This is a genomic window from Oceanobacillus senegalensis (genome assembly GCF_900176885.1).
Classification (GTDB): Bacteria; Bacillota; Bacilli; order Bacillales; family Amphibacillaceae; genus Oceanobacillus; species Oceanobacillus senegalensis.
Map to the genome: position 1 here is coordinate 1,979,845 of NZ_LT839648.1, position 115,343 is coordinate 2,095,187.

A 115,343-nucleotide genomic window follows, 5' to 3' on the forward strand; every position below is an offset into this window, starting at 1 on the left:
CCGAGCCTAACCAAGCTGCAAGTGCAAAAATTAAATAAATAGCTTGTGTCGCCTGTGCACCCTGTAACAATATTTGTAATCCCATACCAAGCCCCAGGGCAGGAATCACTAATAAGAATGTTCGAAAAATCCGTTCAATTCCTTTGAAAGGAGGAAGTGGCCAAATACGTGAAAAGAAGACCCCTAACACTACACCAATACCTGTTACAACAAAAAGTTGGAAAAGAACGATGGGAGTAGGAAATGGCCAGCCCAAACTATAATGACCGAGGAGATAGAACATTTCTAAAAAAAGTGTTATTCCAACCACTTTTTGAAACGTTTTGATTTTTAACCATGGATGTGCAACGAAAAATAACATCATACTAATCCCTAAAGTAATAGTCCAAAACATTGATCAGCCTCCTCCCTGCCAAAGCTTTTAACTCTTAATCTTTCAACCTAATACAATTCTTCTTTACTTGCTGCAATCTCATTTTCTTCATCCATTTCAGGTGCTCGCACTTCTACTATTAATTGCTGAATCTCTTTTGGTGGTGCTTCTGTATTACGAGAAACAATAAAACTTACAATAAAATTCAGTAACATTCCTATTACCCCAACTCCTTGAGCATTTATCCCAAAGAAACTTGGCATAATTGCACTATCTGTTCCAAAAATGGTTTCAGACAAAATAAGTCCAATCATGACCAGTGTAAATGTTAAGCCTGTTAGAATCCCGGCAATAGCACCCTCTTTATTCATTCGTTTATCAAATATCCCCATCAATATGACCGGAAATAGACTTGCTGCACCTAATCCAAATGCTAAAGCAACTACTTCTCCAGCAAACCCTGGTGGTTTAATACCAACATATGCGGCAATCAACAAAGCAATGAGTAAAGTAATTCGACCTACACGTAACCGTTGTTTTTCAGTGGCCTGTTTATTAAAAATCCTATAGTAAATGTCGTGTGATACCGCACTAGTCATGGTAATTAATAAACCAGAAGCGGTTGAAAGTGCTGCAGCCAATCCGCCGGTCGCTACTAAAGCTATAATAAACGGTGCTAAGTTAGCTACTTCAGGTGTCGATAGAACGATAATATCCCCATCAATAACGACTTCATTATCCGGCCCTTCGGTAAAATTAACGATACCATCTCCATTTAGATCGTTAAATTCCAATAAACCAGTAGTTTCCCATTTATTTACCCACCCTATTTCCGTCACTTCTTCAAGAGGTTCATTAGCAATCGTGCTTATTAAATTATATTTTGCAAAAGCTCCAACTGCTGGTGCAGTTAAATAAAGTAAAGCGATAAATACAATAGCCCAAACGGCTGACCATCTAGCTGAACGCACACTTTTAACCGTATAAAAGCGTACAATAACATGAGGAAGCCCAGCTGTACCAGCCATTAATGCTAAAGTGATCATAAATACATTTAACATAGACAAATCAGTAAACGGTGCCATATATTCTGTCATGCCAAGATCCACTTGAACCTGCCCAAGACGTTCTACAATATCACTCCCAGTTAGTCCCAATTGGGGAATTGGGTTCCCAGTTAACTGCATGGAAATAGCTCCTGCAGGAATCAAAAAGGCAATAATAATAACGAAATATTGAATGGCCTGTGTCCATGTTACCCCTTTCATTCCACCAAGCAGGGCAAAGAAACCAACAATCGCCATTCCAATTAATACTCCGACAACAATATCAACCTGTAAGTATCGGCTAAAGACGATTCCTACGCCACGCATTTGTCCGGAGATGTATGTTAACGATATAAATATGGTAGCAATCGCCGCAACAGCACGTGCACTACTAGAATAAAAACGATCCCCTATAAAATCAGGTACGGTAAATTTTCCAAACTTTCTTAAGTATGGTGCTAATAAAAGAGCCAATAAGACATAACCACCGGTCCACCCCATTAAATAAATGGTTCCATCATACCCTAGAAAAGCTACAAGACCGGCCATAGAAATAAAGGATGCAGCAGACATCCAATCAGCAGCTATAGCTGCACCATTAGCAACAGTTGGTACATTTTGTCCAGCTACATAAAAGCTAGATGTATCACGTACCCTTGACCACCAACCAATCCCTGTGTATATAGCAAATGTTATAATAACCATGATAATCGTAATAGCTTCTACACTCATCCTATATCCCTCCCTTTAATGTATGATCTATTTATCGTCCTTCATTTTTACTTTCTTTTTGTATTCTCTATCTAATTTATCCATTTGCACGGCATAAATTAAAATTAACAATATAAATACTAGAATAGCGCCTTGTTGGGCAATCCAGAATGATAAGGATAAACCAAAAAATGGTACCCTATTTAATGGTTCCGCAAATAAGATCCCTCCACCAAATCCAACTACCGCCCAGACAACGAGTAAACTGCTTATTAACGTTACATTTTTCTTCCAATAACGGCTTTGTTGTTCATTCAGTGTCTTGTTTTTCCCTCTTTTATCCAATTTTCCCCCTCCTCTAGAACACTGTTGTATGCACTACTTCCAGATCAAATCAATCCTTAATTACTCTTAAGACCACCTCCGTAGAAAACGTTTACATCCTATCCATTAAAAAATACTGAATATAACTCCAAGCAATATTCAGTATATAATCCCTAAGTATTAATCATTATGAATCAATCATGAAATGTAGATAACCTTGCTTTACTTGTAGATTTTGTTGCACCAATGGCAATGCTAATCCACTCCTTGTATAACCTCAAATAATCCCTTTGCAGCTGTACGGCTTACAGGAACCTTTGATTTTAAACGATCATTTATTATCAAATTATAAGCACCATTAAACCAAGGGGTTATCATTTCAATAGCATCTAAATTTACTAAATAACTGCGATGTGAGCGATAAAAAGGAAATCCAATGAGCTTATCCTCTAATTCCTTCAAGCTCATCTTTGTTTCTATTATCCTATTATCTAATGCATGTATACGAAGGGTCCGTCCTTCTCTTACTGCATAGCCAATTTGCTCTGGTTTAATGATGATTATTTTTTCTTCCTCTGTCACTACTAGCTTATCTATTTTAGGCATATTCGATTCCTTTGAAAGAACAACCTCTCTTATACGGTTCATAGCCATTTGAAATCTTGTCTTATCAAAAGGCTTCAAAAGGTAATCCGTAGCATGTAATTCGAAGGCTTTTACACCATAGTTATCATAAGCTGTTGTGAAAACAATAACTGGCTTTCTATTACTTTTTTTACTATGAAGAGTTTCCGCTACTTCTATCCCCGTTAATCCTGGCATATGAATATCAAGAAAAATGACATCAGGATGATACTTTTCATATAGAATCAATAATTGTTCACCATTTTCAGCACTAGGCAATAATGAAACATCTTTTTCCTGTTGTAACAAAAATTCTAGTTCCTCACGAGCTAGACGTTCATCTTCGGCTATCATCACATTTAGTTTCAATTTCTCTTTCCCTCCTTCTCCTTTTCACAGTAGTAATTACGATTCTATGTTTTTTTCTTCTATTATTTTATGATTTAAAGGTAACCAAAATGAAACAACGCTACCCTCCTCCACATTTTTGAATTTCAAGTTACTGCTAGAACCTAACAAACCTATTAAGCGTTGATTAATATTATATAAAGCTGTACCATTTCCCTTTTGGAGTTGTAGTGGTGCTTTTCCAAGCATGGTCATAATATTCGGAGGAAATCCTACCCCATTATCGCGAACCTGAAAATAAACACCATCACCTTTTCTTATTATGCTTACGTGTATATGTCCTTTCTTATTTATATTCTTTAGTCCATGTTGAACACTATTCTCTACTAAAGGTTGGAGTGTGGCCGGAGGTATTAAGGTAGTATCTATTCCATCTGCAATATGAAAATCTACTTTAATCTGATCGGGAAATCTCGCCCGTACAATTTCTAGATAAGCATACAAATGATCTAACTCATTTCTTAAAGATACTAAGGATTCACTGGCTATTTTTAAATTGGCACGCATATACTGACTAAGTTGCACTAATATAAACCTTGCCTGTTCAGGATTAACCCGTAGTAAAGAATGAATCAGATTAAACGTATTAAAGAGAAAATGAGGATTAATTTGAGCTTGAAGATTCCGCATTTCTGCTTCTTTTAGTAACTCTTTCATACGCACAGCTTCAAAACCACTAATTTGGTTGGAAATCAACGTACCCAACCCTTTTGCTAAAGTAGTTTCCACTGTCCTAATCTGCTGTGAATGACGAAAATATAAATTTATTAAACCGATAACTTCTCCAGATTGATATATAGGTATCATAATAGCGGTTTGCAATGGGCAATTTTTATAGCCACATCGAATATCTGTTTTATCGTAAGCAACCTGAATACTCCCTACCTCAATTGCCTTTTTAGATAGTTTCATCCTGTATGGCTCTCCAATATGATGATGGTCATCACCAAGCCCAACATGTGCTAAAACATGTTTACTATCCGTAATTGCAATTGCTGCTACATCCAATTCCTTGTATAGTAATTCAGCCATTTGTTTAGCATTCTGTGAGAATGAATGATCCCTTAGTAGTGGTAAAGCCTTCTCTGCAATAGATAAAGCACGGTTCGTTTCTATAGCTGCTTCTCTTTCTGTTTCATTAAGAGCTGCACGAATCATCGTAGTAAATATAGCTAAAGCAACTGAATTTGTAATGACCATGGGGATTCCAACCACATTTACTAGCTCCACCCCCATTAAGTGATTTGGTAGAAAGATTAATAGTAGCCCCATATGTAGTACAGGTGGAAAGATGCCAATAAATAGTGCTTTATTCGGGGCTATTACTCGATCTTCTGAGAAAAATTGACCAGTTTTACCTGTTATAACACCAGATAAAGGATTAATTAAACTATTTGCTAACCATCCCCCACCTCCAATTAAGACAATATAGGTACCAGATACCAATCCAGCACCTAACCCAACAAGGGGTCCTCCTAACAAACCAGCAATCATCACTACTACTAAACTAAAACCAATCAATACTTCATCCGATTCCACCCCCATCACCCAGACTTGCATAATTAATTCTTCCCCATGCATAACAACACCCGCATGAGTTCCTAAAATCCCCATTAACCCAAAAACCAAAGCATGATAAACGATTGTTTCCTTATTTATATCCCTGTCAAGTAACGACCGAAAACCGGGTATGCGGGTTAACATAAATACAAGGATTAACAACAAACCTATTCGCTGAAATAAAACAATAGTCAATTCAATCATCTTGCGGATCACCCCAAATTTTAAAGATGAATCCTTACAATATAATCCTCATTCTTTTTACTCTGCTTCATTCTGCTGAGCAATGATCCAATAATCGCACTTATAAAGGTACATGGAATCGTTACTATCCCAGGATTATATAAAGGGAAAATATGAAAGCCTTCAGGTCCTATAGTAACCAATAGGAAGGAACCAAAAAACCCAGTGAATAATCCAAAATATGCACCCATATGAGTAAAACGCTTCCAATAAAATGTAAGGAAAAGTAAAGGAAAAATAGTGGATGATGCAACGGAAAATGTGAGAGATACTAGAAAAGCGACATTTATATCTTCCATTCCAAGAGAAAGAGCAATCGATAAAAATCCCATGACGACTGCTGTTATACGAGCAATACGTAGTTGCTCTTTCTCACTCGATTTCTTATTCTTTAAAATATGAAAGTATATATCATGGGCGAAAAGGCTAGTAGTAGTAAAAACAAGGCCTGTTACAACAGCAATAATCGTTGCAAAAGCCACAGCCATGACAAAAGCTACAAGGAAATCACCACCTAATACATCCGCTAAAAGCAAGGCAGCTAAATTTCCAGTCTCGTCCATTACCATCAGTTTATCCCAACCAACAAGTGTGATTGTACCTAACCCTAAAACGAGGGTAATTATATAAAAAAAACCAATAATCCACGTTGCAGACAATACAGAAGTTCTTACCTCCACAGCATTTTTGACGGTTAAAAAACGGATTAGGATATGAGGAAGACCAGACGTACCAAGAATTAATGATAATAAAAGAGAAAGTCTTTCAATCGGATGCTGAAATAAATTACCCGCATAAAAAAACTGTTCACCACGTTCACTTTCTTTTATAACTTGGCCAATTAAATTTGAAAAATCCCAATTTAACCTAGATAGAAGAATAAACACTAGCAATAGACTACCAGCCATTAATAATACTGTTTTAATAATTTGCACCCATGACGTTGCAACCATTCCACCAAAAACAACATAAATAGTCATCAATATACCAATAATCCAGACAGATGCGGCATAATCAACATCTAATAATAATCGAATTAAAAGACCTGATGCGACTAATTGTGGAATCATATATAGTACAGAGATAATGATTCCGCTCATAGCGACAGCAAATCGTATCTTTTTCCCCGGAAAACGTGCAGCGATAACATCTCCCAATGAATAGATACTAAGCTTCTGAACTGGCTCTGCTATAAGAAGGAGTAGAATAACATAGGAAACGAGAAAACCCGTTGCATATAAAAACCCGTCATATCCATAAAAGGCTACTAATCCAGTGATGCCTAGAAAGGATGCCGCACTTATATAATCCCCTGCAATTGCTAGTCCATTTTGATAGCCAGTTAAACTTCCTGCAGCTACATAAAACTGATGTGTCGTTTTACTACGTTCTGCCGCCCAATGAGTAATGGTTAATGTACCGATAACGATAGCTAAGAAGAAAATAAAGTAAGTTAGATTCATCATATTACCTCGAACCTTTTCCTTTATTGATAATCTCATTTTTTTGATATTCATATACTTTAGCACGTTTTGAATACCACCAACCTACAAGCCACGTACCAATAAACAAGGAAAAAACATATAACCACGATAATAAAAGTAAATATTCCCCTAGAAAGTCTGGAAATTTGATAAAGAACAATGGAGCAAACAAATAATAAAAAATAAACAAAAACGATGTATAGAAATTTAATCGTATCCTTCTTCTGATTAGTTGCCGAAGTTCTTCATTATTATATAATTTTGATGGATCCATCATCCGCCCTTCACCCTCTTATATTTAAATAATTAGCTAGTGTGCATTTGTATGATAATTACTTTTTGTCAACCGTATTTATGTTATTTTTTATAAATTTCCCACAAAGCAAAATGGCACCACCTATTTTATTTAAAAAGGAATAGGACTAAGTAAAATTTTATACAATGATTATTGGCGTTAACTCCTATAATAATCTATGATTATAGTAAAATTATTATTTTCCATTGTATAGATACAGTGAATCTTCAATCAGAGAGAGGATTTCCTCTATAGCCCCACTGATTGTTAGATGATGAATCAGGAGTTTACTGGCTATTTGCCCCATTTCTATTTATCGAAATATCTTGAATTCTTGAAGTGAGGGTTTAACAGCCATTTCATCACGTGATAAAAAGAAAGGTGGCGTTTTTTTGAAAGAGAATTTTAAAATACTTGTTATGGGTGGAGACAATCGTTACGTCGAAGTTATTAAAAAGTTAGCTAGCAGTAATATAAGCGTATTTTTAACAGGATTTAACCAACTTTCATTTGAAGATTCCCATGTTAATCATTGTGAAATTGAAGAAATTGATTTTAGTAAAATGGATGCTATTTTATTACCGGTTGCCGGTACAGATTTAGAAGGCAACATAGAAGCCGTATATACGGATAAAACGGTCAAACTTTCTGAAGAAATGCTTAAAAAAACACCTCAACATTGTGTTATTTATACTGGCATAGCCAATGACTACTTACAGAATATAGCCAATACTACAAATCGTAAATTAGTACGTTTATTTACCCGAGATGATATTGCTATATATAATTCTATTCCAACATCTGAAGCAACATTACAACTAGCCATTGAGGAAACCGATGTAACCATACACGGTTCTAACGTTATCATTTTAGGGTTTGGAAGGGTTGGACTAACGATTGCGCGAAACTTTGCTTCGCTTGGGGCAAATGTTACAGTTTCTGCAAGAAAGCCTGAACATTTTGCACGTATTAGTGAAATGGGGTTAAAATCCATTCCAACTGACAATCTAAATAAGATTATCTCTCAAATGGATATCTGCATAAATACGATTCCATATCAAATAATAGACTCAGAGGTAATTGATAAAATGAAATCATCTTCCCTGATTATTGACCTTGCTTCCAAACCAGGCGGTACCGATTTTGAATATGCTAGTCAACAGGGTATAAAAGCAATACATGCACTTGGTTTACCAGGAAAAACTGCACCTAAAACTGCTGGGGAAATTATCGGTACGGTTCTATTAGAGATATTAGAAAATAACGAATAAGGCAATGTAAAAGGAGTAACGCTCTATGATCGCTGGAGCGCTACTCTTCTTTTTTCGTATCCAGTTTTAGTTTTAAGCGATTGGAAATAAAAGTGTAATTCTGTTTATAGTAGGTAACAATGATAAAAGATATCAAAAGAAAATCCGTAAAACCTAAATCAATAAAAATGGAGGTCATCATAATGAAAAAAAATATCATATTTGTATTAGCTTCTATCACGGTTCTACTGATTAATACTGCATGTACTGCAGGCGAAGAACAGGAAGATGAATTCCAAGAATCGGCTGAAACAGAAGCTAATGTGATATTTACCGATGAATTCATCATGTTTTCTTCTGAGGGTCAATTTGATAAAGCAATAGAATACCTTGATGAATCTTTGAGAGAAGAATTACCTCCTTCTGAACTCGAAGAGATATGGAATTCGATGGAGCAAGAATATGGATCCTTTGTAGGGAAAGAATTGGATTCATATGAGCAGAAAGCTAATGAGGATACTATTTTAATGAATGGTGAATTCGAAAATGGAAACGTTACGTTTGAATTCACCATTAATCAAAACGAGAAAATTACCGGTTTTACATACAATTAATTTTCACAAATAGAGGGATGCATTTTAGCACCCTCTTTTATTAGTGAGAGCAACAAAATCAACTATAATTTACTGTCTATTCAGAAACTATTTCCAATAAACTTTTCTTCCTGTTATAATTGTTAAAAAAATACGCTCCATTCTTTCCTAATCACCATAGTCTTAACAATAATTTTTGAAAGCAAAGGGCTGAAAGGAAAAAATAATGATACTTTTATTTTTACTTATTTTCTCACTTTGTTTCACATTTTTATGGATAAACTGGATATTTGGAAATAATAAGAAGAGCATCACGGTAGAATTAAACAAACATTATGTTGATACAGAAGAATATATAAAAGCAGTTCAAATTAAATTGGAAAACCAAGGTAGAAATGTTCAGTACAGGGGAAATCGTACATTTAGTATTGATGGAAAAGACTACATGTTACACGAATTACATATACCGAGTGGAATTATTCCTATACAGTACACTATTTTAAAAAGAATTACCAACTAGCCAAGACTTGAAGCAATATATATTTAAAATCTATCAGAAACATAATATTTTTCTCATATGACACGGTATGAATTTCATACCGTGTCTATCTGTATTTGAAACCTATTTACCCCAGCTATTATTAATATTTTACTATACTCCCCTTAATCCATCTCCATATTACCTGCTATTTTTTTACCTTATCTAATATCTAAAAAACCAAATGAAATATAAATGACGGCGATTCAAGATAGTACAAAAAAAATACAAACCTTATTGAACTTTTTGTGAAGAATTTCTCAAGGCATTGTCTTTTAATAAATAGGATAATAGTATAAACAGAGCAGGCTTTACAAGCATTTCATAAACAATTCAATAAATAAAACAACTCAAGAAAGGGGTAACCACATGAAATTTAAATGGCTTTTATTAACACTGTTTTTCACTATATCCACAGTGTTAATAGGATGCGAACCATTACTAGTTTTAGATCCAAAAGGACCTCAAGCCGAAACAACAGCAAATGTTATTTGGATATCCATCATTACGATGGCAGTTATTGTAATTGTTGTTTTTGTCCTATTAGTAATTATGTTAATTAAATATCGCGCTTCAAAGCAAAGTGAGGATTATGAACCACCACATATAGAAGGTAATCCAATTGTGGAGGGAATAATTGTCGGTATTCCAGTTCTAATCATCATTTTCCTTTCTATTGTATCTGTTAAATCCGTATATGAAGTAGAATCGGTACCTGATGGATATGAGGATCAAGAGCCATTAGTCATTTACGCTTCATCTTCCAACTGGAAATGGCATTTTAGTTACCCAGAACAAGATATTGAAACAGTAAACTATGTGTTCATTCCAACAAACCGTTCCATCGAATTTAGACTTTACTCTTTCGGTCCGATTACAAGTTTTTGGATACCACAGTTAGCAGGGCAAAAATATGCTATGGCTGATATGGTGACGAAGATTCATCTTGCCGCAGAAGCAGAAGGTGAATATTTAGGCCGTAACGCAAACTTCAGTGGAGAAGGTTTTGCTGAAAACACTTTTAATGTAACGGCATTATCACAAGACGAGTTTAATAAATGGGTTGATGAAATCCACAGTACAGCCGATGAATTAACAGAAAACAAGTTTAATAAACTACTAGAGCCTGGACATCTTGGACAATTAACTTATACTGGAACACATTTAGATTTCTCACCAGCGCCCGAAGGGGAACACGCTGGACATAATCATGGAGATGAAAATAAATCTGATTCTGAGGCACATTCAAATAACGATTCATCAGAACATGCTAACCATGAACAACATAAATAATTTTCGGGTTTGATACCAACTAGAACGAACAAATTATAAGATTCTCGAAAGGAGTCTCAAACATGGAGTTTTTTGAAAGATTCGCCGTCCCTCATCCAAGTCCATTGATTTATGCATCAATGGTTGCGATTGGCTTAACACTTATCGCGATTATTGTAGGTATAACGTATTTCAAAAAATGGGGATACTTATGGCGTGAATGGTTAACCACTGTTGACCATAAACGTATTGGAATTATGTATATTATTTCAGCTATATTAATGCTTTTCCGTGGTGGTGCGGATGCTGTTATGATGCGCTTACAAACCGCGGTACCGGAAAATACATTCCTAGATGCCCAACACTATAATGAAGTATTTACAACACATGGGGTTGTCATGATTATCTTTATGGCAATGGCATTTATTATTGGAATGATGAACTTTGTAGTACCACTTCAAATTGGTGCACGTGACGTAGCGTTCCCACGATTAAATGCAATAAGTTTCTGGTTGTACTTTGCGGGAGCAATGCTGTTTAACGTTTCATTTGTTATCGGTGGTTCACCTGATGCAGGATGGACCAACTATTACCCGCTAGCGAGTACCGACTTTAGCACTTCTGTTGGAGTTAACTACTATAATTGGGCCTTACAGATTTCTGGTCTTGGTACATTGATGACCGGTATTAACTTTATTGTAACTATATTTAAGATGCGAGCACCTGGCATGAAGTTAATGAAAATGCCAATGTTTACTTGGTCCGCCTTAATAACGAATGCAATTATCGTTTTTGCCTTTCCTGTTCTAACCATTGCATTATTAATGGGGACATTCGACCGCCAGTTTGGTACTAATTTCTTTACATCCGTTAACGGTGGTATGGACATGATGTGGGCCAACCTATTTTGGGTTTGGGGACACCCAGAAGTGTATATATTAATATTACCGGCTTTCGGTATTTATAGTGAGATTTTTGCCACTTTCTCACGACGTAATTTATATGGGTATAAATCTATGGTGGGATCAATGGTTATTATATCCCTACTATCATTTACAGTATGGTTGCACCATTTCTTTACAATGGGGCAAAATGCTTTTACAAACAGTGTTTTCTCTGTTACAACTATGGCGATTGCCATTCCAACAGGGATTAAAATTTTTAACTGGCTATTAACCATGTGGAAAGGGAAAATTGTGTTTACCGTACCAATGCTTTACTCCATTGCCTTTATACCACTCTTTACAATAGGTGGAGTAACTGGGGTTATGCTTGGAATGGCAAGTGCGGACTACCAATATCATAATACAATGTTCCTTGTTGCACACTTCCATAATGTTATTATTCCTGGTGTTGTATTTGCAATGTTGGCAGGGCTCACATATTGGTGGCCGAAAATGTTCGGATTTATGTTAAATGAAAGAATAGGAAAATGGGCATTCTGGAATCTTGTTATAGGTTTCTGCTTGGCATTCTTACCTATGTATATTACTGGTTTAGACGGACAAGCACGCCGAATGTACACATACTCTGAAGCAACAGGATTTGGTCCATTAAACATGGTATCATTTATTGGTGCTGGTCTGATGGCAATCAGCTTTGTCCTAATTGTCTATAACGTATACTATAGTTTCCGATATGCTCCAAGAAATGTAGGAGATGATCCTTGGAATGCACGTTCTTTAGAATGGGCAACACATAACCCAGTTCCCGAATATAATTATGCGATTACACCGCAAGTTGATTCATTTCAAGCTTTCTGGGATTACAAAAAGAACGGTCATCAGCTGTTTAGTAATGAGTTAAAAGAAATTCACATGCCTAATAATAGTGGTATGCCAATAATTATGGCTGGTTTCTTCTTCCTATTTGGATTTTCATTTGTATTCTTTATCTGGCCTGGTGTAATCCTCTCTGCAATAGGTATCTTTGGTTGTATGATTTACCGTACTTTTGAGAAGGATGACGGACATCACATACCAGTCAAGGAAATAAAAGAGACAGAAGAGAAATTTGGAGGTGCTAAACAATGAAGATAGATCACTCGTTACCTCTAGAATATAGCACTGAACAAAACCGTATGAATATCCTTGGTTTTTGGATATTCTTAGGTGCCGAAATTATGCTTTTCGCAACGTTATTTACCACTTACTTCGTTTATGAAAATCGTGTGGGTAATGGACCATCTGGGGGCGAAATTTTTGAAATAACTCCTGTTTTATTTGAGACCATTATCCTTTTAACAAGTAGTTTTACCATCGGTCTTGCCGTTCATGCCATGCGAATTAATCGTACAAAAGCTATGCTTGCCTTTTTAGGTATAACGCTTCTATTGGGTTTAGGATTCCTTGGTATTGAAATATACGAGTTTGTTCATTATTACCATGTTGGAGCGACCCTACAGACTAGTGCGTTTACAGCTATACTACTTACTACTTTAGGAACACATGGTGCTCACGTAACATTCGGTTTGTTCTGGGGTATATTCATCATCATGCAAATTAAAAAGCGTGGATTAACTCCAGAAACAGCTAATAAATCCTTTATTTTCTCATTATATTGGCACTTTCTAGATGTTATTTGGATTTTCATCTTTAGCTTCATCTATTTGAAAGGACTGATGTAAAATGAAAGAATTATTTCCGATGAAACAGGTAAATGGATTTATCTTCTCACTACTACTTACTGTCATTGCATTGAGTGTTTATTTCATGGATATGTCCTATCAAGTAGGGATGACCATTCTGCTTGTAACAGCCTTTATACAAGCAACTGTACAATTCGTCTTATTCATGCATGCTGGTGAAACGAAAGATAAAGGTTCTATTTATCTAAGTACAATTTATGGAGTGCTCATTGCTTTATTTACCGTCTTTGGATCATTATTAGCAATGGTTTGGGGATATATGTTTTAATCAAAAGCGTAAGCGACTGTATGATAACGTATGATTGGAATATTTCCAAGTCATTAAAACTTTCTTACCCCTATCACAATAAAACTGACCATCCGTCGATGAATACCGATGATGGTCAGTTTTTATTAATTTCAGCTAATACCATCACATTATCCATCTTTCCTTCGTTTTAGCACTTCTTCTGTTGCCACTAAAAATAGCCCCATAATGAATATGAATACACCGCCCATAATGGTCCCATAACCAATTCCAAGCACATTATAGAAACCGTTTACAAAACCGTACAAGAATAAGAATGTTCCTAACGCAAGTAATGGTACACAAACAAACTTTGTTACATTTAAAATTTGTGGATTAGTAAACATTTCCATCAATCCCCCTTTTCTTATATTATTCCTTTTGTTCACACTTTTGTCAAATAAATTTAAACATTTTACAAAAAATGTTAATTATCCATTGACAAATATCTCTCTTTATTTTATGACGTTCATTTATGATTAGTACCGTCAATTTTTTATTTCAAAGCACGGATTTGCGATATTGTTATTTTCATTTTGCTCTCCAGTTTACAAGACAACGTACCACCTCGAAATTAAACCATCTCCCTCCCTTAAAACTAGATTATTAATCTAATATAGTAGCCTTTTTTTCTATTTTCTATACGAGTGACACATTCGTTTTTAATATTCTTTCGTAGCTTAAAAGAAAGAATATTAGAAAGGAATGTTTTCAAATGCTAAGTTTTTCTATGATTCAATTGGTCAGAAAAAACGGACATAAGCTTGATAAAGAGCTTCGTCATCAGTTTGTACAATTTTACCGACCTTTTAAAACCATTCCTTGTTTTCTTCACAGTCCTCTTGAACGTATTCGGAAAAAGACGAAAAAACTACCAGTCTTAATTGAATTTGAAGATGGTTGCTATGATATGGGACTAAATGATGTAAAACGTACAAGATGTAAGGAGCTTCATGAGTTCTCAAGTTTATCTAGTTGTTCCGCTAAAATGTCGGTAGAGAGTATTGAGCAGCTATTAAATAATCATAATACAATTAAGAAAATATATTATGATCGAAATGTAACCGCATTGCTGGATGTTGCTTCTCCAGCCATACGAGCAGATCAACTTAAACAGACAGGTTTAACAGGAAAAGATGTTAATATTGCAATTATTGACACAGGTATTCACCCTCACGAAGATATACAGGGCAGAATTGTTGCCTTTCAAGACTTTATCAATAATCGCTCTGCACCATACGATGACAATGGACACGGTACACACTGTGCTGGGGATGCAGCTGGTAACGGCGCAATGTCTGGTGGTGAGTATCAAGGACCAGCACCGGAAGCAAATTTAATTGGTGTCAAAGTTTTAGATAAAATGGGTTCAGGCTCTTTATCCACTGTTATAGCAGGAATTAATTGGTGTATAGAAAATAAATCCCTACTTGATATTGATATCCTTTCCCTTTCGCTAGGTTCAGATGCTGTCGAATCTGCTGCTGATGATCCCGTTGTAGCAGCTGTTGAAACTGCCTGGGATATGGGGATTACCGTTGTCGTGGCAGCAGGTAACTCCGGTCCTACAGAAGGTACCATAGCTAGTCCCGGAATTAGCCAAAAGGTCATAACTGTTGGTGCTGCAAATGATAATGATTCAATTGACCGTTCAGATGATAGTGTAGCTAACTTTTCAAGTCGTGGTCCAACTATAGATGGTCTTATAAAACCTGACTTAATCACTCCCGGAGTAAATATTACTTCATTAAGATCCCCTAACTCCTTTATAGACAAAACCAATAAAGGGGCACGAGTTGATACAAACTATATCTCTTTATCCGGTACCTCTATGGCAACTCCGATTTGTGCTGGTGTAGTAGCACAGCTACTTCAGCAAAATCCAAATCTTTCTCCAGATGATGTAAAAACAAAGCTTATAGAAGCTAGTATCCATATGGGACAACCACCTACTTCCCAAGGAAATGGTTATCTAGATGCTAGTCTTCTCATTTCGGATTAAATACTAACGCTGAACCGCCCTATAAAGTACTAATAAAAGTAACACTGAAGATTTTGTATTTCTATAATTTTAAAATGCTCAGATACTGTTCTGAGCATTTTTCTACTTTGCCGTCCTATTATTATTCTTTGATTTTCCTTCTGGGATGACACGATCAATATCTAAATATGGCTTTCCTCTTAGGATATCACTTGAAAATGCCTTCATCGACTGTTCCTTTTGATCTTTTCCCATTTCAAAACCTCCAGATATTAGAGTTCCCTTTCATCAATAGTATTACCAACCTTCCCCTGTTCATTCCCACTTAAAGTGAACCTTCAATCAGTGGGGTTTTCTTTCATCTCCCACTGATTGAACCATTACTTGTTTCTGCGTCTTTTTCCACATCCACATCCTGCTTTTTTCACTCTTCTTCTACTAGGACGCTTCACCTTTGTATATCTTTTTTGTTCGTTCATAGTAATACAATTCCTCCTCTTCTTATGCTCCATTCATTAACCTGCCAACTAAAGTCTCAATAATTCCGGCAGCGCCAGCTATGGCAAGAATAGAAATAAGTACCTCCGTACCTTCTGGCCATATATAATACAAACCAATGAGTAACCCTGAACACCAAATCCCTGAACACCAATAACAGCTCAGTAGTTCCCCTATCCAATACCTTAAACCAGTCCCTTTGATCTGGATATATGTTACTACACTTCCATCAGGTTCTGATTCTTCCATTTCCTCGTGGAATGGCGCTCTAATAAATGCTGTTATTTTATCAAACACAAAGAGTCTTGTAAGTCGAAATGCAGCTAAAACAAATAATAAAAAACCCAATCCTGTTGTGAACATATTTGCATCTCCTACTTGAAAATCAATATGATAAAGAATACCTACCCTATTCTATGGCATTAGTATAAATTCGTTTATGATAAATGCCCATAAAAATAAGAAATCCGTGATGGAGATGGGATTGCTCTCCAACCCTGGACTTCTTACTGAAAATGGACCGATTTAATATGGTGTAAATTGATTAATACCGGGTCCTCCCTTGCTGTAGCTAACTCTAAATAGTTATCAGAAATCCTTTTTAATTGTCCTATTTTATCTGTAGCTAACCCTAGATCTAAAACAATAATTTGACCTTTCAATTTTTCTAATTGTATCGCCAAAGTTCTTGCTAGTGTAATATTAGATGGCTTTACTGGAAACTTTTCTCTTTCTAATGCATATGGAGTCTGGTGTCTATGGTATGGAATGAGCCATTTAAGATGTTTGAAGGGAATAAACATTGTTTTGTATACAGGAGAATAAAAAACGAAGTAATCATTTAAGATGCTGGTAACATAACCATGAATTGTTTCCGTATCAGTTACGGAAATTTCAGCGAAAATTCCTTTGGATGTGGTTAGAACTTTACGAATGGAGAGATGATCCGTAATTTGAATCTCATCTTCTTTATTCATTCTAATGTCTTCACCATCGGCATTTTTTATTTTTTGGATATGCATATATGGTATATAAACATAATCTTCACCATTATAAATCACAATGACATCTGAACCCTGTTCAAGCAAAAGTCCAAAATGACGTTTTTTTCCTGAAAGCTTTACTTCTATTTGCTTTTGGATATAACTATTGAGCAGATTCATTAGTATAATCCCTCCTTAAACAGTAATCCGCACCAGAATTACCGTTTCGTTTCATAGTGAATCCCTGCTAAAATAATTAGTACTAAACCTGAAGAAGTTAAACGGGGGCATATTATATCCCCCCTTTTCTTCAATTTTGAAAAAACGGTGAATGTCTATCTGTATCGATGTTTTCTTCTTGCTGCTGAACTTCTGTAAACTACTTTTTTCTTCGAAGTTGAATGGTTACCATCGTGTTTATTTTCATATTTATTTATCATCTTGAAAGAACTTAAACAATGGTCTGCTTTCTTTTGTTCTTCTTTGTGTTTATCACTATGCTTTTTATCTATCTTTCCATTATCAGAATGAGTGTGTTTCTCTTCCTTTTTACCGAACTTAGTGGTGTCTTTTCTTACCTTGTTAGTATCGCAATGTTTTTCTTCTCTACCACTCTTACCTTTTTTACCTTCCATTACTTTATTACTAGATAAATAGGAAATTTGGGATAACGGAATAAGTGAAATTTCATCCTTCATAATAAATAAAATACTTGAGGAATTAACTTTACTAATAAATCCTTGAATCGTTTTAACTCCTTCTCTTGTTATCTTTACCCAGTTGTTTTCGTATGCTTCCAATAAACTTATAAAATCATAACGATCTGTATATGCAATATCAGAAACATCTTCCGCTGCAATGTCTTTGGTACTTCTCGTTAATCCCCTAATTTTATCATGTTTAATATAGTGAATGAATTCATCTTCATCTTTTAATACAATATGATCATGGTTATTTTCTAAAAATAACCCCTTTATTTTATCCATATTGACATCGGGATAAGTGACTTTCACTTCAAATCCCTTGAAGTGATTCATCTCTTTGTAGTACTCTTTCAAAACTTTTACCCCCTCTATTAATCAGTAAAGGACTTGATTAATCCTTTGTACTCATCTCACCAATAGAAACATTTTTGATATGCTTAATGAAAATTCGAACAACTTCCTTGTTATCTACAATAGTTAATATCCCGTCATCTACTTCATTTACAATCCCGTCTACTTTCTCATTACCACCACGATTAATTTGAATCCAATCATACTTGCACGTCTCTAACAATTTCATAAAATTTTCAGGAAGGTACTCGGCTGAATCCAATACTTTTACATCTAAGTTATAATTGTGCTTTACGTTTTCTGTAATACTTTTAATATGCTTTGTTTGATAATAAACTACCCCATCATCCTTTGTTAACAGGGCAATATAGTCATCTTTTACAGCAACCAATTTTCCAACCTTAGATTCGGAACCGCCACGATTGACTTGGACAACTTTATCTCTTAAAGCCTTAAATATCATCGTTTTTTCCATCGCTCATTCGTCTCCTTTTCTAAAAAAATTTCTATGCGTTTTCCCTGTATGTATATGCATCCTATAAGGACGTCGCACTATGCAAATGCCCGATTTCCCTATAATGATTAGAAGGCCTATCACTAGAAACCTCCACCATTTTAAGGACTTTCTTATTGATTAGCCTTCTTAAACTATTAAAATAATTAACCCGACACCTTTCATAGGCAAAGACATAAATATGAATAGGAAGAAACAATAAAAAACACAGGTGTTAATAAACTACAAGGGGGATGAATTTGAGTATCATTCAAACAGATAAGTGGATAGCTGATTTTTATGATGATCCAAAGGCTTTATGTAAGAAATTGCATGGTTATTTTAATGGCATATCTCCCGAAGAAATTTTCCACCATCTAATCCAGCATGGTATGTACAGATACCCATTAAAAAATGATGAGAATTTTATAGACTATCTACAAAATATGAAAATCTATCAAAATATTAAAAAGGAACATTTGTACCTTATGGATAAGTGGAATGGACCAGATATCCCGATTTTCATACTCCCATCAGATAGAACGAGCCGGAGACTGAAAAACGAATATAATGGAAAATCAGGACTCGCCTTTAAAGATAAGTTATTTCTTTTTCTTTCAGAAGAAAATACAATGAGCGAGCTAAGAGCATTATTTACACATGAATACAATCATGTTTGTAGACTATTACATTCTCCTGTAAAAGAAGAGAATTTTACCTTGTTGGATACAATTATTTTAGAGGGGTTAGCAGAAAATGCTGTTCAACAATCATTTAATAAAACATATCTTGCACCCTGGACCACATATTATTCTGAGCAGCAATTACGAACGTTTTGGAGAAAGTATATTCTTCCCCATAAGGAACTAGCTATTCACACAAGAAAGCATCATGAACTTTTATATGGCCTTAACTTTTATCCTCGTATGCTAGGATATTCTGTTGGTTATTATCTTGTAAATATATATTTAGAAGAGAGCAATGATTCCATAAAAAATCTACTATCCATTGACTCCAAAACAATTGCTAAAACATTGGAGATTAAAGATGAAGATAGGAATTATTAGCCCAAATCACAGGAATTTGGGGAAATGCCCATGTCAAGCAAACACCTATAACATATAGTAATTGTGTAAATCACTTGGAGGTGATGTTTGAATGGGTGAAAAATTTAATGAAGGATATGGTAGCGGGTTTGCTTTAATCGTTGTGCTATTTATCCTTTTAATCATTGTAGGTTCGGCATACGTTGGTTACTAAATAATAAATTTAAAAGAATCATTAAAGTTTGTTAAAGGAGGAATAAATATTATGAGTTGTGGATGCGGATATGGACACGGTGGATTCAATCATGGTTATGGTTACGGTGGAGGATACGGAGCTGGAAACGGTTTTGCGTTAATCGTTGTACTATTTATCCTACTAATTATTGTAGGAGCAGCTTGGCTGTAAAATAATCTAACTAAACATCTCTTACACTAAATATAAAGACACTATCATTAACTTACACTCTACTAGTAAAATCCTACAAAGCGAGGACTCCCTTTCCTTATATAGACCGCTGGTAATTAAGCCAGCGGTATTTTGTTTGTTTCCGCTCTCCAGGAAAAAACAACGTACTATTTTCCACAATGACATAATCTTAAAAAGAAATTTTATTCATCATACTAAAATTGAAATTTATCAACATTTTCGTTACACTTATTCCGAAAGAATGTAAACTAATATAAAGATAGGTGACAGATTTGACTGATTTTACACATTTTAATGAGCATGGCCGAGCAAAAATGGTTGATATTACGAATAAGAAAGAATCATCTAGAAAAGCAATTGCAAGGTCCAGTATTCAACTGAATCAGGATGTATATGAAAATATCACTCTACAAAAAAATAAAAAAGGTGATGTTTTATCCGTCGCTCAGGTTGCAGGAATCATGGCAGCAAAACAAACATCTACACTGATTCCGATGTGTCACCCCATCCCCATCAGCGGAGTAGATCTAACATTTAACTGGCAATCAAAAGAAAACCATATGTATGAACTCATTATAGTGTCAGAAGTGAAGACTAAAGGTAGTACCGGTGTAGAAATGGAAGCCTTAACGGCGGCATCAGTAGCTGCATTAACCGTTTATGATATGTGCAAAGCTGTTGACAAAGGGATGGTCATTGGAGAGACCTACCTCCTAGAAAAAAGTGGTGGTAAAAGCGGTGATTTTAAAAGAGAATAGTTCAAGGCTGGGACATAACCAAAGTATCTTACTCAAGTGACGAACAATGAATTGCATAACGAAATACACGTAGAAAATGCACTCGCTTTTTCTCACGTAGATGCTTCTGTGTCGAAGCATTCTTAGCCCTACATGGATGAGAAATCTAGGTAAGTCACACTAAGGTACGCAAAAGTATATTTCCGGGACGGCTTTTAGCACCAATCATGTTCTGGTTCTGCGTTGAAAAAATAATTTTGTCCCAGCTCATTTTTCTCTTATGCAATCCCGTAAAACATATCAGGTGTCCCCACGAATACGATTGATAATGAATAACAATAGAAAAGAGAAGCTGATGCTAATCCATACATAATACCATGCAATATTGGTTGCTCCTGTTTCAATAGCGAGATATATTGCTGTTGGAATGGTTTGCGTTTTCCCTGGAATATTCCCTGCAAACATTAGTGTTGCACCAAATTCTCCAAATCCACGTGTAAATCCAAGTACAACACCTGTTAAGATAGAACGGAAGGATAAGGGAATTACTATCTTCCACAAAATGACCCATTCTGTTGCTCCATCTACCTGAGCAGCACCAATAATATTAGAATCAACAGATAAAAAACCTGTCTTAATTGACTGATACATAAGCGGAAATGCAACTACCGCAGCTGCGATAACTGCAGCGGTTGTCGTAAATAAAAGACTATTTCCTGTTATGCTTTCAATAGCTTGTCCAACCCAACTATTTCTCCCAAAAATAATAATTAATAAAAATCCAATGACCGTTGGTGGTAGAACAAGAGGAAGAAAAAATATGGTTTCAATAATAGCTTTACCCTTCCTATGCTTCTTTGTCATCCAAAATGCTGCAAGAATGGCGAGAATAAACGTCCATATCGTAGCCACAGTGGCAACATAAAAGGATAATTGGACGGGATACCAGGACCATTGCATATTCAAATTCACCTACTTCATCGCTTGGAACCCATTGCGTTCAAAAACTTCTCCGGCTGTATCGCTTAATATAAATTGGTAAAATTTCTTCATTGCTGCCAATTTATCTTTTTGATTTTCATTCTTTATCACCGCAACATAATATTCAATAGGAGAATGCAAGTCTGACGGATATGTTTCTAATACCGAAATCTCGTTTTCTCCCAAGACATCGCTTGCATAAACAATGCCAATATCAGCTGCGGATTGATTAACTAAAGTTAACACTTGACTTACATCCTTCGTAAAAACAATTCGGTCTTCTAGAAAATTCCATACTTCTAAACTTTTTAATAATTCCTTTGAGTATGTTCCAGCAGGTACTGCATCCACTGTTCCCATTGCTAACGTTCCTGATGTATTTCCCAAAAACTCATCCAATGATTTCACGTTGTTCTCTTTAGAGGTTATGAGTACAAGACTATTTTCCAGAATTGCAGTGCCCTTTCGAACATGACCCTGTTGTTCTAATTTATCGTAATCTATCTTGGAAGCTGAAAAAAACATATCTATTGGAGCACCTTGCTCAATTTGCCTTCTCAATGAACCAGAACCACCAAAATTAAAAGTAATATGTATGGAAGGATTTTCTATCTCGAAAATATCTTTTAATTCTAATAGACTTTCTGTCATGCTAGACGCTGCAGAAATCCTTAGCTCCATTTTTTCATCCGTTGCTTTGGTAGACGTGCACCCTACTAAAAGAACAAGTATGCTACAAATAAAAATAAAGAAAAATTTTTTCATGATTATTCATCCTGACTATTGCTGTACATCCTTATGAATTTCTTTTACCATATGTCCAATTTCAGGTAGGATTAGTTTCTCCATCGCTAACGTTACTGCACCCGTGGATCCTGGAATAGAAAATATCAGGCAATTATTTGCTACACCACATGTTGCACGTGATAGGATGCTTGCTGTCCCAATATCATATTGAAAACTAAGAAACCGGAATAATTCCCCAAAGCCCGGAAGATGCTTATCAAATAAAGGCTCAACTGACTCTATCGTTACATCACGATAAGCAATGCCCGTCCCACCATTAATAATGACCGCTTCTAGTTTATCACTATACATTGCCTTTTCCACAATCATGCGTATTTGTTCCTTGTCATCTGGTACAATTCGATAAAGAGGTACCTGGTGGTCATTTTCTATTAATAAGTCCATTATTCTTTTTCCACTTTTATCTGTTTCTTTCATTCTTGTATCACTAACAGTTAATACCGCACATCTTACATTTGCCTTAGCTTCTTTACGGTGCTTTGATAGCATGTCAAACACTCCTTTCTTATTTTTAGCTGTTGTATTTCCATAGCGATAAGACCCCATAACACAAGCTACTACACATTTTCTTTCACATGCATAATAGCTCCTTTGTTTTTATTACGTGATTAACTAAGACCCTTAACGAGAAGAATTCAAGATACCTCAAGAATTATAAATGATGGTCGGCTCCTATAAACTCCTGGTTCGTTCATCTAACAATCAATGGGAATGAGTGAAGTTTCACTTTATTCCGATGATATCCATTTAGCATAGTCTTCTTGGCGATTTATATTATAAAAAGGATATTCTTCCTCTATGGATATATACTTCACACGACATTCATTTAAAATTCCAGAAACAGCCCTATTACCTTGTTTTAATTGTTTCTGAATAACATCCTTTACTGTGTGGCGATAAATCCCAATAAGTGGCTGAACCTTACCTCCGGATTCCGGAATGACAGCATCGAAATTTTCGTCCACATGGCCCTTAATAATTGCGATAATTCTAGATTCCATAAATGGTACATCTGTTGGGATAACAATATACCATTCACTTTTTAAAGTCTGCATTGCTGTATATATACCTGCAAGTGGCCCTTGACCCCTAAACTCCTTTATATCATTTATTATAGCAAAATTACGATGTTCATGAAAAAATCTTCTCGAAATCTGCGGATTAGTTACGACGAGAAGGGATTCTACTTCTGGACATAACGCATCGATTGAATATTCATAAAAAGCCTTTCCATTTCTTATAGCAAAAGATTTGGGTGAACCAAATCTTCTCGACTTGCCACCTGCAAGAACGACACCTACAAATTCATCTTTCATAACATCACACTCATTCATATATAGTTTGAACAAAATTCACAAATTCGTAACTAGCTAGTCACCGAATCCATTCCATCCAATGTTAAAATATAATTATAGCAAAATGTTTTGCAATCATAGAGGAGGGTTATTGATATGCAAACAAGTTTATTATTAAAAACGCGCACACAGGATAAAATTATCTCCTCAGAACTTAGAGCATTAATGGACTCAATAGGTACCGTTAAAACAATGGATAAGGATTCTTATTTGTTTCACGAAGGAACAGATGCCCATGAAATATATATAATTAAGTCAGGATTAGTACAGGTCTCCAAATTAACGACAGACGGTAAGGAAATGATCCTTAGGATTTGTAAAGATAAAGATATAATTGGTGAATTAACCCTATTTAGTAATAATCCAAAATATTTACTAAGCTCTAAAGTTCTAGAGTCTGGAGAAGTATTGGTTATTGAAAAAGATTTATTAGAAAAAACATTAATAACGAATAATTTTCTTACATTTGAATTTATGAAATGGACCAGTAATCATATGCGTAAATTCCAAACGAAGATTAGAGATTTAATGCTGAATGGAAAAAAAGGTGCTCTATATTCCACGCTTATCCGCTTATCAAACAGCTATGGTATTAAACAGAATGATGGAATACTAATAGACCTCGTTTTAACGAATCAAGAACTAGCCAAATTCTTTGCAGCTTCAAGGGAAAGCGTTAATCGAATGCTGGTTGAACTTAGAAGATTAGGTGTTATAAAAATGGATAAGTCCGGAAGAATTAAAATCCTGAACATGGACTATTTACGTCAAGAAATCGGATGTGAAAACTGCCCTATTGAAGTATGTAATATAAATTAGAACTATCTTATCTGAAAGCATGAGACTGGGACAAAAGTATTTTCTCTAGGCAAAAGCCGAACGCGATTGGTGGATAAAAACTGCTCCGAAAAATAGTGCGTTGTTCGTCTTTTGTGTTAAATACTTTAGCTATGTCCCAGCCTCTTTTTAGATGTGAAATCCCAGTTCTAAATGGTCCATTAACCATGCACAAAAAACGTTATATTCCGAATGACAAAAAGTAGGATAAGGTAAATGTAAATCTCTCCATTCAAACGGAAGGATAACAGCCTGAATATTTTCAACTTCTTTCAATAGGTTCAATTCTTCTTTTCTATTAATCAATACAACCTTTGGAAAAGGCTCATTTTTAAAACCTTCCATTACTATAGTTTCTATATTCATCCACTTATAACATGCTATCATTTCTTTTATAGTCCATGTTTGCTTAACTAGCTGTAGTACTCCATCACCTTCTACTCCAGCTACTACAGCTCCTGATTGTTTGTGTTTCATGCTATCCGTGTTTTCTAATCCGGTTGGTACACCACCATGACCATGATGTTTTAATGAAGCTACATTCTTCCCTTGTTTGGATAAAGTCTCTATTACTTTCGTTGCAAGGGTTGTTTTCCCGCTATTCTTATACCCAACAATTTGGATAATTTGCATTCCTCTTAACCACCACTTACAGGTGGAATAAACGCAACCGTATCACCAGCACGAACGATATCTGTGTCGATTGCATATTCCTCATTTATTGCTACCATCACTTGATCTATCTCTGTTAAAGGATAACGTTCTTTTAACGAATTTTTTAAGTCTGTCACAGATATCTGGTCCAATTCAATATCAACCCGATCCTTGCCAACCTTTTCTTGCAAAGAGGCAAAAAGTAATATATGAATCATATTTTCACATCCTTTTTATCTGGTTTTCCATCTGGGTAGGAAACATTTTCTAATTGATCCCCAATCCATGTTTCACCATCTTCCCAATGTTCCTTTTTCCAAATTGGTACCATCTGCTTGATTCGTTCAATGGCATATTCATTTGCTTCATAGGCTGCCTTACGATGTGGAGATGAAACAGCTATAACAACAGCAATATCAGAGATGTCTAATCGACCGACTCGATGGGTAATGGCAACTTTTGTATTCGGCCATTTTATTTCAACTTCTTCTCCAATTTTTGCTAACATTTTTACTGCCATTGGTATATATGCTTGATATTCTAAATAAATGGTTCGCTTCCCTTTTGTCCATTCTCGAACAGTGCCGATAAAGGTTGTAATTGCACCTGCTTCTCTTCGTTCAACTTTTTTCACTAATGCTTCAACTTGGATAGGTTTATTTGTAATTTCAAACAGGGAGTCATTCTTCATTACGATTTCTCCTTCTTACATTATCTGTCAACATGAAAGCTTCTAGGTTTGTCCCTTCCTGATCTTCCAACAGCATAACTTCAACCTCCATCCCCTTTTCATAGCCTCTTGTACCACCAGGTAAAATAATCAAGACATTGGCATCTGCTAAAGAGGATACAACATTCGATTTATCAAGCCCTACTGGGGTAGCCATTAGTGTTCCTTTGTCATAGGATAACTTTCCACGAACAAAGCGATCAAAAGGATTTGCCTTTTTAAAATCCGCACCAAGCAATGCTACTTCCTTCTTAGAAAAAGCATTTTCTGAATGTAAGAAGGTTCGAATAATAGGTCTTGTATACAGTTCAAATCCTACGTAGCAGGCAGAAGGATTCCCTGAAAGACCAAATAGTAATTTTCCGTCCATTTCTGCAACTGTCGTTACACTACCAGGCCTCATCATAATCTTATTAAATAAAACATTTGCACCTAGTTTCTCATAAATAGCAGGAAGATAATCATAATCCCCTACGGAAACACCACCAGTTGTAATAAGGATGTCCACCTCTTCTAGTGCGTCATTTACCTGTTTAAAGCAAGTATCAAACTCATCACTAAATTGACCATAGTAGATCGGCTCTCCGCCTGCTCGAATGACTTGCGAAAAAACCATGTAAGCATTACTATTTCTTATTTTTCCCGGCACCATTGGTTCATCTAAATCTAATAACTCACTTCCCGTTGCAATGATTCCTATTTTCGGCTTTTTGCTGACAGGTACCTTTTTATAACCAAATGTTGCTAATAATGCAACCACGCCTGGGTTAACAAAAGTACCTTTTGAAACAAGTGTTGTTCCTTTTTTGGTATCCTCACCGGTAAAAGAAATATTATCTCCCACCTGTAATGGACGCCTAATTTGAATCATTGGATGATCATTATTAACAAATTCCTTTACAACTTCAAACATAACAACAGCGTCACAACCATCAGGTATTTGAGCACCTGTCATAATCCGTACAGCCTGCATGGGGCCAACTTCTCCTTCAAATACACTTCCTGCCCCAATTTCACCGATAACCTCTAATTCAATTGGATTTCTAGTTGAAGCTTCTTTCGTATCTTGTGCTCGTAAAGCGAATCCATCATATGGGGATCGATCAAATGGTGGCACATGATGGTCAGCTAATAAATCCTCACCAAGAAAACGTCCATAGCTTTGCTCAATTGGTGTGTATTCCTTGCTTCCTTCATGTTGGTATATCATAATCCGTTTAATAGCTTCGTTTACTTTTATAGGTTTTCGTCTTTCTACCACACTTTTTCACCCTCATCCTGCTAATTGGTTATAAATAGATTTTGCTTTCTCTATTGAATCTGTCCCATGAACCAATGTTCTTCCATCCTGAAAAAATACAAGACGATATGATTTATACTCTATCGATAATAAAAACTCATTATATTTAATAGGAGCAATATTCCTTAGTCGATTTGCTAATTCATCTAAATTTGGTTTTTGCGGTTTTCTAATTTGAACGGTATTTCTTCCACATAAAATGTCGGTTTTCGTACTTGATTCATATTGCAGATTCGGATAACTTGGATTTTTTCCACAAGTTGGACATTCTTGTTTTTTTGCTCGTGCTACATTCATCATATGATAATGATTATTCCATAAATCAAAAGTTACTAATTTACTACGTAATGCTTTTTTATCCCCTACAAGTAACTTTATGACCTCTGTTGTTTGATGGGCTACTACCATTTGAACGGCTGGGGAGATAATTCCAACAGAGTCACATGTAGCTCCAGATACAGGAATAGAATTTAATAAACATTGAAGACAGGGTGTTTCATTCGGTAAAATCGTAAAACTCATACCTGTACTTCCAACACAAGATCCGAAAACCCATGGTAGTTCCTCCCTCTGTAACAGATCATTCAGGATAAAACGAGTTTCAAAATTATCCGTCGAATCGATTACCATATCTATTCCTTTAAGTAAGGGTAGTAAGGAATCCGGAGTAACATCTAAAACATGTGCATGTATCATAACTTCTGAATTGATTTCTAACAATCTTTTTTTAGCTGCTACAGCTTTAGGAAGCTGATGGCGAACATCCTCCTCTGTATACAATTGTTGGCGCTGTAAATTGCTAAGTTCGACATAATCACGATCAACAATCGTTAGTTCACCTACACCAGAGCGGACTAAATTTTCAGCGTTAGCAGATCCTAATGCACCACAACCAATAATCAAAACATGTTTATTTAATAGTTTCTTTTGACCGTTCTCTCCAATAGGTTTGAATAACGCTTGACGCGAATACCTTTCACTCATTTTCCTTCTCCTTATCCACCTATATAAGACATTTCAATCTTTTTCTTCGTTCTTGCAGACTCTTCTGTTCGTTCATCTGAATACCGGTCCGTTCGATTATTCCATATTTTAATAATTTCATTCCTAACTTCCACATCACTTTTATCGGAACGCAATAAAGCTTTAAAATCGAACCCATTTTCAGCAAATAAGCATGTATACATTTTTCCATCTGCCGCAATTCTTGCCCTCGTGCATGTAGAGCAAAAGGATTCAGATACAGATGTAATAAAACCAACCTCCGTTCTGCTTCCAACATATTGATAACGTTTCGCAACTTCTCCAATATAGTCAGGGTCGACAGGTACCATGTCAAAATGCTGGGATAACTGCTCAAAAATTTCCTTTTTCGTAACGACACTACTGAAATCCCATCCATTTGACTGACCTACATCCATAAATTCGATATAACGTAAGGTGATTCCTTGTTCCTTGAAGTATTTTGCCATCGGAACGACTTCTTTATCATTCATTCCTTTTTTGACAACCATATTTACTTTTACTTCAAGCCCAACTTCTTTTGCTTTTTGGATTCCTTTAAGAACACGATCCGGACCAACTCCACTATCATTTATAGATTTAAAAAGGTTTTCATCTAGTGCATCTAAACTTACATTTACTCGTTTTAATCCTGCTTTCTTTAGCTTCTCAGCCATATGTCCTAATAGCGAACCATTTGTAGTTAAACCAATATCCTCTAGGCCTTCAATGGACATAAGCTTTTCTATTAATACTGGTAAATCCCTTCTTAAAAGTGGCTCTCCTCCTGTCAATCTTATCTTTTTCACACCTAAATCTATAAAAATAGCAGCTAGCCGCTCGATTTCCTCAAAACTCAAAAGCTGCTCCCTTGGCATAAAAACAAAATCTCTGCCAAAGATTTCTTTTGGCATACAATAGGTACATCGAAAATTACAACGATCTATAACTGAGATACGAAGATCCTGTAGGGGTCGACCTAGTTTATCTGTGATTACTGTCACTCGGATCATCTCTCCTTTTAGAGGTTGTTCAAAAGGTCTGATAAAATGTCACATTCCATTTTTATCCCCTTTTTGAACCCATACTTTTTAAATTAACCATTCTCATTTCTAATTATATCTACTATTATAAGTGATGTCTGTTACAAATATCACTATTTTTCAAAAAAACTAATGTTCTCCTTCGTTTGGTTTTGTTCGTAGCTTCACAAATTTATCTTCATACATTCTTCTTTTTCTTTGGTTGAGGTTTCTAGTATAAAATTCTATGATACCAGCTAAAGCCTCTTCTATTAACTCTTTATTACGAGCCCTTTCTATTAAATAGAAACCTTTTTCAATATAATACTCTGCCCTTTGTATATCTTTTTCTTCCATATTTTCATAACAATAGGCTAAGCGTATAGATGTAAGACCTTTTTCTTCCTTACAGTTCGGTAAATTTTCATAGATTTCTAATGCTTTCTTATAGTAGGAGAATGCTTCTTCATACTTTTCTTGCTGTACGTAGTTAAAGGCTATGGCCTGTAGTGTGTTCCCACATGCAAGTGATTTTTTCTTTCCACCCTTTTCTAATTGCTCTAGGAATTCTTGAAAAACGGCAAATGCCTTTTCAAAATCTTTTTCATCAGAATAAATTTTTCCTAAAGCATAAAGGAATTGGCTCCTTACTTTCGGGAATGGAGTAGACAAGACTAATCCCTTTTCCAGATATTCCCTTGCATTTTTCCATTTAAACGTCTTGATGGACAATGTTCCGATTTTAGAATAGATAAAAACAATCATAAAGTGATTCTCATCATAAAAGGACGTTAGTTGTTGAAGTGCTTGTTTATAGTAATTAATGGCTCTCGGAAAGTTCCCTAAATTCTCATCAATTTCAGCAAGCATTAAAATCGCTTTTGAAATTTCTAAATGATTCCCTTTATAGATTTCGTCCATCAATTTAATAGCATCTGTTATGGTTTTTCTGGCTTTTCTTAAATCGACCCGAAAATTCACTTCGCCAATCTTTAAAAGAATTCGTGCTTCAGACTCTTTATCACCTTGTTCACGATAGGCTTTCCTTAATTCCTCATATAGTTCTATAGCCTTCGGATAGTTCTCTATCTGAATATAGGCACCAGACAGAATATCGACTGTTTTAGAAATGATAGGATGTGTGGTAGGAACAGCTTTATGGTAATAAACTAATGCCTTTTCAAGTTGAGCTAAGCCACTTTCCATATTTTCTTCTTCCATGGAGATCCTAGCCAAACTACTAAAAATATGTCCTTTTGACAGTGAGTCTTTATAATCATTCGCATCTAAAAAGGCTAACAGTTTTGCTAACTCTATCCTCGCGGTAGATTGTTGACCATATTCCCTTTCTAAAGCAGCATAATCCAAATACGTATCAATAATTACTTCTATATACTCTTTTGAGACATCCTTTGTCATCCGAATAGCTTGCCTGCTGTAATTTCCAGCTTTGTCGTACTGTTTTATTTTTCTGTAATATTTAGCAAGGGTACTTAATATAAGAAATCTATCATCTGATACTAACTCCGGTTTGCTTTCTAATTTATTTTCTAATTCCATTATTTTCACTTTTGCTTTTTGAGGTGTATCATGCAGAATGAAGTCCTTAACATTAGCACATAAGGTAAGAATAGTTGGGGATTGTTGGTTTTCTACAGTAGTATTTATCATGAAATTCACAACCTTATCTTAAATAATAAAAACTTTAATGTTTCATATACGTTCAAAAAGAAAATGAACGGACTTTTTGAACATTGTTACAGGATCAAGTGTAAGCTAATTAGGAAGAACAAACTTAACCCTAAACCTAAGTGTATTTTTCGCAATTTGCCAGTAGGTTTGAATAATCTTAACCATCCTGTTCCAACTAATAAAAATAAATTTAAACATGCTATGAGACCAACTACCATTTTAGTAATGGAATAAGAGAAACCATACCATTTAATAATAAAGACGGCATGGAGTATTATAAAAATTAATGCAGAAGTTCCAGTCCAGCGGTGAAATGGCAAAACCTTTTTTGAAATATTAGCTAATTTAATTTTCCTTTTACGATCCGGAGTTGTCCGTATCGAGGAAAACATAGCATTTCTCGTCCAATTAAATAAGTAAAATAGAAATCCTATTAAGCCAAATAAAACGGGCAGGCTTAATGTCGAAAAAGTATAATGTGTCATCACTTGATATAATACTAATAATAATAGAAAGATATTAGCATAAAACCACTTGCTCATATAGCCTCTCCTTTAATACCTTAAAAAGATCCTCATGAAGAGAGCATGTATTAAATGCTGCTCTCTTCAGATACTTTCTTCGTTTGAGGAATTCTTTTTTTATATATAACATAGCTTCTCCTCAAATATTTAACTGGAAAACTGAATGCATGTACCAATCTTGTAAATGGCCAAACTACATATAAAGCAAAAGTAGCATAAATATGAATTTTAAACCAAATTGGAATGGTTGCCATAAGCTCTGGCTGAACATTAAATATGAATAATCCCCTTAGCCATGGTGCAATCGTTGTTCGATAATCGAACCCATTAGAATCAACATTTAATGAAGTAGCTATAAGTCCAGTTACAATGGCCAGAATAAGGAAAATTAATGTAACCCAATCACTCGTGGATGTTGTTGCTTTAATTCGTTTTATACTTATTCTTCTATATGTTAAAAGGATTATTCCTATTAATGCAGCGATACCTACTGGAACACCAAAGGTAATCGCAATAACATGGTACATATGCTCTGTAATACCTAGTGCATTATAAAAACTCACCGGAATAATTAAACCTAAAACATGTCCTCCAAATACAAATATAATGCCCCAATGGAATAAGAGAGAGCCAATTCGAAGACGTTTTTTTTCAAGAAATTCACTTGATTTCGTCGTCCATCCAAATTGATCTTTCTGATATCGATAAACATGACCACCAATAAAAATCGTCAGTACAATATAAGGGAAAACCCCCCATAATAATAAATCCGTTAAGTCCATTTAAACACCCTCCTCTTAAGACGAATAAAACAAGAAAATCAATGTATTTCCTTTGATACTAGAGTTGTTGATAACCCATTATTTGCCATTTGCAGCATAAGGGCATCAAATAATAAATGATAGTAACTTCCTGTTTCTGTTACTTTTTTGCGAATTTCCTCTATGGCTTTGATATGCATCATTAATAATTCATTGCTTGTTTCAATAGGTGTATTGGCACAAAACTCTAACATAAGTGGTAAATAATCAGGTAATTCTTTCTCTGTTACTTCAAAGCCATGCGCTTCATAGAATTTCTTTAACTTTAATAGTTCCAATCCACGCTCTCGCTGTTCTCCTAACTTCAAATACGTAACATAAAGATTCGTTATTCGTCCAAAATCAAAATGTTCAATATAGTGACTTATCCATTCTTCTAATGAGATTTTCTTGGAATACTTCACAAATTGCTGAAGACAGTCTCTAATTAAAATGTCCTCTGTTTTTTCTATTTCTCTATCAAGTTCAGGTAAAATTTCAACCATTTCCTCGTTAGGATAATGTAGCAAAAATGATATCAATTGATAAATTTGCTGATTCATAGTCAACCACCTTCATTGGAATTAGGCAGCTGAACAGAAGATGTTCAAACTGCCAATCATTAATTAAGAAAGTACTCCACAGCTTCCTGGGCCACCAGCAAAGTCTAAACCACATGCTCCTTGTTCATCATATAAATCAGCCACTTCCTCTTTATGGCTGTGTGGAATGACAAAGCGATCTTCATATTTTGCAATAGCTAATAAACGATACATTTCTTTTATTGCTTTTTCAGTTAAACCTAGTTCTGCAATGATTTCCTGATCAAACTCTTTTCCAGTTTGTTCAGCCCGCATAAAGCTACGCATTACCGCCATTTTTTTCAATACAGTACGAATATGACCCGTATCTCCAGCTGTTAAGAGATTTGCTAGATATTCAATAGGAATACGCATATTATCAATCGCAGGGAAAATATCCTCTGTATCCGCTTGACTTCCTTTTCCTTCAATCATGTTCATAATTGGGCTTAGTGGCGGAATATACCAAACCATTGGCATTGTTCTGTATTCAGGATGAAGTGGTAAAGCAATTTTCCAATCAATAATCATTTTATAAAGTGGTGATGCCTGAGCCGCTTCAATCCAGTCCATTGGAATACCGTCTTTTTTCGCTTGTTTAATAACTTCTGGATCGTTTGGATCTAGGAAAATACCTAGTTGTGCATGATAAAGGTCTTTTTCATCCTCAACAGAAGCTGCTTCTAGTACCCGATCTGCATCATATAGCATGATACCGATGTAGCGAATACGTCCCACACATGTTTCCGCACAAATGGTTGGTTGACCATTTTCAATTCTTGGGAAACACATTGTACATTTTTCTGCTTTATTTGTTTGCCAGTTAAAGTAAACTTTTTTATATGGGCAGGAAGTTGTACAATGCCTCCATGCACGACATGCATTTTGATCGACAAGAACAATTCCATCCTCATCTCGTTTATACATAGCACCAGATGGGCAAGAAGATACACATGGAGCATTAATACAGTGTTCACAAATTCTTGGAAGGTACATCATAAACACATCTTCAAATTCTGTTTTGATTGATTCTTCCATCTGCACAACGTTTGGGTCACGAAGACCTGTAATATGTCCACCAGCTAAATCATCTTCCCAGTTTGGTCCCCACTCTAGGTCCATGAATTGCCCAGTAACCGCTGATTTTGCTCTAGCAACTGGCTGGTGATTTCTCTCAGGACTATTTGTTAATGTTTCATAGTCGTAGTTCCACGGTTCAAAATAATCATCCATTTCTGGTTGGTTTGGATTATGGAATAGGTTTAATAGTCGGTTTGTCTTAGAACCTGACTTCAATCGAAGTTCTCCCTTATGAAGTTCCCAACCACCTTTATATTTTTCCTGGTCTTCCCATTGTTTTGGATAACCGATACCAGGCTTTGTTTCTACATTGTTAAAGTACATATATTCTGCTCCTGGGCGATTTGTCCAGGTGTTTTTACATGTCACACTACACGTATGACAACCAATACACTTATCAAGGTTCATAACCATTCCAACTTGTGCTTTAATCTTCAAACCAATCTACCTCCTTCATTTTTCGAATAACTACATTTAAATCCCGTTGGTTACCAGTTGGACCATAATAGTTAAACCCATAACTTAATTGCGCATATCCACCAATCATATGGGTGGGTTTTACATGGATCTTGGTAGGACTATTATGTGTACCTCCACGATTCTTCGTTAGCTTCGTTCCTGGTGTATGAATATGACGATCCTGGGCGTGGTGCATAAATGCCATTGTTCTCGGTATACGGTGAGAAACAACCGCCCTCGCTACTACAACCCCATTTCGGTTAAAGCATTCTATCCAATCATTATCTTCTACATCAATATCAGCTGCATCTTCTTTATTCAGCCACACGGTTGGACCACCACGGAATAGATTTAACATTGGCTGTGAATCGAAATACATACTATGGACGGACCATTTATTATGAGGTGTCAGATAATTTAATGTTATTTCTTTTCCTTCTTTATCCGGACGATTGGAACGAAATGGTTTATCATTCAAGATTGGTTTAAATATAGCAAATGATTCACCAAATTCCTTCATCATCTCGTGATCAAGAAAGTATGATTGTCTACCTGTAATCGTCCTAAATGGAATCATTCTTTCAATATTGGTTGTAAATGGAGAATACCTTCTTCCACCTTTTTCCGAACCACTAAATGCTGGTGACGTGATGACAGTTTTTGGTTGGGCAGTGATATTATCAAATGTAAATAACTCTTCTTCCCTTTCCGTAGCCAAATCTTTTAACTCAAGATTTGTCTGTTTCTCTAGTGCCTCCCATGCTCTTACAGCAACTTTTCCATTTGTTGTGGAAGAAAGCATTAATACTGCATCACAAGCATCTCTTGCACTCGAAATATCTGGACAACCATCTGTAATCGTTCCATTTTGTACGGTACCAAATGTACGTTTGGCCTGTTCATATTCTTTTTCCATATTCCAGTTAATCCCTTTTGTTCCATAAGGCCCCTTCGCAATGTTTGGTCCGAGTGCTGTCATTTTATTGTAAATTTGCTTAAAATCACGCTCTACAACATGGATTTGTGGCATAGTTTTCCCTGGAATAGGTTCACATTCCCCTTTTGACCAGTCTCTTATCTCACCAAAGGCCTGAGACATTTCTGCTGTTGTATCATGATTTAATGGGGTTGCAACAATTTCTTTAATTGTATCCATATCAAGTTCTTCTGCTAAATCGGATACGCCCTTTGCAACAGCTTTAAAAATATCCCAATCTGATTTAGCTTCCCAGGGTGACGTGATTGCTGGATTAAATGGATGTACAAATGGATGCATATCCGTACTTGATAAATCATACTTTTCATACCATGTTGATGCAGGCAAAATTACATCAGAGTATAGTGCTGTACCCGCCATCCTAAAATCAAGATTGATAAGGAGATCGACTTTTCCTTCCGGTGCTTCTTCTCGCCACTCTATTTCTTTTGGACGAATACTGTCTTCATCCGAATTAAGGAGTCCATGTGATGCACCTAATAAATGTTTAAGGAAATACTCGTGTCCTTTTCCAGAACTGGAAATTAAGTTTGCTCTCCAAACAAATAAATTTCTAGGGAAGTTAACTGGATTGTCAGGATCTTCAATAGCAAATTGTAGTTTCTTCTCTTTTAGTTGTTTTGCAACATAATTTCCAATTTCTTCTGTTGTTTCATTGCCTGCTTCAATAGCCTCGTTATATAAATCAATTCCATTTTTAGTAAACGTTGGGTAAGATGGTAGCCATCCTAATCGTGCTGCTAATACGTTATAATCACCTGGATGATCATATCTTGCTTTTTCTACTGTAGCACTGGCAAGTTCCGATAATGGAGTTTCTTCATAACGCCACTGGTCTGTTGCAAAATAGAAAAAGGAAGTACCGTTTTGGAATTTCGCAGGACCTCCCCAGTCCTTAGCTGATTGAATCGTAGCCCAACCTTCTGCAGGTCGAAGTTTTTCTTGTCCTACATAGTGGGCCCAGCCACCACCATTAACACCTTGTGCACCAACCATAAGGATTAGATTTACAACTGCACGATAAATGGTGTCTGAGTTATACCAATGGTTAATTCCAGCTCCCATAATAATCATGGAGCGCCCCTTCGTATCGATAGCATTTTGAGCAAATTCACGGGCAATTTTAATAACTAAATGACGATCCACCCCAGTTATTTCCTCTTGCCATGCTGGGGAAAATGGTGCGATTTCATCATAGGAACTTGCAGCCTCACCGCCTAGTCCACGATCAATGCCATAGTTAGCAAGCATTAAATCATAGACTGTTGCAACATATTCGGTTTTGCCGTCTACCTCAACCTTTTTAACCGGAACGGCACGTTTTAATACTTTTTTCTCCCTAGCATCGAAGTATGGCATATCGACATGTACTACTTCATCTTCCATACCTAGAAAACTTAATATTGGCTCAATGTTTTCATTGGTATTTTCATCAATCAGTTTTAGATTCCATTTTCCTTTTTTGTCCCAGCGTGAACCCATGGTACCTTGTGGAATAGAAAATCCCTCCGTACGTTTGTTATACATAGCTGGTTTCCATTCATTATTATCTATATCCATACCTAAGTCCTTCGCATGGAAGAATCGATCTGCTATAAACTTGCCATTCTCTTTTTTCAAAAGAACGGAGAATGGGAAATCCGTATATTGTTTTGCATAGTCCTCAAAATAAGGTGTGTTGTTTTTATCGTAAAATTCATTTAATATAACATGGCCCATTGCCATTGCTAAAGCACCATCTGTCCCTTGTCTAACAGATAACCAGTCATCAGCAAATTTTGTTGATTCTGCATAATCCGGGCTCACAGAAACTACTTTGGTCCCTTTGTACCTTGCCTCAACTAGAAAGTGAGCATCAGGTGTGCGTGTCATTGGTACATTGGAACCCCAGGTCATGATATAGCCGGAGTTAAACCAGTCAGAGCTTTCTGGTACATCTGTTTGATCCCCCCAAATTTGTGGAGAAGCTGGTGGTAAGTCAGCATACCAATCGTAAAAACTGAGCAATTGTCCACCCATTAAATGTAAAAAGCGACTACCAGCTGCGTAACTAATCATCGACATTGCTGGAATTGGAGAAAATCCAACATTACGATCCGGTCCATATTTCAAAGTAGTGTATAGTGTGGATGCTGCCACAAGCTTAGTCACTTCTTCCCAATCAGCTCGAACCAGCCCGCCTTTACCTCTTGCTTGTTTATAAAAAGCTGCTTTTTCCTTATCCTCTACAATACTTTTCCATGCCTCTAATGGATTATCATAGACTTCAAGCGCTTCTTTCCACATATTCAGTAACCTTTTACGAACGTATGGATATTTCACACGTAAAGGACTGTATATATACCAAGAGAAACTTGCACCCCTTGGACATCCACGTGGTTCAAACTCCGGCATATCAGGTCCAGTAGTAGGATAATCTAATGCTTGCCCTTCCCATGTGACAATTCCATCTTTTACGTATATATTCCAGCTGCATGAACCCGTACAGTTTACACCATGTGTAGATCGGATTACCTTGTCATGCTGCCATCTTCTTCGATATACATTCTCCCAATCACGATTACCCTCTTGTAATTGGCTATGATTATTTGAATATGTTTCTTTCGGCTTCAAGTAATTCATTCGTTGCCATAGTGGAGATGATTTCTTTTTCATCGTTGTCCCTCCAATTAAATTGCTTTGTTTACTCTATATTTACATTTAACCATGCCATTTTTTTACTTGATGTGAAAAATGTCACATTGGAGATAACTGTCATTAATTGGTCACAAAAATACATATTCTTTCTGCTTTTATAGAAAATTACTATTGAGATCTTTTTTAAGGCTTCTTGTGAATTTTATAGTTTCTTTCTTCTTATTTGAAAGAAGATGCGCAATAACTCTAAAAATCAAGATAGTATAATAATACCGATACGTAAATACATCGACGTGCTATTCACAGGACAAGGAAGGCTTCGTGAGCATGACATCTTCGTTAGAAAATCGGATAGTATTTTCAAGGAGGCAACTGCACTCCATTCCAATTCACTATTCAATATGTGAATAAATTTTTGACATAAATAGAAGGTGTGTGATGTTTAGCACCAACCAGCGAAGGAATACACGAAGACTCAAGTGGGATGAAAAGCCTAGGTGAGACTACGGAGCATTAGCTCGGAGGAGGCTCAGCAGCTCCCACGGAAAGCGTAGTGTATTTCCGCAGCGGTATTTAAGCTCCAGATTTCAGGTGAAGTTACTGCGCATTCTATATATTTTGTGAAAAAAAAATTAAAAATAAAAAAGTCCTTCATCTAAAATGAAGGACAAAAATTATATCTGTATTTTTCCATAAAATGTGCATTAAACCAAATTCCTTTTTTGTACTAATTCTTCTGTTATCAATCGAGATCTTATATATACCACTATCTGGCCAAGTAACGCAAGTAGGACGATCCATGCCCAGAATGGCATAAAAACATGCTGAAAATTATCTAACCATGTAGGCATCGGATAGTATGGGTTAACCTGCATCACAGAAGTAAATGCATAAAACATACCAAATGTAAAGTTTCGTGACCATTGCGTGACATTGTATTTAAATACCCCTTCTTTCCATCCATATACTTTAATACGTTTAATGGCCCGGATAATCTCAAGTACTTCAACGATAACAATTAAAATGAAAATAATAATCCAAAGTATGATTGCGAATAAAGTAGTAAACGTATTGGAAGAAACAATAGCTAAACCAGTAATGGACAATGCTCCGTGAATAATACAATTTGTATTTGTCCAATCATCAACAAGAGTCCAGCCATTTTGTCTTATATAACGATTTATTATTAAGACCATCCCTAGTATATAGAAGAATACACCTAACATAATTATAGAGCTTGAAATGATTTTAGGTAATTCAAAAAAGACATTATTTAATAACACAATAATGGACTGGGTTCCAACTGCTGACAATAAAACGACTCCATGCGCTGGAAAATTCTGATGGTCGAAAAATAGTTGTTTAAAGTTGTAAAAACAATTGACTAAGAAAAATAAAAACAAAAACGTATTTAAAATGCCCATGGCCTGAGTAACAGGTAAAATTTCAGGAAAATACTTAAGAAATACATTACATAATACTGACACACCAGCTATCCAAGTCCCTATTGCAAATGAATTAACCGGGTGTTTTAAAAATGGAATAAGAAAATCACGGTGTACAAATTGAATAGATAATCGAGAATAAATGAAAATCCAAGCTAAAAGTAAAAGAAATGCTAAATAAACGCCTACATCCTTATCTAAAAAAGGAAATGCCTGTACAGCACCAATTAGGAAAATCCCGTTTGCCATTATAATGGCACCTGAGGCTGGCGCTATTTTCTTATACTTACCTTTTAATAACATATTTTCACTTCCTATCAAGTAACTTTTCTACCTACTCATAAGTTAACACATTTTTATTGTCTAGCATGTGAAAAATGTCACTTGTTATTTTATCTTATTCTTAGTTAACGAATCAAGACAATGTTTAAGGTTATACTATCCATTTCTACCATGCAATATTTAATATACAAAAAGAATCAGAAGCATGTAATTTGCTTCTGATTCAATATATAATGCGGTACTAAGATTCTTGTCTTTGATATTCATCCCTTGCCCTGTATTGTTGAGGCGCTCTTGATGGATACCGGATTGGGAAGCTAAAGATATGAACCAATCTCGTAAACGGAATCGTCGCAAAGAACGCAAATGCGGAGGCAACATGCAACTTGAATATAAATGGTACCCCGCTCATTAATTCGAATTTGGGCATGAGTACAAAAAGACTGCGAAACCATGGACCAATGGTTTCACGGTATTCATACTCAATCACGGTGGTATTAAAAATGACAGTCATATATGTTCCTGTACCAGCAACAAATAATAAGGCTAATACGGAAAAGAAATCAGCAAATCCAGCTTTTATCCGAACTGGGTCAATGGTTATTTTTCTAATTAGAAGAATAACTAGTCCAGCAACAACCATTAATCCTGCTAATCCACCACCCCATATCGCTCCGAAATGGTATAGGTGATCGGAAATACCTATGCTTTGATAAAATTCCATCGGAATAACCATCCCCATCACATGTCCAATAAATGCGAAGACAATTCCATAGTGAAAAAGTGGTGAGCCTATTCGTAGCCATTTTTTTTCAAAAAAATTCGTTGATGGAGCAGCCCATGTTAGCTGTCTAAATGTATGTCGGTAAAGGAGACCAACAATCATAATAGTTCCGGTAATATACGGGAATATGACCCACCAAAAAATATCGGCCATCATAACCCTCCTTTTAGAAAGTAATTGGATGCCTTAACCTATCATTGATACATGATAGGATAAGGCAGTTCTTCTAAGTCTGCTTTTTCTCTTCCTGCTTCCAATTGCTTCATTTCTTCTTTTGTAGGAGTAGGAAATACATGCTTTACTAACATTTCTAGTATTTTCGCGTATGGGTTTTCCTTGTTTATGTTTTCAAGCATGTACGTAATTGCTACAGCTACACGCTTGGTCAAACGTTCTGTGTCGGGTTTATTAGGTGCAACAGCTAGAAATTCAAGTAACATAGGAATATAATCTACCAACTCTTCTCCGACACGTTCAAATCCAGATTGATTGATTACTTTCTGCAATTTAATTAATGCAGCTCCTCTTTTATTACTATCGCCAAGTTCATGTGCTGTTAAATAAAGACCAAGCCTGGATTTTAAATCAAAGGTCTCCACATATAATTCCTGTATTTCTGTTGAACCTAATCGAGTTAGAGGTGTATAGGCGTGCAGTAATTCCTCTCTAAGTAAAGTTTCCTCAATCGTTTCTTCTATTAATTTTTTTATATCATTCTTTACCTTATCGAAATCCTCAGATGGATACCCGAGTAATCTTGAAGCCATCACAAGTACAACCCGTTGCTCCTGTTTCATAGTTTGTCTCTCACTTTCATCATTCCGAATGTTGGGTTCATCCCTTCCGGTGGTGCTAAATCCTCAAGACTACATGAACCTTGTTTATAATGTAAATCATCATCCATTTCCCTGCGTCCAGTTGGAATCACATACCGTTCATCATATTTTGCAATTCCTAATAATCTTGCCATTTCTTCAATTTCCTCGGGACTCGTATTTGCCTGTTTGACTAATTCACTTTGTTTAAATTCATCAATACCACCAACTGTTTTTCCACGCATATATACTCTCATTGCCGATAATTTTAACAGTACCTTGCGAATCACCTCTGTATCATCTGCAGATAAAATGGAAGCCAGGTATTCCATAGGGATACGCATTTGATCAACAGCTGGAATGTATCCATCTGTATTTAATTCATCCTCATTTGTAATGTGATTCATGATTGGGCTAAGTGGCGGTACATACCAAACCATAGGCATGGTCCGATACTCAGGATGTAACGGTAATGCAATTTTCCATTTCATTGCCATTTTATAAACTGGGGACTCCTTCGCCGCTTCTAACCAAGCATCCGTAATCCCAGCTTCTCTTGCTTTTTCTTGGACAACTTCATCAAATGGATCAAGAAAACAATCAAGTTGTGCCTCGTATAAATCCTGTGGATCTTCAACAGATGCAGCTGCCTTAACTTTATCCGCATCATATAATACAACACCGATATAACGTATTCGTCCAACACAAGTTTCCGAGCAAATTGTTGGAAGTCCAGCTTCTGTCCTTGGATAGCAGAAGTTACACTTTTCCGCCTTATGGGTATTCCAGTTATAGTATACCTTATGATAAGGGCAACCATTCTGGCAAAATCTCCACCCACGACATGCATCATGGTCAACTAGGACAATTCCATCCTCATCACGCTTATATAATGCACCTGTAGGACAAGAAGCTACACAAGATGGATTTAGGCAATGTTCACAAATACGTGGCAAATACATCATAAATGTTTTTTCATATTCTGTTTTTATATGATCTTGCATTTTTTCCACGTTAGGATCACGCGCAACATTTTCACTACCGCCTGCTAAATCATCATCCCAATTTGACCCCCATTCCGGTTTATCCATATACTTCCCAGTTATTTGGGATACTGGTCTTGCAACAGGGAGGTTATCACTTTTCGGACTGTGAATTAAATGATCATAATCATGGGTCCATGGCTCATAAAAGTCTTCCATCTCAGCCATGTTCGGATTATAGAAAATATTAGCAAGCTTTGATATAGGGCCTCCAGCACGTAGCTTTAATTTTCCATTTCTTAATTCCCAACCTCCCTTATAACGCTCTGTATCCTCCCATCGTTTTGGATATCCTACACCTGGACGAGTTTCTACATTATTAAACCACATGTATTCCGTGCCAGGGCGATTAGTCCACGTGTTTTTACACGTAACCGAACATGTATGACAACCAATACATTTATCTAAGTGCATGACCATTGCTACCTGTGCTTTAATCCTCAAGCCAATCTACCTCCTCAAGTCGTCTTACAACAGCCATTGTGTCGCGTTGATGTCCAGTTGGACCGTAATAGTTAAATCCATAACTTAATTGCGAATACCCGCCAATCATATGGGTTGGTTTTAAGGTTATTCTTGTCACACTATTATGTGTACCACCACGTTTTTTCGTAACAGTAGTTCCAGGTACACCCATCGTACGATCTTGGGCGTGATACATATAAACCATACCCCTAGGGATTCGATAAGTAATTACAGCCCTTGCAGCAATCGCTCCATTACGGTTATACACTTCAATAAAGTCATTATCTTTTATCCCAATAGAAGCTGCATCTTCTTCATTCATCCAAACAACCTGCCATCCTCTAAACAGAGTGGTCATTTGATTGGTTTCCGTAAACATCGTATGAATGCCCCATTTTTGATGTGGGGTTAAATACCTTACAGTAAGTGATTCTCCATTATCTTTTACACCCTTCTCATTCTTCATGAAAGGACCTTTTTGAAGCGGTGGCAAGTACAATGGTAATCCTTCACCAAAATCTAGCATCATTTCGTGATCGAGATAAAAACTCTGTCTCCCCGTCAGTGTATGCCATGGAAGTTTATATTCCTTATTAACTGTAAATGGAGAATATCTTCTTCCACCCTTTTCCATTCCGCTCCACATTGGGGTCGAAATAGATGTACGCGGTTGAACCGTTATGGATTGTAATGTATGATCCTCTTCTTCTCTTTCCTTGGCAATGTCCGTTAGCTTCTGACCAGTTTTCTTCTCAAGGGACTTCCACCCTTCTACGGCACGTTTTCCATTTGTGGCACCGGAAGATAATAGAATGGCATTAATAGCTTTCTTATCTGTTAAAAGATCAGGATTACCTTTACCAATTCCTTCCCTTTTCGACACACCAAGTCGATCTTTTAACTCTTCATAAACTTTTTCACCTGGAATTCTTACCCCTTTACCACCATAGCCATTCTTTAATTCTGGTCCAATTGTGGTCATTTTTTGATACGTGTTTGGAAAGTCTCTTGTCACAACATTCAAGTTAGGCATCGTTTTACCTGGGATAGGTTCAACTTCTCCATTCCGCCAATCCTTAATCTTTCCATAAGCTTGAGCTATTTCACCTGGAGAATCATGACCTAGTGGACGCATAAGCAATTCTTCTTGCGCAGGTAAATGCTCTCTAGCTAGTTCCGAAAACACTTCAGCGATTTCACGAAATGAATCCCAATCACTTTTTGCCTGCCATGGTGGTGAAATAGCTGCATTAAACGGGTGAATAAATGGATGCATATCCGTACTGCTAATATCAAATTTCTCATACCAAGTAGCAGCAGGAAGAACAATGTCTGAGAATAATCCAGAACTAGTCATCCGGAAATCAATGCTGATAAATAGATCGGTTTTCCCTTCTGGAGCCACCTTAGAAACATTAACTGCCTCTGGTTGCCAAGAACTATCAGTATCTGTTAGAACAGCATGATCTCCACCAATTAAATGCTTCGCAAAGTATTCATGTCCTTTCCCACTATCCCCTAACAAATTGGATCTCCAGTTGAAGAAAACTCGTGGGAAATTTCTAGGATCATCAGGATTTTCAATGGCCCAATCAATATCTCCAGACTTGATTTGCTTCACTACATGGTCAATTATTTCCTTTTCATCTTTTGCACCTTGTTCTTTTGCTTCTTTTACTATATCAATCGAATTCTGGGTGAACTGTGGAAAAGATGGAAGCCACCCTAGCCTAGCTGAAAGGGCATTCACATCTGCTGGATGCATGTTATTGTACTTACTACTCCATGTGGTATTTTCTTTATTATTCTCTGTTTCATATCGGAACTGTTCTGTTGCAAAATAGAAAAAAGATGTACCATTCTGTAGTCTTGGTGCATTTCCCCAGTCACCAGCGAAAGCAACCATATTCCAACCTTCTACAGGTCGTACTTTTTCCTGCCCAACATAGTGAGCCCAGCCACCTCCATTTACACCTTGGGAACCTGTTAACATGATTAGATTTAAAATAGATCGATAAATTTGATCACTATGGTACCAATGGTTTGTTCCACCACCCATAGCAATCATGGATTTTCCTTCTGTCCGTTCCGCATTGTCAGCGAATTCCTTCGCTATTTGAATAACATGGTTCTTATTTACACCAGTAATACTTTCTTGCCATGCTGGTGTATAAGGTTTTTCATCATGATAGTCTTTGGGATAATCACCTGGCAGATTTCGATCAACCCCAACATGGGCCATCATTAAATCATAAATGGTCGTTACCTTGAGCTTGTTCCCTTTTGTGTCTTGAACATTTTTGACTGGTACACCTCGCGTAACCGTACCACCTTCTGCTTCCGCAAAATACGGGAACGTAACTTGGGTCACTTCATCCGTATCTTTAATAAAACTTAATTTTGGATCAATCTCAGAACCATCTGCCCTTTTCAAATCAAGATTCCATTTATTGTCATCATCCCAGCGGAATCCCTGACTACCATTAGGGATTTCCATTTGATTTGTCTGTTCATCCCAAACAACAGTTTTCCATTCACCGAGCTTTTGTGAATCATTAATATCGGCAGATCTGAGGAATCGGTCGGTGCGATATTCTTCCCCATGTTCACGTAAAATGACAAGGAAAGGTAAATCAGTAAAACGTTTAACATAATCAATAAAATAGGGGGTTTGCTTTTTAACATAGAATTCCTTCAATATGACATGTGTCATCGCCATTGCAAGAGCTCCATCTGTCCCTGCCCTTGCTGGAAGCCAAACATCAGCAAATTTCTCATATTCGGCATAGTCAGGACTTACACCGACAACTTTTGTGCCATTGTAGCGTGCTTCTACCATAAAATGTGCATCTGGTGTACGAGTCTGAGGTAAATTGGTTCCCCAAATAATGAAGTACTTTGTGTTGTACCAATCTGCACTTTCGGGTACATCCGTTTGATCTCCCCATACTTGTGGTGAAGCCGGTGGAAGATCTGCATACCAATCATAAAAGCTTAGAAGTGTTCCTCCTATTAAAGATAGAAAGCGACCACCAGCAGCATAGCTTACCATAGACATTGCTGGAATCGGACTAAATCCGACGACACGATCCGGACCATATTTTTTAATGGTGTAAATAATGGAGCTTGCAATAATTTCACAAACTTCTTTCCAATCCGTCCGTACAAAACCACCTTTACCTCGTGATTTTACAATTTTATTTCGTTTTCCATGGTCACTTTGAATGTTTTCCCAAGCTTTAACAGGGTCATGCCCCTGTTCTTTTTCTTTCTTCCAAAGCTCATATAAATTACTACGAATATATGGATATTTCACTCTTGCAGGACTGTATGTATACCAAGAAAAACTCGCACCTCTTGGACAACCACGAGGTTCGTATTCTGGAAAATCATCCCCTGTTGAAGGGTAATCCGTTTGCTGGGTTTCAGATGTAATAATCCCATCCTTCACATAAATCTTCCAGCTACATGAACCAGTACAGTTAACACCATGTGTGGAACGAACAATCTTATCATGTGCCCATCTACGTCGATAAAGTTCTTCAGAATCTCTAGGACGTGGACTCTCTTCTGTCCATCCTTCATTAATTGTCTTCCCGCGTCTTAGGTACTTAAATGAGTCAAGCAATTTATTACTTTTCTTCGCCACCTGTTGATCCCCCTTCTACCATAGAATCAATTGGATTAAATCGTTCTCCAACTAATTTAAAGCTGCCATCACCCGCTTCTAGTTCCTCAATGAAAATGCTCAATGAAGGTGCATTTGCAGCTGCTAAAATTAATCGCTCTATCGTATCCAATTCGTTCATTTCATACACCTTTTCTATGATACCGGGAGCTACATCACCAAAACGCATACGTAGTACTTGGATTAAATCTTCACGGTCTTGAGCTAAATCAGCTTCATTATCAAATAAAAACAACTTTTCTCCTCCTTCTCAAATTGAATTTTGGACCTATTTCGGTGCCATTCTCTTAAAATAATCATCAATTAAAACCTGTTTACAAAATTCTCCAGCTTCAATGATGAATGCTTCTAATTCTTTTTTATCTTCCAACTTGTTATTGGAGAAAAATTGTTCTTTTTTTTGATCAAAATAATCACCGAACCGTAATATAATGTAGATTCCATTTTCTTTTTTTATTGCATCTGCCTGAAAATCGTATGAGTGAATATGGTACCGATTTTCCAGCTCTGTGGTAAAATATCTATATAACTTAGGTGAAACCGATATAAGAGACTTAACTTGTGCTTGTTTTGTCTTTCCGCTCATAAACTATCACCTCACAATCAATAATGGGGTAAAATTCTCTCCTCCTCTATATTATGAAATTCATCAACATGAACGAGGGCTTGAAGTTTTTCCAATACCTCTTTGCTGAAACCTTCTTTTTCTAACAATTGTTTAATCTCTTTTACTAAAAAACGTAAAATATTATGGTCTCTTGTTAATGCAATCACATCATCTTTTAATTTTGGGGATTTCTTGACTAATTCCTTATATAAACCATTTTCTTCTGCATCCGCATGTCTTAATGTCCGTGTTTCCCAATGTTCCACAGCAATATAAGCGATTTCCAGTGCCTTATCCATCTGATTATCTTCGGTTAACTTCGCAAGGATATCATTAATTTCCCTTGCTTCATTCAATGCAGCTTCATGGATTGCAGAATGACTATCTACATACTTTAAACCTGGCCCCGATGCACCTTGATTTGGCATAAAATTTTCCCTCCTTTTCATAGGTAGTCCGTTACCTAGAAAAACTTACATTCTTATATATATGTATTATTTAAACAAATTGGTAAGTTTTTCTATTACGTGGTACTTCGAAATTTTTATCATATCAATACATTCTTGCCAAAATTTAATGTTTTAACGTGTAAGAAAATACCCATAAACCATTATAGGATTCTAATGCTACTTTTATACCAAAATACGATAATAGTTAAAACCAATTACTAGATAGTATTTGGCACCCACCATTAAGGGATTCATCAAATTTCCGCGTTTTTTGACTAACTTTCACTAAGTAACTTCCACCTTTTGACAAATTCCTCCCTTACGTAACACTGTAACCTGTACTTTGATTTTTAAAACAAAAATGCCAAGCAAGATTTTGCTTGGCTTCAGATTATCAAACAGTTGACTTTTTCTTTCTTTTTTCCCTCATTGCTCTAGGAATATACACACAGTATGGTTCACTTTCCATGTAATCCCCTGTTACATTATATGCCCTAGATCTTGATCCACCACAAACATGACGAAATTCACAAATACCACATTTTCCTTTATATTTATCTGGATTTCTAAGGTTTTTAAATACCTCTGATTCACGGTATATTTCAGGTAATGGCGTTACTCGGACATTTCCCGCTTTTATTGGTAACAAACCACTTGGATAAACATCACCAGTATGTGAGATGAACACAAAACCATTACCATCGTTTACACCCTTTGGCGCTCGACCTAATCCATCAATTTTCCCAGTTTTCCCTTGATTTATAGCATCCTCATAAAATATATTTTCCTTATCACGATCCTTCTGTACCACGGAAATGGTCATAAATTTCCTTGCAATGTCCGTCAATACTAAAGGCCCATCTGGAAAGACCAACATCTTTAGCCTTTTTCATTGCTTCTTTTGTCACATTTGGGGTTACCTGATGGTGTCATAGAAACTCGCACACCTTTTTTTACAGCATATTCCGCTATATCAAATACATCAGGTCGTTCTAAAGGATCTCCTCCTGTAAAGACTAGCATCGGATTATCCATTTCATAGATATCATCTATTAATTTCTTTCCTTCTTCAAACGTTAATTCTAATGGGTGTCTATGATATTGCGCCTCGGCACGACAATGTAAACAGTGTAATTGACAAGCACGTGTTAATTCCCAAATTACTATAAATGGGTTTTCATTATAATCTCGATTAAACATTATGATCCCACCCTTCATATATATATTTAAATTGTAATCCAATTCGAATTTCCATTACGTAACTTTTATCACTATTTACATCCTGTACTGAGATTTACGCCCCTTAATCCGCGTTAAATTTCATAAATTATTTTTTCTCAATGGCTACTCTCCAAAGATTAGGACCTTCTTCTAAATACTCCCATTCAAATTTTCCTTCTCTCTCAATCATAAATTGATACCGCAGTGGTTTTGGATCATGGTCATTAGAAAGATGCATTACTTCTCCACTATTCATCCCATCAAAAGCCTCAAAAATACGTGGATGACGAATCCTCGGTTCAATGTCTGGTGCGTGCAACTTTACAGCATATTGTTTTTCACTCATAATAATATTCCCCCCATTTAATTAAGTTAGATTATTGAACCATTAAAGTAGCTATCATTTCTTCATGACCTTCGCCACAGAATATATTGCAATATATTTCATATTCACCTGGGTCCTCCGGCACAATTACTGCTTCTCCATCACTTTCTATGATAACTCCAAGTTCATCAATAGAAATTCCATGATTTCCCTCTTCATTAGTAAGAGTAATAGTAACCTCTTCCCCAGATTGAACTACATACGCTTCTTGATTAAAATCAAAATTTGTAGCAACTATATTTACTTCATTACTGACTGCTGTTGATTCTTCTGATGAATTAACTTCCTTCGTTTGCTCGGAATTATTTTCTTTATTATTATCCCGTGTTTCTGTAGTAGTATTATCATTACCACCACAAGCAGCTAAAGCTAATAAAAGACTAAATAAAATAATTTTTTTCATGATGTATCCCCCCCTCGATTTATTAATTTCTACATGTATAGCATAATCGTTGAACGATTAAAAAACAGTGAGATACCGCACTTTACCACTGTGATTTTACTCACTTTACAAAAAAGTTTAGACAAATAAACCTCAAATTGATTGATCACATAATAGATAAAATGTGCAGTCATTCAACTTAATAGTGGCGTATGTTGATTTCCGCAACGGACAATCGCGGACCTTAGGGCATACTTTCAGCCGTCCTCCTGGGAAGCCTATTATTCTATTAATTAATATACAATCAAGTTGTAAGCTACAACAGCTGCACAGGAAATACACGAAGAGGGGGCTAGAGCAGCCGCCTGGGGAAAGCTAGAATTTTCGCATTAATACGCATTCTCTTTCGATATAGAAGATAATAAGCAACAAAAAAGACAAAAAAGAACGATAATAAACGCCAATTTGTGATTTAAGTCACTACAAATCTAATTGATAATTATTATCATAAAGGTATTAAATATATCTGGAGGGATTAGATGAATAAAAAAGAAATAGTCGAACTGGATGTGCGTGAAGATCTTAAATTAAAGCGTGAGCCCTTTGACAAAATCATGGGTACTGTTAAGAGCTTAAAGGAAGGCCAAGCATTTGTATTACATGCTCCGTTTAACCCTGTTCCATTACACAAAGTATTAGGTAGAAAAGGATTCGAACATGAAGCCGAAAAAGTAGAAAAGAAACATTGGAAAGTTACGTATACAAAGACAGGGAGGATAAAAGATGAAAATTATTGATAACCGTGGGTTACAGCCACCTCAACCAATGATGAGAACATTAAAAACCCTTGAAAAAATGAAACCAGGGGAAACCCTGGCCATCATTAATGATCGTCGACCGATGTTTTTATATGAAGAACTAAATGAACTTGGTTATCAACATGAAACGGAGCCACAGGAAGATGGTAGCTTTAAGATAACGATTACAAAGTCTGGTGAGTAACATGATTCAAACTGACATAAAAAACGATACATCCATTAAACTTCCATTAGCATTTATTTTATTTGCACTTTTCGCCTTTGTGATAGCTCAAGGGATTCTTTTATTTAATAGTACCCAGTTATTAACAGGGCAATTTCGAATTCCAGAAATATGGATGAGTGCCCATTTTCTACTACTAGGTTTTGCCGTTATGGTTGCAATGGGGGCCATGTATCAACTAGTTCCCGTTACTTTTTTAACTCCAATATGGAACCCATTTTTTGGGATTATTCAATTTATCGTTACATCTGTAGGAATAAGCTCATTATCTATTCTTCTAGGTATAAAACCAAACTACGCTATTTATGGAGGCGTGCTTGCGGTTCTTGGTATCATCATGTTTGTCATACAAATGATAATGACATTACGAAGCCAAAAGGAAAAAAGCATATTATCTAAGTTTATTGGTACAGCAATAATCTGCTTCTTTCTTACCATTGTTGCTGGACTTTTATTAGCTGGAAATATAGCGTTTGGCGGAGTCAACTATTATTATACAATTCTTAAATCGCATATTGTTCTCGGTATTGGCGGATGGTTCACCTTATTAATCTTTGGATTTTCTTATAAACTCATCCCCATGTTTAGCCTTTCCCATGGTTTTTCAATGAAATGGGCAAAGTCTTCCTTTGTAACTTATATAGGTGGAATCATCATTGTTTTATTCTCTTTTTGGACAAATACTCTTTTACTGGGTATGACTGGATGGTTGTTTTTATTTATTGGGTTTACCCTTTTCATTCTTGATATAAAAGAAATACTAAGGAAACGAATAAAGAAAAAACTTGACAAGTCCTTTAGCTTCTCTCTTTTTGCTATATTAATTGGGTGGATCACCCATATTCTTGCCATTCCACTAAGTTTATTTCAACTGTCTAATCTATGGGGATGGCTAATCTACCTGTATATAATGGGATGGATTATATTCAGTATTTTAGGGTACCTTTATAAAATTGTTCCATTCCTATGGTGGACACATAAATACTCAGAAAGAATAGGTAAAGAAAAAGTTCCAACCATGAAGGATATGATGAGCGAGAAACTTGGAAGTATATTATTTTGCTTATTTACTATTGGTGTGATTGGAAGCATTTTTAGTGCTTTATTTCATTTTAACCATGGTTTTGTTATTACCCAAGGTGTATTAACTGCAACTTCAATAGGTTATTGTTTTTCGATTATTCGAGTATTATATCATTAATAGGAGGTTACTACGAAATGTCTATGAAATTAATGGTGCAAGAGGCCTTGCATGAAGTAATTGATCCTGAATTAGGCGTTAACATTGTCGATTTAGGGCTTGTATATAAAATTGAAGTGGATAACAATAATAACATTACCATAACGATGACTTTAACCACTCCAGGTTGTCCAATGCATGATAGTATAGCAAATGGGGTAAAGCATCGACTAGGATTAATTGATAAAATTGGAAATATCCAAGTAGATATCGTATGGGAGCCGGCATGGAGCCCGGACAAAATGAGTAATCGTGCAAAGGAAATGTTATGGAGCTAAACAATAATCATTCCCTCGATGAAGGTTCTTAATTTGGATAACATTACGATAAAGCTTTTACGAAACATCCTTCATAAAGGGAATTTACTTTTTTCAATAAGAAACAATCCTTCCACTATATTCCACTTATGATATGATTTTTATCAAATCCCTAGTCCGGTATTCATGATAACATGTATAATGGACTAAATACGGTGTGGAAAGGATGACACTTATGTATCCGGAATCGGTTAAGAAATTATTGCAACGTTTTCCTTTGTTTAAAAGTTTAACAGACTTTGAAATAGATCCAATTGTTAGCCTAGCTAAAAATCGAACCTATCGTCAAGGAACACATATTTTTATGCAAGGCGATCCTTTGACAAATGTTTATTTTATTCATTCTGGTAAGGTGAAAATTTACAGAACTGACTTTCAAGGGAAAGAGCAAATTATTAATGTGCTAAATAATGGAGAAATGTTTCCCCATCAAGGATTTTTCCGCAATGATGACTACCCAGCACATGCACAGGTTCTTGAAGATGCCGTATTAATATATATACCTATCCATTTGTTTGAGGACTTCCTAATCAATAATCCGGAAGTAAGTATTAAAATTTTCCGTGTTTTAGGAGATAAAATTGTTGACTTACAAAATCGATTAGAGGAAAAAATTCTACGTAATACGTATGAGCAAATTATATTACTTTTAATCCGCTTGAGTAAAAAACATGGAAATATAGATGCTAATGAAAAAATTACGTTAACAACGCATTTTACAAACAGAGAATTGGCAAATATGATTGGCTCCAGTCGAGAGACCATTAGTAGAACGTTAACTCGGTTAAAGAAAAAGGAATTGGTTATGACAGGTCGTGATGGTAATATGATACTTGATACCAAAGGATTAAAGGAAGAATTGTTTTAAATGGATCGTAACGTAAGTGAAGAAGAATGATAATAGAGGAGAATGTTCCTATTTTGGAGCATCCTCTTTTTATTTTGTATATTACTTACTAATGAATATAATCATCTTTATTATCAATATATAATGAACCATCCTTTTGAACTTCTGCATAGAAAACCTCAGAAAGATTATGAATACCTTGTTGTTCTAACTGCTTATCCAACCATTGTTGATCAAGGTTTATTTTAGAAAGATTCTTCCTTAGAACTTTGCCATCTGAAATAACTTGTATCGTATTAGAATAAATATTAGATGCCGAATTCATATTCATATCTTCTCTTGTTATCGGCTTCTTTTCATGTTTTAAGTTGACAGAAAGATTGCCGTTTGTTTCAAAAATAGCAAAATCTACATCCGATACAGAAAACACCTGATTTTTACGTAATAACGAAATAAGAGAATCTACATCTAGTCGTGCCTTACGTAAGGCGTTTTCCATGATTTTGCCATCCTTCACAACAATGATTGGCTGTCCGGTCGTAACTTTTCGTGCAACCTTCGACTTAATATCTATGATACCTAAAATGACGGTAATAGCACCCCATCCTACTAATGCTAAAACTCCATTAAGAATACTTAAATTTTGACTTGTTACGAATGACCCCGATATGGAACCAATGGCAATAGCGGAAACAAAATTAAAAAATGTCATCTGACTAATTTCTTTCCTACCCATGATTCTTGCCATTAAAAACAATACGAAAAATGAAATGAAAACCCTTAGTAATAATTCCATTACACTCATATGTCAAGCCTCTTCCTTTTTCTTTATAGTGTTCGTGAACGAATAAAATTTATACTTAAATCAAAAAAGGGATATCCCTTAAAGGAAATCCCTAACAAAGTTTACTCCATTTCATAGTCCTCGGGGTGGATAAAAAGACTTTGAATGAAATAAATCATGATACATAAACCTGTTAATAAAAAGGTCCATCCTAAAGCTTTCTGCTCAGTAACTAGATAATTATTACAGAGCTGGACTGGGGATGCAATATATAACCAGCCTAACACAATGGATAATAGGCTTAAAATGACAAACACTGTATTTTTTCCAAATTTCGTTAATTTCCCCCAACTATCGCGTAAAGGAATACCTGCCAAAAATGGTAAACTAATAAACTTAAAAAGCTCAACGGCCGGAATGGTTAAAGCTTCATCCATCGTACGTGGAATCATCCAATAAATAACAATAATCATAAATAGCATAATTCCTGGTAATCCGTTTTGATTCCAATTCACAAAAAATCCGGGGAATTTTTGCTTGAGGTATGGCGTAAAGAGCATACCAGCTATAACTAATAAAGGCATCTGCATATGCATATGAACAACCATGATGGATTCTGACATCGTAACAACTGGTGGGAGCATCATAAATAAATATAGTACAAATCCATATTTAGCTTGTTTCATTATATGTCACCAGCCTTTGAGTCGAGAATAGAAATAACTCGATTTGCAGCTTGATCAATTTCCTGATAATCCATTACATCTACTAATACTCCTTCTGGATTTACTAAATAAAAAGCAGAATTATGGGTGAAATTTCCATTATTATCTGGAATAACGATTACACCAAATTCATCCAATAACTGGTCCAACTCTTTTTGGTCTGGAATTCTAGCCATTCGCCATGTCTCCCCATCCGCATTAAAATAATATCGATATTTTTCTAATGTCGCTGGGTCATCGTTTTCTGGATCAAAGCTAATACTTAAGAAAATAATGTCCTCCCCAATATACTCTTTGGGAACCTGATTATATACTTGTGCAAGATTCATCTCTAATTCCGGACAAACGTCGGTACATGCTGTATAAATAAAGGTTAACATAACGTATTTTCCCTCAAATTCTGAAAAAGGGTAAACCCGTTCCTTACTATCCTCTAATGTAACTTCCGGAAATGTTGGTGATTCTTCCATAAGCTTCATTGTTCTCGCTGTTTCTGCCGTAAAGGCCCGAAATCCATCTGTACCAATAAAGAATAGCACTATGCCAAACGTGATAACAATGATTAATGATACTGTATTTTTATTCCTGATCATACAATCACGTCCTACAATCTTTTTTATTTTAAAATCAAAGAGATAGCCAAGCAGACTATCCCTATTTGATTTTAATAATTTTATTTTATTTTACTTGCTAAACTGTTTCTTGCTTTCGCTTTTATACCTACCATGTTCTAAATGGTGGTGATCCTGGGACATTGATTATTTCTGTTAGTGGTACGACATAGCCCATTGCTACTGTTAGCAGTAATAGAACGATAATAAGTCCCCATCTTTCTGTCCATTTAGGTGTAGGTTGTGCATTTAATTCAGGTGCTGCAATTGGAAATTCTGTATGTCCTCTCGGTGCTAGGAACATGAGATAGAATACGATATATACCATGAGTAACACACCGATAATTAAGAATGTTCCTCCGATTGCTAAGAAAATTAATAATGGATCCCAGCTTAATGCTGTTGCACTATCACCATAAGTTGTAAAAGATGTTCTTCTTGGTGAACCTAGAAGTCCCACAAAATGCATTGAGCCAGACATAAATATCATACCAATCGTCCAGAAAGCAGTTTGTACTAGACCAATTTTATTGATTTGTGGGGTAAATTGACGTTTTGACAAATGAGGGATTAACCAGTAAGCAATCCCAAAGAATGTTAATGCTACTGTAACTCCAAGCGTTAGGTGGAAGTGTCCAACAATCCACAGTGAATTATGAACCACTTGGTTTAATTGGTTATTTGTCTGTGCAATTCCACCTGCCCCAGCAGGGATGAATGCTACCATGGCAATGAATGGTGCTAGGAAACGAACATCTCCCCATGGTAATTTCTTAAACCAACCTAATAATCCTTTTCCACCTTTTCTTCTGCCCGCACGTTCAAATACTGCAAACATGGCAAATGCAGTCATCATAGATGGGAAACCAATAGCTAGACTCATGAACACATGGATGTATTTCCAACCTTCTGTTATACCTGGGTCAATGATTTGGTGGTGGAATCCACCAGGAATATTTAGAATAACTAGTAGGATGACAACCAATCGTGTTAATGCATCACTAAATAATTTTCCGCCGATAATTTTTGGTACAGCAACGTACCATGCAGAAATGGCAGTTAAATACCAAATATTTACGAGTGTATGACCGAAACTCCAGAATAACGTACGACTTAACATTACATTTATAGTTTCTGTCCATCCAAAAGCCCAAGGAATTAACATTAATACCTCAACCGTTACCCCAATACTTCCAAATACCAGCATTACGAATACTCCGGTCGCAAAGAAAGCTAACAACGGTATATGCTGACCTTTATGATTTTTTCTCCAGTTAGCAACATTGATAAACGCTCCGAATGCTGCAATCCAAATTCCAACTACTAAAAATACCAAACCAATATAGAACCACGGTGATGCTTGCATTGGTGGGTAGAATGTATACATAACTGAAGCATTACCTAAGATAACCTGAGTAGCTACAAAGACTACACCAACAACCATGGAGAAGAATGCTATCCAACCCATCTTTCTTACCTTAGGAAGAAGTCCACCTAATGTATGAGAAAGTGAAGCATAGAAATATCCAACAGTAAATGTTGTCGTAAATACTAAAACTAGTAAAATACCATGTGTTGTCAGTGTTTGATAGTAATCAAACCATGATGGTAATTCCATCAGCCCTGCACGATTTAAACCTTGAAATAGTCCTAAAAATCCGCCAATTAATAATGCTATAAATGAAACCGTAAAATAGGTTAATGATAATCGTGCATCCTGAGGGTTTACACCTAACGCTTTTTCAACCTTATCATTAAATGGTATTTTCTCAGCTAAATCCATTTAATTTCCCTCCTTTATTTCACAGTAATGGTGGTAGCCATCACTTGGTGCCCTGCACCACAGTATTCATTACAGATAACTAAATATTCTCCAGGCTCATCAAATGTCTGTGAAATTCGTTGTACATGTCCTGGTGTTACCATTGCATTTATGTTTGTACCAGGAACTTGAAAACCATGGACGACATCTTTAGAAGTCATCGTAAAATGAACCTCAGATCCTACAGGTATTTCAATTTCATTTGGAGTAAAACTAAAGGCTTGAAGTGTCATAACGACCTCATATTCATTTTCTCCTACTTCAAAAACTCCTGGATTATCAAACGGTGCAGTTTCATCTACTTTCTGTGGGTCAATTGTTTCCATTCCACTTGGCGGTGCCATCCCGTGAGCAAATGCTTGATAACCAGTAACAGCCATGGATAATACAATGATGGCAACACCAAAAATTAACCAAATCTCTTCGGCACGATGCATTTTCATAATAAAACCCTCCTTAAATTCTAATCATATAAAGTACAAGAAGTAACAAAATACAAGCGACAATCGTTCCTCCAACAAAAACGACAGAAGAAAATAATGCTCCCTTTAGAGAATGTTCTTCCTCATTGACATTTTTTTCTGAGATAATGCCTTTATTTGATTCCATTCCTAACCCTCCCTTGTATCTTTCATACTTTTATTTTAGTGGATATAAAAATAAATTAAGTGAACCAAATCACACCGGGAATGTGATTTTTAGCACATATTAGTATTTTCTTGACAACTTTTTGAACAACTCAAAAATGGAAGATGTCCTTACAAGTTATGAATGCGACATCCTATCACAATACCTGTACTAGCCGTCGTGGACATGGCCGTTCTTACTTACGTGTAAAATAACACTAAAAGTCTATAATTCCTTACATGTACCAAAAAAGAAACATAAAAAAAACAAGACTCCTTAATTGGAATCTTGTCTTCTGACTATTATTAACTTCTATGCCCAGCCAAAATTTGCTCTATTTTTTTCTTTATTTTCTTACTGTAATCTACATTAATCTTCCATACCCTTTCATCTAATGATATTTCGCTAAAATAATCGTCCTTTAATTCTACATCAAACTCATTGGCAATTAATTTCTTCAACAACTCTTTATTAATCATTTCAACTAATGGGAATGCATATACTTTTAATTTTTCTTTGAATGTATTTAATGTACGTTGTTCTTCATGGGCTATTGGGTGCACCCCTGTAAAATTAACAGAGATTATTTTCTTTTGTTTCACTTCAACGATAATATAGACCCAATCTTCGTGTGTTTTTAATGGTAAATCAATTATATCCGCTTCTATATATTCCATTTATAACACCCCCAACATGATAAAAGGCCCTAAATAAAAATACTCTTAACTATTTTCTATACATACACACTATCATAAAATTACGTATAATGTGAAACGTCAGATAATAAAAACCTAAAAAAATGGCATACATTCACTGTATACCAATTGTTTATCAATATGTTCTATTAAACATCACGATCAATAAAACATGCTAGTACCTGTGCTTCTTCATCATTCACTGGAACAAATAAATGGGGTTTAGCACCTTCAAAATAAGCACTGTCTCCTTTTTCCATGTAATAATTTTCACCGTCGTATAATAAATAGATAGAGCCTTCTAAAATATAAATAAACTCATCATGTGAATGTGTATATGTTTCCGTACGCTTGTTCATATTCTTTGGAGTAACATGAACAACGGTGGGCTCTATTCCACTGAATTGGGACCGATTTGCAAGGAGCTCATAGGAATATCCCATATGTTCATCCCCAACCTTTGATCGGCGACTTGACCTTTTTTGTAAAACTAAATGATCATCAATTTTATCATCAAGTAACCATGACAATGAAACTTGTAAAGCATCACTTATTTTTGAAAGTGTTGCAACAGCAGATGCTGTTTGTCCGTTCTCGATTTTAGATAGCATGCTTTTAGAAATCCCACACTCATCTGCTACTTGCTGTTGTGTCCTTTTTTGCCTCAAACGAACACCTTTAATTTTTTCTCCAATTTTCTCTAGATCTATTATCATTCATTCCCTTCTGCAAACATTACTTTATTCAGATGATTTAATCATAGAATAGTACATCATTTATAGTCAAGAAAGGCTATACATTAATAAAGAGGATTCTTATATATTAGAACAAGAACCCTCACTGGCTTAAAACGTACGATCCTTGGACTACGATTGCTCCCCCCACCCAATACCATTTTTCTATGCCGCCTGTACTACAGCTTTAGCGCGCTGTGGGCATGAAGGTTCCTGCTTAAACTTATTCTTTCGTACCTATTACAAAAGAAAAATACCAGAGAAGATCTCCCGTATTCCATATAAGATATTATTGACCGCTTACCAATAGGGATTTGCTCGGTAAAGCCTTTCCTAATTTATTCTGAATAAATAGCGAGGCTTCTTGTATTTTTTTCTCATCAATTCCCGTTTTTATTCCTAATCCATGCAAAAGGTACAAAACATCATTCGTTGCAACATTTCCTGCAGCTCCAGGAGCATATGGGCAACCGCCTAGTCCGCCAATTGAGCTATCAAACCTAGTTATTCCATACTGCATAGACGAATGGATATTAGCTATTGCCATTCCTCTTGTATCATGGAAATGCATGATTAACTTTTCAGGTGTATAGTATTCTAAAAGTTCAGATATCAACTCCTCAACTTGTAAGGGAACTGCTGTGCCAATCGTATCCCCAAGAGATAAATCATCTACACCTAAATCTAATAATTGATCACAAATTGGGATAACCGTTCCGGGCAGAATTCTACCTTCATATGGACAATCAAACACCGTTGAAACATATCCTGTTACATGTTTTCCCTCTTTTTTTGCATCCTGAATCACCTGTTTGAGTATAGGATACGTATCACCTATCGATTTATTAATATTTTTACGATTATGTGTTTCACTTGCTGACATAAATACGGAAATGCCATCGACTCCTGCTTCAAGTGCAAATTCTAGACCGCGTTGATTAGGTACAAGAGCAGAATAAGTAACATGAGGATTTCGTTTAATTAGTTTTCCAACTTCACGAGCATCAGAAAGCGCAGGTATCAATTTCGGATTAACAAAAGAAGAAAACTCAATCTCTCGTATACCAGTATTAGATAACAAATTAATCCAAGCAATTTTGGATTCGGTAGGAACCCATGTCTTTTCATTTTGTAATCCATCACGAGGTCCGACTTCCTTTATTCGAACAGTGTACGGTAACTTTTTCAAAATCAAACCCTCCTATCGTAGATTTAAATTTATATTAAGTTGTCTGGAGATTGACAGAGATTTAAGTCTTATATTTTATGTGAAATGAAATGGTAATGTGTTTATTCATCAGATCGATAAAATGAATCTTCAATCAGTGGGGGTATTACTGCCCCTTAGCCTGCGATAAAAGGTAAATAAAATAGACCTAATACAGCTTATTCATCCTAGTTTCCTATTATTCAACATTGTTGAATATAGTATATAATAAATATTTTGACATTGTCAATTTCAGCTATACGTAAAAAAGCTTGGGGGTAAGCACATCCCCAAGCTTTTTCACATTCTTGATATCGTTTAAACAAACATCACTATATGTACAAGGTTATACACATAAACTTATATTGTTGAATAATATGCGTCATTACATACTTTCTTCAATAACTTTCTCTTTGATGTCCGCGGTATCCCATCCTTTACAAACATTTACCCATTTTTTAGCTGATGCATATGTAGCTAATTCTTCATTGGTTAATTCAATTGCACTATTCGTACTACCGCATGCAGGAAAAACGGTATCAAATCTTTTCAGTGATACATCCAAAAATACATCCAAATTATTTCTCAAGCCAAATGGACACACACCACCAATGGCATGCCCGGTTTGTTCTAATACCTGCTCAGGTGACAGCATCCGAGCCTTAAAATCAAATGTTTGACGGAATTTCTTATTATCAATTTTAGCATCTCCGGCAGTAACTACTAAGATAGCCTGGTCTTCTTTTCCTCTAAAGGATAATGTTTTTGCAATACGAGCAGGTATGACTCCTATCGTTTCAGCTGCTTCTTGTACCGTTGCACTAGATGTATCAAACTCCTTTACATCCCGCTCTCTACTCCATTTCTTAAAATGTTCTCTAACAGTTTCAAGTGACATTCTAAAAAAACATCCTTCCTTCATTTATTATTAGAATAGTAACACACTTTAATAGAGGAAAGCGATAAAAGTAGATTTTTTAGCTAACTACTAATTTATTTAGAATGTAAAGTCCATTGAATTTAGAAAACTTTTTTGGTAATATGAAGTTTACTTTCATAGATGACTTATCAAATCGATACAATAGGGGTTCAATGAATATAAGTATTCAATCAGAGTAGAGATAATTGATGAAAAGGTTAATTGCAAAAGCATATTAAGTGTTTATCTTATTGCTGGCTAGGATGTAACCTGAAAAAGGGGCATCCTGCCATTCTCGTCATTTAATAAGTTTGGGGATTTATTAATCGAAACGGAGGATAACAATATTGTATACTGAAATCAATGATGGGTTATTTTCTATCATTGTTTTTTTTTGTTAAAAGTCTATTACTAATTATTCCTTTTATACGATTTCGAAACTCCCCATTCATTTCCACCCATCACCTAGTGACTATATTTAACAGATACTGACTAAGGAGAGATTCGCATGAGAAAAATCTATGCAAATGGACACTTTCATACATTTGACCGGATTCAACCAATTGTACAAGCGGTAGTTGTAGATAATGGGCGATTTATCGACATTGGAACTACTAAAGATATGTTATTACACTGGAAAAACTCAAAAACAAAAGTCATTGATCTACAGGGTAAAACCGTTACTCCTGGATTAATAGACAGTCACCTTCATCTATCCTTAGTTGCGGAAAATTTTATTAATCTAGACCTAACCGGCATTACATCCAAAACAGAAATGCTTGAAAGAATTCACGAAAAAACAAAACAATTACAGCCTGGACAATGGCTATTAGGTAGCGGTTGGGATGAAAACCTATTTATAGATGGCAATATCCCGACTATTTCCGAATTAGATCATGTTGCACCTGGAAACCCACTGTTTTTACAGCGGATTTGTCAGCATGCGGCAGTAGCGAATACAAAAGCTTTCGTAGTGAGTAATTATCATCCAAACATGACAATTCCTGAGGGTGGAACGATTGTACTTGATAAACAAACCAGACAACCAACAGGTCTCATTTTGGAATCTGCTAGAGACCTTATTTCCCAAAACATCCCAAGAGTGACATTTCCAGTTTTAAAAGATGCTATGAGGAAAGCAATTCAGTTTGCAATTGAAAAAGGACTTACAAGTATACATACAAATGATTCCTTATATTTAGGTGGTTTGGATCAAACTTATCGTGTCTACGATGAACTGTTAAATCAAGAAGATCTTGGCCTGCGATCCAACCTTTTAATTAATTATGATTTTCTAAATGATCTACGTGATGCCGGTATGTATACAGGATTTGGAAATAACACTTTACAAATCGGGGCTGTTAAACTATTTGCTGATGGTGCTTTTGGTAGGAGAACGGCACATCTTTCTGAACCCTATAGTGATGACCCAAGAAACTTTGGAGATATCATGTTAGATTCTTCTACATTATATGAAATTGTAGAACGTGCTAGAACTTTAAACATGCCTGTTGCTGTTCATACCATCGGTGATAAGGCATTAGAAAATGTGTTAGATGTATTAGATCAATTTCCTACGGTACCATTTAGGGACAGACTAATTCATGTTCAAGTCTTGCGTAAAGATTTACTAGAACGATTGGCCAAACCTAGCAGAATTGCTGATATTCAGCCACGTTTCGTAGCTAGTGATTTCCCATGGGTTATGGAACGTTTAGGAAAAGAACGAATGAAGCTTTCTTATGCATGGAAATCATTACAGAATGAAGGTGTCATATGCGCAGGAGGTTCAGATGCTCCAGTTGAACCAGTCAATCCATTGCTCGGAATTCATGCAGCTGTTACAAGAAAAACCCCTGGCCAAACCCATAATGGATATAACCAAACTGAAAAGCTATCAATGAAAGAAGCATTCCAATTATTTACAGAATTAGGTGCTTATCCCACCAATGAGGAACATATAAAAGGAACCATTTCTCGTGGAAAATTAGCAGATATGACAGTTTATTCTAAGAACCCTTTTCAAATGGAAAATCCTGATGAATTATTAGAAACAAGTATAGATATGACCATAATCGGTGGTGAAATAAAATACGAGTGCTAATCTACCAATAAACTTTAAATAAGGATTCTATTTGTATAGCTTTATGATGCCTTTTAATATGGTGTACATTAACTTAATCAAATAATTAGATCATTAATACCGCACAGTGGGTGGCCCATCAGCCACCCTAAGATGCGTGAAGTATATTTCCGGAGTACATTTTCGCAACAATCATGTTCGGGTTTTGTGTGAAAAAATATTTTTATTCCAGCCTTTATTTGTTTAGCTCCCCACTCCATTCCTCCTATATAATTCTTCTTACCTAAGTATTCCTACCCTATTTTCTTTATACTATTCTAACTATTAATTAATAATAGTTTAATAGAACTTTAGTAGAATTCAAGATGGAAGGGTAACAAAGATTGGGAGGAATTATAAATGTTGAAGAAGATCGGAAAAAAATTAATACCATTTGCACTGATATCTACTCTAGCTTTTGGAATATTTGCTAATGGCACATCTGTTGTTGATGCAAAAATAAGCCCAAATCAAGGAAAAGTCAAAAATGTCATTTTTTTGATTGGAGATGGTATGGGACCAACTTATAGCACAGCATACCGTGCATTTATGGATGATAAAACGACACCATATATGGAAAAAACAGCATTTGATAACTATTTGGTAGGAATGCAACAAACATATCCATGGGATGAAGATGAGAGCATTACTGACTCAGCCGCTGCCGCAACATCTATGGCTGCTGGAATCAAAACATATAATAATGCGATTGCTGTAGATGTTAATAAAAATGAGGTTGAAACGGTCTTAGAAATGGCGAAAAAAGATGGGAAAGCAACTGGCCTCGTTGCTACCTCACAGGTAAATCATGCTACTCCAGCATCCTTTGGAGCACATGATGAATCCCGTCACAATTATAATGATATTGCAGATGATTATATTGATGAGAAGATTAATGGAGAACCTAAGATCGATGTGATTCTTGGTGGTGGTACATCCTATTTTGATCGTGCAGACCGTGATCTTACAGAGGAATTCCAAGAAGAAGGTTTTAGCTATGTAACAACAACAGAAGAGCTTAAGAAAGATGACAATGAACAAGTACTTGGCTTGTTTGCACCTGTAGGTCTTGATAAGGCTATTGATCGTACCGAAGAACAACCTTCATTAGCTGAAATGACTGATTCAGCATTAGACCGTCTAAGTGAGGATAAGGACGGATTTTTCTTAATGGTTGAAGGAAGTCAAATTGACTGGGCGGGTCATGATAACGATATTGTCGGTGCAATGAGTGAGATGAAAGATTTCGAAGAGGCATTTGAAGAAGCAATTGAATTTGCAAAAGAAGATGGTCAAACACTTGTTATAACAACGGCAGACCACTCTACTGGAGGATTTGCTATGGGGATTGGCGGTGTTTACAAATGGGATCCAGCTCCATTAAAAGCTGCTAAACGTACACCAGATTTCATGGCTTCCCAAATTGCAAATGGTGCTGATATTGAAGATGTTTTAGAACAATATATTGATTTGGACTTAACTACAGAAGAAATTCAATCCGTTAAAGATGCTGCAGAATCAAAAGACGTAACGGAAATTGACAATGCGATAGAACGTATTTTTGACCTTCGTTCTGGTACGGGATGGACTACTGGCGGACATGACGGCGTAGACGTAAACGTTTATGCTTACGGTCCACAAGCTGATAAATTTATCGGTTTACATGATAATCATGAAGTCGGTCAAATGGTAATGGACGTATTAAAAAACAAAAGGAATTAACGAATGGATCCCGTTGCATTTCTAGCAACGGGTTTTCATCTCTTACTTCTTTAGAGGAGGTACATAAATGAAATATACGATAATTTCTATCATACTTATTACAATTCTTATGGGGTGTTCAAACGACACGGAACCGTCAACTTCTACAAAATCTGAAGAAAAAAGCGATTCTAGTGTGATTCATGCGGAACAAAGTGATGAAAACTATGTTAATAATCCTCAGGCCCCTGACACTCGTTCTTTAGATGAAATTGGTCAAGTATATAATGATGAAGATGGTACGGTAGTTTTAAAGTCTATTACGGACTACCATAAGTCACATAAGATTGGGCCTGTCAAACTTACCATTAGTAATATCAAAGTAATGAATTATGAGCCAGCAATGCATTTGATTGATTATTTCCATGGTTTTACCAATAACGAAATGAAATTTAACTATGTAAAATTTCATATTACGATGGAAAACACTTCTGATAGGCCTATTCATTTTGCTCCAGTTTCTATACTTGAAACAAATACAGGGGAAATGAAAGGTTTTGAAGACGACTTCTATCTCCAAAACTTAAATGGGGTAATGGAACCAAAAGGACAAAAATCAGGGGAGCTTGCCTTTATATTAGATGGAACTCCCCCAGAAAATTTATCTAAAATAACATTAACAACGAGTGATGTTTTTAATGAAAATAATGAATCGATTCAAAAAGGAAAACAAATAGAAATTAAGTTTTAAAAAATACGATAGAATCTGAGTCTGTTTGTACTACAAACTAGACTCTTTTTTTAAAAGCTGCTTTCTAAACAACAGTTGCTTTATGCATAAAGTGAATCTTCAAATCAGGGGTGGTCTTTCATCCCCCACCTAAAAGGATTCGGTTTTTCCTTAATTCGATGTGAGGATATAACTGCCCCTTCACCTATGATAAAATAGATATAATGTTTATTAACTTATCATTTAAATGCGTAGAGCTTCGGTTAGAGCCTTATTTAATATTTTCAACTGCTTGTTGTACTGTAGCAAATGAACTAATTTCAGACCCATCTATACCACTTCTTATAATGGTTTGAACCATATCAGGACGCATTCCTGTCAAGATAAGATGAATCCCCATCAGTTCAAAAGTATGTTGCAATTGACATAGAAAATCAGTTGTTTGTATGCTATTCATCAATGCACCCGATAAATCAAGAATGACATAACTTACATGCATGTCCACAATCTTTGGTACTACATTTTCTCTTATATTTTCAAAATGTTTTTCCTCAAAGGAACCTATTAGAGGGAGAATAACAATTTCATCTTTGATTGGAACGATTGGTGCTGATAGTTTTAACAGTTGCTGTTCTGTTTCTGTTTTACATTTATCAGACATTCGTTTAAAAGAAAGCATTGTCTCATTCATACTAATATCCAACATATGATTAATACGTTTCAAGATATCGGCATTCTCCTTCACAGTTAAATCATGCTCTATACTTATTCGCGTTATAATATCGTTAAATACATCCCTTGTCGGAGAATATCGGAGAATAATATCTGTAATATCACCACCAGATGATACTTGCATTTCCGAGTTCTTGTAACTCCATTCCATAAGAACATCTGGGATTTTATCAAGTTTTATTTCAATAAGTGCTTCCCCTAAAAATTGGAACAACTCGGTATACATATGTATTGCTTGTTCTTTTTCCCAGTTGGGTATATCTAAATCCATTCTTTGGAGAACAGATTCAACAACTTCTATCGCTAATGGTTCGGCATTTTGATAAAAGTATTTTTCAACTAGCTTTGATGAACTCACTCCTACCCCACTCCTTTAAGATCCTACTAACGTAAACCCTTGTATTGGTATATTTTATTTCATATTGTTGAATTGAAGAAGCTATATTTTATTATAATAAAATATAGCTAATTTTTCGCTTAAAATCACTTATACCAAAAATAGATAAAGTGCGAGGTTACAGTATGAAAGAAATCATTATAACGAAGCTAATGGAAATAGAGAATAAACACCAAATAAAGATTCTATTTGCTTGTGAGGCGGGAAGTAGATCTTATGGTCTCGCTTCAGAGAAAAGTGATTATGATGTACGCTTTATTTACATTCATCCAACTACCTACTACCTCAGTATTGATCCGATTGGAATTGGAAAAAAGAAAGATGTGAAAAAGGTACCATTTAACAATGCTTTAGATATGTATGGCTGGGATCTGACCAAAGCACTAAAGCTATTTCGCAAATCAAATCCAAGCTTACTTGAATGGTTACATACAGATATAGTATACTACCAAGCTTTCTCTACAATTGAAAAAATAAAGGAAATGGAGAAAGCATATTTTTCAGAAAAGTCTTGTATACACCACTATATCAATATGTCTAAAAATAACTTTCGACGATGCAGTGAAGAAACAGTAAATATCAAGCTTTATTTAAATGTTTTGCGTCCTTTATTACTGGCCACTTGGATAAAAGAGTATAAGGAATTTCCACCATTAAAATTTAGCTATTTAGTAGACAAGCTTGTTCCCGAGGGAAAAATTAAACGAATTGTTAATCATTTAATAAAAATAAAATTAGGGAATAATCTGGAGTTAAACCCATTAGACCTACAAAATTTACATATATACATACAAGTGGAACTAAAAAGACTTGATAATTATGCAAAATCCTTAACTGATAAAAACCAATCAATCACCACTCCATTAGATTTCCTTTTCCAACAAACATTAAAAGAAGTGTGGTCTTGATTGTTTTCAGTTTTGTAACAATTGTCATATTCAATGATTATTCTCCCAACTTTACCAAAAATTGGAGGTTTTTTCCCATTGGATAAAAATACCAGACAATCGATAAGGTTAGAGTAGTTATAAGGTGTCATCGATTATATCCATATTGGGAAATTTTGGGCCATGCTAAATTCTATTACATCTAGTAATCTTTTATGTAAACTGCTTCGGGGAGGAAAATACATGAAAAAGATTACTAAGCTATTATTAATAACAGCTATGTCAGTAAGTATCTTTACTATTCCAATACATGCAGACGCAACATCATACACTGTTCAAAAGGGAGATACATTTTGGAAAATAGCTCAAAAATATGGTACTACTCTAACAAACTTACAAATTGCTAATAAGCGCTCAGGGAATACCCTATATATAGGAGAAACGATTAACATTCCAGATTTCATTTCCTTTGAAGACAAAGAATTAATGGCAAAGCTCGTACATGCAGAAGCAAAAGGGGAACCATATGCCGGAAAAGTAGCCGTTGCTACCGTAGTTTTAAATCGAGTTGACCATCAAGAATTCCCTAACACTGTACGTGGTGTCATTTATGAAAAAGCTGGTGGACATTTTGCTTTTACACCTGTTCAAAATGGGGAAATCAACAATGGATACACTTCAGAGGATATGCGTGCAGTAAATGAAGCCATCGCTTATAGGGGCCAAGGAAATGGTTCTATCTATTTTTATAATCCACAAACAGCCAAAAGTGACTGGATTCGATCTCGTGAAGTAACTGTTACTATCGGAAATCATCGGTTTGCAAGATAATAGAAGGAGGATGTCCTAACTTTTTGGGCATCCTTTTTTTAACTTTTAAAGCAACATTTTAATCACCTATAGATAAGTTTAATATCAGCTACTATGACCAAAAGGGAACTTTATAGTCAATTGTCGAAACATGAAGCGATATAAATCTTATGTCGAATCACGCGAGTATTAACATCTTATTGTTCTTTATAACGAACATCTTATAGTACTTCTCGAATTCTGTCGAAAAAATAAAATTCCCCGCCCAACGTTCGACTCAAGCGAGGATTTTGTCGAATTACATTTCCCCTATTTGCATAATAGTAGTTTTCGGAAAGTAAAATTCAACTATTTCTTCATAGGATTTTCCTTTTTCCCCCATTACATATGCTCCCCACTGACTCATTCCAACACCATGTCCAAATCCCTTCCCTTTCATTGTATAAACTTCGCCATCCTTCTCTAAAGAGTCAATGAGATAGCTTTTAAACACCGTTCCACCTATCATAGGTCGAATCCGATTTAGTTTCACATTATTTAGACTAACTTCCTGATACCAGACCGTACCATCAAATAATCTCCACAAAAATGTTATAGAAATGGATCCTTTTACACTACGATCGGATGGAAGTTGTTGATTGGACAATTCGAATGTAGGTATGGATAGGATTTTAATGTCACCTGGATATCCTCTGTTATTTAACCAGTTTTTGATCGTTTCTGTTATTTCTTTATCCTTTTCTTCGACTTCATTCCACCAGTTGGGGCTATCCCATTCTATATCCTCTAATGAGATTTGAGTTTCATTTAATGTAAATTCCCAGGGGTGTGTAGGATCATAAGGGTCTTTTTTTATTGGGAAGAATGGCATGGCTTTTCCTCCCCAAACATGGGAATTATTTTCTGTTTTCCCTCCATTACTTGCAGAATAAAAGGCATTAATAAGCCTATTATTATAAGTAATAACCTCACCCTTTGTTTCATTTACAGCTTTTGTTGTTTTGGGATCCCATGCAAATCCGCCATATACCTGATAACGAATCGTATCATCAATTTCCTCTCCCACGTGCGATGCAGCATATGTCCTTGCTGCTAATGCTTGTGCTTTTAATGTATGAAGACTCCATTCGGAAAAGACTTCAAAAGGGACAACCCCTTTTAAATAATCCTCTAAAGGTAACTGATTCACAGGGCGGATATGTTGTCCATTTTCTAACCTTAGCTCCATTGCTCCCAAATAAGGTTTATCATTAATATGAATCACATGTTGATTATCATAGTTATTTGGAATGAGTACGAGTGAATCATTTATTTCGTATGTTTTTTTATTTCCTTTTAAAAACAGAGAACCGTTTTTAACTGTCAGTTTGTACTCGACCCCCTCCCTTAATTGTACAGTTGGATCAAGCGAGAAATAATCACCTTCCATTTTAATAGTTAACTTAGAAGTGTCTCCAATATGATTCACTAAGCGTACACGCATCATTTCCTCTGCTTCTGTCACGTTTGGAATTAAAAATGTAGTAATCAATAGTAGAAATGAAATTATGTATTTCATTTTCCCTACCAATTGTCTGTCCACATTCCCAAAATTATTACAACCCATTCCAAGTCTCCTCCTCCATTTTTATGTATAGTTTTCATTAGGTTCATAAATTTATTCCGATTATTTCAGTTGTATCACAGAAATTTTATAACTAAGAATTTTTCCATTACCCTTACTCCCATAAAAAAGCAGAACCCAATTTAATGAGTTCTGCTTTTAAAAGGTTGTTTTCTTTTAGATTGTTGTTTCAATTACGTTATATATAGAATGCGCAGTAACTTCACCCAAAATCTGGAGCTTAAATACCGCTGCGGAAATACACTGCACTTTCCGTAGCGCAAATCAACACGCGGAGAAATTAAATGGGCATAACCCTTGTAAAAAGACAACAAAGTGTACGAATAGAGGCATTTTTAAAATATTATTTCAAAACAAATTTTGTCTTACTGAATCCTTCTTTCGTTTTTTCAACTTCTAAAATGGCCGGAAACATATTTTTCAAATCTTCAACATGGGATATAACACCAATCATACGTCCAGATTGTTGAATTTCAATTAAAGTATCAATCGATTTGTTTAACGCCTCTTCATCCAATGAGCCAAATCCTTCATCAATAAACATCGTATCTATCGAAATATTACCTTGGAAGCTTTGAATGACATCTGACATTCCTAGTGCCAAACACAAGGAAGCATTAAACTTCTCTCCCCCTGACAATGTTTTTACATCACGGGTTTGACCGGTATAGGTATCATACACATCCAGTCCTAAACCACTTTGACGTCCATGGGATTCTTGACGGTCACTTCGTATTAAATAGAACTGTCCATTTGATAAGCGTTTTAATCGATGGTTTGCAGCATCAATAATTCTTTCCAAGTATTCAATTTGTAGATATCTCTCAAATGAAATCCGTTTGTCATTTTGACCTCTAATTACATCGTGTAAATCAGAAATGATACTTCGTTGTTTATCCAACTTATCCACTTTTTCTTCCACTTCTTTAAGTGTCGTAATCATTCTTGTTGCTTCTTGATAGTACTCTTTTGATGCATTTAACTGATGTAAAGCAGACTCATACTCTTGTTTTAATTGTTCGAGTTTAACTTCAAATTGCGTTAAATCCGATCTTTCTTTTTCTTGTAATTCAGCATGTAATTCTCGTACCTGTTGCTTCACAGTAAAAAGACTTTCCCTGAATTTTTGGACAGCCTCTTTTAACTTTTCACGTTTTGCTGAATCCATTTTCGCTTGGGCATACATTTCCTCTGAAGTAAATTCAGCCTTACTAAGTTGTTCCCGAAAGGCTTTCTCTGCTTTTTCCTTACGTTCCATTGTTTCCTCTAGCTGCTGTTTAGAGTGAGCTACGTTTGCTTTCGCCTTCGTATCATTTTCCTTTACTATTTCATAATGTTTTTTAGCGGTTTCCCAGGATTCTTCTAGCTTCACTTGATATTTAGCGGTTTCTTGTATCGCTTTTTTCAATACAGATAATTCCCTAACGGATTCAGGTATACTGTTTATTCTCTCATCATAACGTACTTTTGTGGTTTCATACACCGTTTTACATTCTTGAAAAACTTTATCTCGTTTTTCTTTTTGCATTTCCATTTGTTTTAATTTCTTAAGTTCTTCATCATGATTAAGGCGCAAAACTCGTAATTCTTCTGCCTGTTTTGTTAGTTGCTCAACTTCTGCTTTTAACTGTTTCCCTTCCCTAACAACTTGTTCATACGCTTCGATTGCAGATTCTTCTTGGATGGAATACTCGGAAAGCTCTTTTGCTTTTTCATCTTTCTGTGTGACTTTTGTTTCTAATAAAGCTTCCGCCTTCCGATAGAAATCTTGCTTTTCATCCATTTTCGTTTTTAAATTATCCAATTCTTCTTTTAATACCAATGAATCATTATTAGTTGCCTTCTTAGGATGATCCAAACTACCGCAGACTGGACATGCTTCCCCCTCATGTAAATGAGAAGCCAATAAACTTGCTTGATTATTTACCCATAAGGATTCCGCCTCATAATATTTCTTTTTTTGCTGTTGAAATTCATTCTGTTTTTCCTGTACATCTTTTTTCAACTCGTCAATTTCATTCGTTAACTTTTTATAAGCTAGTAAAACTTTAGCTTTTTCCTTTACCTCTGTATACTGTTGCTGCTTTATCGTTATTTGACTAGTCGCTTCATCCAATTCCTTTATGTGCTTAACCATTGTTTCACTTTTTTCATTTTTAGTCTGTATATCTGCTTTCGCCTTTTCAAGTTCTGAGTAAGCCTGTTTTGCTTCAGTTTTATGATTGAAAACTTGTCGTTTAAGCTTATCCAAGTCTTCAACCATTGGTAAATACTCATTTAAACGATCTAATCTTTTAGCAACCTTTTCTCTTTCTTCTTTCTTCCCTTCTTCTTCCTTATACGCTTTCTCGGCAATTTGCAGCTGTTGACTTACTTCTTTATGATAGTTCTCTGCCTCAGCTAATGCTTCAGCTTTATCTTTCTCTGCTTTTCTCCATTCACTCACTTGCTTATCATAGACTTCAATATTGCTCGCTCGTTCTGCATCTGCCAATTGTTTTTCCTTCATTTCAACAGCTGGCATTTTCTCTTCTAATTCTAATAATCTTTCTTTCTTCAGATCCAACTGTAAAAAACGATCATTTATGGCTTTTGCTTGGTAATATTGGTTTTGCTGCTTATCGTGTTCCTTATAAGCAACCTTATATTTCTGCTGATCGATTTCTATCTGTTTTTGGTAAAAACGCTCTTCCTGCTCTAATCCGGTGATGACCTGATTCACATTATAATAATCCTCTGAAAGAATCTGAAATAGTTTAGATTCCTCCCGTTCTGGTAGAGACACTGTTATATTTTGAATATGATGGTCTCTTAATCTTTTGACTTGTTCAAAATCCTGTCCTACCTGTTGCTTCTTTTGTTTTAGCCGTTCACCAATTTGTTTGTATGACTCTGTTTTGAAAATTCGACGTAAGATTTCTTCTTTATTTTCCGTTTCTGATGTTAAAAGCTTACGAAATTCCCCCTGTGGTAACATCACAATTTGTTTAAATTGATCCTTCGTTAATCCAATAATTTCTTCAACCTTTTTATCAATCTCTGAAACAATTTGTCGATCCACACACGGTATTTCCCTGCCATCTACCTTTTCATAGAATTCATACTTTTCCCCTGTTTTTGTCTTATTACCTTTTTTTACATGTCCCAATTGACGTAAAATGCGATAGACCCTGCCATGGATAGCAAATTCTAGTTCAACAGATGTATGTGTACTATCCTCCGCAAAATCACTTCGCAGCATCGTATGATTTTCACGGTCTGACCCACTTGCACTTCCATATAACGCAAAGCAAATCCCATCAAAAATTGTTGTTTTCCCTGCACCAGTATTACCCGAAATAACAAATAGATGATTTTGTTCAAGATTTGAAAAATCAATGGTTTCGGTATATTTATACGGACCGAACGCAGTCATTGTTAACTTCAGTGGTTTCAATACACCATTCCCCCTTCCATTTTACTAATTTCGAACAACCTCTCTTTTCTCTGATGTTTCATTGTCCTCCTGTAATATTTCATTTAATGCTTCTTTGAACAGATTCTCCGTATCTTCATTTGGCTCATTTCCCTTTACTTCCTTATAAAAGGCTTTGAAAAGTTCAAAATCACTCAATTTGCTTCGATTTTCTTTTTGCGCTTCATTCTCATGAAGGAATGTTCGATTCACATTTTTTCGCTCTACATGCATGGCATTAGGATAAACTGAACGAACCTTTTCCATAGGAGATAACACCGGTGTTTCATCAAGTAACTTAACAAAAACATAATCTTCATTAACAGGATGCCTGAGTAAACCTTCCATTGTGGCCTCCACCGTACGAATATCACGTCTTGGGGCAAAAAGACGTTTTTCAATTGAAACATTTCCAAGAGCATCCATTTCAACAACATGAAATCCCTTTTGATGACGTTCTTCTGAAATAGAATATTTTAATATAGAACCGGAATAGCGGATTGTTTCATTTTGAACAAAATGGGCCTGATGTAAGTGACCAAGTGCGGTGTAATGAAAGGCGTTAAAATGTTGGGCATTCACATATTCTGCTCCGCCAATAGATAGTGGTCTTTCCGATTCACTTGTATTTTCTTCCTTTTCACCGAATGGAGTAACAAAAGCATGTCCGATATAAACGTGGCGACTATTTGGATCCATATTACGCTTTATTCGCTCCAGAATCTTTTCTTGAGCATCGTCATGGCTACGTATCTCATCATCTTCCAAAACGGTTCGTACAACACTAGGATCACAGTATGGAACAAGGTGAAAATGAACCTCCCCATGTTCATCAGGTAAGACGACAGGTTTTAATTCCTTCGTAAAATTACCAATAATATGGAAGCCTTTTTCCCTCATAATTTTACTTCCAAAATTTAATCGACTAGGACTATCATGATTACCAGCTACTGCTAAGACAGGAGTATGTAACTTTAACACGATTGTCTCTAACACTTCATCTAGCAGATGGACAGCCTCTGTTGGCGGTACCGCTCGGTCATAAAGATCCCCTGCAATAATCACAGCATCTGGTTTCTCTTCTTCTATGGCTTGAATAAATTGATCAAGAACATATCGCTGGTCTTCTGTCATATAGACACCCTGAACTAATTTTCCTAAATGCCAATCGGCCGTATGAAAAAACTTCATAAACCAAACTCCTTTCTCTTCATTTTATAACGTTGAGTCAAATCTAGTTGTCTATAAGAGGGGTTTTTATCCCTAATTGATTGTTAGATACGTGAGGTATTTCTGGCTACCCCCATTTATATTCTTGAAAAATATTAAACTCTTCTCTCTCAGAGACTTACAGCTAGTAAATCACGTGTTAAAGTGAATCATTAATCCGTGGAGGTCTCTTTCATCCACCATCTACAACGATTCGCTTTTTCTTCTTTATTGATTTAGGGGGATTACTGCCCCTTAACCTGCGATAAAACTACAAAATCTACGTCATTCTATTATACCATATCTAACAACATCATTTAGTGTCTAATTTGATACGTATGGTTTTCACCAATCCATGTAATTTGTTGATTTTAGCGGATGTGTTGGGGTTTAGTAGCTCTTCCTGTTAAAATATAGATAGAGAGTTTCTAAATACATGGAGTGAGAATGATAATGATGCAAAAACTTCAATTTGAATCGAAATGGGATAAAACAATAGCTGATAAGGACCGTGAAAATATAAAACAGATATTTAATCAAATTAAGTTAGAAGAGAAGCCGAACATTCAATTTACCCTACTTAAAGAAGCTATTAACCATAGAGGAGATTTACTAGTAACTGTATTAATGCATAATATCAGTAATAACGATTTTCCTATCCACCAAAAGGAAATCTATTACGTAATAGATGATGAAATACTAGCCAAACAAACTTTTGATTTTCCACATCTTATTGTAGAAAAACACACTAGTATGCCATGGACTTTTATTTTTTCAAATCATTCTGTAGCCTCTACTACAAAAAAAACAACTGGTACAATAATACTAAAAAATCAATAAATCGTTTTCTTCACTGTGTAACAGGATAAAATGGATATTACTCTACATAGTTGAATAAAATACTTACAATAACTTTATATAAACGAAACAAATATGAAAGACAATAAGTATCTTTCTTATAGTACATTGAATATATATCAGAACTACGGAATGGGGAGGATTTTGAATGAAACAAGAATCTGAATACCATACAAAAAATCAAACAGACGAACGTCAAGCTGAAGAACATAGGTTCAAACGCGTAATAGAAATTATTGATAAAAGATTACAGGCATTACATACAAGATCATCTGGTTTAAAAGAAAATATTATTGACCTCCGTAAAAATTTCTGGGACGATGTTACGGTAAATTTAGATGAACCAGATGATGTAAATGAAACCCAAGCAAGCCTGAAGCAACAATCAGAATTTCTTCAAGAGCGTGAACGTTCTCATGGGAAAATGGATAAAGAGCGAAAGATTCTGGAACGTCTTAGAAACTCCCCTTATTTTGGGCGAATTGATTTTAGGGAAAACCTAAATGACCAAGATGAAAAAATCTATATAGGAATTGCCTCACTTATGGATGAAAAGGAAGAGGATTTCCTTGTTTATGATTGGCGTGCACCAATCTCAAGCATGTATTATGACTATCCTCCAGGACCTGCTAAATACGATACAACAGAAGAAACTATTACTGGAGAAATCACCTTAAAAAGACAATATATTATTAGACAAAGTCAGTTTAAAGGTATGTTTGATACTGGCTTAACCATCGGGGATGGGCTCTTACAAAGGGCTCTCGGTAATAATGCAAGTACAACCATGAAAAGTATTGTTGCAACCATTCAAAAGGAACAAAATAAAATCATTCGAAACGAGCATAGCAATTTGTTAATTGTTCAAGGTGTTGCAGGTAGCGGTAAAACATCTGCAGCACTACAACGAATCGCTTATTTAATGTATCGTTTTCGTGAAGAATTAAGTGCTAGCAATCTCCTTCTCTTTTCACCTAATCCATTGTTTTCGAATTATATAGCCAATGTACTTCCTGAATTAGGTGAAACCAATATTAGCCAAGATACTTTCTTGGAATTTTTAAGGAAAAGAATTGAGAAGAATATCGAAATAGAATCACCCTTTGAACAAATGGAATATGCACTAACTCAAAAAAAAGACGAAATTTACCCTATTCGATTGCGAAATATGGACTACAAATCAAGCTTGGATTTTAAAGATTTACTTGATGGCTTTATCTCAAGCCTAGAAAACGAGGGTATCCTGTTCAAAAACATTAAATTCCGTGGTCGTACCTTACTTTCTAAAGAAAGAATTCAAGAATACTTTTATTCCTTGGATGATTCTATCTCCATTCCAAATAAAATCGAGGGTGTTTCAAAATGGTTACTCCATGAAATTCGTAAACATCAAAAGAAGGAAATATATGAAGATTGGGTATTGGATGAGGTTCAATTACTGGATAAAGAAGACTACCAAGAAGCATTCTTTAAAAGTCAAGATGAATATGAAGATGAAGACGATCCGTTACTCGAGGAAGCATTTTTAAGGAAAATTGTCATCAAAAGAGCTTTTGCTCCAATTATAAAACGGATTAAACGTCTCGAATTCATCAATATACTTGCCACCTATCGAAGTCTGTATGAAACCTTTAACCCAACAATAAAACCAAATAAGTGGGAAGATATTTGCCAATTTACAGTGTACCATTTGGCACATCGTCATTTATTATGGGAAGATGCAACCCCGTACCTATATTTTAAAGGAAGACTTATTGGAGATGATGCAGATCGATCCATTCGTCATTTATTTATTGACGAAGCCCAAGATTACTCCGCATTCCAATTTGCGTTTATCCGCCATATTTTTCCATATACAAGAATGACGTTATTGGGAGATGTTAATCAAGGTATTTACGCTTATACCACGGATGAAAACCCACTTATACCTGAAATTATACAAAGTAAACACGAACGCATAACATTAACGAAAAGCTATAGGTCAACAAAGGAGATTGTAGAGTTTTCCAAACAATTTGCACCAGGGCAATCACTGATTGAACCATTCGAGCGTAAAGGAAAAAAACCATCCATTATTAAATTAAAAAATGGAGAAAATCAAAAATCTTCGCTTCTAGCCGAAATAGATTTTCAAAGAAAGAATGGTCACGAAACAATTGCATTAATTTGCAAAACCATGGAAGAAAGTAACCAAATTTATCAGCAACTTAAAAGGGATATCGTTATCCATCAATTGCATGAGGAAACCTACTCATTAGAAAAAGGGCTTCTTGTACTTCCTATTTATTTGGCAAAAGGGATAGAATTTGATGCAGTCATCATTCCCGATGCCTCTGATCAACAATATGGAAAAGAATCAGACCGCGCTCTATTCTATACTGCATGTACAAGAGCAATGCATGATTTAACCATGATTGCTCCTGGGAAACCATGCATGTTTATCGAAGAGGCGAGTGATGATACTTATAATATTAAATAGTTAGTTATATATCTTTCCTATGAAAAATAAAATCCCAAGTCTAACATGAACGACTCGACTTGGGATTTTTCTTATGCCTTTTCCTGATCTTCTTTTGTTGGTCCCATCACACCAGGAACAGGCAATCCTGCTTGACGCAATAACACGGTCATTTGACCTCTATGATGTGTTTGATGATCAATCAACACTCTTAATAATGCCCCCCTTGGTTCAGGGTTTCCAAAATTATCCACATTTTCTATCAGTTTTTCATCCGTCAATTTTTGTTCTACTTCCTGTTTCACTTGGCAGACTACCTGTTTATATCCATCAACAATCTCACTTGCTTTTTGAGGAACACTCTCAGCATCGCCTGATGGTTTCACTTCAAGTCCTACCAACCCACCAAAAAATGCTGGTGCCGTTGCTAAATGCCAGCCTAACCAACCAAGAGTACTATGTCCCTCAACAATAGCCTGTCCCAATTTTTCATCTGTTAGGGATTCTAGTACATTAATTGTGCCTTGAGATGCATTAGACCAATCTTGTAAAAAATCATTTACTTTTCGATACATAAATTTTCATCTCCATTCACTTTTATTTTTTGGCAAGGCCTAACCAAAAACTACCAAATTTATCACTATTATAACGAAACAGAATCCCTTAAGTCCATAACGTTGCCTGTTCTAGAAATTCACCAAATATAATTTTATATAACTAGCCACATAAAGTGAATCTTCAATCAGTGGGGGATTGCTTTCATCCCCCACTTAAATGATTAATGTTTCCTCCATTTTTGAGGTGGGGGGTATTACTGCCCCTTAATCTGCGATAAAACAGCGAAAGAGGTCGGGACGAAAGTATTTCTAAATCAAAACCCGAACATGAAATTGCTCCAGAAATAGAGCATTGTTCGTCTTTTGAGCTAAACACTTTGGTTATGTCCCAACCTCTTATTTATGTTTCGTTCATTTATTATATTCGAATGCCAGTTTGTATCCAGGAAAGCTTTATAGATAATTTAATTACTAGATACTAATGATTTCACACCGTCTCTTACAGCAATATATTCGGGACGTTCTTTCCCACCAGAAAATGGCTCAACTAATTGATTTTCAACACTATTAAATACCATAAATAAATTATTGCGTGGATATGGTGTCATATTACTTGTGGATCCATGCATGGTATTACTCTCAAATAATGTTATCGAACCAGCTCGTCCTGTTGGCACCGAGATTCCACCACATTTCTCCGTTAACCAACGCAAACTGTCATGATCTGGTACACCAAATTTTTGTTTCTTTAGAGAATCTTTGTAATTTTCTTCTGGAGTTTCCCCTACACAACTTACATAGTAGTTCTGGGACCCTGGTATCATCATTAAAGGCCCGTTAAACGTATAGTTATCAGACAATGCAATCGATACACTGACTGCCCTCATACGTGGCATACCATCTTCAACATGCCACGTTTCAAAATCAGAATGCCAATCAAATTCCTTTCCCTTGAAACCTGGTTTATAATTTATTCGGGATTGATGGACATAGACATCGCTTCCAAGTAAATGATTTACTATATCAAGTATGCGTGTGTCATTAGCTACATCCTTAAAATAGTTATCATCCTCATGGACATGGAAAATGGAACGGATATCGTCACTATCTGGCTCACGGATTACTTTCTCAGAAGTAGAATTCTTATGAGACTCCTGTAATTCAAAAATTCCATTTTGCAGATTAGTAACTTCTTTCTTAGAGAAAAAATCTTTAATTTGCAAAAATCCATTCTGTTCATAGAAGTCTAGCTGTTCCTTTGTAAGAGGTGACATATTATCCTTGGATCGATCTGTATGAATTACTGGATCCTTCCTTTTCAGAATTTCAGGCGTCATATTCTTTCTTGAAGGATATAGATCTTTCACTAGAAAACCACTCCCTAAAAAGATATTAAACGATTTAACTTCTAATCTTGCTACATGAGTCGAAAAAGATAAGTATAACTGGCATCCCCCAAAAGCTTTCCTATTTAACGACGTCCCATCCATGATACTAACATAAATAATCCTAATATACAAACAATTCTGATTGAAACCTAATATTTCCTAAATTACTAAGCAATAGAGTAATGCCATACTGCATGTTTCTTTTCTTTAGTTATTTGTTCATTTCGTTCCATATAATCGAGATGTCCGATAACTTCGGACATGACCAAAGAAAACTGAGTGAAATAACTTTTCTTATAATAAACTTTTGCAATATCACTTGCAGTCGTTAACCCTTCCTCTTTCATTAAATTTTTAAACTTTTGCGCTTTCCGTTCCATTCCTACTATTCGTTTCTTTATTAAGGTAGTCGGATTTTCTATAACCATCCCGTGTCCTGAAAATACACGATCAACAGATAAATTAAGTACCTTTTCTAATGAATGTTTATGCTGAAGTAATGTCGGTAAACGCTCCCCATTATAATCAGGTTCAACCAGTGCATTACTTGAGATATGATCAATTAATAAATCCCCTGATAAAAGCTCACGTCTCTTTTCACTCCATAATGCTATTTGATCTGGTGCATGACCTGGCACCTCTATGACTTGAAAATTCCTGTGAGTGTTTCCAATCGGGGTAATTTCAGCTTGTATGCTTTGGCCACTATTTTTTTCTATCGCATCTCGTAAATACCTTACCTGCTTTTCACCCGCTTCCCCACACCCCATTTCTTCATATAATTTCTTAAAAAACTCTAGACGCATTTCTAAAAATTCACGTTCTCTTTTCATTCTAGGAATGGCATCTTTATGCGCAAAAACAGGAATGGGATGCTTATCAGTAATTTGATTAACAAGTCCAATATGATCTGGATGGTTATGTGTTAAGACAATATCGGTTAAATCTGACAAGGAAAAGTCATTTTCCTCCAACGTCTGCTGTAATGCTCTTTTACTATCATCATTATTCCATCCAGCATCTACTAATATTAATGAATGACCTGTTTCTATTAAATAAAAGTTCACCGTCCTTAAGCTTGACGAAGTATGTACCATTATAGGATAAATCATTTCCTTTTGCTGCATCCGTATAACTCCTTTCCCTTACGTTATGACCATTATTACATGACATTTATATTTAAATTGAAATTTCCGTTGTAAAGTAAAAACTTCCCTCTTACTAACCGAAAAAAGAGGGAAGTTGAACTTACAGAATTATTGACGTTTCTTTGTTTTTTTGTTGTGATATTTTTCATTAGTGGTTAGAGGCTCGTTCGCAAACTCATGATCAAAATTTTTAGGCATCTTTTTTCTTGCAGCTTGTTCATCACTTAATACCTGTGGTTGTTTTCGTTTAAAAGTCATTCATAAGCACCTCCATATTACTATATTGGCAGGGAGATGGAATGTTTATGTATGATAAAAATCGACTTCTTTAGTAACTTTTTCCAAAACGAAGGAACAGACGATTGCCTGTTCCTATCTTTTCATACTTAATATCCTACGGCATCATCTTTTGATTCATATGTTGCCATTACTTGATATAAAGTGGCACGCTCTGTTTCATTTAATGGGATAAGTGGTAAGCGGACACCACCAACAGGAACGCCAATGTGATTAAGTGCCTCTTTCACAGGTGTTGGACTCGGTGCTGCAAATAATGCTTTCATTAAAGGGAGGATATGACGATGCATCGTAGCTGCATACGCAACATCTCCATTCTTAAACCGTTGAACCATATCCTGAATTTCATTACCAATAACATGGGAAGCTACAGATACAACACCTGTTCCACCAACAGATAGAGTTGGTAATGTTAATGCATCTTCACCAGTATATACACTAAAATCATCTGAAGTTTTACTTATAATTTCAGCGACATTATCCAAGTCACCACTTGCCTCTTTCACAGAAACAATATTTTCAATTTGTGATAAGCGGATAATAGTTGATGGTTCTATATTCACTACACTTCGACCTGGAATATTGTATAGCATAACTGGTAATTCGGTGCTTTCTGCAATAGCACGAAAATGCTGATACATTCCCTCTTGTGATGGTTTATTATAGTATGGTGCAACAAGCATTATTCCATCAACGCCCAATGCTGTTGCTTCTTTTGTTAATTCAATCGATTCTTTTGTATTATTTGAACCAGTTCCAGCAATTACGGGGGCTCTCCCATCCACCACGCTAACGACAAATTTAAATAAATTTAATTTTTCTTCATGAGATAGTGTTGGAGATTCACCAGTCGTTCCTGCAACTACTAAGCCGTCAGAACCATTTTTTAATAAATAATCTACAAGACCTCTTGTTGCTTCATAATCTATTTCTCCACCTTGATCAAATGGAGTAACCATAGCTGTTAATACATTACCAAAATTCATTACAACACACACCCTTTGCTTATATTTTTAATTCGAGTGTGGAGGACTCATTAAAAAACAACAGTGAGAAGGCTCACTGTTGCTAGAACATTTGTATATTGTTCTTAGCTAGAATAGCCCTCCATATAGTCTCCTATATGACAGTTCTGTATCTTGTCGACAACAGACCCAACTTTGGGACTATGAGATTCCCTCCGCTTCGGCAAATTCCCCTTTCCTTATGCTTCTTTGGAGCTCATCCTCCTCCACATAAATACTAATGGTCTCTGCACCTCTATCCTTACTTTAACTGTACGTAAAATAAGTTTGTATTATATTGTTAACTCTAATGTACCAAAATTATACAACTAAAACAAGCCTTTTTTCAAAATAGAATAATTTTCGTATTGTAGATTAATCTAGTGGTATAATATGGATAAAAGATACAGATTATCATTTTGATAATGGAATATATACGTATTGTGGAGGTAGCATGCTTACATTTGAAGAAAAATTAGATATTATTGGATCCTTTACTGAATTAAAGCGTTATGATGTTTCGCTTGGTCGGGTAAATTTCCATTACGAAAATAGTATATTCGAAAAGAAAATAGTTGTGTATCATTTACATCCAAATGGAAATGGTTTTGTATACGCTGAGCGGATTAATAAAAATTATAAAACCAATAAAAAGGGTATGGTAAATATACGAAATTATACAGAGGAGGAATTGCGACAAATCATTAAAGAATCCATATCTTCTCTTTCCGAATCCTCTCTTATAGAAGAGACTTGGATAAATGAAGAAAAACAAATATTGAAGCTTATTCAGGATTTTGATTTATGGAATATTTATGCTGGCGATATGTTGGATGCCACCTATGCAACCTACAATGCAGCAGTAGATTACCTACAACAAGAAGGATTTAAACGTTTATAACGAAGACGCAAGCGATAGTTTAACGACGTACGGAGGAGTAAGATTTAATACTTTTTTCCTCTTCAAAAAGAAGCCAACATTCGTTTTGGCTTCTTTATTATGTATTCACGCCAAGCCCTTACTTTCTATCCAAAAAGGGTGCAATTAGTTTATCTGCGATACCAGGAAATAGGTTGTAAAGTTTATTGCCAAAATTCATCCATTTAGGGATATTTAGCTCACGCTTTGGATTAATCAATAACTGAACAATTTTATCTGCAACCTTGTCAGACTGTAGCATATACTTTTTCACATTTTCAACATAGCTTCCAGACCGATCTGCTGTTTCAAAAAACTTTGTCTCAATTGGACCAGGATTGACGGCAGAGATATAAATATCTGTTTTAGACAATTCCAATCTTAAACTATTCGTGAAACCAAGTACGGCATGCTTACTTGCCGAATATCCACTTGATTTAGGTGTTGCCAATTTCCCAGCTTGAGATGCAATATTAACGATATGCCCTGTATTTTTTTCCAACATTGATGGCAGTACTTGTTTTGTACATGCCATTAAGCCAAGAACATTCACCTTAAACATTCTGTCAATTTCGTCTAAGGAGGCCTCATGAAATGCATCAAAAATACCGAAACCGGCATTGTTAATTAATATATCAATGGATGATACTTCATGTAAAATTTTATCAAACTCCCTTTTTACTTGCTTGGTATCACTAACATCAAGCTGAAAATACAAGCAGGTTACAGAGAAATCTTCCTTTATTTCTTTACTAATTTTCTCCAATTTATCGGAAGACCGAGCTAATAAAATTGGGGTTGCTCCCTTTTCAGCGACCTTTCTAGCAACCTTTTCTCCAATTCCTGAAGATGCCCCTGTAATCACAATCGTTTTATTCTTTAGTTTTTTCATACAACACCTCAATACATTTAAAACCACTTATTATGATATCAAACCATTTGATATTTGATAAAATGATACAAAAAAAATTAGCCTTTATCTTTTTAAAGAGAAAGACCGAATATTCCTACTTGATTAATGGCAGATTCCTAGATTAAAAGCAGCAATTTTAAGTTGCGAAAAAATAGTAAATCCCCAGATAAAAATTCCTACACCATGAATGATGTACCATTTGTATATTTTTTTAAATTTAAGTATTGCGATTGCTATAGCTGAAATAAATGTGAAAATAGTCGTCAAACCTAACATTGCTGTAAAAGTGGAAGTCCAGTAAAAGTTATGGAAAGCTGGAATAACTGTAATGGGAGTATAAAATGTAACGAAGTAATATATTCCTATCCCCCAAGAAATAATCATAAAACCGAACAGCAGGTATATCGAGTATTTTTTCATAGCTCCCCCTTATCAATACCAAGTAATTCAATAAGTTTATTTATGAATATTTTATTCATATAAAGAATAATTGTCAACCTTTCTTTCGTTATATATTGTATGTTCTTTAAACAAAAGAAACGTTTTATAGTTTTTTAGAGCAAAAAAAATGAATTTAGGTAACTATACCTAAATTCATTTAAGTTCTTCTTATTAATTTAAGTTTATAATTTAAAATAACTCTATTCATCGAAGAAGTATCAGTGAAACTAACTTTCCTCAAAGAAGTATTCTGGTTCTCCTTTTCCTAATTGTACTTTCATATTATATTCATCCAGGAACCAAGCATCTTTTTCATTAAAGTAAAATGTAATTCCTTGAACTTCTTGTTGAATAGCAATTTTTCCGTTCTCTCCATAGGAAATTCCTAAGAAATAATTTGGGTGGACAGTTGGTATACCACCATATATTTTTAAGAAAAACTGAACCATGTCACCTTTTTCCAGGCCCATTTCTTCAATGAACCATTTTGCTGCTTCCTCATTTACTTGTAATTTCATGTTCACACCTCGACTGTTCAATTGTTAAGTAAACTATTATATATCCTCTTCTTATTCTAACCTTTTAAACATCATGATACTAGAAATTCAGTTTTGTTTCCTTCATTTCTTTTACCCGTTTTGAACAAGTTCGTAAATATATAGGTATGAAAACAGACAACAATGCATAATACAACTGGTTCTAAAATAATAAAAAAGAAATGTAATGTAAAGCAGAGTATTTGATGAAATTTCTAAAGATCAAAAATTGATAAATCATCAAAATAGCAAGTTCCGGAAAAGAGTTTAAAATAAGTTTCTATTATCAATGACAATGGTTCGATTACACATTAACTTTCCTAATTAAGGATTAGTTCATGTTCTCAAATTCCTGTACCATTTTGTCATAATTCATTGCACCAATTGCTTTATGCTGTATTCTTCCTTCTGAATCAATCAAGTACGATGTAGGGTATGCATTAACCTCAAACATACTTGCCACTTCATTTTCTACATCCATTGGAATGGGAAAACTTAATCCGTACTCTTTCACGAAATCAATAACAACCTCATCATTTTTTTCTGTTGATCTTAAATTAACTGCTAAAATGACTACATCTTCCTTTTCATATAGTTTCTGCATATCTGGCATTTCTGCACGACAAGGTGGGCACCAAGTAGCCCAGAAATTAATCATAACCCGTTTTCCGCGATAATCAGATAAACGAACGTTTTCTCCATCTAATGTAGTTAGTTCAAAGTCTGGGGCAATATCTCCTTCTGTATTTCCTACTTCTCCTGATCCCAGTCCATTTTCTTTAGAAAGCACAAAATCATAAATTGCCCATCCAAGCATAGCTGCAATAATTAATATAAGAACGGTCTTTTTCATATCTATTCCTCCAATTCTGTCCCAACTAGCTAATCATTTTTTTAAGTGAATTCAAGTAAAATGGTCTACACTAGCTATAACCCATTACTTAACATTCCTCTTCCTATAATTGTTTAAAATGATGATACATAACGAAATAGTATAAGGGATGATAAACCAAAGCTCCATCCTATAACCAAAAACCGTCACATATGGTTGAATAAATGATAGGATAATTAACCCTAGTGACCAGCAGATTAATTGAAATAAGATGAGGTACTTAAAGGAAGCCCAACCCTGAATAAGAAATAATACAATTAATAAAAAGCCAGAAACAACCATATATCCCAGGCCATATTCCTTATTGTTCCATAGTAACTGAAAGAATTCATAGATAAACGAAGCAATTAAAAATAGTTGAATAAAGGAATGCAAAAATACGGTTATATCGATTTCCTTTCTCTATTCTTATAATAAAGTAGAATGGTAAAAAGTACTATAGCAATATAAAAGGCATCTTTACTACTGGGATATGCCAATACTGCTACGGGATCATTGACGAACGTGAATAAATTTAGCAATATTTTTCCAATCCAAATAAAGATAACGATATCAATCAGTTGCGATACTATTTCTTTTATATGGATCCACTTCTCATCCTTAGTTAGGCTACTCATCATATAAAATACAATTATACCTATAAGAAAAGAGCTAACAAGAACAAGAATAGATAATAGATTACTGGCTACTGCCATGAACGAGTTCCTCCATTAAATATTTCCTCTATATTAACATACATGTCAATCGCTAAAATTTCATGAAAGTTGCTTAAAAAATAAGAAGTAAGCTCTAAGTTATGACAAATATATGACAAAAAAGGCAATAAGTAATATACAAAAAAAGACATAATACAATATTTTGTATCATGTCTTTCAAAATTGCCTAGCAACGTCCTACTCTCGCAGGGGTTAACCCCAACTACCATCGGCGCTGGAGAGCTTAACTACTGTGTTCGGCATGGGAACAGGTGTGGCCTCTCCGCCATTATCACTAGACCTATGTATTTAATTTAAGGTTTGTACCTTGAAAACTAAATAAGAGTTAATCACTGACATCCATTAAGAAGTTAGTTAAGTCCTCGATCGATTAGTATTCGTCAGCTCCACGTGTCACCACGCTTTCACCTCGAACCTATCTACCTCATAGTCCCTGAGGGATCTTACTCACTTAGAAGTGATGGGAAGTCTCATCTTGAGGGGGGCTTCATGCTTAGATGCTTTCAGCACTTATCCTTACCATACGTAGCTACCCAGCTATGCTCCTGGCGGAACAACTGGTACACCAGCGGTATGTCCATCCCGGTCCTCTCGTACTAAGGACAGCTCCTCTCAAACTTCCGGCGCCCACGACGGATAGGGACCGAACTGTCTCACGACGTTCTGAACCCAGCTCGCGTACCGCTTTAATGGGCGAACAGCCCAACCCTTGGGACCGACTACAGCCCCAGGATGCGATGAGCCGACATCGAGGTGCCAAACCTCCCCGTCGATGTGAACTCTTGGGGGAGATAAGCCTGTTATCCCCGGGGTAGCTTTTATCCGTTGAGCGATGGCCCTTCCATGCGGAACCACCGGATCACTAAGCCCGACTTTCGTCCCTGCTCGACTTGTAGGTCTCGCAGTCAAGCTCCCTTCTGCCTTTACACTCTGCGAATGATTTCCAACCATTCTGAGGGAACCTTTGGGCGCCTCCGTTACCTTTTGGGAGGCGACCGCCCCAGTCAAACTGCCCGCCTGACACTGTCTCCGAACCGGATCACGGTCCTGGGTTAGAAGGTCCATACAGCCAGGGTGGTATCCCACGGATGCCTCCACGTAAGCTGGCGCTCACGCTTCTGAGGCTCCCACCTATCCTGTACAAGCTGCACAGACATTCAATATCAGGCTACAGTAAAGCTCCACGGGGTCTTTCCGTCCTGTCGCGGGTAATGCGCATCTTCACGCATAGTATAATTTCACCGGGTCTCTCGTTGAGACAGTGCCCAAGTCGTTGCACCTTTCGTGCGGGTCGGAACTTACCCGACAAGGAATTTCGCTACCTTAGGACCGTTATAGTTACGGCCGCCGTTTACTGGGGCTTCGGTTCTAAGCTTCGGACCAAAGGTCCTAACTCTTCCCCTTAACCTTCCAGCACCGGGCAGGTGTCAGCCCCTATACTTCGCCTTTCGGCTTCGCAGAGACCTGTGTTTTTGCTAAACAGTCGCTTGGGCCTATTCACTGCGGCTCTATCTCTATAGAGCACCCCTTCTCCCTAAGTTACGGGGTCATTTTGCCGAGTTCCTTAACGAGAGTTCTCCCGCTCACCTTAGGATTCTCTCCTCGCCTACCTGTGTCGGTTTGCGGTACGGGCACCTGTGATCTGGCTAGAGGCTTTTCTCGGCAGTGTGAAATCCGGAACTTCGGCTATAGTTGCCTCCCCATCACAGCTTGAAATGGCCAGACGGATTTGCCTATCTGACTTTCTCACTGCTTGGGCGCACACGTCCATCGGTGCGCATTCCTTATCCTACTGCGTCCCCCCATCACTCATAACGATCACGAGGTGGTACAGGAATATCTGCCTGTTGTCCATCGCCTACGCCTTTCGGCCTCGGCTTAGGTCCCGACTAACCCTGAGAGGACGAGCCTTCCTCAGGAAACCTTAGGCATTCGGTGAAAGAGATTCTCACTCTTTTTTCGCTACTCATACCGGCATTCTCACTTCTAAGCGCTCCACCAGTCCTCACGGTCTGACTTCACAGCACTTAGAACGCTCTCCTACCATTGTCTAAAAGACAATCCACAGCTTCGGTGATACGTTTAGCCCCGGTACATTTTCGGCGCAGAGTCACTCGACCAGTGAGCTATTACGCACTCTTTAAATGATGGCTGCTTCTAAGCCAACATCCTGGTTGTCTAAGCAACTCCACATCCTTTTCCACTTAACGTATACTTTGGGACCTTAGCTGGTGGTCTGGGCTGTTTCCCTTTCGACTATGAACCTTATCACCCATAGTCTGACTCCCAAGTCTAAGTAGCTGGCATTCGGAGTTTGACTGAATTCGGTAACCCGATGAGGGCCCCTAGTCCAATCAGTGCTCTACCTCCAGTACTCTTTCCTTGAGGCTAGCCCTAAAGCTATTTCGGAGAGAACCAGCTATCTCCGTGTTCGATTGGCATTTCACCCCTACCCACACCTCATCCCCGCATTTTTCAACATACGTGGGTTCGGGCCTCCTGTCAGTGTTACCTGACCTTCACCCTGGACATGGGTAGATCACACGGTTTCGGGTCTACGACCGCATACTCATTCGCCCTGTTTAGACTCGCTTTCGCTGCGGCTTCGTGTCTTCCACTTAACCTTGCATACGATCGTAACTCGCCGGTCCATTCTACAAAAGGTACGCCGTCACGCGTAAATGCGCTTCGACTACTTGTAGGCACACGGTTTCAGGTACTCTTTCACTCCCCTTCCGGGGTACTTTTCACCTTTCCCTCACGGTACTGGTTCACTATCGGTCACTAGGGAGTATTTAGCCTTGGGAGATGGTCCTCCCGGATTCCGACGGAATTCCACGTGTTCCGCCGTACTCAGGATACACTCCGGAGAGAATTCTCTTTTGACTACAGGGCTGTTACCCTCTTTGGCTCATCTTTCCAGATGGATTCGTCTAAAGAATTCCTTTGTAACTCCATGTGGAGTGTCCTACAACCCCAGAGAGCAAGCTCTCTGGTTTGGGCTGTTTCCGTTTCGCTCGCCGCTACTTGGGAAATCGCATTTGCTTTCTCTTCCTCTGGGTACTGAGATGTTTCAGTTCCCCAGGTATGCCTCTTGTGCCCTATGTATTCAGACACAAGTCCTGTTCCATTACGAACAGTGGGTTTCCCCATTCGGAAATCTCCGGATCAAAGCTTACTTACAGCTCCCCGAAGCATATCGGTGTTAGTCCCGTCCTTCATCAGCTCCTAGTGCCAAGGCATCCACCGTGCGCCCTTATTCACTTAACTAANGCTACTGCCATGAACGAGTTCCTCCATTAAATATTTCCTCTATATTAACATACATGTCAATCGCTAAAATTTCATGAAAGTTGCTTAAAAAATAAGAAGTAAGCTCTAAGTTATGACAAATATATGACAAAAAAGGCAATAAGTAATATACAAAAAAAGACATAATACAATATTTTGTATCATGTCTTTCAAAATTGCCTAGCAACGTCCTACTCTCGCAGGGGTTAACCCCAACTACCATCGGCGCTGGAGAGCTTAACTACTGTGTTCGGCATGGGAACAGGTGTGGCCTCTCCGCCATTATCACTAGACCTATGTATTTAATTTAAGGTTTGTACCTTGAAAACTAAATAAGAGTTAATCACTGACATCCATTAAGAAGTTAGTTAAGTCCTCGATCGATTAGTATTCGTCAGCTCCACGTGTCACCACGCTTTCACCTCGAACCTATCTACCTCATAGTCCCTGAGGGATCTTACTCACTTAGAAGTGATGGGAAGTCTCATCTTGAGGGGGGCTTCATGCTTAGATGCTTTCAGCACTTATCCTTACCATACGTAGCTACCCAGCTATGCTCCTGGCGGAACAACTGGTACACCAGCGGTATGTCCATCCCGGTCCTCTCGTACTAAGGACAGCTCCTCTCAAACTTCCGGCGCCCACGACGGATAGGGACCGAACTGTCTCACGACGTTCTGAACCCAGCTCGCGTACCGCTTTAATGGGCGAACAGCCCAACCCTTGGGACCGACTACAGCCCCAGGATGCGATGAGCCGACATCGAGGTGCCAAACCTCCCCGTCGATGTGAACTCTTGGGGGAGATAAGCCTGTTATCCCCGGGGTAGCTTTTATCCGTTGAGCGATGGCCCTTCCATGCGGAACCACCGGATCACTAAGCCCGACTTTCGTCCCTGCTCGACTTGTAGGTCTCGCAGTCAAGCTCCCTTCTGCCTTTACACTCTGCGAATGATTTCCAACCATTCTGAGGGAACCTTTGGGCGCCTCCGTTACCTTTTGGGAGGCGACCGCCCCAGTCAAACTGCCCGCCTGACACTGTCTCCGAACCGGATCACGGTCCTGGGTTAGAAGGTCCATACAGCCAGGGTGGTATCCCACGGATGCCTCCACGTAAGCTGGCGCTCACGCTTCTGAGGCTCCCACCTATCCTGTACAAGCTGCACAGACATTCAATATCAGGCTACAGTAAAGCTCCACGGGGTCTTTCCGTCCTGTCGCGGGTAATGCGCATCTTCACGCATAGTATAATTTCACCGGGTCTCTCGTTGAGACAGTGCCCAAGTCGTTGCACCTTTCGTGCGGGTCGGAACTTACCCGACAAGGAATTTCGCTACCTTAGGACCGTTATAGTTACGGCCGCCGTTTACTGGGGCTTCGGTTCTAAGCTTCGGACCAAAGGTCCTAACTCTTCCCCTTAACCTTCCAGCACCGGGCAGGTGTCAGCCCCTATACTTCGCCTTTCGGCTTCGCAGAGACCTGTGTTTTTGCTAAACAGTCGCTTGGGCCTATTCACTGCGGCTCTATCTCTATAGAGCACCCCTTCTCCCTAAGTTACGGGGTCATTTTGCCGAGTTCCTTAACGAGAGTTCTCCCGCTCACCTTAGGATTCTCTCCTCGCCTACCTGTGTCGGTTTGCGGTACGGGCACCTGTGATCTGGCTAGAGGCTTTTCTCGGCAGTGTGAAATCCGGAACTTCGGCTATAGTTGCCTCCCCATCACAGCTTGAAATGGCCAGACGGATTTGCCTATCTGACTTTCTCACTGCTTGGGCGCACACGTCCATCGGTGCGCATTCCTTATCCTACTGCGTCCCCCCATCACTCATAACGATCACGAGGTGGTACAGGAATATCTGCCTGTTGTCCATCGCCTACGCCTTTCGGCCTCGGCTTAGGTCCCGACTAACCCTGAGAGGACGAGCCTTCCTCAGGAAACCTTAGGCATTCGGTGAAAGAGATTCTCACTCTTTTTTCGCTACTCATACCGGCATTCTCACTTCTAAGCGCTCCACCAGTCCTCACGGTCTGACTTCACAGCACTTAGAACGCTCTCCTACCATTGTCTAAAAGACAATCCACAGCTTCGGTGATACGTTTAGCCCCGGTACATTTTCGGCGCAGAGTCACTCGACCAGTGAGCTATTACGCACTCTTTAAATGATGGCTGCTTCTAAGCCAACATCCTGGTTGTCTAAGCAACTCCACATCCTTTTCCACTTAACGTATACTTTGGGACCTTAGCTGGTGGTCTGGGCTGTTTCCCTTTCGACTATGAACCTTATCACCCATAGTCTGACTCCCAAGTCTAAGTAGCTGGCATTCGGAGTTTGACTGAATTCGGTAACCCGATGAGGGCCCCTAGTCCAATCAGTGCTCTACCTCCAGTACTCAAATCTTTGAGGCTAGCCCTAAAGCTATTTCGGAGAGAACCAGCTATCTCCGTGTTCGATTGGCATTTCACCCCTACCCACACCTCATCCCCGCATTTTTCAACATACGTGGGTTCGGGCCTCCTGTCAGTGTTACCTGACCTTCACCCTGGACATGGGTAGATCACACGGTTTCGGGTCTACGACCGCATACTCATTCGCCCTGTTTAGACTCGCTTTCGCTGCGGCTTCGTGTCTTCCACTTAACCTTGCATACGATCGTAACTCGCCGGTCCATTCTACAAAAGGTACGCCGTCACGCGTAAATGCGCTTCGACTACTTGTAGGCACACGGTTTCAGGTACTCTTTCACTCCCCTTCCGGGGTACTTTTCACCTTTCCCTCACGGTACTGGTTCACTATCGGTCACTAGGGAGTATTTAGCCTTGGGAGATGGTCCTCCCGGATTCCGACGGAATTCCACGTGTTCCGCCGTACTCAGGATACACTCCGGAGAGAATTCTCTTTTGACTACAGGGCTGTTACCCTCTTTGGCTCATCTTTCCAGATGGATTCGTCTAAAGAATTCCTTTGTAACTCCATGTGGAGTGTCCTACAACCCCAGAGAGCAAGCTCTCTGGTTTGGGCTGTTTCCGTTTCGCTCGCCGCTACTTGGGAAATCGCATTTGCTTTCTCTTCCTCTGGGTACTGAGATGTTTCAGTTCCCCAGGTATGCCTCTTGTGCCCTATGTATTCAGACACAAGTCCTGTTCCATTACGAACAGTGGGTTTCCCCATTCGGAAATCTCCGGATCAAAGCTTACTTACAGCTCCCCGAAGCATATCGGTGTTAGTCCCGTCCTTCATCAGCTCCTAGTGCCAAGGCATCCACCGTGCGCCCTTATCCACTTAACTAATTAACAATGAATAAGCGTTGTATCGCTTTAATTTGATGTCTTGATTACTCTTATTTAGTTTTCAAGGTACAAAAATTGAAAGAGATTTACTCTCTCAAAACTGAACCAAACAACTCAGTATGTTTTATCCAAATAAATATTTAGATATTCCGTAATAATCTAGCTTCAGCTCCTAGCGGTTCGCGTCATAAGCAATTGACACTCCAAGCACCAAAGACCAGGTGCTTTACGGTCCCTTGCTTATGCGGTCACCGCTGAACAGTCGCTTACGCCTTTTATCTTCCTTAGAAAGGAGGTGATCCAGCCGCACCTTCCGATACGGCTACCTTGTTACGACTTCACCCCAATCATTGGTCCCACCTTCGGCGGCTGGCTCCAAAAGGTTACCTCACCGACTTCGGGTGTTACCAACTCTCGTGGTGTGACGGGCGGTGTGTACAAGACCCGGGAACGTATTCACCGCGGCATGCTGATCCGCGATTACTAGCGATTCCGGCTTCATGTAGGCGAGTTGCAGCCTACAATCCGAACTGAGAATGGTTTTATGGGATTTGCTTGACCTCACGGTTTCGCTTCCCTTTGTACCATCCATTGTAGCACGTGTGTAGCCCAGGTCATAAGGGGCATGATGATTTGACGTCATCCCCACCTTCCTCCGGTTTGTCACCGGCAGTCACCTTAGAGTGCCCAACTGAATGCTGGCAACTAAGATCAAGGGTTGCGCTCGTTGCGGGACTTAACCCAACATCTCACGACACGAGCTGACGACAACCATGCACCACCTGTCACTCTGTCCCCGAAGGGAAAATCCTATCTCTAGGAGTGTCAGAGGATGTCAAGACCTGGTAAGGTTCTTCGCGTTGCTTCGAATTAAACCACATGCTCCACCGCTTGTGCGGGTCCCCGTCAATTCTTTTGAGTTTCAGCCTTGCGGCCGTACTCCCCAGGCGGAGTGCTTAATGCGTTAACTTCAGCACTAAAGGGCGGAAACCCTCTAACACCTAGCACTCATCGTTTACGGCGTGGACTACCAGGGTATCTAATCCTGTTCGCTACCCACGCTTTCGCTCCTCAGCGTCAGTTACAGACCAGAGAGTCGCCTTCGCCACTGGTGTTCCTCCACATCTCTACGCATTTCACCGCTACACGTGGAATTCCACTCTCCTCTTCTGTACTCAAGTCCTCCAGTTTCCAATGACCGCTCACGGTTAAGCCGCAAGATTTCACATCAGACTTAAAAGACCGCCTGCGAGCGCTTTACGCCCAATAAATCCGGACAACGCTTGCCACCTACGTATTACCGCGGCTGCTGGCACGTAGTTAGCCGTGGCTTTCTGGTTAGGTACCGTCAAGGTATGATCAGTTACTATCATACTTGTTCTTCCCTAACAACAGAGTTTTACGATCCGAAAACCTTCTTCACTCACGCGGCGTTGCTCCGTCAGACTTTCGTCCATTGCGGAAGATTCCCTACTGCTGCCTCCCGTAGGAGTCTGGGCCGTGTCTCAGTCCCAGTGTGGCCGATCACCCTCTCAGGTCGGCTACGCATCGTCGCCTTGGTGAGCCTTTACCTCACCAACTAACTAATGCGCCGCGGGCCCATCTGTAAGTGACAGCCGAAGCCGTCTTTCAAACTCTCCATCATGCGATGAAAAGTATTATCCGGTATTAGCTCACGTTTCCGCAAGTTATCCCAATCTTACAGGCAGGTTGCCCACGTGTTACTCACCCGTCCGCCGCTCGTTCCACTAACGTCACCCCCGAAGGGGATCAGTTAGCTTCCCGCGCTCGACTTGCATGTATTAGGCACGCCGCCAGCGTTCGTCCTGAGCCAAGATCAAACTCTCCAAAAAAGTTTGTATAGAATTAACACCAATTAATTCTATGTCTTAGCTATAGTTAAAAGAAAAACGAGTTCCTTTTAATATCTTAACATACTGGTTGTTTTGTTCAGTTTTCAAAGAGCAAATTTGGTTCGCTTTGTAACAGCGACTTTATTAATTTAACATACTAATTAACTTCTGTCAATCGATATCCTGGTGGAGCCTAGCGGGATCGAACCGCTGACCTCCTGCGTGCAAAGCAGGCGCTCTCCCAGCTGAGCTAAGGCCCCATCATTCATCTATAATGGTCGGGAAGACAGGATTTGAACCTGCGACCCCATGGTCCCAAACCATGTGCTCTACCAAGCTGAGCTACTTCCCGATAATGGCGCGCCCGAGAGGAGTCGAACCCCTAACCTTCTGATCCGTAGTCAGACGCTCTATCCAATTGAGCTACGGGCGCTTATGGTGCCGAGGACCGGAATCGAACCGGTACGGTAGTTACCTACCGCAGGATTTTAAGTCCTGTGCGTCTGCCAGTTCCGCCACCCCGGCACATAGTCTGGAGCGGAAGACGGGATTCGAACCCGCGACCCCCACCTTGGCAAGGTGGTGTTCTACCACTGAACTACTTCCGCATGACAATGTTTTTATAGTATATTATAATGGTGCGGGTGAAGGGAGTCGAACCCCCACATCCGAAGATACTAGATCCTAAGTCTAGCGCGTCTGCCAATTCCGCCACACCCGCATAAATGGTGAGCCATGAAGGATTCGAACCTTCGACCCTCTGATTAAAAGTCAGATGCTCTGCCGACTGAGCTAATGGCTCATATATTTTATAGAAATGGTGCCGGCCAGAGGACTTGAACCCCCAACCTACTGATTACAAGTCAGTTGCTCTACCAATTGAGCTAGGCCGGCGTATTATGTTTTAGATAATATTATTAGATGGTGCACTACTTTTTTTATGCTCGTCGTGTTGTAAGTTCATTCGGTTAAGTTGCACTTCTCACAAGCCTGCACATAGTAGGTTTTGATGAAATAAACGGCTTGCTCTACCAATTGAGTTAGACCGGATTATATATGGTGGAGGATACAGGACTTGAACCTGTGACCCCCTGCTTGTAAGGCAGGTGCTCTCCCAACTGAGCTAATCCTCCGGATGAAACCTGGCGGCGTCCTACTCTCGCAGGGGTTAACCCCAACTACCATCGGCGCTGGAGAGCTTAACTACTGTGTTCGGCATGGGAACAGGTGTGACCTCTCCGCCATCGCTACCAGATAATACTTATTCATAAGAACAAGTTATATTATATGCATTTTTGACAAAAAGTGCAAGGGTTTTTTATACCCTAAAAACTAAATAAGAGGTAATCACTGACATCCTTTAAGAAGTTAGTTAAGTCCTCGATCGATTAGTATTCGTCAGCTCCACGTGTCACCACGCTTCCACCTCGAACCTATCTACCTCATAGTCCCTGAGGGATCTTACTCACTTAGAAGTGATGGGAAGTCTCATCTTGAGGGGGGCTTCATGCTTAGATGCTTTCAGCACTTATCCTTACCATACGTAGCTACCCAGCTATGCTCCTGGCGGAACAACTGGTACACCAGCGGTATGTCCATCCCGGTCCTCTCGTACTAAGGACAGCTCCTCTCAAACTTCCGGCGCCCACGACGGATAGGGACCGAACTGTCTCACGACGTTCTGAACCCAGCTCGCGTACCGCTTTAATGGGCGAACAGCCCAACCCTTGGGACCGACTACAGCCCCAGGATGCGATGAGCCGACATCGAGGTGCCAAACCTCCCCGTCGATGTGAACTCTTGGGGGAGATAAGCCTGTTATCCCCGGGGTAGCTTTTATCCGTTGAGCGATGGCCCTTCCATGCGGAACCACCGGATCACTAAGCCCGACTTTCGTCCCTGCTCGACTTGTAGGTCTCGCAGTCAAGCTCCCTTCTGCCTTTACACTCTGCGAATGATTTCCAACCATTCTGAGGGAACCTTTGGGCGCCTCCGTTACCTTTTGGGAGGCGACCGCCCCAGTCAAACTGCCCGCCTGACACTGTCTCCGAACCGGATCACGGTCCTGGGTTAGAAGGTCCATACAGCCAGGGTGGTATCCCACGGATGCCTCCACGTAAGCTGGCGCTCACGCTTCTGAGGCTCCCACCTATCCTGTACAAGCTGCACAGACATTCAATATCAGGCTACAGTAAAGCTCCACGGGGTCTTTCCGTCCTGTCGCGGGTAATGCGCATCTTCACGCATAGTATAATTTCACCGGGTCTCTCGTTGAGACAGTGCCCAAGTCGTTGCACCTTTCGTGCGGGTCGGAACTTACCCGACAAGGAATTTCGCTACCTTAGGACCGTTATAGTTACGGCCGCCGTTTACTGGGGCTTCGGTTCTAAGCTTCGGACCAAAGGTCCTAACTCTTCCCCTTAACCTTCCAGCACCGGGCAGGTGTCAGCCCCTATACTTCGCCTTTCGGCTTCGCAGAGACCTGTGTTTTTGCTAAACAGTCGCTTGGGCCTATTCACTGCGGCTCTATCTCTATAGAGCACCCCTTCTCCCTAAGTTACGGGGTCATTTTGCCGAGTTCCTTAACGAGAGTTCTCCCGCTCACCTTAGGATTCTCTCCTCGCCTACCTGTGTCGGTTTGCGGTACGGGCACCTGTGATCTGGCTAGAGGCTTTTCTCGGCAGTGTGAAATCCGGAACTTCGGCTATAGTTGCCTCCCCATCACAGCTTGAAATGGCCAGACGGATTTGCCTATCTGACTTTCTCACTGCTTGGGCGCACACGTCCATCGGTGCGCATTCCTTATCCTACTGCGTCCCCCCATCACTCATAACGATCACGAGGTGGTACAGGAATATCTGCCTGTTGTCCATCGCCTACGCCTTTCGGCCTCGGCTTAGGTCCCGACTAACCCTGAGAGGACGAGCCTTCCTCAGGAAACCTTAGGCATTCGGTGAAAGAGATTCTCACTCTTTTTTCGCTACTCATACCGGCATTCTCACTTCTAAGCGCTCCACCAGTCCTCACGGTCTGACTTCACAGCACTTAGAACGCTCTCCTACCATTGTCTAAAAGACAATCCACAGCTTCGGTGATACGTTTAGCCCCGGTACATTTTCGGCGCAGAGTCACTCGACCAGTGAGCTATTACGCACTCTTTAAATGATGGCTGCTTCTAAGCCAACATCCTGGTTGTCTAAGCAACTCCACATCCTTTTCCACTTAACGTATACTTTGGGACCTTAGCTGGTGGTCTGGGCTGTTTCCCTTTCGACTATGAACCTTATCACCCATAGTCTGACTCCCAAGTCTAAGTAGCTGGCATTCGGAGTTTGACTGAATTCGGTAACCCGATGAGGGCCCCTAGTCCAATCAGTGCTCTACCTCCAGTACTCAAATCTTTGAGGCTAGCCCTAAAGCTATTTCGGAGAGAACCAGCTATCTCCGTGTTCGATTGGCATTTCACCCCTACCCACACCTCATCCCCGCATTTTTCAACATACGTGGGTTCGGGCCTCCTGTCAGTGTTACCTGACCTTCACCCTGGACATGGGTAGATCACACGGTTTCGGGTCTACGACCGCATACTCATTCGCCCTGTTTAGACTCGCTTTCGCTGCGGCTTCGTGTCTTCCACTTAACCTTGCATACGATCGTAACTCGCCGGTCCATTCTACAAAAGGTACGCCGTCACGCGTAAATGCGCTTCGACTACTTGTAGGCACACGGTTTCAGGTACTCTTTCACTCCCCTTCCGGGGTACTTTTCACCTTTCCCTCACGGTACTGGTTCACTATCGGTCACTAGGGAGTATTTAGCCTTGGGAGATGGTCCTCCCGGATTCCGACGGAATTCCACGTGTTCCGCCGTACTCAGGATACACTCCGGAGAGAATTCTCTTTTGACTACAGGGCTGTTACCCTCTTTGGCTCATCTTTCCAGATGGATTCGTCTAAAGAATTCCTTTGTAACTCCATGTGGAGTGTCCTACAACCCCAGAGAGCAAGCTCTCTGGTTTGGGCTGTTTCCGTTTCGCTCGCCGCTACTTGGGAAATCGCATTTGCTTTCTCTTCCTCTGGGTACTGAGATGTTTCAGTTCCCCAGGTATGCCTCTTGTGCCCTATGTATTCAGACACAAGTCCTGTTCCATTACGAACAGTGGGTTTCCCCATTCGGAAATCTCCGGATCAAAGCTTACTTACAGCTCCCCGAAGCATATCGGTGTTAGTCCCGTCCTTCTTCAGCTCCTAGTGCCAAGGCATCCACCGTGCGCCCTTATTCACTTAACTAAGTTTACAATGAATAAGCGTGCTAAATTAATAGCCTTGCTTTACGTTTTAATCTAGATTCAGCTACCATAATCAGTCGCTGCATCCTTTTATTTTTGATGTCGTTGATTACTCTTATTTAGTTTTCAAGGTACAAAAATTGAGAGATTCACTCTCTCAAAACTGAACCAAACAACTCAGTATGCTTTATCCAAATAAATATTTAGATATTCCGTAATAATCTAGCTTCAGCTCCTAGCGGTTCGCGTCATAAGCAATTGACACTCCAAGCACCAAAGACCAGGTGCTTTACGGTCCCTTGCTTATGCTGTCACCGCTGAACAGTCGCTTACGCCTTTTATCTTCCTTAGAAAGGAGGTGATCCAGCCGCACCTTCCGATACGGCTACCTTGTTACGACTTCACCCCAATCATTGGTCCCACCTTCGGCGGCTGGCTCCAAGAGGTTACCTCACCGACTTCGGGTGTTACCAACTCTCGTGGTGTGACGGGCGGTGTGTACAAGACCCGGGAACGTATTCACCGCGGCATGCTGATCCGCGATTACTAGCGATTCCGGCTTCATGTAGGCGAGTTGCAGCCTACAATCCGAACTGAGAATGGTTTTATGGGATTTGCTTGACCTCACGGTTTCGCTTCCCTTTGTACCATCCATTGTAGCACGTGTGTAGCCCAGGTCATAAGGGGCATGATGATTTGACGTCATCCCCACCTTCCTCCGGTTTGTCACCGGCAGTCACCTTAGAGTGCCCAACTGAATGCTGGCAACTAAGATCAAGGGTTGCGCTCGTTGCGGGACTTAACCCAACATCTCACGACACGAGCTGACGACAACCATGCACCACCTGTCACTCTGTCCCCGAAGGGAAAATCCTATCTCTAGGAGTGTCAGAGGATGTCAAGACCTGGTAAGGTTCTTCGCGTTGCTTCGAATTAAACCACATGCTCCACCGCTTGTGCGGGTCCCCGTCAATTCTTTTGAGTTTCAGCCTTGCGGCCGTACTCCCCAGGCGGAGTGCTTAATGCGTTAACTTCAGCACTAAAGGGCGGAAACCCTCTAACACCTAGCACTCATCGTTTACGGCGTGGACTACCAGGGTATCTAATCCTGTTCGCTACCCACGCTTTCGCTCCTCAGCGTCAGTTACAGACCAGAGAGTCGCCTTCGCCACTGGTGTTCCTCCACATCTCTACGCATTTCACCGCTACACGTGGAATTCCACTCTCCTCTTCTGTACTCAAGTCCTCCAGTTTCCAATGACCGCTCACGGTTAAGCCGCAAGATTTCACATCAGACTTAAAAGACCGCCTGCGAGCGCTTTACGCCCAATAAATCCGGACAACGCTTGCCACCTACGTATTACCGCGGCTGCTGGCACGTAGTTAGCCGTGGCTTTCTGGTTAGGTACCGTCAAGGTATGATCAGTTACTATCATACTTGTTCTTCCCTAACAACAGAGTTTTACGATCCGAAAACCTTCTTCACTCACGCGGCGTTGCTCCGTCAGACTTTCGTCCATTGCGGAAGATTCCCTACTGCTGCCTCCCGTAGGAGTCTGGGCCGTGTCTCAGTCCCAGTGTGGCCGATCACCCTCTCAGGTCGGCTACGCATCGTCGCCTTGGTGAGCCTTTACCTCACCAACTAACTAATGCGCCGCGGGCCCATCTGTAAGTGACAGCCGAAGCCGTCTTTCAAACTCTCCATCATGCGATGAAAAGTATTATCCGGTATTAGCTCACGTTTCCGCAAGTTATCCCAATCTTACAGGCAGGTTGCCCACGTGTTACTCACCCGTCCGCCGCTCGTTCCACTAACGTCACCCCCGAAGGGGATCAGTTAGCTTCCCGCGCTCGACTTGCATGTATTAGGCACGCCGCCAGCGTTCGTCCTGAGCCAAGATCAAACTCTCCAAAAAAGTTTGTATAGAATTAACACCAATTAATTCTATGTCTTAGCTATAGTTAAAAGAAAAACGAGTTCCTTTTAATATCTTAACATACTGGTTGTTTTGTTCAGTTTTCAAAGAGCAAATTTGGTTCGCTTTGTAACAGCGACTTTATTAATTTAACATACTAATTAACTTCTGTCAATCGATATCCTGGTGGAGCCTAGCGGGATCGAACCGCTGACCTCCTGCGTGCAAAGCAGGCGCTCTCCCAGCTGAGCTAAGGCCCCATCATTCATCTATAATGGTCGGGAAGACAGGATTTGAACCTGCGACCCCATGGTCCCAAACCATGTGCTCTACCAAGCTGAGCTACTTCCCGATAATGGCGCGCCCGAGAGGAGTCGAACCCCTAACCTTCTGATCCGTAGTCAGACGCTCTATCCAATTGAGCTACGGGCGCTTATGGTGCCGAGGACCGGAATCGAACCGGTACGGTAGTTACCTACCGCAGGATTTTAAGTCCTGTGCGTCTGCCAGTTCCGCCACCCCGGCACATAGTCTGGAGCGGAAGACGGGATTCGAACCCGCGACCCCCACCTTGGCAAGGTGGTGTTCTACCACTGAACTACTTCCGCATGACAATGTTTTTATAGTATATTATAATGGTGCGGGTGAAGGGAGTCGAACCCCCACATCCGAAGATACTAGATCCTAAGTCTAGCGCGTCTGCCAATTCCGCCACACCCGCATAAATGGTGAGCCATGAAGGATTCGAACCTTCGACCCTCTGATTAAAAGTCAGATGCTCTGCCGACTGAGCTAATGGCTCATATATTTTATAGAAATGGTGCCGGCCAGAGGACTTGAACCCCCAACCTACTGATTACAAGTCAGTTGCTCTACCAATTGAGCTAGGCCGGCGTATTATGTTTTAGATAATATTATTAGATGGTGCACTACTTTTTTTATGCTCGTCGTGTTGTAAGTTCATTCGGTTAAGTTGCACTTCTCACAAGCCTGCACATAGTAGGTTTTGATGAAATAAACGGCTTGCTCTACCAATTGAGTTAGACCGGATTATATATGGTGGAGGATACAGGACTTGAACCTGTGACCCCCTGCTTGTAAGGCAGGTGCTCTCCCAACTGAGCTAATCCTCCGGATGAAACCTGGCGGCGTCCTACTCTCGCAGGGGTTAACCCCAACTACCATCGGCGCTGGAGAGCTTAACTACTGTGTTCGGCATGGGAACAGGTGTGACCTCTCCGCCATCGCTACCAGATAATACTTATTCATAAGAACAAGTTATATTATATGCATTTTTGACAAAAAGTGCAAGGGTTTTTTATACCCTAAAAACTAAATAAGAGGTAATCACTGACATCCTTTAAGAAGTTAGTTAAGTCCTCGATCGATTAGTATTCGTCAGCTCCACGTGTCACCACGCTTCCACCTCGAACCTATCTACCTCATAGTCCCTGAGGGATCTTACTCACTTAGAAGTGATGGGAAGTCTCATCTTGAGGGGGGCTTCATGCTTAGATGCTTTCAGCACTTATCCTTACCATACGTAGCTACCCAGCTATGCTCCTGGCGGAACAACTGGTACACCAGCGGTATGTCCATCCCGGTCCTCTCGTACTAAGGACAGCTCCTCTCAAACTTCCGGCGCCCACGACGGATAGGGACCGAACTGTCTCACGACGTTCTGAACCCAGCTCGCGTACCGCTTTAATGGGCGAACAGCCCAACCCTTGGGACCGACTACAGCCCCAGGATGCGATGAGCCGACATCGAGGTGCCAAACCTCCCCGTCGATGTGAACTCTTGGGGGAGATAAGCCTGTTATCCCCGGGGTAGCTTTTATCCGTTGAGCGATGGCCCTTCCATGCGGAACCACCGGATCACTAAGCCCGACTTTCGTCCCTGCTCGACTTGTAGGTCTCGCAGTCAAGCTCCCTTCTGCCTTTACACTCTGCGAATGATTTCCAACCATTCTGAGGGAACCTTTGGGCGCCTCCGTTACCTTTTGGGAGGCGACCGCCCCAGTCAAACTGCCCGCCTGACACTGTCTCCGAACCGGATCACGGTCCTGGGTTAGAAGGTCCATACAGCCAGGGTGGTATCCCACGGATGCCTCCACGTAAGCTGGCGCTCACGCTTCTGAGGCTCCCACCTATCCTGTACAAGCTGCACAGACATTCAATATCAGGCTACAGTAAAGCTCCACGGGGTCTTTCCGTCCTGTCGCGGGTAATGCGCATCTTCACGCATAGTATAATTTCACCGGGTCTCTCGTTGAGACAGTGCCCAAGTCGTTGCACCTTTCGTGCGGGTCGGAACTTACCCGACAAGGAATTTCGCTACCTTAGGACCGTTATAGTTACGGCCGCCGTTTACTGGGGCTTCGGTTCTAAGCTTCGGACCAAAGGTCCTAACTCTTCCCCTTAACCTTCCAGCACCGGGCAGGTGTCAGCCCCTATACTTCGCCTTTCGGCTTCGCAGAGACCTGTGTTTTTGCTAAACAGTCGCTTGGGCCTATTCACTGCGGCTCTATCTCTATAGAGCACCCCTTCTCCCTAAGTTACGGGGTCATTTTGCCGAGTTCCTTAACGAGAGTTCTCCCGCTCACCTTAGGATTCTCTCCTCGCCTACCTGTGTCGGTTTGCGGTACGGGCACCTGTGATCTGGCTAGAGGCTTTTCTCGGCAGTGTGAAATCCGGAACTTCGGCTATAGTTGCCTCCCCATCACAGCTTGAAATGGCCAGACGGATTTGCCTATCTGACTTTCTCACTGCTTGGGCGCACACGTCCATCGGTGCGCATTCCTTATCCTACTGCGTCCCCCCATCACTCATAACGATCACGAGGTGGTACAGGAATATCTGCCTGTTGTCCATCGCCTACGCCTTTCGGCCTCGGCTTAGGTCCCGACTAACCCTGAGAGGACGAGCCTTCCTCAGGAAACCTTAGGCATTCGGTGAAAGAGATTCTCACTCTTTTTTCGCTACTCATACCGGCATTCTCACTTCTAAGCGCTCCACCAGTCCTCACGGTCTGACTTCACAGCACTTAGAACGCTCTCCTACCATTGTCTAAAAGACAATCCACAGCTTCGGTGATACGTTTAGCCCCGGTACATTTTCGGCGCAGAGTCACTCGACCAGTGAGCTATTACGCACTCTTTAAATGATGGCTGCTTCTAAGCCAACATCCTGGTTGTCTAAGCAACTCCACATCCTTTTCCACTTAACGTATACTTTGGGACCTTAGCTGGTGGTCTGGGCTGTTTCCCTTTCGACTATGAACCTTATCACCCATAGTCTGACTCCCAAGTCTAAGTAGCTGGCATTCGGAGTTTGACTGAATTCGGTAACCCGATGAGGGCCCCTAGTCCAATCAGTGCTCTACCTCCAGTACTCTTATCTTTGAGGCTAGCCCTAAAGCTATTTCGGAGAGAACCAGCTATCTCCGTGTTCGATTGGCATTTCACCCCTACCCACACCTCATCCCCGCATTTTTCAACATACGTGGGTTCGGGCCTCCTGTCAGTGTTACCTGACCTTCACCCTGGACATGGGTAGATCACACGGTTTCGGGTCTACGACCGCATACTCATTCGCCCTGTTTAGACTCGCTTTCGCTGCGGCTTCGTGTCTTCCACTTAACCTTGCATACGATCGTAACTCGCCGGTCCATTCTACAAAAGGTACGCCGTCACGCGTAAATGCGCTTCGACTACTTGTAGGCACACGGTTTCAGGTACTCTTTCACTCCCCTTCCGGGGTACTTTTCACCTTTCCCTCACGGTACTGGTTCACTATCGGTCACTAGGGAGTATTTAGCCTTGGGAGATGGTCCTCCCGGATTCCGACGGAATTCCACGTGTTCCGCCGTACTCAGGATACACTCCGGAGAGAATTCTCTTTTGACTACAGGGCTGTTACCCTCTTTGGCTCATCTTTCCAGATGGATTCGTCTAAAGAATTCCTTTGTAACTCCATGTGGAGTGTCCTACAACCCCAGAGAGCAAGCTCTCTGGTTTGGGCTGTTTCCGTTTCGCTCGCCGCTACTTGGGAAATCGCATTTGCTTTCTCTTCCTCTGGGTACTGAGATGTTTCAGTTCCCCAGGTATGCCTCTTGTGCCCTATGTATTCAGACACAAGTCCTGTTCCATTACGAACAGTGGGTTTCCCCATTCGGAAATCTCCGGATCAAAGCTTACTTACAGCTCCCCGAAGCATATCGGTGTTAGTCCCGTCCTTCATCAGCTCCTAGTGCCAAGGCATCCACCGTGCGCCCTTATTCACTTAACTAAGTTTACAATGAATAAGCGTACTAAATTAATAGCCTTGCTTTACGTTTTAATCTAGATTCAGCTCCCATAATCAGTCGCTGCATCCTTTTATTTTTGATGTCGTTGATTACTCTTATTTAGTTTTCAAGGTACAAAAATTAAGAGATTCACTCTCTCAAAACTGAACCAAACAACTCAGTATGTTTCATCCTAAATAGGATGTTCCGTAATAATCCTTAGAAAGGAGGTGATCCAGCCGCACCTTCCGATACGGCTACCTTGTTACGACTTCACCCCAATCATTGGTCCCACCTTCGGCGGCTGGCTCCAAAAGGTTACCTCACCGACTTCGGGTGTTACCAACTCTCGTGGTGTGACGGGCGGTGTGTACAAGACCCGGGAACGTATTCACCGCGGCATGCTGATCCGCGATTACTAGCGATTCCGGCTTCATGTAGGCGAGTTGCAGCCTACAATCCGAACTGAGAATGGTTTTATGGGATTTGCTTGACCTCACGGTTTCGCTTCCCTTTGTACCATCCATTGTAGCACGTGTGTAGCCCAGGTCATAAGGGGCATGATGATTTGACGTCATCCCCACCTTCCTCCGGTTTGTCACCGGCAGTCACCTTAGAGTGCCCAACTGAATGCTGGCAACTAAGATCAAGGGTTGCGCTCGTTGCGGGACTTAACCCAACATCTCACGACACGAGCTGACGACAACCATGCACCACCTGTCACTCTGTCCCCGAAGGGAAAATCCTATCTCTAGGAGTGTCAGAGGATGTCAAGACCTGGTAAGGTTCTTCGCGTTGCTTCGAATTAAACCACATGCTCCACCGCTTGTGCGGGTCCCCGTCAATTCTTTTGAGTTTCAGCCTTGCGGCCGTACTCCCCAGGCGGAGTGCTTAATGCGTTAACTTCAGCACTAAAGGGCGGAAACCCTCTAACACCTAGCACTCATCGTTTACGGCGTGGACTACCAGGGTATCTAATCCTGTTCGCTACCCACGCTTTCGCTCCTCAGCGTCAGTTACAGACCAGAGAGTCGCCTTCGCCACTGGTGTTCCTCCACATCTCTACGCATTTCACCGCTACACGTGGAATTCCACTCTCCTCTTCTGTACTCAAGTCCTCCAGTTTCCAATGACCGCTCACGGTTAAGCCGCAAGATTTCACATCAGACTTAAAAGACCGCCTGCGAGCGCTTTACGCCCAATAAATCCGGACAACGCTTGCCACCTACGTATTACCGCGGCTGCTGGCACGTAGTTAGCCGTGGCTTTCTGGTTAGGTACCGTCAAGGTATGATCAGTTACTATCATACTTGTTCTTCCCTAACAACAGAGTTTTACGATCCGAAAACCTTCTTCACTCACGCGGCGTTGCTCCGTCAGACTTTCGTCCATTGCGGAAGATTCCCTACTGCTGCCTCCCGTAGGAGTCTGGGCCGTGTCTCAGTCCCAGTGTGGCCGATCACCCTCTCAGGTCGGCTACGCATCGTCGCCTTGGTGAGCCTTTACCTCACCAACTAACTAATGCGCCGCGGGCCCATCTGTAAGTGACAGCCGAAGCCGTCTTTCAAACTCTCCATCATGCGATGAAAAGTATTATCCGGTATTAGCTCACGTTTCCGCAAGTTATCCCAATCTTACAGGCAGGTTGCCCACGTGTTACTCACCCGTCCGCCGCTCGTTCCACTAACGTCACCCCCGAAGGGGATCAGTTAGCTTCCCGCGCTCGACTTGCATGTATTAGGCACGCCGCCAGCGTTCGTCCTGAGCCAAGATCAAACTCTCCAAAAAAGTTTGTATAGAATTAACACCAATTAATTCTATGTCTTAGCTATAGTTAAAAGAAAAACGAGTTCCTTTTAATATCTTAACATACTGGTTGTTTTGTTCAGTTTTCAAAGAGCAAATTGTTCGTGTTTTCACAACGATACAATTGACAATATATCGCATTAAGCGACACCTGTCAAGGTTATTTTAACAAAACCCACTTTATTGAGTGGATGGGCCTGAGTGGACTCGAACCACCGACCTCACGCTTATCAGGCGTGCGCTCTAACCAGCTGAGCTACAGGCCCACATTTATAATGGAGCGGGTGAAGGGAATCGAACCCTCGACATCAGCTTGGAAGGCTGAGGTTTTACCACTAAACTACACCCGCATAGTATTAATCGATTCTGTCATCGATAATTTCATGAACAACATATCAATCCATTAATCTATCAATGGTCGGGAAGACAGGATTTGAACCTGCGACCCCATGGTCCCAAACCATGTGCTCTACCAAGCTGAGCTACTTCCCGTTTTTATAAATGGCGCGCCCGAGAGGAGTCGAACCCCTAACCTTCTGATCCGTAGTCAGACGCTCTATCCAATTGAGCTACGGGCGCTTAAAAAACACTATATTTCTTCTGGTTTGTTATATGAATCAAAGTGCGGTCGAGAGGACTTGAACCTCCACGGGATTAACTCCCACTAGGCCCTCAACCTAGCGCGTCTGCCATTCCGCCACGACCGCATAAATGGAAAAAGTGAGCCATGAAGGATTCGAACCTTCGACCCTCTGATTAAAAGTCAGATGCTCTGCCGACTGAGCTAATGGCTCATATTATTACTACGTTAATAGTTAATGTGTTTTTTGAGAATAAAAAAGGCTGGGCCACTAGGATTCGAACCTAGGGTACACGGGATCAAAACCCGATGCCTTACCGCTTGGCTATGGCCCAACAACTGACGGTCCGGACGGGACTCGAACCCGCGACCTCCTGCGTGACAGGCAGGCATTCTAACCAACTGAACTACCGGACCCAACTTTTTTATTAACATTTGTGATGACCCGTACGGGATTCGAACCCGTGTTACCGCCGTGAAAGGGCGGTGTCTTAACCACTTGACCAACGGGCCAATAGAATGGCGGAGAAGGAGGGATTTGAACCCTCGCGCCGCTTACACGACCTACACCCTTAGCAGGGGCGCCTCTTCAGCCACTTGAGTACTTCTCCTAATTGGCTCCACAGGTAGGATTCGAACCTACGACCGATCGGTTAACAGCCGATTGCTCTACCACTGAGCTACTGTGGAATAATGAAATTTAATTAATAATTTTGTCGTCAACAGTTATAAAATATACCACACAAAAACAAATCTGTCAAAACTTTTATTAAGATTTTTTTTGCTTTATTTTTTAACTCAGTTGTCGTTGTTTTGTAGCGACAAAATATATAATATAACGTCATTTAAATATTGTCAACAACTTTTCTAAAAAAATATTAAGTGAAACTTCATTCATTGCTTTTCACTTTCATTCCCCCTATTTTTGAGGTAGGGATATTACTGCCGGCGATAAATAAATTAAAAGAACCGTACTATTCCCCATCCATCCCGGTTATACCGCTTATCCAGATTGGAGTTGCTTTAGCAGGAGCTACTTCTTATATAATGCCATTAAAAGAGGTAAATGGATTTCTACTAGATTTAGAAGTAATTCCTAAAGATGTCCGTCATAGTACAAAATGAATAATTTTGAATTTCCCAGTAGACCCTATCCCTTTCTTGGCTGCTATTGACCTTTTTCCAAAAGCGGTTCAATTTGCTAATAAATATGAGACCATCATTTTACATGATTTTGCCTGTTCTAAACTCTATTATGAGGAAAAGCCTATCAAGCTCTTATCCAGTGAAGGGGAAAAATGTAGGGGGGCGAATTCAATTCATTCTCTAAGAATTTTAATATGGCTTGATGTTGAATTAGATATGTGGCAGAAAATTCCCTTGTCATTGAAGCATTAAATCGTTTTAAATTTAATCTATATTATGGCATTATTACTATCTAAAAGTAGCCATTCAGATCTTAGAGATGTAAAAAAGATTTGGTATCATTGCCCAAAGAAACATGGATACCTTTGGAGCCTTTACCTCCCATCCTATAGCATGAAATTCGTTTAACTTTTGTTCAATGGGAAGAAAATTTTTACAAAAAGATGTAGATAGACGTAAGAATAGCAAGGTATTTTCTAAGGAAGATAATAAAATTGTGTTAAGCCACTTAGAGAGACTACGGAATGTTTCCTCCATTTTTGAGGTGGGGGTATTACCTCTCCTTAACCTGCAATAAATTTTATAATAAAACCAAAAAGCTAGAGTAACCGGAACACATCTGAGTCCGTTTACTCTAGCTTTTACTAAATCATGATATTTGAGGGCCAATTTCTAAATCCTAAACAATCCAATTTTTAGTTACATTTATAAAGTAGAGTGTGATACTCCATACTGTATTTCCGTTTATTCGATAACGGTAACCTCTACAGTTCTTCTTCCCCAATTATATGCTTCATCCTTTGTTGGAACATGAACATCAATTTTATTCCCATTAATGGCTCCACCGGTATCAGCTGCAATAGCCTCACCATAGCCTTCTACATAAACTTTTGAACCAAGCGGTATAACATTTGGGTCAACTGCAATTACCTTTGCATTTGGATTTTCTTTTAAATTCACACCTGTAGCTGTGATGCCTGAACAACCAGCACAATAGGCTGTATATGCAGTTGCTTCTACCGTGAGGGTCTTTCCGTTAACTTTTTCTTGTGCATTTGATTCTGTTGTTGATGTCTGTTGTTTAGAGTGGCTTTTCGATTCTACTACCTCTGTGCTTGATTTTACTTTTAATGATGGTTTCTTTTCTTTTATTTCAACATTAGAACTCGCTATTAATTGCTCTACTTGCTTTGCTTCCTTTCCACTTACTTCTTCTCCTTCTACCAACAGTTTCTCCCCAGTTACAATTAAGTCAGAAGTAAGATCATTCCAAACCATTAAGCTTGTAACTGTAACATCTTCGCCGTAGGATTGACTAATCTCCTTCAGTGTATCTCCTTTTTTCACTATATGAAATTCTCTCTCATCTTCAGTGATTTTCAAAACCTGCTTTGGAAAAATCAAAGAGGAATCTAATTTATTATCATTCATTAATGCTTCTACTGTTGTATCATATTTAATTGCTATATCCCAAAGAGTATCTCCATTTTGTACTTCGTGTTCAGCTGCCGATACAGTTGTTGCAGTGATGCCAATAATTATGAAACCTACAAGTAAAGCTACTAACCTTTTCATTATGTAGTCCTCCTCTTAATTACTAACAAACTCATCGTAACATGGTAGTCCCCTATTTGTGGTTACAGCTTGTTTAAAAGAGAGTAACAGGAATTACAAATTCATGGACAATATTACAAATGAAATAAAAGTAGATTAATAAGTTCTATTTCTATTATCCCTGCATATAATATATAAGGGGGAATATGTCCTTTTAAATCTATAGATATTTTGCTTTGAGATTGTCAGGAAGGCCTTGGTTATTATTGGAATTAACCAGTTTTGAAAAAGAAATATCTAAGTAATTTACATAAGAACATTAGCTGATTTAACGAAAAAATGACTAGCAATTATACCAATTGCTAGCCATTTTGCCCTGTACATATATCAATGAAATTCATAAATTTGTTCATCAGCTTTATACATTTTCTTCAATTGTTTTAATTTTACTTCAAATAGAGTAAGTGGGTCTTGATATACTTCAGGGTTCTCCCTCATGTTACTTAGTGTTTCTTTCAGTTCATCTCTTTGTACGTTTGTTTCTTCAATTGTTTCCTTTAATGCTGCTAATGGATGGACAAAAAACATGTGAATATCCCTTTCTAGCGTTTTCTCAAACAACTCAAATTGTTGCATAAACTCTTCTGTAATGGATTCAGCAGTTTTACTGTAATCTTTTCCTTCAATAAATTGTTTGTATTTATCTAGAATCTTTCNGTGGTAATAATTTATTCATATTTAAAAAACTTACGACCAACATGCCCCTCCATCTTCTAGCTAATTCAGGGATGATTGGTGCTTCGGGGCAACTCGTAGCTTATTCGGTGGAAGTAACGCTCGTGGCTGAGGTTTTACCACTAAACTACACCCGCATAAGTATAATAATATATTAAGTAAATCAACAAATCATTATTTATATCAATCTATTATTTTACCATAAATCAGAATGGACCCTGCAGGACTCGAACCTGCGACCGATCGGTTATGAGCCGATAGCTCTAACCAACTGAGCTAAGGGTCCGTATAAATAAAGTTATATGGTAGCGGCGGAGGGGATCGAACCCCCGACCTCACGGGTATGAACCGTACGCTCTCGCCAGCTGAGCTACACCGCCATGGATAATATTAGATGGAGCCTAGCGGGATCGAACCGCTGACCTCCTGCGTGCAAAGCAGGCGCTCTCCCAGCTGAGCTAAGGCCCCTTATTGTTTTCATTTCTGGTCGGGAAGACAGGATTTGAACCTGCGACCCCATGGTCCCAAACCATGTGCTCTACCAAGCTGAGCTACTTCCCGTTAATTTGGCTGGGCTACTAGGATTCGAACCTAGGATACACGGGATCAAAACCCGATGCCTTACCGCTTGGCTATAGCCCATCGTTCATGGGGCGACCGGTGGGAATCGAACCCACGAGTGTCGGAGCCACAATCCGATGCGTTAACCACTTCGCCACGACCGCCATCATCATTATGGCAGGGGTAGTAGGAATCGAACCCACATCGACGGTTTTGGAGACCGTAGTTTTACCATTAAACTATACCCCTATCTAAAAAACTACTATCTACATTTTTATAAAAGAACAACTGTTTATGATAAATGGAGGAGGTAGAGGGATTCGAACCCCCGCGCGGTTTGACCCGCCTCTCGGTTTTCAAGACCGACCCCTTCAGCCAGACTTGGGTATACCTCCGTAGAACTATGGCGGTCCGGACGGGACTCGAACCCGCGACCTCCTGCGTGACAGGCAGGCATTCTAACCAACTGAACTACCGGACCACTTACCAATTATTTTTATCTGTGTGTTGTATTATTTGGTTGCGGGGGCAGGATTTGAACCTACGACCTTCGGGTTATGAGCCCGACGAGCTACCAGACTGCTCCACCCCGCGATATGTGATGCCGGCCAGAGGACTTGAACCCCCAACCTACTGATTACAAGTCAGTTGCTCTACCAATTGAGCTAGGCCGGCATTCTGTATGGTGGAGGATACAGGACTTGAACCTGTGACCCCCTGCTTGTAAGGCAGGTGCTCTCCCAGCTGAGCTAATCCTCCAAGTAGTAGTGACCCGTACGGGATTCGAACCCGTGTTACCGCCGTGAAAGGGCGGTGTCTTAACCACTTGACCAACGGGCCAATGAAATGGCGGAGAAGGAGGGATTTGAACCCTCGCGCCGCTTACACGACCTACACCCTTAGCAGGGGCGCCTCTTCAGCCACTTGAGTACTTCTCCTAATTGGCTCCACAGGTAGGATTCGAACCTACGACCGATCGGTTAACAGCCGATTGCTCTACCACTGAGCTACTGTGGAATAATGAAATTTAATTAATAATTTTGTCGTCAACAGTTATAAAATATACCACACAAAAACAAATCTGTCAAAACTTTTATTAAGATTTTTTTTGCTTTATTTTTTAACTCAGTTGTCGTTGTTTTGTAGCGACAAAATATATAATATAACGTCATTTAAATATTGTCAACAACTTTTCTAAAAAAATATTAAGTGAAACTTCATTCATTGCTTTTCACTTTCATTCCCCCTATTTTTGAGGTAGGGATATTACTGCCGGCGATAAATAAATTAAAAGAACCGTACTATTCCCCATCCATCCCGGTTATACCGCTTATCCAGATTGGAGTTGCTTTAGCAGGAGCTACTTCTTATATAATGCCATTAAAAGAGGTAAATGGATTTCTACTAGATTTAGAAGTAATTCCTAAAGATGTCCGTCATAGTACAAAATGAATAATTTTGAATTTCCCAGTAGACCCTATCCCTTTCTTGGCTGCTATTGACCTTTTTCCAAAAGCGGTTCAATTTGCTAATAAATATGAGACCATCATTTTACATGATTTTGCCTGTTCTAAACTCTATTATGAGGAAAAGCCTATCAAGCTCTTATCCAGTGAAGGGGAAAAATGTAGGGGGGCGAATTCAATTCATTCTCTAAGAATTTTAATATGGCTTGATGTTGAATTAGATATGTGGCAGAAAATTCCCTTGTCATTGAAGCATTAAATCGTTTTAAATTTAATCTATATTATGGCATTATTACTATCTAAAAGTAGCCATTCAGATCTTAGAGATGTAAAAAAGATTTGGTATCATTGCCCAAAGAAACATGGATACCTTTGGAGCCTTTACCTCCCATCCTATAGCATGAAATTCGTTTAACTTTTGTTCAATGGGAAGAAAATTTTTACAAAAAGATGTAGATAGACGTAAGAATAGCAAGGTATTTTCTAAGGAAGATAATAAAATTGTGTTAAGCCACTTAGAGAGACTACGGAATGTTTCCTCCATTTTTGAGGTGGGGGTATTACCTCTCCTTAACCTGCAATAAATTTTATAATAAAACCAAAAAGCTAGAGTAACCGGAACACATCTGAGTCCGTTTACTCTAGCTTTTACTAAATCATGATATTTGAGGGCCAATTTCTAAATCCTAAACAATCCAATTTTTAGTTACATTTATAAAGTAGAGTGTGATACTCCATACTGTATTTCCGTTTATTCGATAACGGTAACCTCTACAGTTCTTCTTCCCCAATTATATGCTTCATCCTTTGTTGGAACATGAACATCAATTTTATTCCCATTAATGGCTCCACCGGTATCAGCTGCAATAGCCTCACCATAGCCTTCTACATAAACTTTTGAACCAAGCGGTATAACATTTGGGTCAACTGCAATTACCTTTGCATTTGGATTTTCTTTTAAATTCACACCTGTAGCTGTGATGCCTGAACAACCAGCACAATAGGCTGTATATGCAGTTGCTTCTACCGTGAGGGTCTTTCCGTTAACTTTTTCTTGTGCATTTGATTCTGTTGTTGATGTCTGTTGTTTAGAGTGGCTTTTCGATTCTACTACCTCTGTGCTTGATTTTACTTTTAATGATGGTTTCTTTTCTTTTATTTCAACATTAGAACTCGCTATTAATTGCTCTACTTGCTTTGCTTCCTTTCCACTTACTTCTTCTCCTTCTACCAACAGTTTCTCCCCAGTTACAATTAAGTCAGAAGTAAGATCATTCCAAACCATTAAGCTTGTAACTGTAACATCTTCGCCG

Annotated in this window: 95 protein-coding genes, 44 tRNA genes, 11 rRNA genes, 2 pseudogenes and 2 riboswitches (2 of these 154 only partly in view); of the genes and pseudogenes, 28 read left to right on the forward strand and 124 right to left on the reverse strand. The window is 38.5% G+C overall.

All coding sequences use genetic code 11. From position 1 onward, the window contains the following. The 7 genes from CAO17_RS09440 to CAO17_RS09470 form a co-directional block, all read right to left on the reverse strand. Positions 1-394 carry the 5' portion of a hypothetical protein gene (locus tag CAO17_RS09440; RefSeq protein WP_085992573.1) on the reverse strand. The gene continues 68 nt to the left of window position 1, outside the view, so 394 of the gene's 462 nt are visible here — the first part of the coding sequence; the start codon lies at positions 392-394; the stop codon falls past the left edge of the window. A 47-nt stretch (positions 395-441) separates the two neighbouring features. Further along, entirely contained in the window at positions 442-2,151 is a 1,710-nt protein-coding gene (locus CAO17_RS09445) for a sodium:solute symporter family protein (protein WP_085992574.1), read from the reverse strand. 27 nt (positions 2,152-2,178) lie between these two features. Continuing rightward, entirely contained in the window at positions 2,179-2,475 is a 297-nt protein-coding gene (locus tag CAO17_RS09450) for a DUF4212 domain-containing protein (RefSeq protein WP_085992575.1), read from the reverse strand. A 234-nt stretch (positions 2,476-2,709) separates the two neighbouring features. Continuing rightward, positions 2,710-3,447, reverse strand: a complete 738-nt coding sequence (locus tag CAO17_RS09455; RefSeq protein ID WP_085992576.1) for a LytR/AlgR family response regulator transcription factor — start codon at positions 3,445-3,447, stop codon at positions 2,710-2,712. A 36-nt stretch (positions 3,448-3,483) separates the two neighbouring features. Further along, the gene (locus CAO17_RS09460; RefSeq protein ID WP_085992577.1) at positions 3,484-5,250 is read right to left on the reverse strand and encodes a LytS/YhcK type 5TM receptor domain-containing protein; all 1,767 of its coding nucleotides are present in this window, start codon (positions 5,248-5,250) and stop codon (positions 3,484-3,486) included. Between the two features lie 20 nt (positions 5,251-5,270). Beyond that, positions 5,271-6,752, reverse strand: coding sequence for a solute symporter family protein (locus CAO17_RS09465; RefSeq protein WP_218775597.1), 1,482 nt, complete (start codon positions 6,750-6,752; stop codon positions 5,271-5,273). Between the two features lie 4 nt (positions 6,753-6,756). Next, positions 6,757-7,047, reverse strand: a complete 291-nt coding sequence (locus CAO17_RS09470) for a DUF485 domain-containing protein (protein WP_179151923.1) — start codon at positions 7,045-7,047, stop codon at positions 6,757-6,759. A gap of 413 nt (positions 7,048-7,460) precedes the next feature. Here CAO17_RS09470 and dpsA point away from each other — a divergent pair, with 413 nt between their 5' ends. Beyond that, positions 7,461-8,339 (forward strand): dipicolinate synthase subunit DpsA, encoded by an 879-nt coding sequence (gene dpsA, locus CAO17_RS09475; protein WP_085992579.1) that lies wholly within the window; start codon positions 7,461-7,463, stop codon positions 8,337-8,339. A 40-nt stretch (positions 8,340-8,379) separates the two neighbouring features. Here dpsA and CAO17_RS21375 read toward each other — a convergent pair whose 3' ends face one another. After that, positions 8,380-8,517 (reverse strand): hypothetical protein, encoded by a 138-nt coding sequence (locus CAO17_RS21375; protein WP_218775552.1) that lies wholly within the window; start codon positions 8,515-8,517, stop codon positions 8,380-8,382. 4 nt (positions 8,518-8,521) lie between these two features. Between CAO17_RS21375 and CAO17_RS09480 the strand changes: the two genes are divergently transcribed. From CAO17_RS09480 to qoxD, 6 genes are all read left to right on the forward strand, one after another. Next, complete coding sequence (locus CAO17_RS09480) at positions 8,522-8,932, forward strand: DUF3887 domain-containing protein (RefSeq protein ID WP_179151924.1); 411 nt, start codon at positions 8,522-8,524, stop codon at positions 8,930-8,932. A gap of 205 nt (positions 8,933-9,137) precedes the next feature. After that, a complete protein-coding gene (locus tag CAO17_RS09485) occupies positions 9,138-9,431 on the forward strand; it encodes a hypothetical protein (protein ID WP_085992581.1) in 294 nt (97 codons plus the stop codon). Positions 9,432-9,818: 387 nt separating this feature from the next. Then, on the forward strand, positions 9,819-10,742 hold the full coding sequence (gene qoxA / locus CAO17_RS09490; protein ID WP_085992582.1) for a cytochrome aa3 quinol oxidase subunit II: 924 nt from the start codon (positions 9,819-9,821) through the stop codon (positions 10,740-10,742). A gap of 62 nt (positions 10,743-10,804) precedes the next feature. Further along, complete coding sequence (gene qoxB, locus CAO17_RS09495) at positions 10,805-12,754, forward strand: cytochrome aa3 quinol oxidase subunit I (RefSeq protein WP_085992583.1); 1,950 nt, start codon at positions 10,805-10,807, stop codon at positions 12,752-12,754. Next, entirely contained in the window at positions 12,751-13,347 is a 597-nt protein-coding gene (gene qoxC / locus CAO17_RS09500) for a cytochrome aa3 quinol oxidase subunit III (protein WP_085992584.1), read from the forward strand. The genes qoxB and qoxC overlap by 4 nt, the downstream gene beginning before the upstream one ends. 1 nt (position 13,348) lies before the next feature. After that, positions 13,349-13,636 carry a cytochrome aa3 quinol oxidase subunit IV gene (gene qoxD / locus CAO17_RS09505; protein WP_085992585.1) on the forward strand — a complete coding sequence of 96 codons (288 nt, stop codon included), beginning with the start codon at positions 13,349-13,351 and terminating at the stop codon, positions 13,634-13,636. A gap of 149 nt (positions 13,637-13,785) precedes the next feature. Here qoxD and CAO17_RS09510 read toward each other — a convergent pair whose 3' ends face one another. After that, positions 13,786-14,001, reverse strand: coding sequence for a hypothetical protein (locus CAO17_RS09510; RefSeq protein ID WP_085994449.1), 216 nt, complete (start codon positions 13,999-14,001; stop codon positions 13,786-13,788). A 368-nt stretch (positions 14,002-14,369) separates the two neighbouring features. On the opposite strand from CAO17_RS09510, the gene CAO17_RS09515 reads away from it, so the two are divergent. After that, positions 14,370-15,656 carry a S8 family peptidase gene (locus CAO17_RS09515; RefSeq protein ID WP_085992586.1) on the forward strand — a complete coding sequence of 429 codons (1,287 nt, stop codon included), beginning with the start codon at positions 14,370-14,372 and terminating at the stop codon, positions 15,654-15,656. Positions 15,657-15,758: 102 nt separating this feature from the next. On the opposite strand, the gene CAO17_RS21885 is transcribed toward CAO17_RS09515, so the two are convergent. From CAO17_RS21885 to CAO17_RS09535, 5 genes are all read right to left on the reverse strand, one after another. Then, entirely contained in the window at positions 15,759-15,890 is a 132-nt protein-coding gene (locus tag CAO17_RS21885) for a hypothetical protein (protein WP_281252932.1), read from the reverse strand. 246 nt (positions 15,891-16,136) lie between these two features. Then, entirely contained in the window at positions 16,137-16,496 is a 360-nt protein-coding gene (locus CAO17_RS09520; RefSeq protein WP_085992587.1) for a DUF1360 domain-containing protein, read from the reverse strand. 143 nt (positions 16,497-16,639) lie between these two features. Continuing rightward, on the reverse strand, positions 16,640-17,296 hold the full coding sequence (locus CAO17_RS09525; protein ID WP_085992588.1) for a DUF2642 domain-containing protein: 657 nt from the start codon (positions 17,294-17,296) through the stop codon (positions 16,640-16,642). Positions 17,297-17,451: 155 nt separating this feature from the next. After that, positions 17,452-18,174: a hypothetical protein gene (locus CAO17_RS09530; RefSeq protein WP_085992589.1), complete on the reverse strand. Its 723-nt coding sequence runs from the start codon at positions 18,172-18,174 to the stop codon at positions 17,452-17,454. Between the two features lie 37 nt (positions 18,175-18,211). Further along, positions 18,212-18,646 (reverse strand): hypothetical protein, encoded by a 435-nt coding sequence (locus tag CAO17_RS09535; protein ID WP_085992590.1) that lies wholly within the window; start codon positions 18,644-18,646, stop codon positions 18,212-18,214. A 278-nt stretch (positions 18,647-18,924) separates the two neighbouring features. Here CAO17_RS09535 and CAO17_RS09540 point away from each other — a divergent pair, with 278 nt between their 5' ends. From CAO17_RS09540 to moaC, 4 genes and pseudogenes are all read left to right on the forward strand, one after another. Next, positions 18,925-19,731 (forward strand): DUF2268 domain-containing putative Zn-dependent protease, encoded by an 807-nt coding sequence (locus CAO17_RS09540; protein ID WP_085992591.1) that lies wholly within the window; start codon positions 18,925-18,927, stop codon positions 19,729-19,731. 91 nt (positions 19,732-19,822) lie between these two features. Then, positions 19,823-19,924, forward strand: a complete 102-nt coding sequence (locus tag CAO17_RS09545; RefSeq protein ID WP_085992592.1) for a YjcZ family sporulation protein — start codon at positions 19,823-19,825, stop codon at positions 19,922-19,924. 108 nt (positions 19,925-20,032) lie between these two features. Next, a pseudogene (locus CAO17_RS22105) lies at positions 20,033-20,116 on the forward strand (YjcZ family sporulation protein); the annotation flags it as partial. Positions 20,117-20,409: 293 nt separating this feature from the next. Next, positions 20,410-20,895 (forward strand): cyclic pyranopterin monophosphate synthase MoaC, encoded by a 486-nt coding sequence (gene moaC, locus CAO17_RS09555; protein ID WP_085992594.1) that lies wholly within the window; start codon positions 20,410-20,412, stop codon positions 20,893-20,895. Between the two features lie 279 nt (positions 20,896-21,174). On the opposite strand, the gene modB is transcribed toward moaC, so the two are convergent. The 4 genes from modB to CAO17_RS09570 all read right to left on the reverse strand — a co-directional run bounded on the left by modB (position 21,175) and on the right by CAO17_RS09570 (position 23,978). After that, positions 21,175-21,834, reverse strand: a complete 660-nt coding sequence (modB, locus tag CAO17_RS20710; RefSeq protein ID WP_143833740.1) for a molybdate ABC transporter permease subunit — start codon at positions 21,832-21,834, stop codon at positions 21,175-21,177. Positions 21,835-21,846: 12 nt separating this feature from the next. Continuing rightward, positions 21,847-22,620: a molybdate ABC transporter substrate-binding protein gene (modA, locus tag CAO17_RS20715; RefSeq protein WP_143833741.1), complete on the reverse strand. Its 774-nt coding sequence runs from the start codon at positions 22,618-22,620 to the stop codon at positions 21,847-21,849. A 15-nt stretch (positions 22,621-22,635) separates the two neighbouring features. Then, positions 22,636-23,151 carry a MogA/MoaB family molybdenum cofactor biosynthesis protein gene (locus CAO17_RS09565; protein ID WP_085992595.1) on the reverse strand — a complete coding sequence of 172 codons (516 nt, stop codon included), beginning with the start codon at positions 23,149-23,151 and terminating at the stop codon, positions 22,636-22,638. Between the two features lie 239 nt (positions 23,152-23,390). Further along, entirely contained in the window at positions 23,391-23,978 is a 588-nt protein-coding gene (locus CAO17_RS09570; protein ID WP_179151925.1) for a molybdenum cofactor guanylyltransferase, read from the reverse strand. Positions 23,979-24,113: 135 nt separating this feature from the next. On the opposite strand from CAO17_RS09570, the gene CAO17_RS09575 reads away from it, so the two are divergent. After that, entirely contained in the window at positions 24,114-24,836 is a 723-nt protein-coding gene (locus CAO17_RS09575) for a Crp/Fnr family transcriptional regulator (protein ID WP_085992597.1), read from the forward strand. A gap of 147 nt (positions 24,837-24,983) precedes the next feature. Here the strand turns inward: CAO17_RS09575 and mobB are convergent, their stop codons facing one another. From mobB to CAO17_RS09690, 23 genes and pseudogenes are all read right to left on the reverse strand, one after another. Then, positions 24,984-25,487 carry a molybdopterin-guanine dinucleotide biosynthesis protein B gene (gene mobB / locus CAO17_RS09580; RefSeq protein ID WP_085992598.1) on the reverse strand — a complete coding sequence of 168 codons (504 nt, stop codon included), beginning with the start codon at positions 25,485-25,487 and terminating at the stop codon, positions 24,984-24,986. 5 nt (positions 25,488-25,492) lie between these two features. Continuing rightward, positions 25,493-25,726, reverse strand: coding sequence for a molybdopterin converting factor subunit 1 (moaD, locus tag CAO17_RS09585; protein ID WP_085992599.1), 234 nt, complete (start codon positions 25,724-25,726; stop codon positions 25,493-25,495). After that, a complete protein-coding gene (locus CAO17_RS09590) occupies positions 25,723-26,199 on the reverse strand; it encodes a molybdenum cofactor biosynthesis protein MoaE (RefSeq protein WP_085992600.1) in 477 nt (158 codons plus the stop codon). Before CAO17_RS09590 ends, moaD begins: the two co-directional genes overlap by 4 nt. Next, positions 26,189-27,499, reverse strand: coding sequence for a molybdopterin molybdotransferase MoeA (locus tag CAO17_RS09595; RefSeq protein ID WP_143833742.1), 1,311 nt, complete (start codon positions 27,497-27,499; stop codon positions 26,189-26,191). Before CAO17_RS09595 ends, CAO17_RS09590 begins: the two co-directional genes overlap by 11 nt. A 12-nt stretch (positions 27,500-27,511) precedes the next feature. Continuing rightward, positions 27,512-28,522 (reverse strand): MoeB/ThiF family adenylyltransferase, encoded by a 1,011-nt coding sequence (locus CAO17_RS09600; protein ID WP_085992601.1) that lies wholly within the window; start codon positions 28,520-28,522, stop codon positions 27,512-27,514. An 11-nt stretch (positions 28,523-28,533) separates the two neighbouring features. Next, positions 28,534-29,553, reverse strand: coding sequence for a GTP 3',8-cyclase MoaA (gene moaA, locus CAO17_RS09605; protein WP_085992602.1), 1,020 nt, complete (start codon positions 29,551-29,553; stop codon positions 28,534-28,536). Positions 29,554-29,712: 159 nt separating this feature from the next. Beyond that, a complete protein-coding gene (locus tag CAO17_RS09610; protein ID WP_085992603.1) occupies positions 29,713-31,233 on the reverse strand; it encodes a tetratricopeptide repeat protein in 1,521 nt (506 codons plus the stop codon). A gap of 86 nt (positions 31,234-31,319) precedes the next feature. Beyond that, positions 31,320-31,796 carry a hypothetical protein gene (locus tag CAO17_RS09615; protein WP_085992604.1) on the reverse strand — a complete coding sequence of 159 codons (477 nt, stop codon included), beginning with the start codon at positions 31,794-31,796 and terminating at the stop codon, positions 31,320-31,322. Positions 31,797-31,846: 50 nt separating this feature from the next. Continuing rightward, a complete protein-coding gene (narI, locus tag CAO17_RS09620; protein ID WP_085992605.1) occupies positions 31,847-32,560 on the reverse strand; it encodes a respiratory nitrate reductase subunit gamma in 714 nt (237 codons plus the stop codon). Between the two features lie 38 nt (positions 32,561-32,598). After that, the gene (gene narJ, locus CAO17_RS09625; protein WP_085992606.1) at positions 32,599-33,141 is read right to left on the reverse strand and encodes a nitrate reductase molybdenum cofactor assembly chaperone; all 543 of its coding nucleotides are present in this window, start codon (positions 33,139-33,141) and stop codon (positions 32,599-32,601) included. 63 nt (positions 33,142-33,204) lie between these two features. Beyond that, positions 33,205-34,677, reverse strand: a complete 1,473-nt coding sequence (gene narH / locus CAO17_RS09630) for a nitrate reductase subunit beta (protein ID WP_085992607.1) — start codon at positions 34,675-34,677, stop codon at positions 33,205-33,207. Beyond that, positions 34,667-38,350 (reverse strand): nitrate reductase subunit alpha, encoded by a 3,684-nt coding sequence (locus tag CAO17_RS09635; protein WP_085992608.1) that lies wholly within the window; start codon positions 38,348-38,350, stop codon positions 34,667-34,669. The genes narH (CAO17_RS09630) and CAO17_RS09635 overlap by 11 nt, the downstream gene beginning before the upstream one ends. Positions 38,351-39,036: 686 nt before the next feature. Then, positions 39,037-40,080: a TDT family transporter gene (locus CAO17_RS09640; RefSeq protein WP_085992609.1), complete on the reverse strand. Its 1,044-nt coding sequence runs from the start codon at positions 40,078-40,080 to the stop codon at positions 39,037-39,039. Positions 40,081-40,300: 220 nt separating this feature from the next. After that, positions 40,301-40,996 (reverse strand): respiratory nitrate reductase subunit gamma, encoded by a 696-nt coding sequence (gene narI / locus CAO17_RS09645; protein ID WP_085992610.1) that lies wholly within the window; start codon positions 40,994-40,996, stop codon positions 40,301-40,303. 41 nt (positions 40,997-41,037) lie between these two features. Next, a complete protein-coding gene (narJ, locus tag CAO17_RS09650) occupies positions 41,038-41,640 on the reverse strand; it encodes a nitrate reductase molybdenum cofactor assembly chaperone (protein WP_085992611.1) in 603 nt (200 codons plus the stop codon). Continuing rightward, positions 41,637-43,145: a nitrate reductase subunit beta gene (narH, locus tag CAO17_RS09655; protein WP_085992612.1), complete on the reverse strand. Its 1,509-nt coding sequence runs from the start codon at positions 43,143-43,145 to the stop codon at positions 41,637-41,639. The genes narJ (CAO17_RS09650) and narH (CAO17_RS09655) overlap by 4 nt, the downstream gene beginning before the upstream one ends. After that, positions 43,135-46,815, reverse strand: coding sequence for a nitrate reductase subunit alpha (locus CAO17_RS09660; RefSeq protein WP_085992613.1), 3,681 nt, complete (start codon positions 46,813-46,815; stop codon positions 43,135-43,137). The genes narH (CAO17_RS09655) and CAO17_RS09660 overlap by 11 nt, the downstream gene beginning before the upstream one ends. Then, positions 46,799-47,089, reverse strand: a complete 291-nt coding sequence (locus tag CAO17_RS09665; RefSeq protein ID WP_085992614.1) for a hypothetical protein — start codon at positions 47,087-47,089, stop codon at positions 46,799-46,801. Before CAO17_RS09665 ends, CAO17_RS09660 begins: the two co-directional genes overlap by 17 nt. A gap of 33 nt (positions 47,090-47,122) precedes the next feature. Further along, entirely contained in the window at positions 47,123-47,440 is a 318-nt protein-coding gene (locus CAO17_RS09670) for a hypothetical protein (protein ID WP_085992615.1), read from the reverse strand. Between the two features lie 17 nt (positions 47,441-47,457). Beyond that, a complete protein-coding gene (locus CAO17_RS09675) occupies positions 47,458-47,889 on the reverse strand; it encodes a hemerythrin domain-containing protein (protein WP_085992616.1) in 432 nt (143 codons plus the stop codon). A gap of 415 nt (positions 47,890-48,304) precedes the next feature. Then, a pseudogene (locus CAO17_RS09680) lies at positions 48,305-49,110 on the reverse strand (radical SAM protein). Positions 49,111-49,237: 127 nt separating this feature from the next. Beyond that, entirely contained in the window at positions 49,238-49,477 is a 240-nt protein-coding gene (locus CAO17_RS09685; protein ID WP_085992617.1) for a DUF2249 domain-containing protein, read from the reverse strand. Between the two features lie 31 nt (positions 49,478-49,508). Continuing rightward, positions 49,509-49,919 carry a cupredoxin domain-containing protein gene (locus CAO17_RS09690; protein WP_085992618.1) on the reverse strand — a complete coding sequence of 137 codons (411 nt, stop codon included), beginning with the start codon at positions 49,917-49,919 and terminating at the stop codon, positions 49,509-49,511. 518 nt (positions 49,920-50,437) lie between these two features. Between CAO17_RS09690 and CAO17_RS09695 the strand changes: the two genes are divergently transcribed. From CAO17_RS09695 to CAO17_RS09715, 5 genes are all read left to right on the forward strand, one after another. After that, complete coding sequence (locus tag CAO17_RS09695) at positions 50,438-50,695, forward strand: DUF2249 domain-containing protein (protein ID WP_085992619.1); 258 nt, start codon at positions 50,438-50,440, stop codon at positions 50,693-50,695. After that, positions 50,682-50,900, forward strand: a complete 219-nt coding sequence (locus tag CAO17_RS09700) for a DUF2249 domain-containing protein (protein WP_085992620.1) — start codon at positions 50,682-50,684, stop codon at positions 50,898-50,900. Before CAO17_RS09695 ends, CAO17_RS09700 begins: the two co-directional genes overlap by 14 nt. A 1-nt stretch (position 50,901) precedes the next feature. Beyond that, positions 50,902-52,140 (forward strand): heme-copper oxidase family protein, encoded by a 1,239-nt coding sequence (locus tag CAO17_RS09705; protein WP_085992621.1) that lies wholly within the window; start codon positions 50,902-50,904, stop codon positions 52,138-52,140. 17 nt (positions 52,141-52,157) lie between these two features. Continuing rightward, the gene (locus CAO17_RS09710) at positions 52,158-52,457 is read left to right on the forward strand and encodes a metal-sulfur cluster assembly factor (protein ID WP_085992622.1); all 300 of its coding nucleotides are present in this window, start codon (positions 52,158-52,160) and stop codon (positions 52,455-52,457) included. A 214-nt stretch (positions 52,458-52,671) separates the two neighbouring features. Next, entirely contained in the window at positions 52,672-53,364 is a 693-nt protein-coding gene (locus CAO17_RS09715; protein WP_085992623.1) for a Crp/Fnr family transcriptional regulator, read from the forward strand. 88 nt (positions 53,365-53,452) lie between these two features. Here CAO17_RS09715 and CAO17_RS09720 read toward each other — a convergent pair whose 3' ends face one another. The 10 genes from CAO17_RS09720 to CAO17_RS09760 form a co-directional block, all read right to left on the reverse strand. Continuing rightward, positions 53,453-54,148: a YetF domain-containing protein gene (locus tag CAO17_RS09720; protein ID WP_085992624.1), complete on the reverse strand. Its 696-nt coding sequence runs from the start codon at positions 54,146-54,148 to the stop codon at positions 53,453-53,455. Between the two features lie 101 nt (positions 54,149-54,249). Then, complete coding sequence (locus CAO17_RS09725; protein ID WP_179151926.1) at positions 54,250-54,813, reverse strand: hypothetical protein; 564 nt, start codon at positions 54,811-54,813, stop codon at positions 54,250-54,252. Further along, on the reverse strand, positions 54,813-55,445 hold the full coding sequence (locus CAO17_RS09730; protein WP_085992626.1) for an SCO family protein: 633 nt from the start codon (positions 55,443-55,445) through the stop codon (positions 54,813-54,815). Before CAO17_RS09730 ends, CAO17_RS09725 begins: the two co-directional genes overlap by 1 nt. A 127-nt stretch (positions 55,446-55,572) precedes the next feature. Continuing rightward, on the reverse strand, positions 55,573-57,246 hold the full coding sequence (locus CAO17_RS09735) for a cbb3-type cytochrome c oxidase subunit I (RefSeq protein WP_085992627.1): 1,674 nt from the start codon (positions 57,244-57,246) through the stop codon (positions 55,573-55,575). Between the two features lie 14 nt (positions 57,247-57,260). Continuing rightward, positions 57,261-57,728: a cytochrome c oxidase subunit II gene (locus CAO17_RS09740; protein ID WP_085992628.1), complete on the reverse strand. Its 468-nt coding sequence runs from the start codon at positions 57,726-57,728 to the stop codon at positions 57,261-57,263. A 13-nt stretch (positions 57,729-57,741) separates the two neighbouring features. Beyond that, positions 57,742-57,894 (reverse strand): hypothetical protein, encoded by a 153-nt coding sequence (locus tag CAO17_RS21040; RefSeq protein WP_179151927.1) that lies wholly within the window; start codon positions 57,892-57,894, stop codon positions 57,742-57,744. Positions 57,895-58,217: 323 nt separating this feature from the next. After that, on the reverse strand, positions 58,218-58,589 hold the full coding sequence (locus CAO17_RS09745; protein WP_085992629.1) for a hypothetical protein: 372 nt from the start codon (positions 58,587-58,589) through the stop codon (positions 58,218-58,220). A gap of 167 nt (positions 58,590-58,756) precedes the next feature. Next, a complete protein-coding gene (locus CAO17_RS09750) occupies positions 58,757-59,323 on the reverse strand; it encodes a helix-turn-helix domain-containing protein (RefSeq protein ID WP_085992630.1) in 567 nt (188 codons plus the stop codon). Positions 59,324-59,630: 307 nt separating this feature from the next. Further along, a complete protein-coding gene (locus CAO17_RS09755) occupies positions 59,631-60,530 on the reverse strand; it encodes a hydroxymethylglutaryl-CoA lyase (protein WP_085992631.1) in 900 nt (299 codons plus the stop codon). Between the two features lie 403 nt (positions 60,531-60,933). Next, entirely contained in the window at positions 60,934-61,446 is a 513-nt protein-coding gene (locus CAO17_RS09760; protein WP_085992632.1) for a YbaK/EbsC family protein, read from the reverse strand. A 176-nt stretch (positions 61,447-61,622) separates the two neighbouring features. After that, positions 61,623-61,797: riboswitch (Lysine riboswitch) on the forward strand. Positions 61,798-61,975: 178 nt separating this feature from the next. On the opposite strand from CAO17_RS09760, the gene CAO17_RS09765 reads away from it, so the two are divergent. The 3 genes from CAO17_RS09765 (at position 61,976) to CAO17_RS09775 (ending at position 66,041) form a co-directional block, all read left to right on the forward strand. After that, positions 61,976-63,571, forward strand: a complete 1,596-nt coding sequence (locus CAO17_RS09765; protein ID WP_085992633.1) for an amidohydrolase — start codon at positions 61,976-61,978, stop codon at positions 63,569-63,571. Positions 63,572-63,949: 378 nt separating this feature from the next. After that, a complete protein-coding gene (locus tag CAO17_RS09770) occupies positions 63,950-65,311 on the forward strand; it encodes an alkaline phosphatase (protein ID WP_085992634.1) in 1,362 nt (453 codons plus the stop codon). 67 nt (positions 65,312-65,378) lie between these two features. After that, on the forward strand, positions 65,379-66,041 hold the full coding sequence (locus CAO17_RS09775; protein ID WP_085992635.1) for a hypothetical protein: 663 nt from the start codon (positions 65,379-65,381) through the stop codon (positions 66,039-66,041). A 250-nt stretch (positions 66,042-66,291) separates the two neighbouring features. On the opposite strand, the gene CAO17_RS09780 is transcribed toward CAO17_RS09775, so the two are convergent. Beyond that, positions 66,292-67,110: an STAS domain-containing protein gene (locus tag CAO17_RS09780; RefSeq protein WP_085992636.1), complete on the reverse strand. Its 819-nt coding sequence runs from the start codon at positions 67,108-67,110 to the stop codon at positions 66,292-66,294. Between the two features lie 164 nt (positions 67,111-67,274). Between CAO17_RS09780 and CAO17_RS09785 the strand changes: the two genes are divergently transcribed. Continuing rightward, positions 67,275-68,057, forward strand: a complete 783-nt coding sequence (locus CAO17_RS09785; protein ID WP_085992637.1) for a nucleotidyltransferase domain-containing protein — start codon at positions 67,275-67,277, stop codon at positions 68,055-68,057. A 222-nt stretch (positions 68,058-68,279) separates the two neighbouring features. Beyond that, positions 68,280-68,867: a cell wall hydrolase gene (locus CAO17_RS09790; RefSeq protein ID WP_085992638.1), complete on the forward strand. Its 588-nt coding sequence runs from the start codon at positions 68,280-68,282 to the stop codon at positions 68,865-68,867. A gap of 277 nt (positions 68,868-69,144) precedes the next feature. Here CAO17_RS09790 and CAO17_RS09795 read toward each other — a convergent pair whose 3' ends face one another. The 3 genes from CAO17_RS09795 to CAO17_RS09805 form a co-directional block, all read right to left on the reverse strand. Continuing rightward, positions 69,145-70,452: a SpoIID/LytB domain-containing protein gene (locus CAO17_RS09795; protein WP_245831818.1), complete on the reverse strand. Its 1,308-nt coding sequence runs from the start codon at positions 70,450-70,452 to the stop codon at positions 69,145-69,147. Between the two features lie 361 nt (positions 70,453-70,813). Further along, positions 70,814-73,906, reverse strand: a complete 3,093-nt coding sequence (locus tag CAO17_RS09800) for an SbcC/MukB-like Walker B domain-containing protein (RefSeq protein WP_085992639.1) — start codon at positions 73,904-73,906, stop codon at positions 70,814-70,816. A 24-nt stretch (positions 73,907-73,930) separates the two neighbouring features. Next, on the reverse strand, positions 73,931-75,115 hold the full coding sequence (locus CAO17_RS09805) for an exonuclease SbcCD subunit D (RefSeq protein WP_085992640.1): 1,185 nt from the start codon (positions 75,113-75,115) through the stop codon (positions 73,931-73,933). Between the two features lie 465 nt (positions 75,116-75,580). Here CAO17_RS09805 and CAO17_RS09810 point away from each other — a divergent pair, with 465 nt between their 5' ends. Together CAO17_RS09810 and helD are read left to right on the forward strand one after the other, a co-directional pair. Beyond that, positions 75,581-75,973, forward strand: coding sequence for an SLAP domain-containing protein (locus CAO17_RS09810; RefSeq protein WP_085992641.1), 393 nt, complete (start codon positions 75,581-75,583; stop codon positions 75,971-75,973). Between the two features lie 166 nt (positions 75,974-76,139). Continuing rightward, entirely contained in the window at positions 76,140-78,470 is a 2,331-nt protein-coding gene (gene helD / locus CAO17_RS09815) for an RNA polymerase recycling motor HelD (protein WP_085992642.1), read from the forward strand. 71 nt (positions 78,471-78,541) lie between these two features. Here helD and CAO17_RS09820 read toward each other — a convergent pair whose 3' ends face one another. From CAO17_RS09820 to dapA, 5 genes are all read right to left on the reverse strand, one after another. After that, a complete protein-coding gene (locus CAO17_RS09820) occupies positions 78,542-79,024 on the reverse strand; it encodes a DinB family protein (RefSeq protein WP_085992643.1) in 483 nt (160 codons plus the stop codon). A gap of 446 nt (positions 79,025-79,470) precedes the next feature. Continuing rightward, entirely contained in the window at positions 79,471-80,373 is a 903-nt protein-coding gene (gene thpD / locus CAO17_RS09825) for an ectoine hydroxylase (RefSeq protein ID WP_085992644.1), read from the reverse strand. Positions 80,374-80,561: 188 nt separating this feature from the next. Further along, a complete protein-coding gene (locus tag CAO17_RS09830; protein ID WP_245831819.1) occupies positions 80,562-81,506 on the reverse strand; it encodes an MBL fold metallo-hydrolase in 945 nt (314 codons plus the stop codon). 144 nt (positions 81,507-81,650) lie between these two features. Continuing rightward, complete coding sequence (gene sspO, locus CAO17_RS09835) at positions 81,651-81,800, reverse strand: small acid-soluble spore protein O (RefSeq protein WP_085992646.1); 150 nt, start codon at positions 81,798-81,800, stop codon at positions 81,651-81,653. Between the two features lie 128 nt (positions 81,801-81,928). Further along, the gene (gene dapA / locus CAO17_RS09840; protein WP_085992647.1) at positions 81,929-82,825 is read right to left on the reverse strand and encodes a 4-hydroxy-tetrahydrodipicolinate synthase; all 897 of its coding nucleotides are present in this window, start codon (positions 82,823-82,825) and stop codon (positions 81,929-81,931) included. A gap of 106 nt (positions 82,826-82,931) precedes the next feature. Next, a riboswitch (Lysine riboswitch) is annotated at positions 82,932-83,110 on the reverse strand. Between the two features lie 187 nt (positions 83,111-83,297). Here dapA and CAO17_RS09845 point away from each other — a divergent pair. Next, a complete protein-coding gene (locus CAO17_RS09845; protein WP_085992648.1) occupies positions 83,298-83,744 on the forward strand; it encodes a hypothetical protein in 447 nt (148 codons plus the stop codon). Positions 83,745-83,862: 118 nt separating this feature from the next. Here the strand turns inward: CAO17_RS09845 and CAO17_RS09850 are convergent, their stop codons facing one another. The 46 genes from CAO17_RS09850 to CAO17_RS10070 all read right to left on the reverse strand — a co-directional run bounded on the left by CAO17_RS09850 (position 83,863) and on the right by CAO17_RS10070 (position 109,258). Next, positions 83,863-84,654, reverse strand: a complete 792-nt coding sequence (locus tag CAO17_RS09850; RefSeq protein ID WP_085992649.1) for an SDR family NAD(P)-dependent oxidoreductase — start codon at positions 84,652-84,654, stop codon at positions 83,863-83,865. Positions 84,655-84,777: 123 nt separating this feature from the next. Continuing rightward, on the reverse strand, positions 84,778-85,095 hold the full coding sequence (locus CAO17_RS09855; protein WP_085992650.1) for a hypothetical protein: 318 nt from the start codon (positions 85,093-85,095) through the stop codon (positions 84,778-84,780). A gap of 248 nt (positions 85,096-85,343) precedes the next feature. Further along, positions 85,344-85,634 carry a HesB/YadR/YfhF family protein gene (locus tag CAO17_RS09860; protein ID WP_085992651.1) on the reverse strand — a complete coding sequence of 97 codons (291 nt, stop codon included), beginning with the start codon at positions 85,632-85,634 and terminating at the stop codon, positions 85,344-85,346. A gap of 349 nt (positions 85,635-85,983) precedes the next feature. Further along, complete coding sequence (locus tag CAO17_RS09865; protein WP_085992652.1) at positions 85,984-86,505, reverse strand: peroxiredoxin family protein; 522 nt, start codon at positions 86,503-86,505, stop codon at positions 85,984-85,986. A gap of 84 nt (positions 86,506-86,589) precedes the next feature. Further along, positions 86,590-86,919, reverse strand: a complete 330-nt coding sequence (locus CAO17_RS21380; RefSeq protein ID WP_218775554.1) for a hypothetical protein — start codon at positions 86,917-86,919, stop codon at positions 86,590-86,592. Between the two features lie 8 nt (positions 86,920-86,927). After that, positions 86,928-87,239, reverse strand: a complete 312-nt coding sequence (locus CAO17_RS09870) for a hypothetical protein (protein ID WP_085992653.1) — start codon at positions 87,237-87,239, stop codon at positions 86,928-86,930. A 185-nt stretch (positions 87,240-87,424) separates the two neighbouring features. Next, positions 87,425-87,539, reverse strand: a 5S ribosomal RNA gene (gene rrf / locus CAO17_RS09875). A gap of 71 nt (positions 87,540-87,610) precedes the next feature. After that, positions 87,611-90,530 (reverse strand): 23S ribosomal RNA (locus tag CAO17_RS09880). A gap of 199 nt (positions 90,531-90,729) precedes the next feature. Then, positions 90,730-90,844 (reverse strand): 5S ribosomal RNA (gene rrf, locus CAO17_RS09885). Positions 90,845-90,915: 71 nt separating this feature from the next. Continuing rightward, positions 90,916-93,836: ribosomal RNA gene (locus CAO17_RS09890) — 23S ribosomal RNA — on the reverse strand. A gap of 290 nt (positions 93,837-94,126) precedes the next feature. Beyond that, positions 94,127-95,691, reverse strand: a 16S ribosomal RNA gene (locus tag CAO17_RS09895). 184 nt (positions 95,692-95,875) lie between these two features. Continuing rightward, positions 95,876-95,951 (reverse strand) — tRNA-Ala (locus tag CAO17_RS09900). Positions 95,952-95,966: 15 nt separating this feature from the next. Continuing rightward, a tRNA-Pro gene (locus tag CAO17_RS09905) sits at positions 95,967-96,043 on the reverse strand. Between the two features lie 4 nt (positions 96,044-96,047). Beyond that, positions 96,048-96,124 (reverse strand) — tRNA-Arg (locus tag CAO17_RS09910). A gap of 3 nt (positions 96,125-96,127) precedes the next feature. Continuing rightward, positions 96,128-96,216, reverse strand: a tRNA-Leu gene (locus tag CAO17_RS09915). A gap of 8 nt (positions 96,217-96,224) precedes the next feature. Further along, positions 96,225-96,299 (reverse strand) — tRNA-Gly (locus CAO17_RS09920). A 28-nt stretch (positions 96,300-96,327) separates the two neighbouring features. Further along, positions 96,328-96,412 (reverse strand) — tRNA-Leu (locus CAO17_RS09925). A gap of 5 nt (positions 96,413-96,417) precedes the next feature. Beyond that, a tRNA-Lys gene (locus tag CAO17_RS09930) sits at positions 96,418-96,493 on the reverse strand. 16 nt (positions 96,494-96,509) lie between these two features. Next, a tRNA-Thr gene (locus CAO17_RS09935) sits at positions 96,510-96,585 on the reverse strand. A 163-nt stretch (positions 96,586-96,748) separates the two neighbouring features. Beyond that, a tRNA-Val gene (locus CAO17_RS09940) sits at positions 96,749-96,824 on the reverse strand. Between the two features lie 7 nt (positions 96,825-96,831). Then, a 5S ribosomal RNA gene (rrf, locus tag CAO17_RS09945) occupies positions 96,832-96,946 on the reverse strand. Between the two features lie 113 nt (positions 96,947-97,059). Further along, a 23S ribosomal RNA gene (locus CAO17_RS09950) occupies positions 97,060-99,980 on the reverse strand. Positions 99,981-100,330: 350 nt separating this feature from the next. Next, positions 100,331-101,895 (reverse strand): 16S ribosomal RNA (locus CAO17_RS09955). Between the two features lie 184 nt (positions 101,896-102,079). After that, positions 102,080-102,155: transfer RNA gene (locus CAO17_RS09960), tRNA-Ala, on the reverse strand. A gap of 15 nt (positions 102,156-102,170) precedes the next feature. Further along, positions 102,171-102,247 (reverse strand) — tRNA-Pro (locus CAO17_RS09965). Between the two features lie 4 nt (positions 102,248-102,251). Then, positions 102,252-102,328 (reverse strand) — tRNA-Arg (locus tag CAO17_RS09970). 3 nt (positions 102,329-102,331) lie between these two features. Next, positions 102,332-102,420: transfer RNA gene (locus CAO17_RS09975), tRNA-Leu, on the reverse strand. An 8-nt stretch (positions 102,421-102,428) separates the two neighbouring features. Beyond that, positions 102,429-102,503: transfer RNA gene (locus tag CAO17_RS09980), tRNA-Gly, on the reverse strand. A gap of 28 nt (positions 102,504-102,531) precedes the next feature. Next, a tRNA-Leu gene (locus tag CAO17_RS09985) sits at positions 102,532-102,616 on the reverse strand. 5 nt (positions 102,617-102,621) lie between these two features. After that, positions 102,622-102,697: transfer RNA gene (locus tag CAO17_RS09990), tRNA-Lys, on the reverse strand. 16 nt (positions 102,698-102,713) lie between these two features. Then, positions 102,714-102,789, reverse strand: a tRNA-Thr gene (locus tag CAO17_RS09995). Positions 102,790-102,952: 163 nt separating this feature from the next. Continuing rightward, a tRNA-Val gene (locus CAO17_RS10000) sits at positions 102,953-103,028 on the reverse strand. A gap of 7 nt (positions 103,029-103,035) precedes the next feature. After that, positions 103,036-103,150 (reverse strand): 5S ribosomal RNA (rrf, locus tag CAO17_RS10005). 113 nt (positions 103,151-103,263) lie between these two features. After that, positions 103,264-106,184: ribosomal RNA gene (locus tag CAO17_RS10010) — 23S ribosomal RNA — on the reverse strand. A 221-nt stretch (positions 106,185-106,405) separates the two neighbouring features. Then, positions 106,406-107,970, reverse strand: a 16S ribosomal RNA gene (locus CAO17_RS10015). The 16S, 23S and 5S rRNA genes sit together here with 29 tRNA genes alongside, the layout of an rRNA operon. A gap of 210 nt (positions 107,971-108,180) precedes the next feature. Then, positions 108,181-108,254, reverse strand: a tRNA-Ile gene (locus CAO17_RS10020). Positions 108,255-108,264: 10 nt separating this feature from the next. After that, positions 108,265-108,338 (reverse strand) — tRNA-Gly (locus CAO17_RS10025). Between the two features lie 65 nt (positions 108,339-108,403). Then, positions 108,404-108,480 (reverse strand) — tRNA-Pro (locus CAO17_RS10030). 10 nt (positions 108,481-108,490) lie between these two features. Continuing rightward, positions 108,491-108,567, reverse strand: a tRNA-Arg gene (locus CAO17_RS10035). A gap of 44 nt (positions 108,568-108,611) precedes the next feature. After that, positions 108,612-108,695, reverse strand: a tRNA-Leu gene (locus CAO17_RS10040). 14 nt (positions 108,696-108,709) lie between these two features. Then, positions 108,710-108,782 (reverse strand) — tRNA-Lys (locus CAO17_RS10045). A 49-nt stretch (positions 108,783-108,831) separates the two neighbouring features. Beyond that, positions 108,832-108,903, reverse strand: a tRNA-Gln gene (locus CAO17_RS10050). A gap of 8 nt (positions 108,904-108,911) precedes the next feature. Beyond that, a tRNA-Asp gene (locus CAO17_RS10055) sits at positions 108,912-108,985 on the reverse strand. Positions 108,986-109,009: 24 nt separating this feature from the next. Then, a tRNA-Glu gene (locus tag CAO17_RS10060) sits at positions 109,010-109,081 on the reverse strand. A 7-nt stretch (positions 109,082-109,088) separates the two neighbouring features. After that, positions 109,089-109,179, reverse strand: a tRNA-Ser gene (locus tag CAO17_RS10065). A 4-nt stretch (positions 109,180-109,183) separates the two neighbouring features. Next, a tRNA-Asn gene (locus CAO17_RS10070) sits at positions 109,184-109,258 on the reverse strand. 192 nt (positions 109,259-109,450) lie between these two features. On the opposite strand from CAO17_RS10070, the gene CAO17_RS10075 reads away from it, so the two are divergent. After that, positions 109,451-109,693, forward strand: a complete 243-nt coding sequence (locus CAO17_RS10075; protein WP_179151929.1) for a hypothetical protein — start codon at positions 109,451-109,453, stop codon at positions 109,691-109,693. 765 nt (positions 109,694-110,458) lie between these two features. Here the strand turns inward: CAO17_RS10075 and CAO17_RS10090 are convergent. The 17 genes from CAO17_RS10090 to CAO17_RS10170 all read right to left on the reverse strand — a co-directional run bounded on the left by CAO17_RS10090 (position 110,459) and on the right by CAO17_RS10170 (position 113,581). Beyond that, positions 110,459-111,289: a LysM peptidoglycan-binding domain-containing protein gene (locus tag CAO17_RS10090; protein WP_085992657.1), complete on the reverse strand. Its 831-nt coding sequence runs from the start codon at positions 111,287-111,289 to the stop codon at positions 110,459-110,461. A gap of 366 nt (positions 111,290-111,655) precedes the next feature. Beyond that, complete coding sequence (locus CAO17_RS10095; RefSeq protein ID WP_085992658.1) at positions 111,656-111,904, reverse strand: hypothetical protein; 249 nt, start codon at positions 111,902-111,904, stop codon at positions 111,656-111,658. A gap of 311 nt (positions 111,905-112,215) precedes the next feature. Beyond that, a tRNA-Ile gene (locus tag CAO17_RS10100) sits at positions 112,216-112,289 on the reverse strand. Between the two features lie 17 nt (positions 112,290-112,306). Further along, positions 112,307-112,383: transfer RNA gene (locus CAO17_RS10105), tRNA-Met, on the reverse strand. A gap of 15 nt (positions 112,384-112,398) precedes the next feature. Next, positions 112,399-112,471: transfer RNA gene (locus tag CAO17_RS10110), tRNA-Ala, on the reverse strand. A 16-nt stretch (positions 112,472-112,487) separates the two neighbouring features. Further along, a tRNA-Pro gene (locus CAO17_RS10115) sits at positions 112,488-112,564 on the reverse strand. 6 nt (positions 112,565-112,570) lie between these two features. Further along, positions 112,571-112,645 (reverse strand) — tRNA-Gln (locus tag CAO17_RS10120). Between the two features lie 7 nt (positions 112,646-112,652). Further along, positions 112,653-112,728 (reverse strand) — tRNA-His (locus CAO17_RS10125). Between the two features lie 11 nt (positions 112,729-112,739). Continuing rightward, a tRNA-Trp gene (locus tag CAO17_RS10130) sits at positions 112,740-112,813 on the reverse strand. Positions 112,814-112,866: 53 nt separating this feature from the next. Beyond that, positions 112,867-112,959 (reverse strand) — tRNA-Ser (locus CAO17_RS10135). A 9-nt stretch (positions 112,960-112,968) separates the two neighbouring features. After that, positions 112,969-113,045 (reverse strand) — tRNA-Asp (locus tag CAO17_RS10140). A 36-nt stretch (positions 113,046-113,081) separates the two neighbouring features. Further along, positions 113,082-113,158 (reverse strand) — tRNA-Met (locus CAO17_RS10145). An 8-nt stretch (positions 113,159-113,166) separates the two neighbouring features. After that, positions 113,167-113,239 (reverse strand) — tRNA-Thr (locus CAO17_RS10150). Positions 113,240-113,247: 8 nt separating this feature from the next. Beyond that, positions 113,248-113,323 (reverse strand) — tRNA-Val (locus CAO17_RS10155). A gap of 9 nt (positions 113,324-113,332) precedes the next feature. Beyond that, positions 113,333-113,404, reverse strand: a tRNA-Glu gene (locus CAO17_RS10160). A gap of 7 nt (positions 113,405-113,411) precedes the next feature. Beyond that, positions 113,412-113,502: transfer RNA gene (locus CAO17_RS10165), tRNA-Ser, on the reverse strand. A gap of 4 nt (positions 113,503-113,506) precedes the next feature. Then, positions 113,507-113,581 (reverse strand) — tRNA-Asn (locus CAO17_RS10170). A gap of 192 nt (positions 113,582-113,773) precedes the next feature. On the opposite strand from CAO17_RS10170, the gene CAO17_RS10175 reads away from it, so the two are divergent. Next, positions 113,774-114,016, forward strand: coding sequence for a hypothetical protein (locus CAO17_RS10175; RefSeq protein ID WP_179151929.1), 243 nt, complete (start codon positions 113,774-113,776; stop codon positions 114,014-114,016). A gap of 765 nt (positions 114,017-114,781) precedes the next feature. Here CAO17_RS10175 and CAO17_RS10190 read toward each other — a convergent pair. Then, positions 114,782-115,343, reverse strand: the 3' portion of a protein-coding gene (locus CAO17_RS10190) for a LysM peptidoglycan-binding domain-containing protein (protein WP_085992657.1). The gene runs 269 nt beyond the window's last position; only the last 562 of its 831 coding nucleotides appear in the window; its start codon lies off the right edge, out of view; its stop codon occupies positions 114,782-114,784.

Bases quoted from the DNA above. Each gene is read 5' to 3' on its own strand.
- narJ (WP_085992611.1), bottom strand. From the start codon at position 41,640: ATGAAACAGGAGCAACGGGTTGTACTTGTGATGGCTTCAAGATTACTC.
- CAO17_RS09740 (WP_085992628.1), bottom strand. From the start codon at position 57,728: ATGAAAATGCATCGTGCCGAAGAGATTTGGTTAATTTTTGGTGTTGCC.
- CAO17_RS09470 (WP_179151923.1), bottom strand. From the start codon at position 7,047: ATGGATCCATCAAAATTATATAATAATGAAGAACTTCGGCAACTAATC.
- sspO (WP_085992646.1), bottom strand. From the start codon at position 81,800: ATGACTTTTAAACGAAAACAACCACAGGTATTAAGTGATGAACAAGCT.
- CAO17_RS09635 (WP_085992608.1), bottom strand. From the start codon at position 38,350: ATGAAAAAGAAATCATCTCCACTATGGCAACGAATGAATTACTTGAAG.
- CAO17_RS09535 (WP_085992590.1), bottom strand. From the start codon at position 18,646: ATGGAAAAAACGATGATATTTAAGGCTTTAAGAGATAAAGTTGTCCAA.
- CAO17_RS09510 (WP_085994449.1), bottom strand. From the start codon at position 14,001: ATGTTTACTAATCCACAAATTTTAAATGTAACAAAGTTTGTTTGTGTA.
- helD (WP_085992642.1), top strand. From the start codon at position 76,140: ATGAAACAAGAATCTGAATACCATACAAAAAATCAAACAGACGAACGT.
- CAO17_RS09775 (WP_085992635.1), top strand. From the start codon at position 65,379: ATGAAATATACGATAATTTCTATCATACTTATTACAATTCTTATGGGG.
- CAO17_RS09850 (WP_085992649.1), bottom strand. From the start codon at position 84,654: ATGAAAAAACTAAAGAATAAAACGATTGTGATTACAGGGGCATCTTCA.
- CAO17_RS09695 (WP_085992619.1), top strand. From the start codon at position 50,438: ATGAATAAAAAAGAAATAGTCGAACTGGATGTGCGTGAAGATCTTAAA.
- CAO17_RS21040 (WP_179151927.1), bottom strand. From the start codon at position 57,894: ATGGAATCAAATAAAGGCATTATCTCAGAAAAAAATGTCAATGAGGAA.
- CAO17_RS09445 (WP_085992574.1), bottom strand. From the start codon at position 2,151: ATGAGTGTAGAAGCTATTACGATTATCATGGTTATTATAACATTTGCT.
- narJ (WP_085992606.1), bottom strand. From the start codon at position 33,141: ATGAATCAGCAAATTTATCAATTGATATCATTTTTGCTACATTATCCT.
- CAO17_RS09865 (WP_085992652.1), bottom strand. From the start codon at position 86,505: ATGAAAAAGACCGTTCTTATATTAATTATTGCAGCTATGCTTGGATGG.
- CAO17_RS09700 (WP_085992620.1), top strand. From the start codon at position 50,682: ATGAAAATTATTGATAACCGTGGGTTACAGCCACCTCAACCAATGATG.
- CAO17_RS09590 (WP_085992600.1), bottom strand. From the start codon at position 26,199: ATGAAGAATGACTCCCTGTTTGAAATTACAAATAAACCTATCCAAGTT.
- CAO17_RS09690 (WP_085992618.1), bottom strand. From the start codon at position 49,919: ATGAAAAAAATTATTTTATTTAGTCTTTTATTAGCTTTAGCTGCTTGT.
- CAO17_RS09870 (WP_085992653.1), bottom strand. From the start codon at position 87,239: ATGGCAGTAGCCAGTAATCTATTATCTATTCTTGTTCTTGTTAGCTCT.
- CAO17_RS09860 (WP_085992651.1), bottom strand. From the start codon at position 85,634: ATGAAATTACAAGTAAATGAGGAAGCAGCAAAATGGTTCATTGAAGAA.
- CAO17_RS09610 (WP_085992603.1), bottom strand. From the start codon at position 31,233: ATGATAAATACTACTGTAGAAAACCAACAATCCCCAACTATTCTTACC.
- CAO17_RS09725 (WP_179151926.1), bottom strand. From the start codon at position 54,813: ATGAAACAAGCTAAATATGGATTTGTACTATATTTATTTATGATGCTC.
- CAO17_RS09460 (WP_085992577.1), bottom strand. From the start codon at position 5,250: ATGATTGAATTGACTATTGTTTTATTTCAGCGAATAGGTTTGTTGTTA.
- CAO17_RS09770 (WP_085992634.1), top strand. From the start codon at position 63,950: ATGTTGAAGAAGATCGGAAAAAAATTAATACCATTTGCACTGATATCT.
- CAO17_RS21375 (WP_218775552.1), bottom strand. From the start codon at position 8,517: ATGACCTCCATTTTTATTGATTTAGGTTTTACGGATTTTCTTTTGATA.
- CAO17_RS10095 (WP_085992658.1), bottom strand. From the start codon at position 111,904: ATGCAACAATTTGAGTTGTTTGAGAAAACGCTAGAAAGGGATATTCAC.
- CAO17_RS09855 (WP_085992650.1), bottom strand. From the start codon at position 85,095: ATGAAAAAATACTCGATATACCTGCTGTTCGGTTTTATGATTATTTCT.
- CAO17_RS09845 (WP_085992648.1), top strand. From the start codon at position 83,298: ATGCTTACATTTGAAGAAAAATTAGATATTATTGGATCCTTTACTGAA.
- modA (WP_143833741.1), bottom strand. From the start codon at position 22,620: ATGAAAAAATTTTTCTTTATTTTTATTTGTAGCATACTTGTTCTTTTA.
- narI (WP_085992605.1), bottom strand. From the start codon at position 32,560: ATGGACTTAACGGATTTATTATTATGGGGGGTTTTCCCTTATATTGTA.
- CAO17_RS09640 (WP_085992609.1), bottom strand. From the start codon at position 40,080: ATGTTATTAAAAGGTAAGTATAAGAAAATAGCGCCAGCCTCAGGTGCC.
- CAO17_RS09685 (WP_085992617.1), bottom strand. From the start codon at position 49,477: ATGAGTGAAAAACAATATGCTGTAAAGTTGCACGCACCAGACATTGAA.
- CAO17_RS09820 (WP_085992643.1), bottom strand. From the start codon at position 79,024: ATGTATCGAAAAGTAAATGATTTTTTACAAGATTGGTCTAATGCATCT.
- CAO17_RS09515 (WP_085992586.1), top strand. From the start codon at position 14,370: ATGCTAAGTTTTTCTATGATTCAATTGGTCAGAAAAAACGGACATAAG.
- CAO17_RS09830 (WP_245831819.1), bottom strand. From the start codon at position 81,506: ATGATTTATCCTATAATGGTACATACTTCGTCAAGCTTAAGGACGGTG.
- CAO17_RS09565 (WP_085992595.1), bottom strand. From the start codon at position 23,151: ATGCTATCAAAGCACCGTAAAGAAGCTAAGGCAAATGTAAGATGTGCG.
- CAO17_RS09810 (WP_085992641.1), top strand. From the start codon at position 75,581: ATGATAATGATGCAAAAACTTCAATTTGAATCGAAATGGGATAAAACA.
- moaD (WP_085992599.1), bottom strand. From the start codon at position 25,726: ATGATTCATATATTACTTTTTGCCTCTTTGCAAGAAAAGGTTGGCAAG.
- dapA (WP_085992647.1), bottom strand. From the start codon at position 82,825: ATGAATTTTGGTAATGTATTAACAGCTATGGTTACTCCATTTGATCAA.
- narI (WP_085992610.1), bottom strand. From the start codon at position 40,996: ATGGCCGATATTTTTTGGTGGGTCATATTCCCGTATATTACCGGAACT.
- CAO17_RS09745 (WP_085992629.1), bottom strand. From the start codon at position 58,589: ATGGAATATATAGAAGCGGATATAATTGATTTACCATTAAAAACACAC.
- CAO17_RS09710 (WP_085992622.1), top strand. From the start codon at position 52,158: ATGTCTATGAAATTAATGGTGCAAGAGGCCTTGCATGAAGTAATTGAT.
- CAO17_RS09760 (WP_085992632.1), bottom strand. From the start codon at position 61,446: ATGTCACTTGAAACTGTTAGAGAACATTTTAAGAAATGGAGTAGAGAG.
- qoxA (WP_085992582.1), top strand. From the start codon at position 9,819: ATGAAATTTAAATGGCTTTTATTAACACTGTTTTTCACTATATCCACA.
- qoxB (WP_085992583.1), top strand. From the start codon at position 10,805: ATGGAGTTTTTTGAAAGATTCGCCGTCCCTCATCCAAGTCCATTGATT.
- CAO17_RS10090 (WP_085992657.1), bottom strand. From the start codon at position 111,289: ATGAAAAGGTTAGTAGCTTTACTTGTAGGTTTCATAATTATTGGCATC.
- CAO17_RS09730 (WP_085992626.1), bottom strand. From the start codon at position 55,445: ATGATCAGGAATAAAAATACAGTATCATTAATCATTGTTATCACGTTT.
- CAO17_RS09670 (WP_085992615.1), bottom strand. From the start codon at position 47,440: ATGAGCGGAAAGACAAAACAAGCACAAGTTAAGTCTCTTATATCGGTT.
- CAO17_RS09705 (WP_085992621.1), top strand. From the start codon at position 50,902: ATGATTCAAACTGACATAAAAAACGATACATCCATTAAACTTCCATTA.
- CAO17_RS09570 (WP_179151925.1), bottom strand. From the start codon at position 23,978: ATGAAAGATGAATTTGTAGGTGTCGTTCTTGCAGGTGGCAAGTCGAGA.
- CAO17_RS21885 (WP_281252932.1), bottom strand. From the start codon at position 15,890: ATGGGAAAAGATCAAAAGGAACAGTCGATGAAGGCATTTTCAAGTGAT.
- CAO17_RS09675 (WP_085992616.1), bottom strand. From the start codon at position 47,889: ATGCCAAATCAAGGTGCATCGGGGCCAGGTTTAAAGTATGTAGATAGT.
- modB (WP_143833740.1), bottom strand. From the start codon at position 21,834: ATGCAATGGTCCTGGTATCCCGTCCAATTATCCTTTTATGTTGCCACT.
- CAO17_RS09765 (WP_085992633.1), top strand. From the start codon at position 61,976: ATGAGAAAAATCTATGCAAATGGACACTTTCATACATTTGACCGGATT.
- CAO17_RS09720 (WP_085992624.1), bottom strand. From the start codon at position 54,148: ATGAGTGTAATGGAATTATTACTAAGGGTTTTCATTTCATTTTTCGTA.
- CAO17_RS09805 (WP_085992640.1), bottom strand. From the start codon at position 75,115: ATGAAGTTTTTTCATACGGCCGATTGGCATTTAGGAAAATTAGTTCAG.
- CAO17_RS09750 (WP_085992630.1), bottom strand. From the start codon at position 59,323: ATGATAATAGATCTAGAGAAAATTGGAGAAAAAATTAAAGGTGTTCGT.
- CAO17_RS09715 (WP_085992623.1), top strand. From the start codon at position 52,672: ATGTATCCGGAATCGGTTAAGAAATTATTGCAACGTTTTCCTTTGTTT.
- CAO17_RS09480 (WP_179151924.1), top strand. From the start codon at position 8,522: ATGAAAAAAAATATCATATTTGTATTAGCTTCTATCACGGTTCTACTG.
- qoxC (WP_085992584.1), top strand. From the start codon at position 12,751: ATGAAGATAGATCACTCGTTACCTCTAGAATATAGCACTGAACAAAAC.
- CAO17_RS09520 (WP_085992587.1), bottom strand. From the start codon at position 16,496: ATGTTCACAACAGGATTGGGTTTTTTATTATTTGTTTTAGCTGCATTT.
- CAO17_RS09600 (WP_085992601.1), bottom strand. From the start codon at position 28,522: ATGAGTGAAAGGTATTCGCGTCAAGCGTTATTCAAACCTATTGGAGAG.
- CAO17_RS09735 (WP_085992627.1), bottom strand. From the start codon at position 57,246: ATGGATTTAGCTGAGAAAATACCATTTAATGATAAGGTTGAAAAAGCG.
- mobB (WP_085992598.1), bottom strand. From the start codon at position 25,487: ATGCAAATTATCCAAATTGTTGGGTATAAGAATAGCGGGAAAACAACC.
- CAO17_RS09615 (WP_085992604.1), bottom strand. From the start codon at position 31,796: ATGAGCAAGTGGTTTTATGCTAATATCTTTCTATTATTATTAGTATTA.
- CAO17_RS09485 (WP_085992581.1), top strand. From the start codon at position 9,138: ATGATACTTTTATTTTTACTTATTTTCTCACTTTGTTTCACATTTTTA.
- CAO17_RS09795 (WP_245831818.1), bottom strand. From the start codon at position 70,452: ATGGGTTGTAATAATTTTGGGAATGTGGACAGACAATTGGTAGGGAAA.
- CAO17_RS09465 (WP_218775597.1), bottom strand. From the start codon at position 6,752: ATGAATCTAACTTACTTTATTTTCTTCTTAGCTATCGTTATCGGTACA.
- qoxD (WP_085992585.1), top strand. From the start codon at position 13,349: ATGAAAGAATTATTTCCGATGAAACAGGTAAATGGATTTATCTTCTCA.
- CAO17_RS09575 (WP_085992597.1), top strand. From the start codon at position 24,114: ATGCAAACAAGTTTATTATTAAAAACGCGCACACAGGATAAAATTATC.
- CAO17_RS09790 (WP_085992638.1), top strand. From the start codon at position 68,280: ATGAAAAAGATTACTAAGCTATTATTAATAACAGCTATGTCAGTAAGT.
- CAO17_RS09525 (WP_085992588.1), bottom strand. From the start codon at position 17,296: ATGAATCTGCTCAATAGTTATATCCAAAAGCAAATAGAAGTAAAGCTT.
- CAO17_RS09545 (WP_085992592.1), top strand. From the start codon at position 19,823: ATGGGTGAAAAATTTAATGAAGGATATGGTAGCGGGTTTGCTTTAATC.
- CAO17_RS09785 (WP_085992637.1), top strand. From the start codon at position 67,275: ATGAAAGAAATCATTATAACGAAGCTAATGGAAATAGAGAATAAACAC.
- moaA (WP_085992602.1), bottom strand. From the start codon at position 29,553: ATGATCCGAGTGACAGTAATCACAGATAAACTAGGTCGACCCCTACAG.